Origin of the sequence: Streptomyces sp. ME19-01-6 (genome assembly GCF_033793745.1) — a bacterium.
Lineage (GTDB): Bacteria > Actinomycetota > Actinomycetes > Streptomycetales > Streptomycetaceae > Streptomyces.
On sequence record NZ_JARAXF010000015.1, the window covers coordinates 1 to 115,343 of the forward strand.

General features: G+C 69.4%; 72 protein-coding genes, 8 pseudogenes and 2 CRISPR repeat arrays. Of the genes and pseudogenes, 33 read left to right on the top strand and 47 right to left on the bottom strand.

The window, feature by feature from the left end; all coding sequences use genetic code 11:
* Positions 1–242: 242 nt before the first annotated feature.
* The 3 genes from PV419_RS28900 to PV419_RS28910 form a co-directional block, all read right to left on the bottom strand.
* Complete coding sequence (locus PV419_RS28900; RefSeq protein WP_319693951.1) at positions 243–1,286, bottom strand: NAD(P)/FAD-dependent oxidoreductase; 1,044 nt, start codon at positions 1,284–1,286, stop codon at positions 243–245.
* A gap of 743 nt (positions 1,287–2,029) precedes the next feature.
* Entirely contained in the window at positions 2,030–2,545 is a 516-nt protein-coding gene (locus PV419_RS28905; protein WP_319693953.1) for a DUF302 domain-containing protein, read from the bottom strand.
* Between the two features lie 54 nt (positions 2,546–2,599).
* On the bottom strand, positions 2,600–3,478 hold the full coding sequence (locus PV419_RS28910) for an alpha/beta hydrolase (RefSeq protein ID WP_319693955.1): 879 nt from the start codon (positions 3,476–3,478) through the stop codon (positions 2,600–2,602).
* A gap of 223 nt (positions 3,479–3,701) precedes the next feature.
* On the opposite strand from PV419_RS28910, the gene PV419_RS28915 reads away from it, so the two are divergent.
* The 3 genes from PV419_RS28915 (at position 3,702) to PV419_RS28925 (ending at position 7,315) form a co-directional block, all read left to right on the top strand.
* On the top strand, positions 3,702–4,325 hold the full coding sequence (locus tag PV419_RS28915; protein WP_319693956.1) for a TetR/AcrR family transcriptional regulator: 624 nt from the start codon (positions 3,702–3,704) through the stop codon (positions 4,323–4,325).
* Positions 4,326–5,232: 907 nt separating this feature from the next.
* Positions 5,233–6,171, top strand: a complete 939-nt coding sequence (locus PV419_RS28920; RefSeq protein ID WP_319693958.1) for an alpha/beta hydrolase — start codon at positions 5,233–5,235, stop codon at positions 6,169–6,171.
* A 199-nt stretch (positions 6,172–6,370) separates the two neighbouring features.
* Complete coding sequence (locus PV419_RS28925) at positions 6,371–7,315, top strand: alpha/beta fold hydrolase (RefSeq protein WP_319693960.1); 945 nt, start codon at positions 6,371–6,373, stop codon at positions 7,313–7,315.
* Positions 7,316–7,516: 201 nt separating this feature from the next.
* Here the strand turns inward: PV419_RS28925 and PV419_RS28930 are convergent, their stop codons facing one another.
* Positions 7,517–8,137 (bottom strand): TetR/AcrR family transcriptional regulator, encoded by a 621-nt coding sequence (locus PV419_RS28930; protein ID WP_319693962.1) that lies wholly within the window; start codon positions 8,135–8,137, stop codon positions 7,517–7,519.
* A 94-nt stretch (positions 8,138–8,231) separates the two neighbouring features.
* Between PV419_RS28930 and PV419_RS28935 the strand changes: the two genes are divergently transcribed.
* The 4 genes and pseudogenes from PV419_RS28935 to PV419_RS28950 form a co-directional block, all read left to right on the top strand.
* Positions 8,232–9,056 (top strand): SDR family oxidoreductase, encoded by an 825-nt coding sequence (locus PV419_RS28935; RefSeq protein ID WP_319693964.1) that lies wholly within the window; start codon positions 8,232–8,234, stop codon positions 9,054–9,056.
* Between the two features lie 222 nt (positions 9,057–9,278).
* Positions 9,279–10,292 (top strand): hypothetical protein, encoded by a 1,014-nt coding sequence (locus tag PV419_RS28940; protein WP_319693966.1) that lies wholly within the window; start codon positions 9,279–9,281, stop codon positions 10,290–10,292.
* A gap of 306 nt (positions 10,293–10,598) precedes the next feature.
* The gene (locus PV419_RS28945; protein ID WP_319693968.1) at positions 10,599–11,021 is read left to right on the top strand and encodes a cytidine deaminase; all 423 of its coding nucleotides are present in this window, start codon (positions 10,599–10,601) and stop codon (positions 11,019–11,021) included.
* A 323-nt stretch (positions 11,022–11,344) separates the two neighbouring features.
* A pseudogene (locus PV419_RS28950) lies at positions 11,345–12,112 on the top strand (integrase core domain-containing protein); the annotation flags it as partial.
* Positions 12,113–12,137: 25 nt separating this feature from the next.
* Here the strand turns inward: PV419_RS28950 and PV419_RS28955 are convergent.
* The gene (locus PV419_RS28955) at positions 12,138–12,599 is read right to left on the bottom strand and encodes a hypothetical protein (protein WP_319694214.1); all 462 of its coding nucleotides are present in this window, start codon (positions 12,597–12,599) and stop codon (positions 12,138–12,140) included.
* Between PV419_RS28955 and PV419_RS28960 the strand changes: the two are divergent.
* The 3 genes and pseudogenes from PV419_RS28960 to PV419_RS28970 form a co-directional block, all read left to right on the top strand.
* A pseudogene (locus PV419_RS28960) lies at positions 12,523–12,831 on the top strand (DDE-type integrase/transposase/recombinase); the annotation flags it as partial. The gene PV419_RS28955 and the pseudogene PV419_RS28960 sit on opposite strands and share 77 nt — an antisense overlap.
* A gap of 1,222 nt (positions 12,832–14,053) precedes the next feature.
* A complete protein-coding gene (locus PV419_RS28965) occupies positions 14,054–14,407 on the top strand; it encodes a hypothetical protein (RefSeq protein WP_319693970.1) in 354 nt (117 codons plus the stop codon).
* Complete coding sequence (locus tag PV419_RS28970) at positions 14,400–14,651, top strand: hypothetical protein (RefSeq protein WP_319693972.1); 252 nt, start codon at positions 14,400–14,402, stop codon at positions 14,649–14,651. Before PV419_RS28965 ends, PV419_RS28970 begins: the two co-directional genes overlap by 8 nt.
* A 165-nt stretch (positions 14,652–14,816) precedes the next feature.
* Here PV419_RS28970 and PV419_RS28975 read toward each other — a convergent pair whose 3' ends face one another.
* The 16 genes from PV419_RS28975 to PV419_RS29050 form a co-directional block, all read right to left on the bottom strand.
* Positions 14,817–15,368: an integrase core domain-containing protein gene (locus PV419_RS28975; RefSeq protein WP_319693974.1), complete on the bottom strand. Its 552-nt coding sequence runs from the start codon at positions 15,366–15,368 to the stop codon at positions 14,817–14,819.
* Between the two features lie 591 nt (positions 15,369–15,959).
* On the bottom strand, positions 15,960–16,202 hold the full coding sequence (locus PV419_RS28980; RefSeq protein ID WP_319693976.1) for a hypothetical protein: 243 nt from the start codon (positions 16,200–16,202) through the stop codon (positions 15,960–15,962).
* The gene (locus PV419_RS28985) at positions 16,199–16,342 is read right to left on the bottom strand and encodes a hypothetical protein (protein ID WP_319693978.1); all 144 of its coding nucleotides are present in this window, start codon (positions 16,340–16,342) and stop codon (positions 16,199–16,201) included. Before PV419_RS28985 ends, PV419_RS28980 begins: the two co-directional genes overlap by 4 nt.
* A 15-nt stretch (positions 16,343–16,357) precedes the next feature.
* A complete protein-coding gene (locus PV419_RS28990) occupies positions 16,358–16,486 on the bottom strand; it encodes a hypothetical protein (protein WP_319693980.1) in 129 nt (42 codons plus the stop codon).
* Between the two features lie 91 nt (positions 16,487–16,577).
* Positions 16,578–17,654, bottom strand: coding sequence for a GNAT family N-acetyltransferase (locus PV419_RS28995; protein ID WP_319693982.1), 1,077 nt, complete (start codon positions 17,652–17,654; stop codon positions 16,578–16,580).
* Positions 17,651–18,316, bottom strand: a complete 666-nt coding sequence (locus tag PV419_RS29000) for a Pr6Pr family membrane protein (RefSeq protein WP_319693984.1) — start codon at positions 18,314–18,316, stop codon at positions 17,651–17,653. Before PV419_RS29000 ends, PV419_RS28995 begins: the two co-directional genes overlap by 4 nt.
* Positions 18,313–18,531 carry an MbtH family protein gene (locus PV419_RS29005; RefSeq protein WP_319693986.1) on the bottom strand — a complete coding sequence of 73 codons (219 nt, stop codon included), beginning with the start codon at positions 18,529–18,531 and terminating at the stop codon, positions 18,313–18,315. The genes PV419_RS29000 and PV419_RS29005 overlap by 4 nt, the downstream gene beginning before the upstream one ends.
* Before the next feature lie 151 nt (positions 18,532–18,682).
* On the bottom strand, positions 18,683–19,693 hold the full coding sequence (locus PV419_RS29010; RefSeq protein ID WP_319693988.1) for a TauD/TfdA family dioxygenase: 1,011 nt from the start codon (positions 19,691–19,693) through the stop codon (positions 18,683–18,685).
* The gene (locus PV419_RS29015) at positions 19,690–27,609 is read right to left on the bottom strand and encodes a non-ribosomal peptide synthetase (protein ID WP_319693990.1); all 7,920 of its coding nucleotides are present in this window, start codon (positions 27,607–27,609) and stop codon (positions 19,690–19,692) included. The genes PV419_RS29010 and PV419_RS29015 overlap by 4 nt, the downstream gene beginning before the upstream one ends.
* Positions 27,606–38,564: a non-ribosomal peptide synthetase/type I polyketide synthase gene (locus PV419_RS29020; protein WP_319693992.1), complete on the bottom strand. Its 10,959-nt coding sequence runs from the start codon at positions 38,562–38,564 to the stop codon at positions 27,606–27,608. The genes PV419_RS29015 and PV419_RS29020 overlap by 4 nt, the downstream gene beginning before the upstream one ends.
* The gene (locus PV419_RS29025) at positions 38,561–43,924 is read right to left on the bottom strand and encodes a non-ribosomal peptide synthetase (RefSeq protein WP_319693994.1); all 5,364 of its coding nucleotides are present in this window, start codon (positions 43,922–43,924) and stop codon (positions 38,561–38,563) included. The genes PV419_RS29020 and PV419_RS29025 overlap by 4 nt, the downstream gene beginning before the upstream one ends.
* Positions 43,921–45,027, bottom strand: coding sequence for a pyridoxal-phosphate dependent enzyme (locus tag PV419_RS29030; protein ID WP_319693995.1), 1,107 nt, complete (start codon positions 45,025–45,027; stop codon positions 43,921–43,923). Before PV419_RS29030 ends, PV419_RS29025 begins: the two co-directional genes overlap by 4 nt.
* Positions 45,024–47,000: a condensation domain-containing protein gene (locus tag PV419_RS29035; RefSeq protein ID WP_319693997.1), complete on the bottom strand. Its 1,977-nt coding sequence runs from the start codon at positions 46,998–47,000 to the stop codon at positions 45,024–45,026. The genes PV419_RS29030 and PV419_RS29035 overlap by 4 nt, the downstream gene beginning before the upstream one ends.
* The gene (locus tag PV419_RS29040) at positions 46,952–48,748 is read right to left on the bottom strand and encodes an ABC transporter ATP-binding protein (protein ID WP_319693999.1); all 1,797 of its coding nucleotides are present in this window, start codon (positions 48,746–48,748) and stop codon (positions 46,952–46,954) included. Before PV419_RS29040 ends, PV419_RS29035 begins: the two co-directional genes overlap by 49 nt.
* Positions 48,745–50,484, bottom strand: a complete 1,740-nt coding sequence (locus PV419_RS29045; RefSeq protein WP_319694000.1) for an ABC transporter ATP-binding protein — start codon at positions 50,482–50,484, stop codon at positions 48,745–48,747. The genes PV419_RS29040 and PV419_RS29045 overlap by 4 nt, the downstream gene beginning before the upstream one ends.
* Positions 50,471–56,893, bottom strand: coding sequence for a non-ribosomal peptide synthetase (locus PV419_RS29050; protein WP_319694002.1), 6,423 nt, complete (start codon positions 56,891–56,893; stop codon positions 50,471–50,473). Before PV419_RS29050 ends, PV419_RS29045 begins: the two co-directional genes overlap by 14 nt.
* A gap of 700 nt (positions 56,894–57,593) precedes the next feature.
* On the opposite strand from PV419_RS29050, the gene PV419_RS29055 reads away from it, so the two are divergent.
* Positions 57,594–58,493, top strand: a complete 900-nt coding sequence (locus PV419_RS29055; protein ID WP_415925399.1) for a TauD/TfdA family dioxygenase — start codon at positions 57,594–57,596, stop codon at positions 58,491–58,493.
* An 11-nt stretch (positions 58,494–58,504) separates the two neighbouring features.
* Here PV419_RS29055 and thrC read toward each other — a convergent pair whose 3' ends face one another.
* The 3 genes from thrC to PV419_RS29070 all read right to left on the bottom strand — a co-directional run bounded on the left by thrC (position 58,505) and on the right by PV419_RS29070 (position 61,817).
* Positions 58,505–59,659: a threonine synthase gene (gene thrC / locus PV419_RS29060; RefSeq protein WP_319694005.1), complete on the bottom strand. Its 1,155-nt coding sequence runs from the start codon at positions 59,657–59,659 to the stop codon at positions 58,505–58,507.
* 140 nt (positions 59,660–59,799) lie between these two features.
* On the bottom strand, positions 59,800–60,756 hold the full coding sequence (locus PV419_RS29065) for an ornithine carbamoyltransferase (RefSeq protein WP_319694007.1): 957 nt from the start codon (positions 60,754–60,756) through the stop codon (positions 59,800–59,802).
* On the bottom strand, positions 60,753–61,817 hold the full coding sequence (locus PV419_RS29070; protein ID WP_319694009.1) for an ornithine cyclodeaminase: 1,065 nt from the start codon (positions 61,815–61,817) through the stop codon (positions 60,753–60,755). Before PV419_RS29070 ends, PV419_RS29065 begins: the two co-directional genes overlap by 4 nt.
* A 246-nt stretch (positions 61,818–62,063) precedes the next feature.
* Between PV419_RS29070 and PV419_RS29075 the strand changes: the two genes are divergently transcribed.
* Both PV419_RS29075 and PV419_RS29080 read left to right on the top strand, forming a co-directional pair.
* On the top strand, positions 62,064–63,221 hold the full coding sequence (locus PV419_RS29075; RefSeq protein WP_319694011.1) for an NADP-dependent malic enzyme: 1,158 nt from the start codon (positions 62,064–62,066) through the stop codon (positions 63,219–63,221).
* 188 nt (positions 63,222–63,409) lie between these two features.
* Positions 63,410–64,486, top strand: a complete 1,077-nt coding sequence (locus tag PV419_RS29080; RefSeq protein WP_319694204.1) for an integrase core domain-containing protein — start codon at positions 63,410–63,412, stop codon at positions 64,484–64,486.
* Here PV419_RS29080 and PV419_RS29085 read toward each other — a convergent pair.
* A complete protein-coding gene (locus tag PV419_RS29085; RefSeq protein WP_319694013.1) occupies positions 64,461–64,817 on the bottom strand; it encodes a hypothetical protein in 357 nt (118 codons plus the stop codon). The two genes, PV419_RS29080 and PV419_RS29085, sit on opposite strands and share 26 nt — an antisense overlap.
* A gap of 69 nt (positions 64,818–64,886) precedes the next feature.
* Positions 64,887–65,120, bottom strand: coding sequence for a hypothetical protein (locus PV419_RS29090; protein WP_319694015.1), 234 nt, complete (start codon positions 65,118–65,120; stop codon positions 64,887–64,889).
* 1,447 nt (positions 65,121–66,567) lie between these two features.
* Between PV419_RS29090 and PV419_RS29095 the strand changes: the two are divergent.
* The 5 genes and pseudogenes from PV419_RS29095 to PV419_RS29115 form a co-directional block, all read left to right on the top strand.
* Positions 66,568–66,884, top strand: a pseudogene (locus tag PV419_RS29095) (DDE-type integrase/transposase/recombinase); the annotation flags it as partial.
* 1,003 nt (positions 66,885–67,887) lie between these two features.
* Positions 67,888–68,088: a hypothetical protein gene (locus PV419_RS29100; RefSeq protein ID WP_319694017.1), complete on the top strand. Its 201-nt coding sequence runs from the start codon at positions 67,888–67,890 to the stop codon at positions 68,086–68,088.
* Entirely contained in the window at positions 68,085–68,507 is a 423-nt protein-coding gene (locus tag PV419_RS29105; protein WP_319694019.1) for a PIN domain nuclease, read from the top strand. The genes PV419_RS29100 and PV419_RS29105 overlap by 4 nt, the downstream gene beginning before the upstream one ends.
* Before the next feature lie 17 nt (positions 68,508–68,524).
* The gene (locus PV419_RS29110) at positions 68,525–68,833 is read left to right on the top strand and encodes a helix-turn-helix transcriptional regulator (protein ID WP_319694021.1); all 309 of its coding nucleotides are present in this window, start codon (positions 68,525–68,527) and stop codon (positions 68,831–68,833) included.
* 247 nt (positions 68,834–69,080) lie between these two features.
* Positions 69,081–69,344, top strand: coding sequence for a hypothetical protein (locus tag PV419_RS29115; protein ID WP_319694022.1), 264 nt, complete (start codon positions 69,081–69,083; stop codon positions 69,342–69,344).
* Here PV419_RS29115 and PV419_RS53410 read toward each other — a convergent pair.
* Together PV419_RS53410 and PV419_RS29120 are read right to left on the bottom strand one after the other, a co-directional pair.
* Positions 69,254–70,198, bottom strand: a complete 945-nt coding sequence (locus PV419_RS53410; protein WP_415925400.1) for a transketolase C-terminal domain-containing protein — start codon at positions 70,196–70,198, stop codon at positions 69,254–69,256. The two genes, PV419_RS29115 and PV419_RS53410, sit on opposite strands and share 91 nt — an antisense overlap.
* A gap of 188 nt (positions 70,199–70,386) precedes the next feature.
* The gene (locus PV419_RS29120) at positions 70,387–71,100 is read right to left on the bottom strand and encodes a GntR family transcriptional regulator (RefSeq protein WP_319694023.1); all 714 of its coding nucleotides are present in this window, start codon (positions 71,098–71,100) and stop codon (positions 70,387–70,389) included.
* 211 nt (positions 71,101–71,311) lie between these two features.
* Between PV419_RS29120 and manD the strand changes: the two genes are divergently transcribed.
* The 6 genes from manD (at position 71,312) to PV419_RS29150 (ending at position 78,433) form a co-directional block, all read left to right on the top strand.
* A complete protein-coding gene (manD, locus tag PV419_RS29125; protein ID WP_319694025.1) occupies positions 71,312–72,520 on the top strand; it encodes a D-mannonate dehydratase ManD in 1,209 nt (402 codons plus the stop codon).
* Complete coding sequence (locus tag PV419_RS29130) at positions 72,517–73,971, top strand: mannitol dehydrogenase family protein (protein ID WP_319694027.1); 1,455 nt, start codon at positions 72,517–72,519, stop codon at positions 73,969–73,971. The genes manD and PV419_RS29130 overlap by 4 nt, the downstream gene beginning before the upstream one ends.
* A 107-nt stretch (positions 73,972–74,078) precedes the next feature.
* A complete protein-coding gene (locus PV419_RS29135) occupies positions 74,079–75,473 on the top strand; it encodes an MFS transporter (protein WP_319694028.1) in 1,395 nt (464 codons plus the stop codon).
* Positions 75,470–76,570 carry an L-idonate 5-dehydrogenase gene (locus tag PV419_RS29140; protein WP_319694030.1) on the top strand — a complete coding sequence of 367 codons (1,101 nt, stop codon included), beginning with the start codon at positions 75,470–75,472 and terminating at the stop codon, positions 76,568–76,570. The genes PV419_RS29135 and PV419_RS29140 overlap by 4 nt, the downstream gene beginning before the upstream one ends.
* Positions 76,571–76,697: 127 nt before the next feature.
* Positions 76,698–77,798 carry a sugar kinase gene (locus PV419_RS29145; protein WP_319694031.1) on the top strand — a complete coding sequence of 367 codons (1,101 nt, stop codon included), beginning with the start codon at positions 76,698–76,700 and terminating at the stop codon, positions 77,796–77,798.
* Complete coding sequence (locus PV419_RS29150; RefSeq protein ID WP_319694033.1) at positions 77,795–78,433, top strand: bifunctional 4-hydroxy-2-oxoglutarate aldolase/2-dehydro-3-deoxy-phosphogluconate aldolase; 639 nt, start codon at positions 77,795–77,797, stop codon at positions 78,431–78,433. Before PV419_RS29145 ends, PV419_RS29150 begins: the two co-directional genes overlap by 4 nt.
* A gap of 32 nt (positions 78,434–78,465) precedes the next feature.
* Here PV419_RS29150 and PV419_RS29155 read toward each other — a convergent pair.
* A pseudogene (locus PV419_RS29155) lies at positions 78,466–78,928 on the bottom strand (integrase core domain-containing protein); the annotation flags it as partial.
* A 117-nt stretch (positions 78,929–79,045) separates the two neighbouring features.
* A complete protein-coding gene (locus tag PV419_RS29160; protein ID WP_319694035.1) occupies positions 79,046–79,954 on the bottom strand; it encodes an NmrA/HSCARG family protein in 909 nt (302 codons plus the stop codon).
* 127 nt (positions 79,955–80,081) lie between these two features.
* On the opposite strand from PV419_RS29160, the gene PV419_RS29165 reads away from it, so the two are divergent.
* The 4 genes and pseudogenes from PV419_RS29165 to PV419_RS29180 all read left to right on the top strand — a co-directional run bounded on the left by PV419_RS29165 (position 80,082) and on the right by PV419_RS29180 (position 83,390).
* On the top strand, positions 80,082–80,732 hold the full coding sequence (locus tag PV419_RS29165) for a helix-turn-helix domain-containing protein (RefSeq protein ID WP_319694037.1): 651 nt from the start codon (positions 80,082–80,084) through the stop codon (positions 80,730–80,732).
* Positions 80,733–80,820: 88 nt separating this feature from the next.
* Positions 80,821–81,516, top strand: a pseudogene (locus PV419_RS29170) (IS701 family transposase); the annotation flags it as partial.
* Positions 81,517–81,648: 132 nt separating this feature from the next.
* Positions 81,649–82,746 (top strand): annotated as a pseudogene (locus PV419_RS29175) (helix-turn-helix domain-containing protein).
* Between the two features lie 98 nt (positions 82,747–82,844).
* Positions 82,845–83,390 carry a resolvase gene (locus PV419_RS29180; protein ID WP_319694039.1) on the top strand — a complete coding sequence of 182 codons (546 nt, stop codon included), beginning with the start codon at positions 82,845–82,847 and terminating at the stop codon, positions 83,388–83,390.
* 54 nt (positions 83,391–83,444) lie between these two features.
* Here the strand turns inward: PV419_RS29180 and PV419_RS29185 are convergent, their stop codons facing one another.
* The gene (locus PV419_RS29185; protein WP_319694041.1) at positions 83,445–84,713 is read right to left on the bottom strand and encodes a hypothetical protein; all 1,269 of its coding nucleotides are present in this window, start codon (positions 84,711–84,713) and stop codon (positions 83,445–83,447) included.
* A gap of 577 nt (positions 84,714–85,290) precedes the next feature.
* On the opposite strand from PV419_RS29185, the gene PV419_RS29190 reads away from it, so the two are divergent.
* Positions 85,291–85,461 carry a hypothetical protein gene (locus tag PV419_RS29190; RefSeq protein ID WP_252368524.1) on the top strand — a complete coding sequence of 57 codons (171 nt, stop codon included), beginning with the start codon at positions 85,291–85,293 and terminating at the stop codon, positions 85,459–85,461.
* On the opposite strand, the gene PV419_RS29195 is transcribed toward PV419_RS29190, so the two are convergent.
* The 6 genes from PV419_RS29195 to PV419_RS29220 all read right to left on the bottom strand — a co-directional run bounded on the left by PV419_RS29195 (position 85,448) and on the right by PV419_RS29220 (position 90,861).
* Positions 85,448–85,969 carry a pyridoxamine 5'-phosphate oxidase family protein gene (locus tag PV419_RS29195; RefSeq protein WP_319694043.1) on the bottom strand — a complete coding sequence of 174 codons (522 nt, stop codon included), beginning with the start codon at positions 85,967–85,969 and terminating at the stop codon, positions 85,448–85,450. The genes PV419_RS29190 and PV419_RS29195 overlap by 14 nt on opposite strands.
* Positions 85,970–86,471: 502 nt before the next feature.
* A complete protein-coding gene (locus PV419_RS29200; RefSeq protein WP_319694045.1) occupies positions 86,472–88,091 on the bottom strand; it encodes a hypothetical protein in 1,620 nt (539 codons plus the stop codon).
* Entirely contained in the window at positions 88,088–88,417 is a 330-nt protein-coding gene (locus tag PV419_RS29205; protein WP_319694047.1) for a helix-turn-helix transcriptional regulator, read from the bottom strand. The genes PV419_RS29200 and PV419_RS29205 overlap by 4 nt, the downstream gene beginning before the upstream one ends.
* Positions 88,414–89,493 (bottom strand): site-specific integrase, encoded by a 1,080-nt coding sequence (locus tag PV419_RS29210; RefSeq protein WP_319694048.1) that lies wholly within the window; start codon positions 89,491–89,493, stop codon positions 88,414–88,416. Before PV419_RS29210 ends, PV419_RS29205 begins: the two co-directional genes overlap by 4 nt.
* 145 nt (positions 89,494–89,638) lie before the next feature.
* The gene (locus PV419_RS29215) at positions 89,639–89,836 is read right to left on the bottom strand and encodes a hypothetical protein (protein ID WP_319694049.1); all 198 of its coding nucleotides are present in this window, start codon (positions 89,834–89,836) and stop codon (positions 89,639–89,641) included.
* 95 nt (positions 89,837–89,931) lie between these two features.
* Positions 89,932–90,861 carry an AraC family transcriptional regulator gene (locus PV419_RS29220; RefSeq protein ID WP_319694051.1) on the bottom strand — a complete coding sequence of 310 codons (930 nt, stop codon included), beginning with the start codon at positions 90,859–90,861 and terminating at the stop codon, positions 89,932–89,934.
* 81 nt (positions 90,862–90,942) lie between these two features.
* Between PV419_RS29220 and PV419_RS29225 the strand changes: the two genes are divergently transcribed.
* Positions 90,943–91,779: an NAD(P)H-binding protein gene (locus tag PV419_RS29225; protein WP_319694053.1), complete on the top strand. Its 837-nt coding sequence runs from the start codon at positions 90,943–90,945 to the stop codon at positions 91,777–91,779.
* Positions 91,780–91,941: 162 nt separating this feature from the next.
* On the opposite strand, the gene PV419_RS29230 is transcribed toward PV419_RS29225, so the two are convergent.
* The gene (locus PV419_RS29230) at positions 91,942–92,097 is read right to left on the bottom strand and encodes a hypothetical protein (RefSeq protein WP_319694054.1); all 156 of its coding nucleotides are present in this window, start codon (positions 92,095–92,097) and stop codon (positions 91,942–91,944) included.
* On the opposite strand from PV419_RS29230, the pseudogene PV419_RS29235 reads away from it, so the two are divergent.
* Positions 92,097–92,597 (top strand): annotated as a pseudogene (locus tag PV419_RS29235) (LLM class flavin-dependent oxidoreductase); the annotation flags it as partial. The gene PV419_RS29230 and the pseudogene PV419_RS29235 sit on opposite strands and share 1 nt — an antisense overlap.
* A gap of 38 nt (positions 92,598–92,635) precedes the next feature.
* Here the strand turns inward: PV419_RS29235 and PV419_RS29240 are convergent.
* The 8 genes and pseudogenes from PV419_RS29240 to cas1e all read right to left on the bottom strand — a co-directional run bounded on the left by PV419_RS29240 (position 92,636) and on the right by cas1e (position 110,828).
* Positions 92,636–95,923, bottom strand: coding sequence for a tetratricopeptide repeat protein (locus PV419_RS29240; RefSeq protein WP_319694056.1), 3,288 nt, complete (start codon positions 95,921–95,923; stop codon positions 92,636–92,638).
* Positions 95,924–95,934: 11 nt separating this feature from the next.
* Entirely contained in the window at positions 95,935–96,318 is a 384-nt protein-coding gene (locus tag PV419_RS29245; protein ID WP_319694058.1) for a hypothetical protein, read from the bottom strand.
* Positions 96,319–98,605: 2,287 nt separating this feature from the next.
* A CRISPR array of direct repeats spans positions 98,606–98,939; the repeat unit is 29 nt; unit sequence GGGACCATCCCCGCGGGCGCGGGGAGCAG.
* A 149-nt stretch (positions 98,940–99,088) separates the two neighbouring features.
* The gene (locus PV419_RS29250) at positions 99,089–99,547 is read right to left on the bottom strand and encodes a DUF4279 domain-containing protein (protein ID WP_319694059.1); all 459 of its coding nucleotides are present in this window, start codon (positions 99,545–99,547) and stop codon (positions 99,089–99,091) included.
* A gap of 57 nt (positions 99,548–99,604) precedes the next feature.
* Positions 99,605–100,801, bottom strand: coding sequence for an IS110 family transposase (locus PV419_RS29255; protein WP_319694061.1), 1,197 nt, complete (start codon positions 100,799–100,801; stop codon positions 99,605–99,607).
* A gap of 1,578 nt (positions 100,802–102,379) precedes the next feature.
* A CRISPR array of direct repeats spans positions 102,380–107,289; the repeat unit is 29 nt; unit sequence GGGACCATCCCCGCGGGCGCGGGGAGCAG.
* A 556-nt stretch (positions 107,290–107,845) separates the two neighbouring features.
* Positions 107,846–108,484 (bottom strand): histidine phosphatase family protein, encoded by a 639-nt coding sequence (locus PV419_RS29260; protein ID WP_319694063.1) that lies wholly within the window; start codon positions 108,482–108,484, stop codon positions 107,846–107,848.
* Between the two features lie 65 nt (positions 108,485–108,549).
* Positions 108,550–109,358 (bottom strand): IS5 family transposase gene (locus PV419_RS29265; protein WP_415925401.1). Its coding sequence is split into 2 segments (ribosomal slippage): positions 108,550–109,038 and positions 109,041–109,358, totalling 807 coding nucleotides; the frame shifts between segments, so codons are not numbered across the junction.
* A 143-nt stretch (positions 109,359–109,501) separates the two neighbouring features.
* Complete coding sequence (gene cas2e, locus PV419_RS29270) at positions 109,502–109,855, bottom strand: type I-E CRISPR-associated endoribonuclease Cas2e (RefSeq protein WP_319694066.1); 354 nt, start codon at positions 109,853–109,855, stop codon at positions 109,502–109,504.
* Positions 109,852–110,828: pseudogene (gene cas1e / locus PV419_RS29275) on the bottom strand (type I-E CRISPR-associated endonuclease Cas1e). Before cas1e ends, cas2e begins: the two are co-directional and overlap by 4 nt.
* Before the next feature lie 1,129 nt (positions 110,829–111,957).
* Between cas1e and PV419_RS29280 the strand changes: the two are divergent.
* Both PV419_RS29280 and PV419_RS29285 read left to right on the top strand, forming a co-directional pair.
* Positions 111,958–113,064 (top strand): hypothetical protein, encoded by a 1,107-nt coding sequence (locus PV419_RS29280; RefSeq protein ID WP_319694068.1) that lies wholly within the window; start codon positions 111,958–111,960, stop codon positions 113,062–113,064.
* 68 nt (positions 113,065–113,132) lie between these two features.
* Positions 113,133–114,425: a hypothetical protein gene (locus tag PV419_RS29285; protein ID WP_319694070.1), complete on the top strand. Its 1,293-nt coding sequence runs from the start codon at positions 113,133–113,135 to the stop codon at positions 114,423–114,425.
* Between the two features lie 8 nt (positions 114,426–114,433).
* Here the strand turns inward: PV419_RS29285 and PV419_RS29290 are convergent, their stop codons facing one another.
* On the bottom strand, positions 114,434–115,339 hold the full coding sequence (locus PV419_RS29290) for a nucleotidyl transferase AbiEii/AbiGii toxin family protein (RefSeq protein ID WP_319694071.1): 906 nt from the start codon (positions 115,337–115,339) through the stop codon (positions 114,434–114,436).
* Between the last annotated feature and the right edge of the window lie 4 nt (positions 115,340–115,343).

Below are 115,343 nucleotides of genomic sequence, written 5' to 3' on the forward strand. Positions count from 1 at the left end.
CGGTGGTCATGTCGGGGGCGGCGACGATCAGCGACGTATTCGCCATCACCGTGATCAGCAGGCTCAGGCACAGCACGAGCAGCGCCCACCAGCGCCGCGAGTACGGCCCGGTCATTTTCTCCACGGGGGTATGCGCAAGAAAGGACATCAGTAGCTCCTGAGGGGGACGGGGCGGACGAGCGGAATCACTTGATTGCCCGTGAGGCGAGTGGGTGACGGGCTGGGCTCTCAGGGCTTGGAGATCATCGTGTGGCCGCTGTGGGGCTTGCCTCGTTGATCGTCTGGAGGGCCGCGTCGGTGTCGGCGATGGCCAGCGTCTTGTTGATGTCGGCGCCGGCCAGTGCGCCGGCGGCTGCGGAGGCCCCGACCTGGGCGACCGGATCGGTGGCGTTGCCGGCCACCCACACGCCCGGTACCTCGGTGGTACCGGCCGGGCCGGAGGCGAAACCGCGGCCCGTCGGCAGGTCCTGGACCGGCAGGCCCAGACCTTCCAGACCCTGGGTGCGGGCCTGCATGTTCGGGCCGACCGCGAGGACGCGGCGGGCCACGACCTGGCCGTCGGCCAGGCGCACCCCGGCGAGGGCACCGTCCTCGTCGTTGACGACCTCGGTGACCGGGGTGTCGATGACGCGGATGCCGCGGGCGGCGAAGCGGGCGCGGCTGTCCTCGTCCAGGTCGGTGCCGTGGGTGAAGTAGGCCAGGTCCTCGGTCAGCTGACGGAACAGGAGCGCGTGGCCGATGGAGGCCGGGCCGGTGGCGAGGATGCCGATGGGCTCATCGCGCACCTCCCAGCCGTGGCAGTACGGGCAGTGCACCACACTGTGCCCCCAGTGCCCGGCGAGCCCGGGCACCTCCGGCAGCACATCCTTCAGGCCGGTCGCCACCAGGACGCGGCGGGCGGTGACGTGGCGGCCGTCGGCCAGGGTGACGGTGAACCGCAGGTCCCCGTCCGCCGACGGGGCGGCAGGCTCGGCCGCAACCACCTCGCCGAACACGACGCGTCCGCCGTACTGGCGCACCTGCTCCCGGCCCCGTCGAAGGATCTCGGACGGCGGGGTACCGTCCAGGGCGAGGAGGCCGTGCACGGCCTCCGCGGGCGCGTTGCGCGGGGAGCCGCTGTCGATCACGACGACCGAGCGGCGGGAACGGGCGAGGATCAGTGCACCGTTCAGCCCCGCGGCGCCCCCGCCGATCACCACCGCGTCGACGGTCCCCTCATCCAGCGCGTCGCTCGCGTACAAAGGAGTCGTCACAGCCGTGGCCTCCTGCCTTTCCTTGTCGGTCATGGTTCGGTCAGCCCTTCGAATTCCGGGTGGTTGCAGGGGGGCAGCTGTTCAGCAGGCCCAGGATGTGGTCGTCGACCGTCTGGGCGGTTGTGGAGAGTCCGGCCCCGGTTTGCTTGGGACGCTCGTGATGTACAGATCCAGTACGGCGATCAAAATCGCCGTCGCCAGGATCGTGAGGATCAGACCGGGCCTTGCGGGCCCTGGAAGGCGTCGCAACGCCGGGCGGCGCGGAGGAGTTCAAAGGCATGGGTTGCCCCCGATCGCGCCAGGTGTGCACGCAGCCTGTCCAGTGAGCTCCGGACAGTTATGTACTGAACAGCCAAAAACCTAGGCGGTTCTGTACTGGTCTGTCAAGTACGGCAGGTCGACCCTCGCTCACCACGACGATTCCCGGAATGTCGAGTTTGGTATTCTTGGTATGATCGCGGGCTTGGCCAGCAATGCGCCGATCAGGGCGGGGCTGCGAGGGCGGCGTTCACGTACATCACCCACCGCCACGACGCCCTTCGGTGAGCATGCCGCCGGGCAGCCCGAACCGCTCGATGGTTGCGGGCCCGTGGATGCCGGCGAAATCCTCGCCGAGGCGAACAGCAGAAGACCGCAGTGCCACGCTCTGATCGAGACTCAGCGTGGACCAGGTAGGGGCCGGTTTGATGCCGTATCTGATGGGCCATCAGCCCGCTACACTCCCGATGATGCCTCTGACCAGGTCAGACAGCGAAACGGTACTGGAGTGCCAAGGGTCAGGCCGTGATCAGCTCCGGTGGTACCGGCAGTGTCATGAGGCGGAGCAGTTCAGCGACTTTGGCGTCGAGTTGCGCTCCGACCTCGGCGATGCGGGGATCGCCGAAGCTGGCGAATTTGCTCGACGGCTGGTCGATGCTGAACTGCACGCGGCCGGAGGCGGTCTCGTAGATCGCGGTGCGCAGCGGGGCGTACAGGATGATGCCGGGGTCGTGCCGGAACATGGTTTCCGCGATGACGTTGTTTCCCATCATGTAGGTGACGGCGCGGTGTTGATGTCCCGAAAGCCGCATAACCGGCATCGGGTCCAGGGTCCAGAAGGCGGCGAACGAATGGGGTGTGCGGTCGGCGGTGTAGGCCTGCACCCGTGCGAGGTCACCTGTTGCGATCACTTCGGCCAGTTCGGCGAAGTCGATGGCGGGTACCAGCGATTCGTAGCGCCGGCGGACGTCGTCGAAGGAGTCCTGGGTGTCGATGACAAGGCGGTTGACGAGGTGGGGGACTGCCTGAGTCATGGCGCTTCCTCGTGTCTGGACGGGGATGGGCGGGGGGGTGCCGGTCGTTTGGGGTCAGGCCGCGTCGAGCAGGATCCGCGCCATCTCGTCGGGGCGCTCCAAGGCGGAGAAGTGTCCGGTGCGGGGCAGGGTGATGCGGTGGACGTCCGCCAGGGCGTTGGCCACGCAGTCTCGTTCGGCGGGCTTGGACCAGTCGTTTTCGCTGTAGACGAGGGTGACGGGTGCCGACACGCGCGGGTAGCGCTCGCGGGCCCGGTCGAATCCCTTGAGGCTGCGGAAGATCCCTCGGGACACCTTGGCGTAGCCCTTGCGGCGGCCGCTTCTCAGTAGCTCGGTGATGAAGTCCTCGGGCAGCCGGGTCTTGTCGACGTAGCCGCCCTGCAGAATGGCCCGGAAGATGGGCCGCGGCTCGAGGGGGGCGAAGAGGGGGCCCAGCACGGGCATCCGCACGCTGGAGATGATGAGGCGGGCGATCCAGTTTCCGCGTTCGCCTCCCTGGGGGTAGTCGTAGCTGTTGAACGCCACGACCCGGCTGACGCGGTCCTTGAGGTCGATCGATGCCGACAGGGCCAGGGCGCCCCCGAGTGATTCGCCCGACAGGGTGACGTCGTGGAGGTCCAGTCCTCGGACGAATTCGACGACTGCGGCCCGCAGTTGCGGCTCCTCGTACTGTGCGCCGGGGACGATGTCGGACCATCCCATCCCGGGCAGATCCAGCGCGTAGACCGTGTAGTGGTCCCACAACTGCGGAATCACCCGCTGGAAGTAGTCGAGCTGGCCGCGCACGGTGTGCATCAGAACGAGGGCGGGGCCGGTGCCCACTGTGTAGTAGCGCAGCCGCGAGCCATCGGCTCGGGTGAAGAACCGCACATCGCCGCGGCCGTTGCTCCAGGTTCTCGCGTACGTCGCGTCGGGAGACTCGTTGCGTTCCATGGTTCTGTCCTTTCAGGCGAGGAGCGTGCCGCAATACGGGCATTCTCTATATTTCGTTGACTTGCAAAGTTGATCAGGGTTCGCCAGAGGCCCGCGAGGGTCGTGTCGGTGATCGCCCGATCCCGAAGGAGGTGCGGGAGGACGGTTGTGTACTGGACAGTCAGAAACCTAGAAGTTCTGTACCGAGTTGTCAAGAAGGGTGGGTCGGCCGTACCTTCGATGTATGGCAAGACCACGAAGCTTCGACCCCGACCACGTCCTGCATGCCGCCGAGCGGCAGTTCCGCACCTCGGGCTACAACGGCACGAGCGTCGACGACATCAGCGCCGCCACCGGCCTGGGCCGCGGCAGCCTCTACGCCGCGTTCGACGGCAAGCACGGCGTGCTGCTGGAGGCCATGACCGGCTACTTCGCCCGGCTGGCGCAGGGTCCGCGGAAGATGCTCGACGGACCGGACGAAGGCGCCCTGGAACGACTGCACCAGTACTTGCTCCGCGCCGTCCACGGAGTGCCACTCGCCGCCGACGTGCCCCCCGCCGATGACCGGGCGGCAGCGGCCTGCTTCGCCGCCAAGATGGCCCTGGAGATCGGCGCCTCCGACCCCGAGGTGAAACGCCTGGCCAACGACTGCTTCTCCGTGGTCGCGACGGCGGTGGCCGAGTGTGTGCGAGCGGCGCAGCGCAACGGCGACATCGACCCCGACGCGGACCCCGACGACCTCGCCTACCTCCTGCTGACCATCATCCGCGGAAGCGATGTCGTCGGCGCGTACGGCCACAGCCCCGACCGCCTGACCTCGATCGCGGAGAGCGCGTTCGCCTTGCTGCCCCGCCCACGCCACCCCTGACAAGGGCGCGGCCAGCCCTGCTGCCCAGGCGTCTGATGCGGCCGGCCACTTCGACGCCGCGCAGGCACGGCCCGTAGGCACGCGCCGCTGGGCGGTCGGCGAAGAACTGCGCCCGCATCCAGTCGAGTTGCTCCACGACATGCGCGGTGTCGCCGGGCCTGAACTGCACGGTCAGCCGTTGTGGGGGTCGAGCCCCCGACGAAGAAGACTGCGGTCGCCTTCAGGATTGCCACGTCCTCACGCAGCCGACGGTTCTCCGCCCGCAGCCGGCCGATCTCCTCGTTCGCGCCCCCGGGCGCCTCGCCGCCGTCAATCTCGCCCTGGGCGACCCAGCGCCACATCGACTTCTGCCTGCCCCCCTGCTTGGGCACCGGCGGCACCGCCGCGGTATTTAGTCGGGCACTCGGCACGGTGCTACAGCACCAGCCGGACGGCTCGGGCCCTCGGCCCGGGACCCACCTTCTGCGGCATGACACGCATCCTTCCAACGCAGAAGGATGCGACATCAGGCCGACCGCTTGACAACTCAGTACAGAACCGCCTAGGTTCCTGACTATTCAGTACACAACCGTCCGGAACTCACCGGACAGGCTGCGTGCACACCTGGTGCGATCGAGGGCAACCCCAGCCCTTGAACTCCCCCGCGCCGCCCGGCGTTGCGACGCCTTCCAGGGCCCGCAAGGCCCGGTCTGATCCTCGCGATCCAGTACGGCGGCGAGTTTCATCACCGTACTGGATCTGTACATCACGAACGTCCCAAGCAAACCGGAGCCGGACTCTCCACTCGGTGAACAGCCAGCGTCGTGACCGCTCACCGGCACTGGCCCCGGCTTCAGACAGCCGTACTTGCTACTTGGTCCGGGCTCGCCGGACCGCGACGCCGCGAAGGCGGCTTGGAGTTGAACTCATGACACAGGTGACCCAGCCACCGGCGTTTGGCGAGGACTCCCCGGCCAGGGGGTCCCAGGGGAGCGACCGCGTCCGTCATCGGACGGTTCAGGCAGGCGGGCTGGAGGTTCCGATCCTTGAGGCCGGCAGCGGGCCGCTCGTTGTGTGCCTCCACGGCTTTCCCGACCATGCCGCCAGCTGGGCAGGGATCATCGACCGCCTTGCGCAGGAAGGGTACTGGGCGGTCGCGCCCGCACAGCGCGGATACTGGCCCGGCGGCGCGGCCCCCGACGGCTCCTACCGCATTGCCTCGATCGGCCAGGACGTCCTGACCCTGATCGAAGCGCTCGGTCGTGAGCAGGCGGATCTCATCGGCCACGACTTCGGCGCCGCGGCGGCGTACGCGGCAGCGAGCCTCGACGCCAGGCGTGTCCGCAAGCTGGTCACCATGGCGGGTCCCCATGGCCGTCAAACGCTGAACGCATTGGTCACCGACGGTGACCAGCAGCGACGCAGCTGGTACATGTTCTTCTTCCAGACAGCCCTTGCTGAGGCGGCTGTCGAACTCGACAACTTCGCCTTCATCGACCGGCTCTGGCGGGAGTGGTCGCCCGGCTATGAGCTGCCGGACGCGGAGCGGGCCGCGCTCAAGAAAACCCTGGGTGCTCCCGGAGTCCTGACCGAGATCCTGGGCTATTACCGTCAATTGTTCACGCCGCCGCCAGCGGACGAGGCGGCCCAAGCCCTGGAAGCCCGGGCGTTCGGTGCCATCACCGTCCCGTCGCTGTACCTCCACGGGACCGACGACAACTGCTTTTCCGTCGAATTGAGCGACGGCATGGATGACCTGTTCACGAACGGCTTCGAACGCATCGTCATACCCGGCGCAGGGCACTTCCTGCACCTGGAGCAGCCCAAGACGGTGGCCGACCACATCCTCGGCTTCCTGAACAGCTGACCCCCTGCCACACACCCAGAACCCGAGGGGCTGACCGAACCACGCCTGACCGGGAAAGGCAGGAGGCCACGGCCGAGCCCGCCGCCCCGTCGGCGGACAGGGACCTGCGGTTCACCGTCCCCCTGGCCGACGGCCTCAGAGCGAGCCGGCCGAGGAAAGCTGCTTCACAACCCCACCGCACCGGAAGGCACGAGATCCCGTGATTGCTGCTGAAGAGACGTTCGACGGCACATGGCCGTATCCCGCCCGCTTCAACCAGGCGGCCGGCTTCCGTCAGCACTACGTCGACGAGGGCCCCTCACGGCCCGACCAGACCATCGTCATGCTGCATGGCGAGCCCACCTGGGGCTACGAGTGGCGCCACCTGATCGGCCCGTTGTCGCGCCACCATCGCGTGGTCGTTCCCGACCACATGGGCTTCGGCAAGAGCGAGACACCGCCGGACCGCACATACGACGCGAGCGAACACATCCACAATCTCGAATCGCTGCTCGTCGACACGCTCGACCTCACCGACATCACCCTGGTGCTCCGTGACTGGGGCGGCCCCATCGGCACCGGGTTCGCGCTGCGTCACCCCGACCGCATCTCCCGGATCTTCGCCACAAACACCGTGCTGCCGCTCGCAGACGACATCGCCCCTCTCATGAAGGCCAACGGCGCCGACAGCCGCTGGTTCCAGTGGGCCCACTCGGCGCTGTCGGACGGCTCCTTCGAGCAGATCCTCGGAAACGCGGGTCACACCATCGCCCACCTGATGATCGACCTGCAGCATGTCGCCCGGCCCGAGATCGCCACGCCGACCTGGATCCGCGCCTACTCCAGCCCCTTTTCGACCCCGGCGGAGTGCCGCGGTGTCATCGCCTTCCCCCGGCAGGTCCTGGAGGGCCCGCAGGGCCCCCCGCCTGGCCCGCCGCCCATGGAAGCCGTCGCCGCGCTGCGCGCCGTGCCGGCGATGCTGGCGGTCGGGATGCGGGACACCGCACTGCTGCCCGAGTACGTGATCCCGTCGTTCAGGCTCAGCTACCCCGACGCCCCCGTGGTCGAGATTCCGGGCGCCGGCCACTTCCCGACCGAGGACGTGCCCGAGACGCTGCTGGCACTGCTCGAGCTGTTCCTGCAGACGACGCCCGTGCGCACCTGAACCCTCACTGTCGAACGGGCGGTTGCGCGCGTGCGGAGCCGGCCCTTCGCCGTGCGGCAGAGGTGATGCTCGATGGTCAGGAACAACCGGGTGGATCTCGGGATGCATCGAACGGCGCCCTCCGCCCGGACTTACGGGCCGGCAGGTCCGACCCTCGACCATCAGCGCCGCATCAGGGCGGAGATCGTTTATAGGACAGGCTCAGTCGGTGAATGCGCCCATGGCGCGGTCGAGCAGCACCGCCAGGGGGACCTTGCCTTCACAGGCGACCCAGCCGGTCGATGCCGCGTCCGCGCAGGCGAGGGCGGCCGCGACCAGGGCGGTCGGCCGGGGATCCTCCGGCTGGTCGGGGCCGGTCCCTAGCCGGCGGGCGATTTCCGGGACCATCATCTCCTGCCAGCCCAGCTGCTTCTCGTAGTGCCGGGCCCGCAGGGACGGGGTCTCCTGGAGCATCCGCAGATAGTTCAGGGTGCGCTCGGGTGCCGCCTCGTTCATCTCCGTCATCACGTCGAACGCGCGGCGCAGCGCTTCCCAGGGCCGTTCCTCGTCGGGCCGGGCGGCGAGCGTGTCCGCGATTTGGCGGCCGATCTCCTCCAGGTCGACCAGGACGATGTCCTCCTTGGTGCCGAAGTGCCTGAACAGGCTGGCGCGCGAGAGCCCGGCCTCGGCGGCGATCTGGTCGACGGTCGTGCGGTCAAAGCCCTGCTCCATGAAGAGCCTGAGCGCCACCTCGGTCACTTCCGCCCGGATCGTGGCGCGCATGCGCTCGCGCAGGCCGGGCTTGGCTGTGGAGCGGGTGTGAGTGCCGGAGGAGTCAGTCATGCCTCAAGAATACACGACAGCTCAACTTGATACGCAGTCTCATACGGGTGTACGGTCTCTCCATAACCCCTCGTTTCGAGCAGGAGTGTTTTCCATGAGCAAGATCTGGTTCATCACCGGTTCCTCGCGCGGTTTCGGCCGCCAGTTCGCCGAGGCCGCGCTCGAGCGTGGCGACAAGGTCGCGGCCACCGCCCGCAACACCGACTCCCTCAAGGACCTGGTCGCCGCGCACGGCGAGGCGATCCTTCCGCTGACCCTCGACGTCACCGACAAGGCCGCCGCCACCGCGGCCGTCCAGCAGGCGCACGCGCACTTCGGTGGCCTGGACGTCGTCGTCAACAACGCCGGCTACGGCCTGTTCGGCGCTGTCGAGGAACTGACCGAGCAGCAGGTCCGCGACCAGATGGAGACCAACTTCTTCGGCGCCCTGTGGGTGACCCAGGCAGCCCTGCCGCTCCTGCGCGAGCAGGGCAGCGGCCACATCGTGCAGATCTCCACCATCGGCGGCGTGACCACCTTCCCCAACCTCGGTGGCTACCACGCCTCCAAGTGGGCCCTGGAAGGACTGACCGAATCCCTGGCCAAGGAGGTCGCCGCGTTCGGGATCAAGGTCACCCTGGTCGAGCCCGGCGGCTTCGCCACCGACTGGTCCGGCGCCTCCGCGAGCTTCGCCGAGCAGCTGCCCGTCTACGACGGGGTGCGCGCGGCCGTGGCCGAGGGCTGGCGTGACATGAAGATCGGCGACCCCGCCGCGGCCGGACCGGCGCTTCTGCAGATCGTCGACGCCGACACCCCGCCCCTGCGCGTCTTCTTCGGCACCGCGGGACTGGAGCTGCTTCCCCCCGTGTACGCCGAGCGCCTCAAGACCTGGCAGGACTGGGCCGACGTCTCCGCCCTGTCTCAGGGCAACCCGGCCTGAACGAGCGGCGGTACGTGCCTGGCCATACCCTCAGCGCCAGGGCACACCCGTCACAGCAGGTCAGCGGCGCGCCTCGCCGCTGCTCTGTCCAGCCGCCCCCTGCCCGGCCGGGTCTTCGACGCCCTCATCAAGCGCGCCTGCGGTGCGCCGGCCGGACCACAGATCCCCGAAAACTTCCACACAACACGCCCCGCACCAAACGGATGCAAGGAAGACCCCCTCATGACCAACAACAGCACCCGCCCCAAGGCACTCATCGTCGTCTCGGCGGGATCAGAACTGCCGCTGACCAAGCCGGAAGGCGGCCGCAGCATCACCATCGGCTGGTTCCTCGTCGAGCTGGCCGCTGTTCTCGCCCAGTACGAGGACACCCACGACTTCGTCCTCGCCACGCCGGACGGCAGTCTCCCCACGCTCGACATCAACGGCATGGCGCTCGCCATGCACGGCGGCGCCAACCTCGGCTCGGACCTCATGCGCATCGCCATGGAGAACGAGCAGTACAGCGCCGAAGAGGTACGCGAGAAGAACCCCGAGCTGCTCGCCCGCCGTGAGAGCGAGCTCGCACTTCTGCGTCGCCACCTCGGTCGGATGCCGGTCTCCCCGATCCTGCCGAACACCGACAAGGAGGTTCGCACCATCCGTGAGGACCTCGTCGCCAGCCTTCAGGCCCTGCCGGAGCACAAGTGGTACTCCATCGAGGACCTGCTCACCCGGCACCGCGACGCAACCGACGACTTCTCGCTCGCCGGCTTCGACTTCATGCACGCCCCGGGCGGCCACGCACCGATGATCGACTTCCACGACAACCCGCTCATCGGCGAGCTGCTCCACCAGCTGCGGGAGAACGACGTCCCGATCTCACTTATCTGCCACGCGCCCGTCGCGATGACCGCCGCCAAGTATCGTGTCGACGCCGACGGCAAGGTCAGCGTCAACGAGGACCACGCGTTCAAGGGCGCCCACATCACCACCGTCCCCGACCACGGCGAGCTGCAGATGCTCGACGGCGGCTACCCGAAAATCCCCGGCGAGGAGACCCGCCTGGAATTCTTCGTCGACGTGGTGCTCAAGGACGCCGGATACAAGGTCGACACGACCGAGAACATGGCCGAGGTCCTGGTCGTCTGGGACGAGAACCACGGTGTCCTGACCGGCAACGGACCGCACTCCATCGACGCGCAGACCGCCCGCCTGAACGAGATCGTGCAGCACCGCAAGGCCGCACGATCCTGACCAACGCACCGGCTGGTCGCATGTCAACCAGTGAGGGTGGAGATCAGGAGGCCCCCGGGGCGATGGGTTGGGTGCCCATCACCCCGGGGGCCACGCCGTCCCCCCAAGGGCTTGCAGATCATCGACACGCCGTCTTGACCTTGTCGCTGGGGTGGCTGCTAAGGATGACAACCCGCCGATCACGACAGTCCGACAGCCGATTCGCGCCCCGGGCACGCAACGCCGTGACGTCCTTGTCATCTCGGATCGCTGACGCGCATCCACGTCCGCTCCGCAACCCCCACCACCTGGCCAAAGGATGGACCCATGACCGACATCAGCGCAGACCAGTGGCAATCGCTGAAGGAACACGCGACCGAAGCGATGCGGAAGGCATACGTCCCCTACTCCCACTTCCCCGTCGGGGTCGCCGCGCTGACCGATGACGGGCGCATCGTAACCGGCGCGAACATCGAGAACGCTTCCCACGGAGTGGGCCTGTGCGCCGAGTGTTCCCTGATCTCCAACCTCGTCATGACCGGCGGAGGCAAGCTGACGGCGTTTGCATGCGTCGACGGCGACGGTGAGCGCCTCATGCCGTGCGGGCGCTGCAGGCAGCTCCTCTTCGAACACTCAGCACCCGGAATGCTCCTCGACACCATCAGCGGCATCAAGACGATCGAACAAGTACTGCCTGACGCCTTCGGCCCGCGCACACTCGACGCGTACCGACGCAACCACACAACGTAGCGCGACGCCCCCGACCCCATCGCGAGTCTCGAGGCTCCATTTACAGGAGATGAGGCTCGCGTACCTGGAATTCATGAGCCTCAGCCGGACCGTTCTGCTGGCGGCTGATCGACGCCATGGCCGATGCCGCCCCGGACGCCTGGCGCCGCCTGGTCGCGTGGATGACTCAGTCCTTCCAGGCCCCGCCCTGGCCCGCTGCTGAACCCTCCGGAACAGAACCAGCGACCGGTGAGATAGGGCGACCGCGGTGAGGCCGCCGTCGTGTCCAGACTCAAGCAGGGCCTGAGTCTGGACACCGGACAGGCTGAAACCCTGTCCATAACATACGATCCATCCGCGCCCTGGTGCTACGGCTGGCACGAGAAAATTCCAGCTGGGGCTACCGGCGCATCCACAGCGAACTCGCAGCCCTCGGCATCAAGCTCGCCGCCAGCACCGTGTGGAACATCCTCAAGGAGCACGGCATAGACCCCACACCCGAACGCGACCGCACCACCTGGGCGTCGTTCCTGCGCTCCCAGGCCCAGTCCATCCTCGCCGCCGACTTCTTCGAGACCAAGACTCTGACCGGAGCGACGCTGTACGTCCTCGCAATGATCGAACATGCCACCCGCCGCGTGCGGATCCTCGGCGCGACGGCACATCCGACCGCCGCCTGGGTCACTCAGCTCGCCCGGAACATGGCCATGGACCTCCAAGACGCAGGCACCGAAGTGAAGTTTTTGATCCGGGACCGGGACGTTCGCTACCCGACATCCTTCGACACTGTCCTACAAGCCGAGGGTATCGAGGTCGTCCAGACCGGCGTCCGGATGCCGCGCATGAACGCGATCATGGAGCGTTGGGTGCGGTCATGCCGAACCGAACTCCTCGACCGCACCCTCATCTGCAACCAGAGCCATCTCCTCCACACACTGCGCGAGTACGAGGCGTTCTACAACGAGCACAGACCTCACCGCACTCTCGCAGGCGCCGCGCCACTCCACCCCCTACCCGAACCGATCACCGCCCCCGACCAGCTCACCCATCTCCACGTCCATCGACGCGATCGCCTCGGCGGCCTCCTGCACGAGTACCGACATGCTGCGTGACCAGCACGGACGTAGTTCTTGGCACCTACAAGCCGCCATCGACACGCACGAGCCTCCCCGGTGCGTCGACCCGGTAGACCTCCGGCGGCAGAGTCTTCCCGTCGATGTCGACCGAGACGACGTCATGCACGAGACCGGGAAGGCAGACCTCGCAGAGCTCCGTGCATGAGCAGTCGCTCTTGCAGCTGCAGGGGGCGCGGTGGAGGATCTTGACGTCCCCGGTCTGATCACCACCGAGGCCAGCGAGGTTGCCGTACAGCGTCCGCTTGTGGACCACGTCCAGGTGCCGGGCGATCTCCAGGGCGGCGAGCATGCCGGACTTCTGGACGGGCATGGGGACGTGCAGCTCGTATGACAGTGGGTCGGGGTGGCCCAACTCAATGAGCACGTCCCGCGTCTCGCGCAGACCCCGGAACAAGGCCGCGGCCAGGCGTTTCTTCCGCAGGCTCCTCAAGAGGACCGGTGCGGTGTCGCGGGTGGTCGTCACGGACAAGTTCCGCTCCTACGGCGCCGCTCACCGCGAGGGCATAGCCTCCGTGGAGCACCGACGGTCGAAGTACCTGAACCAGCGGTCCCCGTCCGCCTTCAGCGGCATCTCACCCCACTTCCGGCCCCGCCAGCGTCTCATGACCGCCCCCGACCACCGGACCGAGATGGGCATTCGCCTCGCCATCGGGGAGCAGGTCACTGGCGTCGCCGATCGGCCCACCGCGGCCTGAGCACAGGCCGGCATCCAAGCCCACCAAGGGCCCCGACACGCCGTCAGACACCCACGCCCCAATAACGTGACAGTGCCGGCATGCGGTCTCTGACCACTGCCGCCTCGGCCCCGGTCTCCTCCTGGACCTCGATCAGCCCGGTGTCGACGGCCAGCTGCCATGCCTCCGCCGCGTATCCCGGCCCGTCCTCGTCGGTGCCGAGGCCCAGTCCCAGCGCTTGCGCTCATGCACTCATCGGCGCCATCACTTCCGCTCGCTTGGCACACTATTTATTCCGACAAGGCCCCGCAAGGCTGTCTCGATACGGCGCCCCAGAGCCGGTACGGCACTCACGCCCTGGGAGTGCCCCATCTGTCGGCGGACGTCAAGGGGCTTTGCCGCCCCTTGGCATACGTCGTCCACGGCGGCGGAGAGCCCCATGTGCGGACTGCCTGCGGAAACCTGCCCACAGAGGGCATCGACGGTCTCCCCTCCCCTGTCGCATGGGGAGCACGACACCGTGCTCCCACCTCGAAAGGTGCTCGAGAGCCGACAAGGGGTCCTTATGCCTCTCGATGCGAAGAGCATCCGAATCGATGGGGTGACGTCGGCGGCCTGTGGTTGACGACGGCGCGTGGCGGCGCGGTATGGCGCTGTAGGTCTACCTGATCGGGTGACGGACGAATCGGACACCGTTGACACGTCTGCGAGTTGGGAGCACGAGGGCTCCCAAAGGGCTCCCACTTGCTCCCAGCCCGGAAACGGCTAAGGCCGCCTCCGCTACCCACGGAAACGGCCTCCGACCTGCGAAAACGCTGGTCGGGACGACAGGATTTGAACCTGCGACCCCTTGACCCCCAGCCCAGTGACCACTCTCGGTAATCAACCATATCGCACCGTAGTGATCCGTTCAGAGCCTTGTGCAGGCCCTACGGAGCCCACGAGATGCACACCTCGCACACTACGCGCCGGCCAGGGTCACTGGGGCCGCGCCCACGGCCTGTACCCCTCCTTCGGGTGATGCGAACCGCGCTCCAGCGACTTTGACCGCGCGGGCGCCAAGCTCACCACCGCCCCTCTTTCCGATCCATGAAACGCCCCACGCTCACCCCCAGCAGAGGCTGATCTTCCGGCATAACGGGAGCGCGCACACCGGGCGACGTAGCGTCAATGCCGCCACTGACGATACGGATGGGAGATAGGCTGACGCAGGACGCGCACAGGGGAAAGGAAGGGGCTGACCATGACGCTGCCGCATACAGAGAGTAACGGCCCGCTGATCGCCAGACCTGCCCTCACACTCCCTGCGTTGCGCCAGGCCGTGGCCACGGTGGCGCCCTCCCGCTTGCCGGAGTTCTTCGAAGACATGCAGAAGGCGTTCATCCGGGCTGGCGAGGAAGACAGCGTCGTGCCGATCCGGATGTTCTACCGCCAGTGGGGGGTGATCGTGGAGGTCGAGCGGTACCCCCAGACAGCCCGACGGCTACACGCGGCCGAAGCCGCCATGGACAGCGACGATGCCGACGTGCGGGCCCGCGCCATCCGCGAGGCAGGGGAGATCGTACGGGCGGCGCACCGAGAGGTCGCTGGTGGCTGACTGGCACTGGGAAGCCGACCCGGACAATCTCCTCGATGACCTGCCGCCCCAGGCACGTGCCCACGCTGAGCAGCTTGCACAGGAAATCGCCGTGCGTGAGTCCATGGTTTTCCTCGAAGGCCCCTCATATACCGGCTCCAGCCCCGGGCTGCGCACAGAGGCCCAGGGGCAGCTCATGCTCACCTATCTAACCGATGTCCGCGGCGAACGCATCGTGGTACTCCAAGCGACCTGGTTTGGCTGAGTAGGGTTGGGGACTACGCGGTGGCTGACGCTCCGTTTCCAGTCTGCGGGTGCCGATAATTCATCCATGCTGGTGCGAGCTTGATCAGTAATCTTCCGCTCTGCCTGAGCTCTGCCCTTGCCGAGAATGTCATCCGCCCTTGTGGGTGCCGGAAACGCTGTCAACCTATGCGACCTGCTTGTATTCGCGGATGAGGCCACCAAGTCGATCACGCCGGGAGACCGATGTGGAGGCGCTGGCTGGCCGCGGTTCAGGTGTGATCAGCGGGTCTGGTGGCCGTTGGCAGAGGGATCGGTGTGGCCGGTGTCTGCTGTAGTGCTCCGCGTACTCATTGACGACGAGGCGGAGGTGGTTCTGGCCGGTGATCAGGATGCGGTCGGTGGCCTCGCGGCGACATGATCCGATCCAGCGTTCTGCGATTGAGTTCATCCGGGGCGCCTGGGGCAGTGTCGGGATGACCCGCACACCGACCGCTTGGAAGACGGCGTCGAAGCTATCGGTGAAGTACGCGCCGCGGTCCCGGATGAGGAACCTGATCGACCCCGCGCGGCCGCCGAGGTCCATAAGGTAGTTGCGTGCCTGCTGAGTGATCCACGGGCCGGTCGGGTGTCGGGTGATGCCGGCGATGTGTACCCGCCGGGTGCCGTGGTCGATGAAGAACAGCACGAACCAGCGCCGCAAGAAGGCGGTGTCGATGTGGAAGAGGTCGGTGGCCACGATCGCGGAGGCCTGGCCTTGAGGAAGGTAGCCCAGGAGCGGTCCGTGCGCTGCGGCGACGGGTCGATCCCGGCCTCCTTCAGGATCGACCAGACGGTCGAGGCGGCGACTTTGCATCCCAGGCCGAGGAGTTCTCCTTGGACGCGGCGATATCCCCATCCAGGGTTCTCCCGCGCCAAACGCACGACCAACTGCCGCAGCGCCTCTGGTTTCGGTGGTCGACCAGGACGACGGGAGGGGTAGGTCCATTTCCAAGCGATGAGCCGTGCGTGCCAGCGCAGAACCGATCGCGGAGTGACCAGCAAGGCCACCTGGGTACGCCGTTCCTTGCTCACGATCCGGAGCAGAGCTGCCATGACGGCCCTGTCGCTCCAGGAGAACCGAGGCCGAAGCCGGTTGCGCTGCGCGATGGCGAGCTGATGCCGGAGCATCAAGATCTCGACATCTTTCGCCGCACTCGAGCGGGCCAGAAGGACAAGCCACCGGAACGTCTGACAAGCGAGCAGGTAGATCAGCCGTATCACCACGCCCCGCATGTTGCCCCAGAACAGCCTGCAGCCACCCGAGCTCTGGCAAACTCGAACCAGCAGGTCAACCTGGGTGACATACTTTCCGGCACCCACAGGCGCGGACACGCGGGGCACCATAGGTGCCGTGGGACCGCTCATGATGGGCCTTGATCTTCTCGGTCAGTACCGCGTCCTCGGCCTGACGGCGGGAGGGGCCGCGTCTCTTCCACGCGTAGTAGCCCTGCCGCGACACACCCAGCAGCCGGGCCATGAGGGAGACGTCGTGGTGTGCCGTGTTCTCGTCGATCAGCCGGTAGCACGTCACCGGCCGGTCTCCCGGACGAAGAAAACCGTGGCCTTGCGGAGGATCTCCTTCTCCTCGCGCAGCTGCTTGACCTCACGACGCAGCTGGGCGAGTTCCTCCTTCTCGTCGCTGGTCAGGCCGGGGCGCTTTCCGGCGTCCACTCGGTCCTGGCCGGCTCAGGCGCGGATGGTCTGCGCGGACGGCTCGAACTCCTTGGCCAGCTCCTCCGGCGTGCGGCCGGCCCTGACCAGCTCCACGATCTGGCGACGAAACTCCGGCGGGTAGGCCGGGCGTGTTCTCGGCACGATGAACTCCTCCTTGCGGGGACCAGTGTCCCCAAACGGATGGTTGTCCACCAAACCGGAACAACTTCACCCGGCTCAACCTGCTCGGCCATCAAGTATCCCTCCAATCAACAGAAGCGGTCCGACCTGCGCCAGTGGTTGATTTCACATCAGATTCCCGGCTGGTGAATGGCTTGCGATAGCGGCCGAAGGTGGCCACCCGCCGGAATCCGACGCTCTCGTACAGCTCGTAGGAGCGGTACGGGTTCGCGGCCCCGGTGAACAGCCGGGCGCTGTGCTCGCCTTGCCTGGCCAGCGCGTGCAGACCGGCGAGGAGCAGCGCCCGGGCAAGGCCTTTGCGTCGCCGATCCTTCCTGACACTTAGCTCGCGCACCTCGCCAACGCTGTTGCCGCGCGGACCGGCCACGCACAGCGCGGCACCCGCCACCCCCGACCCGTCCCAGGCGACCTGCCAATGCGCCGGCTCGGCGCCGTTGACGAATCCGGAGAAGTCCCAGCCCCCGACGTTGCCGGTGTCGGCATAGGCTTCGCGGATCATCTCCCAGATGGGGCGATAGTGTGCCTCCTCGACGGGTCGCAGCTCAGTCCCGTCCGGCAGCGTGCCGGGCAGGTCCGGAAGGTGGCGGAGATCCGCCAACTCGAATTCGACAACCCGGAAGACGCACGCGTAACCCAGCTCCTCGAGCAAGTCCACCGCATCGGCTTCCACGTCGGCGGCATTCGCCGCGAAGCACGCCCGATCCGCGGTCCCGTGCTCCGCGACGAGACGCGCGATCCGTCCCTCCGCCCACCGCACCATCGCCGTGCCGATGCCCTGACCGCGCCGCTCGGGCAGGAGCCGGCCTCGGTGCAGATAGACCACGGTCCCGTCCCCATCGGTCCACGAAATGATGTGGGCGTGGCCGACCACCGTTCCCCCGTGCTCGACGATGATCTGGTCCCGCGACGGGTCCTCGGGCGCTGTGGCGAAATCCGCGATGCCCTCGGCCGTGGGCATCGGTTCGACCACCGAGTCCGCGTGGACGCCTCCCTCGTTCCGGCAGCCCAGCCGCACCCGGAGCAGGGCCGGATGGTCTGCCTCGCCCCGATACGGCCTGAAGGAAACTCCAGCCATCGACGGCGCCGCCATCTCGCCGTCAGCGTTGTCCGGCATGTCCTCATTCGTCACGCTCTCACCACGTTGCCGGGCTGCCGGAAACGCTTCAGCCGTCCGGCCGCCGAGATCAGGTAGCCGAGTACCGTGAATCCGACGAGAAAGGCGGCGATGTAAGAGATCAGTCCGCCCGTGCCGACGCTGTCAGCGTTCAGGAAGTAATAGGGATAGCGATCGGTCATCGCTCCTCGGATCAGCACCACCGTCAGGTAGCCGAACAGGTAGCTCAGCCACGCCACCGGGTACCAGGCGCGCACGAGTGCCTGACTGGTGCCGACCAGCCACCAGTCGGCCAACACCGCGACCGGCACCACGACGTGCGCCAACGTGTCACCCAGCCCGTAGGACTCCCACCCGTCCGCGAGCAGCAGGCTGTACACGATCCCGGTGATCATGATGTACAGCGTCACCGCGCCCCGGAGAAGTGGTCTAGGGACCGCTGAGGGCTCGCGGCGTGGCGACGGGCGCGCCGCCTGCCACAGGAAGTAGGCGGCGACCATGAGGTTGCTCTGCTGGGTGAAGGACATGAGGCTGTCCATCACGGTCTCGTACGCGACGGTGTTGATCCCCAACCCGGTGATCGCCGCGATGGCTATGGCGAGGCGCCAGGCCCTGGTCAGCACTCCCGACTCGGCCGCCACAACCTCAGCATCCCTGGTGAGCGCGGGTGCGGTCACTCGCTTTGCCTCTCCATCTCGCGTATCAGGCTGGCCGGCCTCATGTCGGTCCAGCTCTCCTCGACGTAGGCCAGGCACTCGGTGCGGTCGGCCGGGCCGTGGGCGGATGTCCAGCCGAGGGGAACGTCGGCGAACGCGGGCCACAGCGAATGCTGGTTCTCGTCGTTCACCACAACGAGGAAGGTTCCGTCTTGGTCGTCGAACGGGTTGGTCATCGAACGGTCCTTACGTTGTAGGTGGGTTGGTTTCGTCCACTCGTAGGATCGAAAGACCCAGGGATGCCGGGTGTTGCTTGGTTGGTTCAGCTGTTTGAGGGAAAGGCCCCCGCGAAGCCCTGTTCCGCTGGGCTGATGCGTTTACGGCGAGTCACCGACCCGGGTTGACAACTCCATGGGGAATCCTCTCTGGTTTGGCCATGCCCACGAGAATCTGACGGGGTGGGCTGTAGGGGGCACGACCGTGAGCGGTCAGCATATTGTCGAGTAGGAGTACATCGCCCAGCTTCCAAGGAAATTCGATCCGTTCGGCATCGTAGGCCGCACGTAGTTCGTCCATCACCTCCGGTTCGATGTCCTGACCGTCGCCGTAGTAGGTGTTGTTCGGGAGGTGGCTCATGCCCACCGAGTCGGTGAGTCTCTTCGCCAGCTCGGGCCCCAGCGTGGACACGTGGAAGAATGTGATGTGATTGAACCAGGTCGGCTCTCCGGTCAACGGATGGCTCGCCACGGCCGGACGCCGCTGCCGGGTGCGGAGTTGCTCCCCTGAACCCCACGCGAACTCGATGTCGTTGTCCGCGCAATACCGTTCGACCTCCTTGGGGTCGTCGGTCTGGAACGCCTCCCGCCAGGTGAGGCCGAGCCCGTTTCCGAAATTGCGCACGTACAGATAGCCGCAGTCCGCGAAACGGTCCCGTATGGATTCCGGTATCCGGCTGTGGATCCGGCGGCAGTCGGCGACGGGAGTGGCGCCGCCTGACCTCGGCGGAACCAGACAGCAGAAGCAGATGTACTGCGGCCATGTCAGGTTGTACGACTGCTCGTTATGCAGATAGATCCGCTCGTTGGCCGGATGATCCGTGGAGGTATAGACGTTTCGATATACGGTGTGCCGCGGCGAGCTGCGTTCCACATATTCGAGCGGCGGGCCGCACACGTCCGCGATCGTCTTCTCAAAGGTCTCCGCAGATACGTTCGCGAAGCCGCGCAACAGCACCGCGCCATGGCGGACGATGCGGTCGCGCAGGGCCTCGGCGAATGACGTCGCCCAGCTCACGAGATCCACCGACGGTGTCGTCGCCCTGATCGCCAGCGGCATCAGCCGGCGGCTGGACAGCGGCCGTTCGGTGACGTCGGGGCCCAGGACCAGGTGTTCGGTCATGTCGCCTCCCTCGATCCTTCTTCCTCCTGTGTGCCTTTCACGCGCAGCGGTCGGCGCCGGGCGGCCCGCAGTCGCCGCACGCTCGCCGCCTCGCGTTCGCCGTGCCGACGCGTCCCCTCACGTTCCTGCTCGGCGGTCAACTGTTCACTCAGGTCCGTCAGGAGGGTGTCGGGAGCCTCGGTCGCCCGCTCCAGCACGACCCGCAGCTGTGCCAGGAGCGACCGGACCGTAGCGGCTGGGAACAGTTCCGCGTCGTACTCGGCAGAGAGCCGCAGCCCGGTCGCCTCCTCCGCGACCCGCAGGTTCAGGTCGAGCTGGGAGGTGCCCCGGCTCACCTCGAACGGCGTGAGGCGCAGGCCGGGCAGGTCGAGCATCTCCTCCGGCACGTTGTGCAGCACCAGCTTGACCTGCATGATCGGCGCGTGGCTCAGGCTCCGCCGCGGCCCCACCACCTGGACCAGGCGCTCGAACGGCAGCTCACGGTGATCGTATGCGCTCAGCGTCGTCTCGCGCGTACGCCGGAGCAGCTCGCGGAACGTGGGGTTGCCGGTAAGGTCGACCCGGATCGCGAGCTGGTTCACGAAGAACCCGATCAGGTCCTCCAGCGCCTCCTCGTCCCGGCCGGCGGCGTCGGTTCCCACGATCAAGTCCTCACGGCCGGTGCGGTGGTGCAGCACGACGCTGAAGGCGGCGAGCAGGCACATGAAGAGTGTGGCGCCGGAGTCCACGGCCACCTTCTTGGCGGCTTCCGCGAGGGGCCTGGGTATCTCCCCAATCTGTGTGTCTCCCCTGCCGCGGCGCGCGTCGCGCGGCCGGTCCGGCGCCAGGTCCAGCATCAGGGGGGCGTTGGCCAGCCGACGTTGCCAGTATGCCTCCAGCTCGCCCAGCACCTCCTCGTTCAACTCCGCGCGCTGCCAGCTCGCGAAGTCGGCGTACTGCACGGTGGGCTCGGGCAGTGGTGAGTCCTCCCCTGTCAGGAAGGCCCGGTACAGGATGGAGAGTTCGCGCATCATCACCCTCATCGACCAGGCATCGCCGGCGATGTGGTGGACGACCAGGATGGCGAGGTGGTCGTCGGTGGCCAGCCGGATCAGCGTGGTGCGTGACAGCGGCCCCCGTTCGAGGTCGAAAGGGCGTTGAATCTCCGCGAGCACCGTTTCGGCCAGGGTGCGCTCGCCGTCCTGGCCGCCCAGGTCCATCCGGGCCAGCGGCCGTGCCGGAACCGACTGGACGCGTTGGACGGCCATGCCGTCCCGCACGGGGAAGGCAGTACGCAGCGACTCGTGACGGCGAAGGATCTCCGCCAGGGCCCGTTCCAGCGCGTCGGCGTCGAGCCGGCCCGCCATACGCACCGCCACGTGCAGGTTGTAGGACGCGCTCCAAGGGTCCAACTGGTGGAGGTACCAGAGCCGTTGCTGCGCGAACGACAGAGGTCGCCCGCGCTGCGGGGAGGCTTCGGGCGACGGCGCCAGCGGGGTGCGGGGCCGTCGTCCCTCGCTCCGCGCCACGGATATCTGCCGAGCCAGCTCGGCCACGGTGGGTGACCGGAAGAGCTCCCGCACCGTGACGTCGCTGCCGACGGTGGCGCGAATCCGCGCCAGAAGCTGCAGGGCGCCCAGCGAGTTCCCGCCCAGCTCGAAGAAATTGTCGTGCACTCCCACCCCCTCTCGGCGCAGCACCACCTCCCATGCGGCGATGAGCGTCTCCTCAAGGGGGCTCCGGGGCGAATCGAGCACACCGCCGACCAGGGCATTCCGTCGGTGATCGGGAACGGCGGACAGGGCCCGCCGATCCACCTTGCCGGTCGCCGTCCGGGGGATCTCGTCGACCAGCCTGACGTCGAACGGCACGTTGACCGGCAGCCGTTCGCGGGCGAAGCGCGCCAGCTCTCGGGGCGTGGGGCCGCCGTCGGTCACCAGATGGGCGGTGATCCGTGGCGCCGGCTCCGCCCCGGTAACCACCGCGGCCTGCCGCACGTCGGGGTGGCGCAGCAGCACCGTCTCGATCTCGGCCGGCTCGATCCGGATCCCGCCGATCTTGACTTGGTCGTCGCCCCGGCCGAGCAGCTCGAGCTCCCCATCGGGCGCGTAGCGACCCAGGTCCCCGGTGCGGTACATCCGCTCGCCGGGGTGGAAGGGGCTGGCGACGAAGCGTTCGGCGGTGAGCCCGGGGGCGCCCAGGTAGCAGCGGGCCACGCCCGCACCGGCGACGTAAACCTCGCCCACCGCGCCGACGGGGGCGGGCTGGCAGTTGGAGTCCAGGAGGTGGACGCGCATCCCGTCGGCCGGCCTGCCCACGGGCACGGTGGCACGGTGGCGGGCGACCCGGCCCAGCTCGAACCCGGTTGCGTCCCACGCCTCGGTCGCGCCGTAGACGTTGACCAGCGTGCGATCTGGCAGGCGGGCCTCGAACTCCTCGGCCAGATCGGGCGTCAGCGGCTCGCCGCTGGTGGTCCACAACCACAGCGCGGGCAGCGTCCCGGGCAGGTCGCCGCCGTCGTCCAACAGCATGCGCAGCAGCGTGGGCACGAGCAGGACGCGCGTCACGCGGTGCTCCGCGAGGGTCGCCACCAGCCGTGGCGGATCCCGGAGCATGTCGTGGGGGATCAGCACCGACGGCACGCCGCGCAGCAGCGGCCCCAGCGACTCCCACAACGCGTCCACGAAGCTGATCGGGGTCTTCTGGCAGCCGACCTCGCCCGGCTTGAACGGATGGGTACGCCACGACCAGGCCAGTCGGTTGACGACCTGCCGGTGCGGCAGCGCGACCGTCTTCGGCCGCCCGCTGGACCCGGACGTGGCGATCAGGCAGGCGAGCTGGTCGGGCCGGACACGCGGCGCCGGGTTCTCGCTACCGTACCGGGAGATCCGCGCCGCGTCCCGGTCCACCCGGACGACGGACCCGCCGCACTCGGGAGGGGCCAGCTCCGTCCGGGTCACCAGCATCGCCGGGGCGGCCTGCGCGAGGAGGTCCGCCCGCCGCTTCGGCGGCGCGGCAGGATCGATCGGCAGGTAGGCGCCGCCGGCCTTCAGCGTGGCCAGCATCGCGACCATGAGGTCGAAGGACCGCTCCAGGCAGACGCCGACCGGCGTCTCGTCCGTGACTCCCTGCCCGCGAAGGTAGTGGGCGAGCCTGTTCGCGCGGAGGTTCAGCTCCGCGTAGCTCAGGCACGCCCCGTCGTGCACGAGCGCGACCCCGCCGGGGCTGCGGCGGGCCTGCTCCTCGAAGAGCTCCGGGATGGTCCGGCCACCGCCGGGGGCGGCACCCGTCTCCTGCCGGTTTCCCGCGTCGGCGTGCTCGTCGGCATGCCGACCGGGCTGGGACGGCGCCCGGTACGCATGGTGGCGCCGTGTGGGATCGCTCGCCATCGCGGCGAGCACGTCCGCGTAGCAGGCGCCGATCTGGGCCGCCTGGACTCGGCCGATCCGGCCGCCGTCGTACTGCAGGTCGAGCCCGATCCGGGAGGACAACGGATCGACGCTGAACTCGGCGAACAGCGTGAAGTTCGTGCTGTTGGCCGCCGAGGCACCCAGCAGTTGCAAGCCCTCGACGTCCCGGAGCTGCCCGTAGACGTGGAAGTGGACGAAGTTGAAGCCCGTCTCCAGGTGTGCCGCGTCCTGGCCGGCGCCGGCGCGGGTCATCGGGTAGCGCCGGAACGGCAGGCCCGAACGTTCCGCCTCGAAGGTCTGCCGCACCAGATCGGACCAGCTGCCCGGCCGCAGGGTCATCCCCTGCGGCACGACGTTGAGGAACTGACCCAGCACTCGCTCGCCGTCGCCTTCTTCGAGACGGCCGTTGGCCAGCAGCCCCGTGGCGACGTGCGAGCGGCCGGTGAGCAGGCTCAGCACCCGTAGGTGCGCCGCGAGCAGCACACTCTTCAACGGCACGGCCGCGAGCGTGGCGAGCGCCCGCAGCCCCCGCTCCACGTGCTCGGGCAGGGCCACCTCGTGTCGCGCGGGGGCGTCCTCTCCGTCACCTGACGCGTCGCTGACCTCCGGTGGTCGCGTCGGCAGCCTGGCGGCGGGCCTGTCGAGCTGCTCCGCCCAGTAGGCGTGCTGCTCGGCCGACGCGGCCACCTCCCGCTCGCAGCGGACGAACTCCCGGTAGAGACTGGCCGGTGCCTCGGCCCGCATCGTCCTCCCCGCGAGCGCGGCGGCGTAGTGGTGCAGCAGCTCGCTCAGCAGGGACGCGTTGCTCCAGCCGTCCAGGATCAGCGCGGAGGTACTCAGCGACAGCTGGAAGGTGTGCTCGCTCCATCGGCAGGCGTGGATCAGGAACAGCGGCGCCGTGCCCAGGTCGAGGGGGCGTGCACGCTCCCGCCTCGTCCACTCGGCGAGCCACTCCTCCCGCTCCTGGGCGGGGAGCCCGCGCAGGTCCACGACCTCCAGCGGGACGGGGATCTCCCGGTGGACCAGTTGCAGCGGCTCCGCGTACCCGGCCATCTCGATGGAGGTACGCAGGACGGGGTGCCGGGCGCAGATCCCTGCGACCACCTCGGCGAGCCGGTCCGGGTCGAGCCGTCCGCGCAGGTGCAGGGTGAGCACCTGACGGTGGAGGGAGTGGTCGGCGGTGGCTTCCGTGTCGAACAGCATGCCGGCCTGCGTCCCCGAGAGGGGGTAGGCGTCCCGCACGGTGCCGGGCAGCCGGTCGCGGTCCTCCTCGCTGATCATCTCGAACGGCTTACCGGGCCGTGCCGGGCCCCGGGCAGCCGTGGCCACCTGCGCCAGCTCACGCACCGTCTGGTGCTCGAAGACCTGCCGCACCGTCACGTCGAGCCCGAGCTCCCGCGCGCGGGACACCACCTTGATGCTCAGGATCGAGTCGCCGCCCAGCGCGAAGAAGTTGTCGTCGATTCCCACCCGGTCCACGTCCAGCACGCTCGCCCACAGCTCGGCCAGCGTGTGCTCGGTCTCCTTCACGGGCGCGGCGAACGAACCGACCTCAGGGCGCTGGTCATCCGGGAGCGGCAGGCGCCGCCGGTCCACCTTCCCGTTCGCGGTCAGGGGCAGCGCGTCGAGGAACATGAACGTCGCCGGCACCATGTGGTCCGGCAGCCGGCCACGCAGATAGGTCCGCAGCTCGGAGACGGACGGCCGGGGGGCGGTCAAGGTCAGATAGGCGACGAGGCGAAGCGGACCCTCACCGGTCCTTCGCGCGGCCACGGCGACCGAGCGCAGTGCCGGGTGTCGCGCCAGCGCCGCCTCGATCTCGCCCGGCTCGATCCGGAATCCCCTCAACTGCACCTGGTTGTCGACCCGGTCGAGGTAGTCGATGCCGCCGTCGGCGAGGTAGCGTGCCCGGTCCCCGGTGCGGTACAGCCGCCCGCCGGGCTCCGTGGTGAAGGGGTCGGCGACGAAGCGTTCCGCGGTGAGGCCCGGCCGGCCGACGTATCCCCTGGTGACGCAGGCTCCGCCGATGTACAGCTCGCCCGGCACGCCCACCGGGACGGGCCGCAGGCGGTCGTCGAGCACGTGGATGGTGGCGCCGGCCATCGGATGGCCGATCGGGACCCGGGGCCGGTCGTCCGCCGTGTGGCAGCGCCACCAGGTCACGTCGATCGACGCCTCGGTCGGACCGTAGACGTTGTCCAGCCGGGCGTCCAGGAGCTTCAGGAACCGCCGCTCCAGTGCGCGAGGGAGACGTTCCCCGCCGGAGAGGACCAGGCGCAGGCTCGTGCACTGGGTGGCGCCGGGCTCGGCCAGGAACGGCTCGAGCATCGAGGGCACGAACCGCAGCCGGGTGACATGCTCGGCCCGGATGACGTCCACCAGGCAAGCCGGATCACGGTGGCCGCCCGGCGCCGCGACCACGACACGGCCGCCGACCAGCAGGGGCAGGAAGATCTCCTCGATGGAGGTGTCCACGCTGGCCGGGGTCTTGAAGAGCACCCGGTCGGTCTCGTCGAGCTGGTAGGTGTCACGCAGCCAGAGCAGGCGGTTGAGCATTCCCCGGTGTGTGCCCATCACTCCCTTCGGCACGCCGGTGGAGCCGGAGGTATGGATGATGTACGCGAGCGAGTCCCCGGTGACGAAGGATGAGGGCGTTGCCCGCGCCGTCTCACCCGCCGTGGCCGCCGGGCTCAGCACGGTCAGCTCGTCGGCCACGTCCTGGGGCACCAGCCCGGGCTCGGTGACGAGGAGCCGTACCCCCGCGCCCCTCAGCATCTGGCGCAGCCGCTCCGGAGGATGGCCCGGTTCCACGGGCACGTAGGCGGCGCCCGCCTTGAGAACCGCGAGCAGGGTCACGACCAGCTCGGGCGAGCGTTCCAGCACGACACCCAACGGCGCCTCCGGCCCGGCGCCGTGCGCGCGCAGGCGGTGGGCCAGGGCGTTGGCCCGCTGGTTCAGCTCCCGATAGGTCAGCGAGCCGGTCGCGCCGGTCAGCGCGATGGCCTCCGGGGTGCGCCGGGCCTGCTCGTCGATCAGGTCGTGTACATGGCCTCCCGGGGAAGGCACCCCCCGGGAGGCGGCCTCGGCCTGCACCATCTGGTGGCGCTGCTCCTGGCCGATGAGGTCGATCCGCCACAGCGGTGCCTCCGGGTCTGCCACGGCCCGCGTCAGGAACGTCTGGTAGCTGTCGATGAACCGGGCGACGGTGTCGTCGTCGAACAGGTCGGTCGCGTACTCCGCCCAGCAGCTCAGCTCGGGCTCGTCGAAGAACATGAAGGACAGGTCGAACTTGGCCGAGCCGTTGTGGACCTCGAACTCCTCCAGCGTCAGATCCGGGGTGGCGAGCCTGGCGGCGGGCTGGTTCTGCAGGATGAGCATGGCTTGGAAGAGGGGGGTGTAGCTGAGGTCGCGGTCGGGTCGGAGTTCTTCCACGAGGCGTTCGAAGGGGACGCTCTGGTGGTCGAGGGCGGTGAGCGTGGTCCGGCGTACCTCGTGGAGGAGTTCGCGGAAGGTGAGGCCCGGGCTCAGGCGGCTGCGCAGGACGAGGGTGTTGGCGAAGAACCCGACGAGGGCCTCGGTCTCAGGGCGTTCCCTGTTGGCGACCGGGGTGCCCACGCACACGTCGTCCTGGCCGGCGTAGCGGCCCAGGACGGCGGAGAACGCCGCGAGCAGCACCATGAACACCGTGGCCCGCTCACCACGCGCCACCTCCCGCACCGCGTCGGACAGTTCCCGGGTGAGCGCGAATGCCAGTCGGCGGCCTTCCCCGGACCGGTGCGCCGGGCGCGGATGATCGGTCGGCAGCTCCAGCAGCGCGGGCGCATCTGCCAGTTGGTCCCGCCAGTACCGCAGCCCGTCCGCCAGCCGCTCGTCGGTGAGGAACTCCCGTTGCCAGACCGCGTAGTCGGCGTACTGGATCTCGGGCGGCGTCATCGGGTCCGGGCGATCCGCAGCGAAGGCGCGGTAGAGCGCGGCGATCTCCTCGACCAGCACGGCCACGGACCAGCCGTCCGCGGCGATGTGGTGGATCGTCAGCACCAGCAGATGATCGTCGTCGGCTCCGCGCAGCAGCCGGACGCGCAGCGGCCGCCCTTCGGTCAGGTCGAACGGCCGGCGGGTCTCCTCGACGACCAGGCGTCGCGCCGTCGCCTCCGCGTCGGGCCCGCCGATATCGACCACCAACAGCGCGACGGGCGCGGGCTCCCTCACCGACGACACGACAGCGCCGTCCACCAGCGCGAAGCCCGTACGCAGGATCTCGTGCCGCTCGCAGAGCGCGGCGACGGCCCGCTTCAGAATCGCCGGTTCCAGGCGACCTCGCAGCCGCACGGCGGTGTACACGTTGTACGCCGGCTTTCCGGGATCGAAACGGTCGAGAAACCACATGCGCTGCTGCGCGAAGGAGAGCGGGGCATGCCGCGCGGCGGGCCGGGGAGTGATCCTTTCAGCCCGCTCCCGGCGTAGGATCGCCAGCAGCGCCTGGCGCTCCGGTGACAGGGACCGGATCCGGTCCGGCAGATTGGTCACGCCATCCCCCGTTCCCGCAGCATCCGGGCGACCGCTTCGTCGCTGAGGTCCTCGACGGCGGCCACCATGGCCGCCAACTCCGCGTCACCGCTGGAATCCTGAGCCAACCGACGCTCGATCTCGGTGGCCAGACCGGCGACCGAGTCCGTTTCGAACATGGTCCGCAGCGGCATCTCCACGCCCAGCGCCTGCCGGATGCGCGACATCACCCGTGTGGCGAGCAGCGAATGACCGCCCAGGTCGAAGAACCGGTCGTCCGCGCCGACGCGGTCCACCCCGAGCACCTCGGTCCAGATGTCGGCCACCGCGCGTTCCATGCCGGTCCGAGGCTCGACGAACGGCCGGGTCGCCGGCGCGGCGGTGGCGTCGGGGAGCGCGCCACGGTCCACCTTCCCGTTGGCGTTGAGCGGGAAGCCGTCCATCGGTACCAGGACACTCGGGACCAGATAGTCCGGCAACCGCTCCCGCAGGAAGCGGACCAGCTCATCGGGGAGGATCCGCGACTCGCTCTCCCCGGCGTCCCCGCCGTCGCTCGTGGTCTGATCGGCCACCACATACCCGACCAGTCGGGCCTCGCCGTGGTCGTCCCGGCGGGCGATCACCACCGACTCGCGCACAGCCGGATGCCGTTCCAGCGCCGCCTCGATCTCCCCCGGCTCCACCCGGAACCCGCGCACCTTGATCAGGTTGTCGGCGCGGCCGAGGAACTCGATCGACCCGTCCGCATGGAAGCGAACCTGGTCCTTCGTCCGGTACAGACGCGCGCCGGGGACGGCCGAGAAGGGGTCGGGCAGGAATGTCTCCGCCGTGCGGCCGGGGTCGTGGAGGTAGCCGCGCCCCACCCCCACCCCACTGAGGTACAGCTCCCCGGCCACCCCGACCGGCACCGGTGCCAGCCGGTGGTCCAGCACGTAGGCGCGCATGTTCGCGATGGGCCGGCCGATCGACACGATGGGGGGCGAACCGGCCAGTTCCTCAGCCGCAGTGATGGCGATGTGGCACTGGTCGTCGGAGCACTCGGTCGCGCCGTAGGTGTTGAGCAGAGGCACGTGCGGGAAGAGGGTGAGCCATGCGCGGGCGAGGCCCGCCATGAGCGCGTCACCGGTCGGCACGAGCCGGCGCAGCGCGGTGAGTGCCGGGCGCTCCGCGCCGAGGTGGCCGGACTCGTCGACCAGGCCCCGCAGCATGCTCGGCACCACCTGCAGCACGGTCACCGAGCGCCGCTCGACCTCGGTCAGCAGCCGTGTCGGGTCGTCGGCGATCTCTTCCGGCAGGATCTCGGTCCGGCCGCCGACCGTCAGCGCGGCCAGGAACTGCCACACCGACACGTCGAACGACTGCGGACCGTTCTGGGCGACCACGTCCGCGTCGGTGATCCCCAGATCCGCGATCTTGGCCAGGGCGTGGTTGAGCATGCCCTGGTGCTCCACCATCACGCCCTTCGGGACGCCCGTGGAGCCGGAGGTGTACAGCACGTACGCGAGCCCTTCTGGCCGGCACTCGGTGACGTCGGCTTCGTCGCCCGCCTCCCTGGCCGAATCGCCGACTGCCTCGGCGAGGGACAGCACGGGCGGGTGCGGCCCCGACGCCAGCGCCTGTGCCAGGGCGTCGAGGTGCCGTGCCTCGGCGAGTACGAGAACGCAGCGGCTGCGCCGCACGACCTCGCTCATGCGGCTGGTGGGCTGCCGGGGATCGATCGGCAGGTAGGCCGCCCCGGACTTGAGGACGCCGAGCAGGACCACCAGGTAGTCGATGTTCCGGTCGGCGAGGACGGCGACGATGTCCTCCCGGCCGACGCCTCGCTCCCGCAGGCCGCGCGCCAGGCGGCTCGCCCGGCGGTTCAGCTCGCCGTAGCTGATCTCTTGATCCAGGCAGCGCGCGGCGATCCGTTCCGGCGTGGCCTCCGCCTGGCGCGCGATGAGGGCCGGCACAGTGTCCTGTGGCGTCTCGACCGAGCCGGTGCCGGTGCCGGTACCGGTGTCGTTCCAGTCGAGCAGGATCCGCTGCCGCTCGGCCGGGCTCAGCAGGTCGACGTCCGCGACCGGCCGGTCCGGGTCCGCCACCACCGCCTGCAACAGGGTCAGCAGGTGAGCGGCGAGCCCCTCCATCAGCGCGGTGTCGAAGAGGCCGGCGTCGTACTCCAGCAACCCGGTGAGGCCGTCCGGCGTGTCGGTGAGCTCCAGGCTCACGTCGTACTTGGCGGTGCCGTTGCTGATGGCGAGCGGGGTGGTGGCCACCCCCCGCAGCGAAGAGCGCACCACCGGTGCGTCATGCAGGATGAGCATGGCTTGGAAGAGGGGGGTGTAGCTGAGGTCGCGGTCGGGTCGGAGTTCTTCCACGAGGCGTTCGAAGGGGACGCTCTGGTGGTCGAGGGCGGTGAGCGTGGTCCGGCGTACCTCGTGGAGGAGTCCCCGGTAGGTGAGGCCCGGGCTCAGGCGGCTGCGCAGGACGAGGGTGTTGGCGAAGAACCCGACGAGGGCCTCGGTCTCAGGGCGTTCCCTGTTGGCGACCGGGGTGCCCACGCACACGTCGTCCTGGCCGGCGTAGCGGCCCAGGACGGCGGAGAACGCCGCGAGCAGCACCATGAACACCGTGGCCCGCTCACCACGCGCCACCTCCCGCACCGCGTCCGACAGCTCGCGTGGCAGGGCGACCGGGCAGGTGCCGACGGGCGCCGCCTGGCCGGGCGACCGCTGCCGGTCGGTCGGCAGCTCCAGCAGCGCGGGCGCGCCGGCCAGTTGGTCCCGCCAGTACCGCAGCCCGTCCGCCAGCCGCTCGTCGGTGAGGAACTCCCGTTGCCAGACCGCGTAGTCGGCGTACTGGACGGGTATCGCGTCCGGTGCGGCCTGATCCTGCCGGTAGCCACGGGCGATCTCGTCGACGAGGATGCCCAGCGACCAGCCGTCGGACACCACGTGGTGCATGACGACGGCCAGGACATGTTCGTCCGGGGCGAGACGCAGCAGACGCAGGCGCAGGGCGGGCCCGGCGGCCAGGTCGAACGGGCGGGACGCCTCGGCATGGACGCGCCGCATCGCCTCGGCGAACCGCTCGGCCGCCGCCACGTCTCCCAAGTCGTCGACCGGCAGGCTGACCGGGCCGGGATCGGCGACCGCCTGCACCGGCTGCCCGTCGCTCACCTGGAACGTGGTCCGCAGGATGTCGTGCCGCGCCACGGCCTGGCTCAGGCCGCGTTCCAGTGCCGCGATGTCGAGCGGCCCGTGGAACCGCAGCGCGTACGGCAGGTTCATGGCCGCGCTGTCCGGCTGGTACTGCTGGAGGAACCACAGCCGCTGCTGCGCGAACGACACGGGTGCGGGGCCGGAGTCCTCGCGCCGTGGTACGGGCTCCAGTGGCGCGCCGACCCGTTCGTCCACCAACGCCGCCATGTCCGTCACGGTGGGCGCCGTGAACAGCTCCCGTACCCTGATCTCGACCCCGCAGGCTTCCTGGATCCCCAGGGCTACCCGCATCGCGGTGAGTGAAGTCCCTCCCAGGTCGAACAGGCTGGCGTCCATGGGCACCGTGGCCCGTTCCAGGGCCTGGGCCCAGAGGTCGTGCAGTCGCCGCTCCGTCTGGGTACGAGGCCGCGGTGCGGTCTCGGTCCGTGGCCGCCGGGCGGCGGCCAGTTCACCGCGGGCGATCTTTCCGCTGCTGGTCAGCGGCAGAGCGGCGGCGGTCACGAACTCCGACGGAACCAGCGGCGCGGGCAGTCGTTCGCCGAGGAACCGCCGCAGGACACCGCCGTCGATGCCGTCTCCCCCGTCTGCCGTTGGCACCACGTGTGCCACCAGTCGCTGTTCACCGCCGGTCGAGGTGACGGCGACCACGGCTGCGGCGCGCACCCGGGGATGCCGGCTCAGCACCGCCTCGACCTCCGTGGGCTCCACCCGGACCCCGCCCACCTTCACCTGCAGGTCGGCGCGGCCGAGGAACTCCAGGGTGCCGTCGGCGCGGTAACGAGCCAGGTCGCCGGTGCGGTAGAGGCGAGCACCGGGCTGGGCGGCGAACGGGTCCGGCACGAACCGCTCCGCGGTGCGGGCCGGGTCGTGCAGGTAGCCGCGCGCCAGACCCGGGCCGCCCACGACGATCTCCCCCGGCACGCCGACCGGCGCGAGGTTTCCGGAGCGGTCGAGCAGGTGGACGCGCATGCCCGTGATGGGACGGCCGATAGGCACTGTCGCGGACGGCCGCGCCGACACGGCGGCCGCGCCGGTGTCGTACCAGGTGGCGTCGGCCGCGACCTCGGTGGAGCCGTAGAGGTTCAGCAGCCTGGCGTGCGGCAGCTGCTGCCGGAACCGCGTCTCCAGGTCGCGGGAGAGCGGCTCACCGCTCACCGTCCAGGTCCGAAGGTGAGGTAGGGCCTCGCCGGCACCCGCCAGCGCCGTGAGCACCACGCGCAGCAGCGAGGGAACCACAACGATGCGGGTCACACGTTTGTCCCGCAGCTCACGGATGAGCCGGGCCGCGTCGGAGGTGACCTCGTCGTCCAGGATCACGATCGGCACGCCGCGCAGCAGCGGCCCGAACAGCTCCCAGACCGAGTCCACGAAGGTGCCAGCCACCCGCTGGCAGGCCACCTCGCCGGAGACGAACGGATAGGCGTCCCACATCCAGCGCAGCCGGTTCACCACGGCGCGATGAGTCCCCACCACGCCCTTGCGGCGCCCCTGCGAGCCGGAGGTGTACATCACGTACGCGGCGTTGTCGGGAGCCGTCGCCACGGGCAACGGCGCCTCGTCCAGGCCGGTGAGCGCGACCCATCCGGCGTCGAGGACGACGACGGACGCGGCGCCGGTGGCCACGAGGTGGACGTGCCGCTCCTCGGCGAGCACCAGCCGGGCGCGGGAGTCGTCGATGGTGCCGACCAGCCGGGGGGCGGGGTGGGACGGGTCCAGCGGTAGGTAGGCGCAGCCGGCCTTCAGGATGCCGAGTATCCCGATCAGTGCCGCGATCGATCGCCCGGCCGCGATCGCGACCACGTCGTCGGTCCGTACGCCGCGGGCTCGCAGGCAGTGGGCCAGCTGGTTGGCGCGGCGGTCGGCCTCACGGTAGGTCAACCGCGTCCCGCCGTGCGAGACGCAGACCGCGTCGGGGGTCCGTGCGACCTGTTCGGCGAAGAGCTCGGGCAGGCTCCGGTCGTCCGTGCCGGGGAGCGTGGTCGCGTTCCACTCGCGCAGCACCATCTCGCGCTGCGGCCCCGTCAGCAGCGCGAGGTCAGTGAGCCGCGTCTTCGGGTGCGCCACCGCGTCCCGCAGCAGGTTCACGTAGTGGCGCGACCACCACTCGATCGTGCCGGCGTCGAACAGGTCGGTGCGGTAGTCGAAGTTGAGCAGCAGCCGCCCCTCGGACTCGACGGCGTTGAGCGCGAGGTCGAACTGCACATGGGTGAGCGGCAGGGCGACCTGCTCGACCTCGAGGCCCGGCAGGCCGCCCACCACGGCGGGCCGGTCGAGATTGAACACCGCCTCGACGAGCAGCGGCCGGGCGGGGTCCAGGGTGAGTCCGAGCCGCTCGACCAGCACGCTCAGGGGGAGGTCCTGGTGTTCGTAGGCGTCCAGCAGGCCATCGCGGCACCGGCCCAGCAGGTCGGCGAACGGCAGTCGGCCGTCGAGGCCGGCCCGGATGGGCAGGACGTTGGTGCAGTGGCCCACCATCCGCTCCGACCCCGCCATGGTCCGGCCGCCGACCGGGACCCCGACGATCAGATCCTCCTGGCCCGTGAGCCGGTGCAGCAGTGCCTGGTACGCCGCGAGCAGCAGCATGAACGGCGTGGCACCGGAGCGGGCGCTCGTCTCGCGCACCTGGGCCAGCAGCTCGGGCTCCACGGTGACGGTGTGCCGGGCGCCCCGGAAGCCGCGCAGGGCTGGGCGAGGGTGGTCGGTCGGCAGCTGAAGCACCGGGATCGGGCCGGAGAGCCGACCCCGCCAGTACTCCTCGTGGCGCGGATCCGCGATCGCCCGCTCCAGCCACCTCGCGTAGGCGCGGAAGGTAACCGGCCGCGCTCGGGCTGCCGAATCGCCGGACGGTGAGCCGCACGCGGCCGCGTACTCCCCGCAGATGTCCTCGAACAGCAGACCGAGCGACCAGCCGTCGGCGACGATGTGATGGCTGGTCAGCACCAAAAGATGGCTCGTCTCGGCCCGTCGCAGCAGCGCGGCCCGCAGCAGCGGCCCACGGGTCAGGTCGAACGGCCGCCGCTCCTCGGTGGCGATCCGGTCCAGCAGCTCGGTGCCCTCCGCCGTGGGCTGCTCGGTGACGCGGAGGTCCAGGTCGATGTGCGGCAGCACACGCTGCGTCCCGCCGTCGGGGTCGAAAACGGTGCGCAGCGCCTCGTGCCGCTCCACCACCCGACGCAGGGCGCGCCGCAGCGCGGCCACGTCCACGGGGCCGGTCAGCCGCAGCACGCTGGTCTGGTGGTAGGCGGCCGATCCCTCCTCGTCCAGCGACGCCAGCGTCAGCAGGGGCCGCTGACCACTCGTGACGGGAAAGCTCCGGGGCGTCGGGGAAGGCGACGGCAGCCGGTCGAGAGAGCGGAGCGCGGCCAGGCTCTCCCGGACAGCCAGCACGATGCGGTCCACGTCCGCGTCGGTGTGCGCGGCGGAGAGGAACGCGTTGTGGCCCTCCCGGATGTGGATGCCCCGGTGCACCAGGTGGTGGTAGAGCAGGTGGACGTCGTGCGGGGAGGTGAAGCGGAAGAGCGAGCTGAAGTGCACCGCGCGGATGGGCACGTTCTCGTCGTCGAAGAGCTCGTTGAGCCGCCCGGCCATCGTGGCGGTCTTCTGGTTCAGGTCCTCTTGGAGCGCGGGGCCGCGCCGGGCCAGCTCGGTGAGAACCGCGTGGGCGCTCGCCATGGCCAGGGGGTGCTTGCAGAAGGTTCCGGCGAAGAACGTGGTGTCGGCCGCGGGGAAGGAGTCGTCGCCGTAGCGCCAGGCGCCTCCGTCGATCGCGTCCAGGAAGCGCCGGCTGCCGGCGACCGCGCCGATCGGCAGGCCGCCGCCGATCACCTTGCCGTAGGTCGCGAGGTCGGCGTGCACGCCGAACCACGCCTGAGCGCCACCGGGGTGGGAGCGGAAGCCGGTGATGACCTCGTCGAAGATCAGCGCGGTCCCGGAGGCGGCGGTAAGTCTACGCAGCCGCTGCAGGAAGTCTCCGGGCTGCACGTCGGGCCGGCGGCTCTGCACCGGTTCGACCAGCACGGCGGCGAGGTCGTTGCCCAGCTCGGCGATGATCTCCAGCGAACGTGGATCGTCGTAGTCGAGCACGAGCAGGTCGTCCACCATGTGCTGGAGCACGCCCGGTGCGACGGGAGCGGCGGGTGCCTCGGGCCGCAGCTGCCGCCTGGCGCCCAGGGTTCCGTCGAAGACGCCGTGGTAGGAGCCCATGAACATCGCCACCGTGCTGCGGCCCGTCGCCGCGCGGGCCAGCCGCAGGGCGGTCATCACGGCCTCGCTGCCGGAGTTGCAGAAGGCGACCCGGTCCATCCCGGTGCTCTCACACAGCAGCGTCGCGACCTGGCCGGCCAGAGGTGACTGGGCGCCCACGTGCACGCCCCGGTCGAGTTGTCTCGTGATCGCGGCGGTGACGAAGTCCGGTGAGTGACCGAACAGGTTGACGCCGTATCCCATCACCACGTCGATGTACTCGTTGCCGTCGACGTCCCACAGCCGCGCTCCCCGCGACCGTTCAGCGGCGATCGGGTAGAGCATCTCCTTGATCGACATGCGGAAGTCGGACAGCACCCGGTTGTCGTTGTCCGCGAGGGTGGGGCGGTGCTGGGCGGCGAGGCGTTTCGATCCGGCGGTGCGGGCGCAATAGGCCTCGACGAACTCCGCCATCTGTCGGCGGTGCTCGGGATCGACCTCCGCGTCGTCCACGGTGATCGGCCGGTAGGGCATGAAGGGAGCCGGCTCGGTATCCGCGTCCACTGCGGGCGCTGCCGGTGCGGTGGGTTGCGGTGTGGGCGCCGCGTCGGTGGTCTGCCGGTGCCGGGCGACGAAGGAGGAGATGGCGTTCAGGGTGGGCAGGTCGGACATCAGCTGCCGCACGGTCAGCCGCACTCCGTAGGTCTCGCGGATGACCTGTGCCACCTCGATCATGGCGAGGGAGTCCAGACCCGCCTCCAGCAGCATCGCCTCCGGATCGACCGCCTCTGGGGTGCTGCGCAGCAATTGGGCGACGTCTGCCCTGAGCCGTTGCGCGATTTCCCGCTCGCCCAGGTCACCGCCGGCAACGGACCGCCGGGGCGCCGAGGCGACAGGAGGCGGGGCGGCCACCGGGGCGGCCTCGTCCAGCCAGTAACGCTGTCGTTGGAACGGGTAGCTCGGGAGGGTGACCCGCCGGCCCGGGCCCTCCTCGACGGCTTGCCAGTCGACGGGTGCGCCGTGGACGTGGAGTGTGCCCGCAGCGGCCAGGATCGCCCGGGGGTCTTCGACCTCCGGGTCGAGGGAGGGCACCCACGCCAGCACCGCGTCCGGCACCGCCCGGGGGCCCAGGCGGCTCAGCGTCGGCCGGGGGCCCACCTCCAGGAAGATCTCGCAGCCCCGCCGGGCGAGGGTCGCCAGCCCGGCGGCGAAGCGCACCGGCTCACGAAGATGTTCCAGCCAGTACGCGGGCCCGGGCGGCGCTGCGGGGCCGACCAGCTCGCCGGTCCGGCCCGAAACAAGCGGGATGCGAGGATCGTCGTACCGGACCGATTCCACTACCTCTCGGAACTCGGGCAGCATCGGCTCGACCAGCGGCGAGTGGAAGGGCGTGGGCATGTCCAGCGCACGGACCCGGATCCCCCGCGCCTCGAACTCGGCGCCGATCCGGGCGACCTCCTCCCGGCCGCCGGAGATCACCACGCGGTCGGGCCCGTTCACGGCCGCCAGCGACACCCGATCCTGGTGCCGCGCGACGGCGGCGGCCACCTCGTCCTCCGGCGCGGACACCGAGAGCATCAGCCCCTGATCGGCGATCCGGCCGAGCAGGCGACCGCGCTCGGCAGCGAGCCGCAGCCCGTCCGCCGGCCCGAAGACTCCGGCGACGCAGGCAGCGACGTACTCTCCAAGGCTGTGCCCGATCACCGCGTCCGGCCTCACCCCCCACGCCAGCCACTGCTGCGCCAGCGCGTACTCCACGGCGAAGAAGGCCGGTTGGGCGATCCGCACATCGCGCAACTCCTCGGCCGCGCCCCCGTGCGGGTCCAGATAGTCCAACAGGGGCCGGTCGAGGTAGGTCCGCAGGTGCTCCTGGCACTCATCCAGAGCGTCGCGGAACGCCCCGTGCGTCTGGTAGAGGGCGAAGCCCATGCCGGAGTACGGGGCGGTGTGACCGGTGAACTGGAAGGCCACCGAAGGGCGTTCCCTGGCCAGGCCGGCGCTGGCTCCCGCGCTCAGGGCTTCCCCCTCCCGGTAGCAGCGCAGCGCCTGCCGCAGCTCGGGCACTGAGGCGGCCGTGACAGCGAGCCGGTGCGGCAGGTGGGGCCGACCTGTGTGAGCCGTGAAGCAGTAGTCGGCCATGGACTCCTCGGTGTGCCCGGCCAGTTCGTCGTGGTGCCGGCCGGCCAGTTCCCGCAGCGCGGCCTCGCTCCTGGCGGAGACGGTCAGCAGGTGGGCGGTGCGCCGGATCTCCGGCCGCCCGGGCCGGGGCGGGGCCTCTTCGAGTACCACGTGGGCGTTGGTACCGCCGATGCCGAAGGCGCTCACGCCGGCGCGGCGCGGGCCGCCGCGGCTTTCGAAGTCGCGCAGCCGCGTGTTGACGTAGAAGGGGCTGTCGTCGAAGGGGATGTCCGGGTTGGGTTCCTCGAAGTTGAGGCTCGCCGGGATCTTCTTGTGGTGCAGTACGAGCGCCGTCTTGATCAGCCCGGCAACCCCGGCAACGGTGTTGAGGTGTCCGATGTTCGTCTTCACGGATCCGATGGCGCAGTACTGTTTCCGCTCGGTGCTCTGCCGGAACGCCTGCGTCAGCGCGGCGATCTCGATCGGGTCACCCAGCACGGTGCCGGTGCCGTGGGTCTCAACGTAGCCGATGCTGTCCGCCGGCACATCGGCGAAGTCCAGCGCCCCCGCGATCACCGCCGCCTGGGCGTCCACGCTGGGGGCCGTGTAGCTGACCTTCGCGCTGGCGTCGTTGTTGACGAACGAGCCCCTGATGACCGCGTATATCCGGTCGTTGTCGCGCACGGCGTCGGTGAGCCGCTTGAGCACCACGAGCCCCAGCCCGTTGCTGAACACCGAGCCGGCGGCGGACTTGTCGAACGCCCGGCAGTGCCCGTCGGGGGAGAAGATCGCGTCGTCCGCGTAGATGTAGCCGGTCTTCTGGTATGCCTGCAGTGAGACGCCGCCGGCCATCGCCACGTCGGACTGGCCCGTCAGGATGGACTGGCAGGCCAGGTGCACGGCGACCAGCGAGGTCGAGCACGCTGTCTGGACGGTGATGGCCTCGCCGGACAGGTTGAGCTTGTAGGACACCCGGGTCGCCACGTAGTCCTTGTCGTTGCCGACCAGTCCCTGATAGCTCCGGAGCCTGGAGCCGACCCGCGGCATCATGCTGATCGCGTAGGTGTTGCTCGCCGTGCCGGCGTAGATCGCCACGTTCCCGTCGTAGCTGGTGAGGTCGTGTCCGGAGTCCTCCATCGCCTCCCAGGCACACTCCAGGAACAGCCGGTGCTGCGGGTCCATCACCTCGGCCTCTGCGCGGGAGATTCCGAAGAAGTCGGCGTCGAACATGTCGAGGTCCGGCACGATCCCGGCCGCCGGGACGAAGTCGGGATGGTCCGGGTCCACAGGGAAGAACGCGGAGGGCTCCAGCTCCTGGGGGGAGAAGAAGGAGATCGACTCGACGCCGCCCACCAGGTTGTTCCAGTACTCGGTCAGGTTCGCCGCGCCGGGGCATCGGATGGCCATGCCCACGATGGCGATGTCGGTCGGGTTCACGTGCACCTCCGGGGCCTCGTCTGCGTGCTTGGTCATGACCGTCCTCCGCGACGCCGGGCCCGGACCACGTCGGTGAGCTGCCGTCGGCGGGCCGCAGCCGACCGGCTCCGTTCAACGTGCTGGGACGGCCCGGCCTCCAGGCCCGCCAAGTGCGTGGCGAGGGCGTGCAGCGTGGGCCTCTGGAACAGAGTGGTGACCGGCAGTTCCACCTCGAACTCCGCGCACACCAGCTGATGGGCTTTCAACAGGGTGAGCGATGTGCCGCCGACGTCGAAGAAGTTGTCATGCAGGCCGATCCTGTCGATGCCCAGCACCCCGGCCCAGATCTCGGCGAGCCGCAGCTCCAGCCGGGACTGGGGAAACACGAAGTCCTCCTCGAGGCGTGGCCTGGCGGCGGGCGGCTCGGGCAGCGCGCGTCGGTCGACCTTGCCGTTGGGATTCCGCGGCAGTTCCGGCAGCATGGCGAAGACGGACGGCACCATGTGTTCGGGCAGATGTTCCCGCAGGTGTCCGCGGAGCGTGGTGGCGGTCGGCTCGGCTCCCGCGATGGGCACCACGTAGGCGACCAGCCGGAGTTCGCCCGAGCCGTCCGCGCGCGCGGCCACGGCGCTGGCGCGCACCTCGTCGTGATGGTCGAGCATCGCCTCGATCTCCCCGGGTTCGATCCGGAAGCCGCGCACCTTGATCTGGTCGTCGGCCCGGCCCAGGTGCTCCAGGTCGCCGCTGGGCCGGTGCCGGACGACGTCCCCGGTGCGGTACAGGCGGCCACCCGGCTCGGTGGCCGACGGGTCGGGGATAAACCGTTCCGCGGTCAGACCGGGCCGGTCGCGATACCCACGGGCCAGACTCGGACCACTCAGGTACAGCTCACCCGGCACGCCGAAGGGCACGGGCGCGAGGTTCCGGTCGAGCACGTGGGCGCGTATCCCGGGAATCGGCCGACCGACCAGCGCCGTGCGGGTCTCCGGCTCCGTCTGGTCGGTTATCGCGTAGGTCGTGGCGATCCCCGACAGCTCCGTGTGACCGAGCATGTTGACGAAGCGGGCGTCGGAGTCGAGCGTGGCGAGCCATCGCGACGGCAGCCCGGAGGGCATCGGCTCGCTCGCCGCCAGCAGGAGCCGGAACGTTGTCCCCCGAAGCCTCTCCTTCGCCTGCTCAGGGCCCCCGGCGTGCAGCGCGTCAAGGCAGTGCTGCCAGTACGACGGGTTCGCCGACAGCACGGTCGCGCCCTGCCGTCGGGCGAAGTCGAACAACGCGGCCACGTCGGTGACGTGCTCCGGCGAGGCGAGGATGACCGTGGCCCCCTGGCACAGCGGGACGAACAGCTGACGCATCGAGGCGGCGAAGGCGAACGACTGCACCACCAGCTGACGGTCACCCGGCTTCAGTCCGAACTCCGCCTGCAAGGACCTCACCTGCGCGGTCAGACCGGCGTGCGTGACCAGCACACCCTTCGGCTCACCCGTGGTGCCCGAGGTGTACAGCAGACACGCCAAGCCTGCTGGCCATGTCCGATCCCAGCCGAGGTCACCGTCGTCGGAGCGGGCCGAGGCCCCGGACGGGTCGCACACCGGCACCCCGCCGGCCAGCCCGGTGGCGAACTCGACGTCGCCGGTCTGCGCGACCAGGAGCGCCGCGCCTGAATCGCGGATCATGAACTCCAGCCGTGGCCGGGGATGGTCCGGGTCCAGCGGCAGGTAGGCGGCTCCCGTCTTCAGCACCGCGAGCACCGCCACCACATAGTCCACGCCGGTGCGCAGCAACAGTGCCACGACGGACTCCGGCCTCGCCCCGTGCAAGCGCAGGTGGCGGGCGAGCCGGTTGGACCGCTCGTTCAGCTCCCGGTAGCTCAGAGAGCTCGTGCCGTCCGTCACCGCCACGCCGTCCGGGGTGCGCGCGGCCTGGGCCTCGAACAGCCGGTGCACGGCGTCGTGCGCGGCGTCCTGAGAACGCCAGGGTCGGGCCGGGTGGGGGGACAGCAGTCGCTCCTCGTGCTCCGTCCTCAGTGACAGCCGCGTCACCCCGCGGTCCGGATCGGCTGTGGCCGCCCGCAGCAGAATCCTCAGATGCCCGGCGATGCGGGCCACGGTCGCCGCGTCGAACAGGTCCGCGTTGTACGTCCACTGGCAGGCCAGGCCGGCTCCGGTCTCGGCCATCGCCAGTGCGATGTCGAACTGCGTCGCCCGCCGGTTCAGCGCCACCGATGTCACCGGCAGCTCGCCGATCCGGCCCGGCACACCGTCCACGCCGAGCGCCATCGCCGCGAGACCATGCCCCAGCCGGTCCGCGTGGTACGTGAACGTCGTCTGGAACAGCGGCGGCTGGGTGGCGTCGCGTGGCACGCCGAGCCGCTCGACCAGCCGTGAGAACGGGTACTCCTGGTGCTCCGCGGCCTGCGCCACCGCATCCCGGACCTGCCGGACCACCTCAGCAAACGCCGGGTCGCCGGCGAAGCCGGTGCGAATCGGCACCGTGTTGGACACATAGCCCACCACGTCCGCGAGGGCGGCCCGGCCGCGCCCGGCCATTGGCACGCCCACGACGACCTCGTCCTCGGCGCCGTACCGGGACAACAGCGTCTGGTACGCCGCGAGGAGCACGGCGAACGGCGTCGTCCCCTCCGCCGCGGCCAGCCGGCGCACCCTGTCGGCCACCTCCGGCTCGATGTCGACCTGGTGGGAGGCGCCCCGATACGTCCGCGTCGCGGGCCGGGCCCGGTCGGTGGGCAGTTGCAGCACCGGCAGCGTTCCGCTCAGACGGTCACGCCAGTAGTCCCACATCCTCTCACCGTCCGGGCCGTCGAGCAGCCGCGACTGCTGGTCCACATGGTCCAGGTAGTCGATGGGCGGGCGCCCGGAGGGCGGGGCTTCGGCGCGGACCTCGCCGTAGCACTCGCCGAGCTCCCGAAGGAGCAGCTCCAGCGACCAGAAGTCGACGGCGATGTGGTGGGCGACGAGCAACAGGGCGTGTTCCGTCGCCGACATGGTGAACAGGTGGACGCGCACGACCCCCTCCCACTCCAGGTCGAAGCTCCGCGCGGCTTCCGCGTCGAGTCGGACCCGTAGTCCGTCGGCAGCAACGCCCGTCTCGTGGTGGAACCAGTCGTCGACGGTGTCGTGGCGTACCTGAAGCGGAGTGCCACCGACCGAGGAGTACGTTGTACGCAGTACGGCGTGGCGCGCGATGAGTCGCTCGAAGGCCGTCCGGAGGGCCGGTACGTCCACCTCCGCGGCGATGCGCACGGCGGCCGCGACGTTGTAGGTGCCGCTGTCGCCGGCCAACTGATGCATCGTCCACATCGCCTGCTGGCCGGGCGAGAGAGGGTACTCGTCGACATCCGAGCGGTCAGCGGGTGACTCGGCCGCCCGGCCGGTCGGCTCGGCGGGGTCGGCGGGGTCGGCAAGATCAGAGAGGATGAGTGCGGCGAGCTCGCCGACGCTGAGTCCGCGCAGGACAGCGGAGGCCGGCAGACACACGCCGGTGGCGGTCTCGACCCCGTGGGCCAGCTCCAGACCGGCCACCGAGTCCAGGCCGTGCTCGGTCAGCAGCCGATCGGCGCGCAGCTCGGCCGGCGGCACCCGCAGCAAACGGGCCGCCGCGTGGTGGACGTACTCCCGGACGAGCGCGGCCCGCGCCTCGGGATCGGCGGCCAGCAGCTGGTCGCGGGTGACCGGGGGAACCTCGGCGCCTGGATCGTCCGCCGACTCCGCCCGAACGACGACGGGCAACGCGTCGTCCAGGAACCGACTGCGGCACAGGCTCCGCTGGACCTTGCCGCTGGTCGTGCGCGGGACGCCGCCGGGGCGCACCAGGACGACGGTGTGCGCCTGCAACGCGTGCCGCGCCGCGACGCGTTCGCGGATCGCTTCGATCACGACGGTGAGGTCACCGCCGCCGGCGTGGCGTCCTTCGACCTCGTGCACCACCACCAGGCGCTCCTCGTCGCCCACGGGCACGGAGAACGCCGCCCCGGCGGCGGGACGTAGCGCTGGATGCGCCCGCGCCACGCTGAACTCGATGTCCTCGGGGTAGCAGTTGCGGCCCCGGATGGTGATCAGGTCCTTGAGGCGTCCGGTGATGAACAGCTCGCCGTCGTCGAGGAATCCGAGGTCTCCGGTGCGCAGGAACGGGCCCTCGTCGCTGTCGGCGAGACGCGCGCCGAAGGTGGCGGCGGTCTCCTCGCGCCGGCCCCAGTACCCCTGAGCCACGCTGGCGCCCGAGACCCACACCTCACCCACCACTCCGGGGGGCCGCGGCCGCGCCGTCTCAGGGTCCACGATTCTGACGCGTTGCCCCGGCACCGACGTCCCGCAACCCACCAGGGTGTAACCGTCCGGGTCCGGCGCGACGCGGCCGCGCTCCAGCTCTGCGCGGGCCACCGGCCGGGTCACGGGCCGGGCCGCACGGTCGCCGCCGCTGACGATCAGAGTGGCCTCCGCCAGGCCGTAGCAGGGGTAGAGGGCTTCGGGACGCAGGCCGCAGGGGGCGAAGTACTCCGCGAACCGGGCCAGGGTCTTGGCCCGGACGGGCTCGGCGCCGCTGAACGCCACATGCCAGCTGCTCAGGTCCAGCTCGTCGCGCTGCTCGGGCGTGACGCGGCGCACCGCCAGGTCGTACGCGAAGTTGGGGCCGCCGCTGCTGGTGGCCCGGTGCTCGCTGATGGCACGCAGCCAGCGCAGTGGGTCGCGCACGAAGGACTGCGGCGTCATCAGGGTCACCGGGAACCCGACGTACAGCGGCTGGAGCAGCCCGCCGATGAGGCCCATGTCGTGGTAGGGCGGGAGCCAGGAGACCGCGCGGCTGTCGGCGGTGTGTCCGAAGCAGCGCTCGATGTGTCCCATGTTCCGCATCAGGTTGCCGTGGCTGAGCACGACTCCCCGGGGCGCGGTGGTGGATCCGGAGGTGTATTGCAACAGTGCGATCGAGTCCTCTGCCAGCGGGGGCCGGGGGTCTTCGGCGACCTCGGGCAGGTCGTCGGTGGCCAGGATCACGGGTCCGGAGGCCAGCGGTCGGCGGTCGGCGATGGCGGCGGTGGTGAGCGCCACGGCCGACCGCGAGTCGGCGGCCAGGCGCGAGATGAGGCCGACCGCACGCTCGCCGTCCGGCGGGTACGTGGGCACGGCCACCAACCCCGCGTACCAGGTGCCGAACAGGCCCGCGACGTAGTCCAGGCCCGGTGGGTAGAGCAGCAGGGCCCGCTCGCCGGGAGCGAACCGCTCGGCGAGGTGGTGCCCGATGGCCCGCGCCCGGCGATCCAACGCCGCGTAGGTCAGCGTGGCCGGGCGGCCCGTGCCGTCGGTGAGGAAGTCGTAGGCGTGCCGGTCCGGCTGCCGCCGGGCGCGCCGGCGCAGCACGTCGGGCAGGGTGGCGGCGGGGGCGGGGAGGGGCGTTGTCACTGGTCCATCCTTCTGGCCGGAGGCCGCAGGGGATCGGTGGTGGGGCCCGCCGCCGTGTCGGCGATCTCGAAGGACAGGCCCTCGGCCCTGGCCTTGGCGATCTCGGCGTTGACCCGGTCGGCCACGCCTCGCTCCGCCAGCCAGGAGTCGTCGTAGAAGGTCGCAAGGTAGTTGTCGGCGCCGTCGGCGATCACTGCGACAGGGCATCGAGCCCGCCTCAGGTCACCGTGAAGGTTGGCCAGGTAGGCGGCGAGCACCGCGCCTCCGGAACCGCCGATCCGCAGGCCGGTGTCCTCGCTCAGCATGCGGCAGCAGGCGAATGCCTCCACATCGAACACTCGTGCCACGCGGTCGTGGTGATCGGGCCGCAACAGGGTGGAGCGCCGGGTGGCACCTATGCCGGTGAGCAGGTGAGCCTGTGCCCGGTCGCCGGTCGCCAGGGATCCCTGGACATCGACCGCGATGACGCGCAGGCAGGGCGACACCGCCCGCAGGCCCTCGCTGACTCCCGCGAGCGTGCCGCCGGTACTCACCGCCGCGAGCACCGCGTCGATGGCCCCGTAGGTCTGCTCGATCAGCTCCGGGGCCGTCGTACGGCGATGTACCCCGGGGCCGGCCGGATTGTGGTACTGGTCGGTCCAACGGAGTCCGGGATCGGCGTCGGTCAACTCGGCCACCTTGGCCAGCCGGGTGAGCAGATAGCCGTCGTGTTCGTCCCGGTCGGTCACCTGGTGCACCGTGGCTCCCTGGGCGCGCATCAACTCCTGCACCGAGGAAGGCACCTTCGGGTCGACGATGGCGATGAGTTGGCAGTCCATCCGGGCCAGCAGATGGGCGAGGGCCAGCCCGAGGTTTCCCGAGGTGGACTCCACGACCTGGGTACCGGGATACAGCGGGCGCCGGCTGGACAGAGCGGCGAGCAGTCCGAGCGCGGTCCGGTACTTGATCGATCCGGTCGGATTCTCCTGTTCCAGTTTCAGCCATAGACGGTGCGTCGCGTCGGCGTGGTGGACCTTCAGGGCGCGCAGCGGTGTGTGGGTTCTCGCGTCGACGATCAACGAGTCCGGGGTCGGGACCGGTGGCCCACCGGTGTGGAGGGTCATTCACCTGCCTTTCGCTCAAGCCTTGCCGCGAGACACCTGAGCGACGACATTCCGATGAAGTCCTTGAAATTCACTCCGGAATATCCGAGGTCGGCGAGACGTCGCAGGAAGGCGGGAATCCTGAGGAAGTCCCCGTGGAGCTCCGCGTAGGTCGCGGAGATGCGCGGCGTGCGATCGGGATGCAGACTCCGGAAGACGGAGCAGACGGCCGCTTCCCGATCCAGCAGCGGCGCCTCGTCCGGCGCCTCGGCGTCGCCGCTGCCCTCCGCGATGACACGCGAGAGCCGCCATCCCTCCAGGTCATCCGGGTGCTTGGGGGCCGAGTCGCACAGGACGTAGTGGGTGGGAACCATGAGGGAGGGATGGTTCGACACCTCGTCGCGAAGGTACTCGCGCAGCTTCGCCGGGGTGACGGATTCGTCGTTCGGCTGGGCGTAGCAGACCAGCCGCGAAGCGTCGTCGCGGCCGCCCTGCCGGCGTACGAAGACATGCGCCACGACGACCCCACGGCACTCGTTCACGACATGATTCAGATACGCGAGATCGATCCACGACTGCCGCACCCGGGCCCAGCCGGGACCGTTCCAGGGAGCGTCCAGGCGTATCCGTTTCGACAGCTCGGAGAGAGGCGTTTCGCCGTCGGCGACGAGTAGTTGCGCCAGCTTCTCGAAGAGCGACAGGAGGGCCTGTGCCGTGATGCGTGGCAGCAGCCCCTCGGGGCACCGCAGACACAGCTCCAGTGCGTCTTCGACCGGCGTCACGTCCAGTCGGAAGTTGGGCGTCCGGTAGTCGATGGTCCGCTGGGTCACGCGCCCTTCGACGAAGTCCGCCGGCAGCGAGGTGAATTCGTTCCGGTAGTCGTGGTAGGCGAAGATCACGGAATTGGTGAAGCGTGAACCCGCGTCGAGTGACTGACGTGCCTCTTCCATCACCAGTTCGCCGACGTCGAAGAAGCCCTTGCTGTAGGCGAAAATCAGTTCCTTCAGGCAGTTGCGCGCTATCTTCGAGAAGGGAGGATCCCCGGCCACGTCGATGACGACGCGCAGCTCGTCCGAGAACCGGCCCACGCTGTTGCTCAGGTGCGGCTTGAACCGATTGGACGACACGACCCCGATGGCGCAGGATTCGTTGCGCGTCCAACCTGCCAGAATGACCGCGAGCAGCGCGAACAGCGATGTCGGGACCGTGACTCCCAGATGGCCCGCCAGCGTCCGGCACAGGTGCGCCAACCGCCGGGAGACCAGAGTGCTTTCGATCATCGCCCCCTCGCGGGGGGCACGGTTCCAGTAGAGCGAGCGGTTCCAGCGGAACGGCAGTGTCGAGTGCGGCCCCGCCTCCAGACCGCGCCGCCACGCCGCCAGCGAGCCGCCGCGCACCGCCTGGGGCCCACGGCCGGGCCCGGCCCGCCCCTGGTCGACCGGATGCCAGGTGACCGGGGCGAGATCGGGTGGTGAACCGCTGTGTTCCGACTTCAGCAGCTGCTCGAACTCGGTCCGCAACACGCCGATCGAATAGTGGTCGACGGAGATGTCCGGAAGGGTGAACTCAACGCTCCGCACCACTCCCCCGGAAACCTCGGCGACGACCCGCAGCCAGGTCGGCTGCGCCACGGTCTCGCCGGGCGAGGCGCTTGCCTCGTCGCCGATGACGGTGATATGCGGTGTGACCCCTGAGTGCACGTACTGGACTGGAGCGCCGTCGGCACCGATCTCTACGCTGGTGCGCAGCGTCTCGTGCCGATCCATGAGCCGGTGGACGACTCTCCGCAGCAGCTCGACCGTCATCCCGGACGGCGCCTCAGTCTTCAGATGGATGAGGGGGAGCTCCTCGCGCTCCGTCGGGGCCGTGGTATCGAGCAACCAGACCCAGTGCTGATTCCCCGACAGCGGGCCAGAGCGATGGATTTCTGCCATGTCACGCCCCCCTATCTGCCGGACACGGCGTCGGACGAGGGTAGTGACGCTGAGCGCCACGATTTCCAGAGCTTCGAGTACGGACCTGAGGCGCGTATCAGTTCCTGGTGGCTGCCTGTTTCGCTGATGCGGCCGTTCTCCAACATGACGACGCGGTCCGCTTCGAAGGCCGTGTGCAGCCGGTGCGCGATGGCGACGACGCTGCGCCCCCGCAAGACGGCGGCCAGCGATCGTTCCAGGCTCCGAGCCGCGTGCGCCTCCAGCAGAGATGTGGCCTCGTCAAGCACGACGATCCGGGGATCCGCGGCCACCACCCTTGCCATGGCGATCTGTTGGGCCTCCTTCGGGGAGAGCGCATGCCCGCCCGGGCCGACGACGGTGTCCAGGCCACGGGGCAGCGCGAGCGCCCAGTCGAGTGCCTCCATCGCCTGAAGTGCCGCGCGCACCCGGTTGTCATCCGCTTCGACGCCACGCACCGCCAGGGCGACGTTCTCCCGAACGGAGGCGCGGAAGACGTGGCTCTCCTGGGTGACCAGGACGACGTGTGCCGCCGACTCGTCACGGCGCAGGTCCACGACATCGACCCGTCCCAGCCGTACCGACCCGGACGTCGGCACCTGCAGCCCGGCGACGAGCTGCCCGAGCGTGCTCTTGCCGGCCCCGCTCGGCCCGACGACCGCCACGCGCTCCCCGGGTTTTACGTCAAGATCGATGCCGTGCAGCACCTCGCTCCCCCGGTCGTAGCCGAAGCGCAGTCCCCGCACCGACACGGTGTCGCCGCGCGGGCCGTCGGTCGGCCGAGCTGCCGCCCCCGGTCCCGGGACCTGTACCTGAGCGCCGACCACCCGCCGCAACGCCACCTCGGCGATCTGCAGGGCCTCCAGCAGGGAGGTGATGACGTCGACGGGCTGGGCGAGTAGCCGCGCGTACGCGGCGACCGCCACCACGTCCCCCGGCGAGGCGTAGCCGTGGCTGTGCAGCACAGCGCCCGCCACCAGGACCGCGACCATGGCCAGGAGATGGCCAAGCTCAAGGGATGGTATCCAGACGGTCCGCAGGCGCAGGGTGTGCCGCTCGGCCGCCGCGATGTCCCTCACGTCCTCTTCCGCGCGGGCGACCCGGGAGCGCTCGAGTCCGAGAGCTTCGACCGTGCGGATCCCCTCGACGGTCTCGTGGACGCCGTTGTTGATCTCCGCCCACGCGGCCATCACCCGGCCGTAGCCGCTCGCGGCGCCGCGCAGATACCAGCGGGTGGCCGCCACCACGATCGGCAGGCCGAGCAGGACCACCACGGTCAGTAGCGGGTTGACGAGCAGCATGGCCACCACCGTTGCCAGCGCGGTGACGGACGCGACGAAGAACTGCGGGCCGGCGAACCGGACCGTCTGCGCCAGCCGCTGCACGTCGCTCGTGGTGCGGGCCACCAGGTCGCCGGTACCGGACCGCTCCACGGCCTGCAGCGGCAGCCGGACCAACCCGGCCAGCAGATCCTCACGGATGCGGGCGAGGACGTCCTCCGCGAGCGCGGCCGAACGGCGACTGCCCCACCAGGTGAGCGCCACCTGCACCGCCAGCCCGGCGATGAACAGCAGGGCGAGCCCGTCGATGGTCGCAGTGCTGACGCTGCCATCGCTGACAGCGTCGACCACCGATCCGAGAATGCGCGGGCCGAGCAATCCGGCCGCCGCGGCGATCGCCTGGACCACGATCAGCAGAATGATCGGGTTCCGGTGCGCCGCCGCGAGACACCGTGCGTAGCGTCGGGTGTCCCGGACCGAGGCCACGGGCAGGCGGTCGTCGTCCCTCACCCTGCCTCCCTCAGCACGGCGGCCCGGTATCCGGGCTCGTGGGCGAGAAGTTCGGCGTGGGTGCCCGTCGCCCGGACCGAGCCCTCCACGACAAACGCCACGTGATCGCACTGTTCGAGGACAAACGGACTGGTGGTCACAGTGAGCGTGGTGCGCTCGGCCCTGATCCGGCGCAGACCCCGCGCGATGAGCGCCTCGGTGTGGGCGTCCACCGCGCTGGTGGGCTCGTCCAGGAGGAGGATCTCGGGATCCACGACCAGGGCCCGGGCCAGTGCCAGCCGTTGCCGCTGGCCACCGGACAACGACCGTCCCCGGTCGGAGACCACGCTGTCCAGGCCGTCGGGCAGGGCGGCGGGGATGTCCGACGCCGCCGCCGCGGACAGGGCGTCCGCCGGGTCGACGCGCCCGCTGCGGCGCGGCGGAGCCAGCGTGGCCCGAAGTGTCCCGGCGAACAGGTACGGCTCGGTGTCGACGGCCAGGATGCGGCCCCGCACGCCGGCCAGGGGCAGATCGCCCAACGGGATGCCGGCCAGTCGAACATCGGCCTCGCGGTAGCGGCCCAGCCGATCGACCACGGCGCGGGCATCGGCCGCCGAGGCGCAGACGACCGCGGTGTGGGCCCGTGGCATGACGGTCAGCCCGAGGTCGGCGTCGCGGAGTTCGGACCACTCCGGGGGCATCGCCGCGTCCGCGCCCTCGCCCAGGTCTCGCCCGATGGAGAGAACGGCGTGCACGCGCCGGGCCGCGACGTGGCCGCGGACCAGCATGCCGACGACCTCCGCCAGGGTGCTCAGCGGCAGGACGAGAAACGTCGCGTACCCGTACAGGGCGACGAGCTCGCCTGGTGAGATGTCACCACGGGCGGCATACCGGGCGCCCAGCCAGGTGATCAGGACGATGAGCAGCCCGGGAAGCAGGACCTGGAGGGCGTCCAGATGGGCCTGGATGCGGGCGGACCGGACGCCGGCCGCCCGCAGGCGCTGTGAGGCGGTGCGGAACCGTTCGAAAACGGCCCGCTCACCGCCGACCCCCTTCAGCACACGCAGCCCGGAGACGGTGTCGGCGGCGAGCGACGTCACCTCTCCGAAGACGTCTCTGACCTCGTGCTGCCGCGACTCCAGCGGTTTGATCAGCATGGCGGTGACCAGCAGCACGATCGGCACGCCGACGAGCACCATCAGTCCCAGCGCCCTCGAGAAGGAGAGCACCATCACGGCGACGATGGGGATGGACACCAGGGCGCCCGCCCCTCGCGCAGTGCGGTCGAAGGAGAAGCCGATCGCGGCGCTGTCGCCGCCGGTCAGCGCCATCACCTCGCCGGAGGCCAGGCGGCGCCGTAACCCGTCGCCCACGGCGGTGACGTGGCCGGCTGTCAGCTGCTGGACCCTGAATCCCGCCGTGAGGCGGTTCCATACGCTCATGCGGTGCCGCAGGACGCCGGTCGCGGCCCCCGTCAGGCCGAGCACGGCGCAGGCGGTCACCCAGGTGACGAAGGCGCCGGTGTCCTGACGCACCACGCCCTCGTCGATCGCCCGTCCCGTGGCAGCGGGAACGAGGGCGGCGCAGGCCATCGACGCGCCGCCCAGCACCATGCCGAAGATCAGCGAGGGCCATTGCCGCGCGGCCAGCCAGAGGTAGAAGAGCAGCGGGGACCGCAGATCGGGCTCGCCGAGATCGGCGATGGGATAGTCCGGAACCAGCCGGGGCCGGCGCTGCCGCGTCTCAGCCGTGGTCATCGGCCCCCCGGTTCTCTTCCACGAGGCGGGCCGTCGCGGCGATCGTCGGCTCGTCGAAGAACTCGGGCAGCGGCAGTTCGAAGCCGTAGCGCGTCTCGAACCAGTGGACGAACTGGAGGGCCAACAGCGAGTCGCCGTTCAGATCGCCGAAGAAGTCGTCGTGCGGCCCCACTGAGTCCACGGGCAGGAGTTCCTCCCACTGACCGGTCAGCTCCCGCTCCACGGGGGTCAGCACCGGGGTCGGGGCCGTTTCGTCCCTCCGCACGGGAGCGGAGGGCTCGGGGAGCGCGGCGTGGTCGACCTTGCCGTGCCGGTTGACCGGAATCTCCGCCAGCGTGACGAAGGCGGACGGGATGTAGCTGCGGGCCAGGCTCCGGCGCAGGTGCGCGGCGTACTCGGCGGCCGAGGCGCTCCGACCCGGGCGTTCGACCAGATAGGCGGTGAGGCGGGCCGTACCGTGCCCGACCGGCCACGCCGTGACCACCGCCTCGCGCACCGCGGGGTGCCGCGTCAGAACGGCTTCCACCTCGGCGGGCTCGATCCGCACCCCGTTGACCTTCACCTGCCGGTCGCGCCTGCCCACGCAGTGCAGCACGCCGTCCGGCCCGTGGAATCCGAGGTCACCCGTGAGATACATCCGCTCGTCGGTTCCGAACGGGTCGGGCACGAACGCCGCCGCGGTGGCCCTGGGATCCCCGTGGTAGCCCCGTGCCAGCCCGGTGCCCGAGACGCAGATCTGCCCGACGCTGCCAGGGGGCACCGGACGCATCCGGTCGTCCAGCACGTAGATCCGGGTGTTGCGGGCAGGCCGGCCGATGGGAGAGGACGCGTGCTCGCTCGGCTCCGTGACGAAGTGATGGGCGACGTCGTCGGACGACTCGGTGCAGCCGTAGGCGTTCATCAGCGGGATGTCGGGCTGACAGTCCCGCCAGCGCCGCGCGAGCCGCTCCGGCAGAGCCTGGCCGGTGGCCACCAGGCGCCGCAGCCGTGGCAGTTGGCTCGGCCCGGTCTCCAGAAGATCCACGACACTGGAGAGGACGGTCGGCACGAGCTCGACCACCGTCGTCCCCGTCTCGCGGAGTCGGTCCAGCAACTCGCCGGGCTGGTTGGCCGGGGCGTTCGGGATGATCTCGACGCTGCCGCCGACAGTGAGGGCGGCCAGCATCTGCCACACCGAGACGACGAAAGTGGACTGCGCGGTGCTCGCCACGCGACTGGTCCCATCCAGGCCCAGCTCCTCGGCCTTCGCCCGCAAGTGGTTGGCCACCCCCGCGTGGTCGAGCATGACGGCCTTCGGGGTGCCTGTCGAACCCGAGGTCGTCAGGACCACGGCGAGGTTGTGCGCGAGTGCGCGGCTGGGCACACCCGGGGACGGGGAGTCCGCCGCCTCGTCCGCCTCCGCCGCCTCGTTGGCGTTCTGCTCCGTCAGCAGCGGGATGCCGAACTCTGCTGTCGCGGCGTCGAGCCCCGCCTGCGCGGCTTCCGGAACGGGACCGACCCGCAGGGCCGCCGCCGGACGCAGGCGCCGCAGCGTCCCGGCGATCCGCTCCCCCGTGGCGTCGGGATCCAGCGGCAGGTAGGCGCCGCCCGACTTGAGTACCGCGATGACCGCGACGAGATAGGGGATGTCGCGTTCCCCGCACAGCGCGACCAGCCGGTCAGGGCCTATCCCCTGGGCGGTCAGGAGGTGGGCGAGGCGGGTGGCGCGATCGTCGAGTTCCCCGTAGGTCAGGGACCGGCCGGAGCACGCCACCGCCGAAGACCGGGGATTACGACGTGCCTGGCGCTCGAAGAGAGTGACGAAATCGTCCGCCGCGCCCTCGGATCGCTCGGACTGCTCGGTTGCGGTGGTGGGGTTCCACTCCACGAGGACCCGGTGCCGGTCCTCCTCGGCCAGCAGGTCGGCGACGTCGTGCCGGGTGCGGGGCCCAGCGTTGACGCGCGTGAGGGCCTCCGCGTAGCACCTGCCGATCACGGCGATCTGGTGCTCGGCCAGGCCGTTGCAGTTGAGTACCAGGTTGACCTCGCCGGTTTCGCTGTCCATGGAGAAGTCGGCGAGCAGGTCGAGCCCGGTTCGATCGAAGAACGCGCCACCGTCCACCGTGACGCCTCCGAGCCGGGAGAGCTCACGGTAGACATGGAAGTGGGTGAAGTTGAAGGCCGTATCGAACAGTCGGCCCTCACCGTGCTCCCGTTGGATCTGAGCCGTCGGGTAGCGACGGTGGGGCAGCTGCGCCACCTCGGAGCGGAATACGCGAGTGATGAGATCGGTCCACGTGCCCGTTTCCACGGACAGGCGGAACGGCACCGTGTTGAGGAACTGTCCGACGACCCGCTCGCCGTCCTCGGTCTCGCATCGGCCGTTCACCGTGACGCCGCTGAGCACGTCGTCCTGTCCGGAGATCGCACTCAGGACCCGCAGATGCACGGCGAGCAGCACGCTCTTGAGCGGAACCGCCAGCGAGCGGGCCAGTTCGGCGAGCGCGAGGCCGGTGCCGGGGGGCAGCGCGACGCGCAGCGTTCGGTGCTGGGCGGGTGGTCGGGCACCGGACCAGCCCCTGGGCAGCCGGGTGGGAGTGGCGTCCCGCAGGTGCTCGGCCCAGAAGTGCCGCGCTTCCTCGTCCGCCAGGGCGGATCGCTCCAGGGCGACGAAGTCGCGGTAGGTGGACCGCAGCGGCTTCGGGGCCTCGTCGGCGCCCTCCAACACCCGGCGGTACCGCTGGAAGATCTCGGTGAGCAGGACGGCCACGCTCCACCCGTCGAAGATGGCCTCGTGCAGCGTGAACGTCAACTGGCAGCTGTCGACGCCCAGGATGTGGGCGGCGATGCGCAGGAACGGGGGTTCGCTCCAGTCGAAGCGGTGGTGCTTCTCGCCTTCGATATACCTGGCGACGGCTGCCTCGCGCTCGTAGGGGCCGACATCCCGCAGGTCCAGCACGTGCAGCGGGATGCGCACCGACCGGTGGACCAGCTGCATCGGCTCCCGGAAGCGGGCCAGGTCGAAGGAGGTACGCAGGATCGGGTGGCGGGCCACCACATCATCGAGGGCCCGGCGCAGCGCCGCCTCGTCGAACGCGGTGCGCAGGCGCACCGAACGCACGTTGTGGAAGACCGGTGGGCCGGCCTGGGACTCGCTCTCGTAGACGGTGCCCGCCTGCATCATGCTCAGCGGATACGCGTCCTCCACGTCGTCCGGAAGCCGCACCCGCGCCGCGGCGTCAACCATGGTGTACGGCCCCGTCGGCGGCAGGCCGGCGGACCGCTCGCGCTCGTGGAGCACCTCGCTGAGCGCGCGGATCGTCGGGTGTTCGACCAACTGCTGGACCGAGAAGTTCAGCCCGCGCGCCGCGGCTTGGGAACGCAGTTGAATGCTGCGGATCGAGTCACCGCCGAGCGCGAAGTAGTTGTCGTCGATTCCGACGCGCTCGATGCCCAACACGCCACCCCACACGGCGGCCAGGATCTCCTCGCGCTCGGTGCGCGGCGCGGCGTAGCCGACCGACAGCTGGGGCCGTCCGTCGTCCGGCTCCGGGAGCGCCGCCCGGTCCAGCTTGCCGCCTGCCGTCGTCGGTAGGGCGGCGAGTTGCGTGAAGGTGGCGGGGATCATGAATTCTGGCAGGTCTCCCGCGAGGAAGTCCCTGAGCTCGTCGTTGGACGGTACCCCCCCGGAGTCGGTGGCGACGCAGTAGGCCACCAGGTACCGGCCTCCTCGGCGATCAGTTCGGGCCGTCACGGCGGCCTCCCGGACGCGTGGATGCCGACGCAGCGCCTCTTCGACCTCACCGGGCTCGACGCGGAATCCGCGGATCTTCACCTGGTCGTCGATCCGGCCGAGGAACTCCAGCGTGCCGTCGGCGCGGAACCTGCCCCGGTCCCCGGTCCGGTACATACTCGCCGTCTGCCGGCGGGCGGCCGGGTCCGGCACGAACCGCTCCGCCGTCATGCCTCGCCGGGAGAGGTAGCCACGGGCGACCCCGGGGCCGCCGACGCAGATCTCACCGGGCACTCCGATGCCGACGGACCTCAGCCACGGGTCCAGCACCTGGATCGACACGCCAGGCAGCGGCCGGCCGATGACCGACGGGTCGGTGGTCCCGGTTATCTCACAGCCGGAGGCGTTCACGGTGCACTCGGTCGGTCCGTAGAAGTTGTAGGCGCGTACCCCGCCCGTCTCGCGCAGCCGCTGCCACAACTCTGTGGGCAGGGGCTCACCGGCGACGAGGAGCAGAGAGGGCCGTGGCCGGGCGTCGTCCAGCAGTCCGGCCTCGATCAGCGCCGCGAGGTGCGTCGGGGTGCAGTGGAGGAAGTCGATGTGGTGGGACCTGAGATAGTCCACGAACAGCCGCGGGTCCCGCCGGGTCTCCTCGGGGAGGAGGTGCAGGCAGTGCCCCTCCAGGAGCAGGAGAAGGGCCTGCACCGAGGCGTCGAAGGCCAGGGGTGCGTTGAGTACTCCCGCCAGGAGGCGGTCGGACCGCCGGATGGGCACGACCTCCCGCATGGCCTGGTGGAACCACGTCAGGGACCGGTGTTCCACCATGACACCCTTGGGCGCGCCGGTGGAACCGGAGGTGTAGATGATGTAGGCCGCGTCCCGCGCTCCCACCATGGGGCCGGCGCTGTCGGTGGCGGTGGCGGTGGCGGTGGCGGCATCGAATCGGTCGATTCGGATCACCCCGGCGGGCAGCCCGGGAAGGCCCGGCGGCGCTTCGCGGTCGAGGACCAGGGCCACCGCGCGGGAGTCCGTAAGGATGCCGGACGCACGGTTCACGGACTCGCCCGGCACGATCGGCAGGTAGGCGCAGCCGGCCTTGAGGACGCCGAGCAGGGCGACGACGAGGTCCGTCGACGGGGCCGTCCAGAGCCCGACGATGTCGCCGTGCCCGGCCCCGGCGTCACGCAGTCGGCGGGCGAATCGGTCGGCGCGGTCGTTCAGCTCGCGATACGTCACTCGCTGCTTGCCGCACCTGAGCGCGGTGCGCTCGGGCTGCCGGCGCACCTGGGCCTCGAAGCGGTGGTGGAAGAGACCGGCCGTGCCCTGTGACGGCTCCTCCGGCAGCGGCTGTCCCACAGCGAAGGCGGCGAGCGTGCGGCGCTCTTCCGTTCCCAGCCAGCGCAGCGAGCGGACCGCGGCCTCCGGTCGGCGGGCGGCGTCCGTCGCCAGGGTCCGCAGCCGCTCCAGGACCAGCCCGTCAAGGCCGTCGTCATCGAACGACCGCACGCCGCCCCGCAGTTCGACGGCCAAGCCGTCCGGGAGCCGCAGGCAGGCGAGTCGACTGCCGTACGTCTCGCCCGCCGCTTCCAGGGCCGCGATGGACAGCTCCGTACCGTCGGCCGACCAGGTGGTGGAGGCGTCCGCGTAGGAGAACACCTCGCGGATCCACGCGTCCTGCGGCATCCCTGCGGAGCGCATGAACGAGGCCGGATCGAAGTACTCCTGCCATCGTCCGCGGTCGCGCACCTCCTCGCCGGTCCGGCGCAGTAACTCGGCGAAGGTTTTGGCGGGATCGAGCGGCTCGGTCAACGGCAGGCACCGGGTCAAGGGACCGAAAGCGCCCGCTAGTTCCGTGTGGGTTCTGCCGTCCTGCTGCAGGCCCATAGCGCGGTGCTGCTGTCCGCCGGCTCGCCACAACAGGAGCCGCCAGCAGGTGAGCAGGAACGTCTCGGTCGACTCGCCCAAGTCCCTGGCCGCTCGGTCGATCGCCGCCGTGGTGGCGGCGTCCATCCGCATGCGACGGCACGCGCGGCCGGCCACCACTCCCCCGGCGGCTTCCGATGCCAGTGCCGGTCCACAGCTCTGGGCCACCTTCGCCCAGTAGTCGCGACCCTCGTCTCCGGCGGCAGACTCCAGCACCTCGTGGATCCACTCGGCCACATCCGCGTATTGCGGCACGTCCGCCATCGGCCCGGCCGCCCCGCAGCCGGTGGCCACGGCCTGGCACAAGGCGATGAGCGTCCCGGCGTCGGCACACATGGCCGGCAGGCTCAGTACGAGGCGCCGGGTGGTGGCGGAGAGCGTTACCAGGTCCGCGCGGAGCACGGGCGGCTCCGCCAGGTCCGTCGCCGCCTCCTGATGGGCCTGAAGGATCTCGGCCGTCGCCGCCTCCTGAGCCGACGGATCCATCTGAGACAGGTCGGTCGTCCGCAGCACCGTGTGGGACGACTCGTGAATCACCTGCAGAGGATGGTCCAGCTCCGGAACCGCGCGGAACGTCGTACGGAGAATCTCGTGGCTATCCACCGCGTCGCGAAGCGCGGCCTCGATCCGCGCGGGCGACAGCGCGCCGGATATTGCCAGGACTACGACCGACCTGGCGAGGCGGGCGGTGCGCCAGACGCGGTCCTGGAGCGGTGAGGTCCTGAATCCCTCGACATAGGTCCGCATGGTGCCCATGGCTTCATCAGTCGTCACCCGGAAATTTCCTCTCGCGCTTCCTGAACAGGGCGGCTGAGCCGCGTAGCACGTGTCGCCCACTACGGTTTTAGGAAAGGCTCGACTATCACTCCGCCTATCAGCCTAATGGCATGGGCGGAGCGTTGGAAAATGGGTGGAATCCGCAAGGCGCGGCACCCCCGTTTAAGTCGTCCGTGGTCTCGTTCACACAGCGCATGCGGACGAGTATGCGCGTGCTGACGTGCTGAGTTGCCCAGAGGCTAGGCACACAAAAAGAAGACAGGCAGCACCTGACGGAAACTTTCCGACAAGTCCAACGCTCACGAACAGTATCGACGTGGCGCACATGCGACACGCCAACCCGGCGATGACATAGCATGTAACGTGTTGAAGATGTGAATCGATCCAATCCCAGCCGAGTTTAAGTCGGCCATAATGAGGGTGTCAAGAGGAGCCCCTACGGGACGTCATCTCACTGACCTATACGACAGGTTGGAGCTTCCTGTCCAGCTTCTCTCATAGAGTGGATCGCCGTAGAGTGTGGTCCTCTTACGGCAGTCTCGGAACGGGGAGCCCTGCGATGAATGAGTTCCGTATTCCATCCGTGCGGAATACTCGGCGCGTCAGAAGTCGCATCAGCACGGACACACTCGTCGATATCGCGCCACCGCCTTCCGCCTCGACCGACCTTACTGTCGCCCGCCCCAGGGTGCCGGGCGTGCGGCTGGACACGTGGACCTCCTCGAACCGGGCGACGATCGAGAAACACCTGCGGGCCTCCGGCGCCCTCCTGCTGCGTGACTTCAAGGTGCCCGACGCTCCCGAGTTCGAGCGTGTCTTCGGTGGCCTCTACAGCGATCTGGTCACGGAGCACGAACGTTCCTCGCCCCGGCACCGGATCGCCGGGAACGTGTTCACCTCGACCGACCATCCGAACGACCAGCCGATCTTCCTGCACAACGAGCTGTCCTACGCGACCCGTTGGCCGCTGCGGATCGCGTTCTGCTGCATCATCGCCCCGGGCACCGGGGGCGAGACTCCCATCGCCCCCATCCGCTCGGTCACCCGGAACGTACCGGCCGCCGTCCGGGAGAGGTTCCGGGAGAAGAAAGTCATGTACGTCCGGAACTACGGGCGCGGCTTCGGCCTGTCCTGGCAGGAGTCCTTCCAGACCGACGATCGGGCGACGGTCGAGGCGTACTGCCGCAGCGCCGGCCTCGTGGCCGAGTGGGAGGGTGTGAACCAGCTGCGCACCCGCCGGGTGGCCGAGGCGCTGGCCCGCCATCCCGAGACGGGAGAAGTCCTCTGGTTCAACCACGCGACCTTCTTCCACGTGTCCACCCTCGGACCCTCCCTCCGCTCCGCGATGACCGAGCAGTTGCCGGCTCATGACCTCCCCACCAACAGCTTCTACGGCGACGGGACAGCCATCGAGCCAGACATCCTGGACACCCTGCGCGACGCCTACGAGCGGGCGAAGGTGACCTTCCCGTGGCAGACCGGCGACGTTCTCCTGCTGGACAACATGCTGACCGCGCACGGCCGGGCGCCGTACTCGGGAGACCGGAGGGTCGCCGTCGCCATGGCACAGCCGGTGGACGTCGGCCGCGCCGGGTGATCCGGCCCCCATCACTCCATCGCGGCCATGATGTCGGTCAGTTCGGCCTCGAGGGCCGCATAGTCCTCGGACACCTCGATCCTGGGTCGGCTTCCAGCCGTCGCAGCCAGTGGATCCTTCAGCCCGGTGCCCGTGTTGATCAGCACCGTGCTCTCGCCGCGGCGCAGCCGCCCGGTCTCCAACAGGCCGGGCAGCGCCGCGACCGTCGTCGCGCTCGCCGGCTCGGCGAACACTCCGCCGAGCCGGGCCAGCAGATTGACGGCCGCCATGGTGTGCTCGTCGGAGACCGCGGTGAAGCAGCCGCCCGTCTCGCGGACCGCCCGTAGGGCCCGCAGCCCGTCCTGCGGCGACTCGACGTTGATGCTCTCGGCCCGGCTGTGCGCCGGGGTGGCCTCGGCCTCCCTGTCGCCGCGCCGCCAGGCGTCGAAGAGGGCGGGGGCCGCGGTGGACTGCACCCCTATCAGCCGGGGAATCCGGTCGATCCAGCCCATCGCGAGCGCGTCGCTGAATCCCCGGTGGAGACCGGTCAGGATGTTCCCGTCGCCCACCGGAACCAGCACAGCGTCCGGTGCGCGCCAGCCGAGCTGCTCCGCGATTTCCAGGGCGGCCGTCTTCTTACCCTCGGCGGTGTACGGGTTGTACGCGGTGCTGCGGCAGTACCAGCCCTTGCGGCGGGCGACCCGATAGCACAGCTCGACGGCTGCCCCGTAGTCCCCGCGCGCCTCGACCACCACCGCGCCGTAGGCACGCAGCTGCGCCATCTTTGCCTCCGGCATCCCCTGCGGCACGAAAACCAGGCAGCGGAGCCCCACCACGGCACAGCAGCCGGCCAGGGCCGCCGCGGCGTTGCCCGTGGACGCGGTGACGATGACTGACTCTCCGATCTCACGGGCCTTCGCGACCACGAGAGCACTGGCCCGGTCCTTCAGCGATCCCGTCAGGTTCCGCCCCTCGTCCTTCAGCATCAAGCTGCGCATCCCCAACCGCGCGGCGAGGCGGGGTAGTTCTGTCAGGGGAGTCCAGCCGATCCGGCCGAGCCGATCGGTCGGTCCCGGCTCGAGGCCGCCGACCGGCAGCAGCCGACGATAGCGCCACATGGACGGTGCCTCGGCGTCCACGACCAGGTCCGGCGGTCGTCCGGCGCCGATCTTGGGGTAGTCGGGCACGAGATCGAGCGCCGCGATCCCCGGGCAGACCGGGCAGACATACCGAACACTCTCCAGGCTGTACTTGGATTCACACCGCGAACAGCGCCAGCCGAAGAGATCCGTCAGCGGTGAAGTGGCAGGAGGGGGACCCGACTCCGTCATGACCGATCGGCCACCGTGGTCTCAAGGACGGCCATGGCACTGGCGAGCTTCATCTCGGCCTGGCACCAGGCGATCGAGCGCTTGCCGTCCAGCACCGCGCCCGCGACCTCGTCACCACGATGCGCCGGCAAGTCATGCATGAAGACTGCTTGCGGGTACCGGCTCATGAGCGTCTCGTCCACGTAGAACGGTCGGAATGTCTCCCGCCAGGACGGGTCCGCCTTCTCCGTGCCCGTCGTCTGCCAGCGCGTCGTATAGACGACATCCACCTGGTCCGGCAGCCGATGCATGTCGTGGGCCTCGTCCATTCGGGTGCCCCGCTGGCGGGCGACCTCCAACGCCTCGGCGAGCAGCGGCGCCGGCAGGCCGTAGCCCGGGGGCGTGGCGAAGGTGACCCGCACGTCGGGGACCAGGGCGAGGCCACGGGCCAGCGCGGTGGCTGTGTTGTTGCCTTCCCCGATGTAGAGAAAGGACAGCCCTGAGAGCGACCCGAAGTGGTGCGCCAGGGTGGCGATGTCGCACACCGCCTGCGTGGGGTGTTCCTCGGTGGCCATCGCGTTGATCAACGGCATGCCGGAGGTGCGGGCCAGTTCGCGCATGTCCGCGAGTGGACCCGCGGTCCGCACGACGAGGGCGTCAAGCATGAGTCCGAGGATGCGGCCGGTGTCGGCGATGCTCTCGCCGGTGCCGATCTGCAGGTCACTCGGTCCGTAGGCCAAGGGGGTGGCCCCGAGCCTGATCGCGGCGACCGTGAAGGCCGTCCTGGTGCGGGTCGAGGTCGCGGTGAAGAACAGGCCGATGGCCCGATCGGTCAACGGTCGGTCGGCCGGGAACGGGTCACGGCGAAAGTCGACCGACCGCTGCACGAGGCCGGCCAATGCTTCGGCGTCCAGGTCGCGGAGGCTGAGCAGACCGGCAGCCGACGTGCCGGCCAACCTGTCGCGGTCCGTCATCGAGCCTCCCCATCCGTGCCCAGCAGATTGATGCGCGTCCCGAGTCCGTCCCTCTCGGCCACTCCCCGAATGGCATTCACCATGCCGACATCCAGGATCGACATGCCGAACGGATTGCTGACCACAACGCCGTCGGTCGGGCGTGCTGCGGGGACCTTGCCGATCAACACCTCGCCGAGGGTTCCCGATACGACTCCGCGACGCACTTCGCGGGCCGGGTCGGCCACTTCGGCATCTCCTGGCAGGATGGCTCCTTCCTGCAGCAGCCGGCCGAGGATACGGCGCGGATTCTCGGCGATGAGCTGCACGTCGTCGACATAGAGCCGCTCGGCCCCGGCGAAGACGTCCTCGCACAGGTCGTCAAGCGAGACGTGCGCGACGAAGCTGCCGGGGCGGAACCAGTCGATCTCGGCGTAGGGCTTATCCGAAACGGTCAGCGTGATCACGACTCGGCTGGCGGCCACGCAGGCGCGTGCACTTGGCGCCGACTCCACGCGCATCGCGGGCCCGCGCTCTGCCGCCCAACGAGCGAACCCAGCCCCCCGTCGCGCATCGGTGTCGAAGGCGTGAACACGGGTGACCTGGGGTAAATAACGCCCGATCAGTTCGAGATGGGCGCGGGCAAGTGTCCCGCAGCCGATGACCGAGACCGCGTCGAACGACTCCGGACCAAGACGACGCAGGCTGGCCACCGTGTAGGCGGCGGTGCGTAACGCGCTCAAGTATCCGGCCTCGGCGAGCAGGCGCGGGCGCGCCGTTTCGGGATCGAACAGGAGTGAAATCCCCCCAGCCCGCTCCATTCCCTTCGACGGATTGCCGACCGAGGCGTTGATAAGTTTCAGCCCATAGACGGGATCGGAACCCGTAAGGGCTCCGAGCATGGCGATGGATCTGCTATATGCTCCCTCCGAGTTCCGCCACGCCATATAACCCTCGGCAGGCAACATGACTTCGGCGCGGGCATGCCGTCGCAGCACCTCTTCCGTCACCGCCACCGGGTCGATCCGCGCCGCGCACCTCCGCACCTGCGTTCGATCGAGCACAAGCACTTCCTCCGGCATCTGACACTTCCTCTCGGATCGAATGCGCACGGTGCCAGCGGCAAGTCCCTGCGCCAAGCTTCGCACGGACAGCACCCACAAGAACAGACATGACATCGCGGAAGATGTGTCGGAAAGACGACTTCGGTCGATGACTTGCTCTTGCCGTGAACGAGACTGTTTCATGGGCCACTTGACACGTGCAAGGTCCCCTTCGATACTGACCTATGGCCGCCCGGCTACTCGTTGATGCACGGGGGAGCATTGGTGGACACTTCTTCGCCTCTCACAACTTCGCGGATCTTCGAGGCCTATGAGCACGGGTTGCTGTCCGTTCGGCCGAAGGAGCAATCAAGGGAACCGAAGGAGCGCGTTGCCATATCGGCTGCCGGATCGGCATTGGTCAGCCGTGCCATCGCGGACGATCCCAGTCTCGCGGCCACGTACACGTGGGCCAGCAATCTGACGCTCGTCGTCAGCGACGGTTCAGCGGTTCATGGACTGGGCGATCTGGGATGCCATGCGGTGCTACCAATCCTGGAAGCCAAATGTGCCTTCTTCAAGTCCGTCGCGAACCTTGATGCCATTCCCCTGGCCTTCACCGAGCGAAACGTCGATTCCATCGTCGATACACTGGTGCGCATTCGGCCGTCATATGGCGCGGTAAGTATCGAGGACGTCAGCGCCCCGACGTGCTTCGAACTTGAGCAACGACTGAAGGAAACGCTGTCATGCCCCGTTATCCACAATGATCAGCACGGCACCGCAGTGGCGGTGACGGCCGCCCTGCGAAATGCTTCGCGGCTCCTCGGCCGCACATTTACAGGTCTGCGCACCGTCATCGTGGGTGCCGGAGCGGCCGGAATCGCAACAGCTCGGATGCTTTCTTCCTTTGGGATCTGCGATCTCATCCTCGTTGATAGCCGGGGAATCATCAACAGCGATCGCCCCGGCCTCGCGGGAGCCAAGCTTGATGTGAGCCGCAACACGAACCCGCGAAAGCTCCGTGGCGGCTTGGCAGACGCCATAATCGGGGCAGACGTCCTCATCGGGCTGTCCTCAGCCAGGATCGACCGAAACCTGTTACGGCTCATGCATCCGCAGCCGATTATTCTCGCGTTGTCGAATCCGGAGCCGGAGGTCACGCCGGAGGATGCGGCCAGAGTTGGGGCGCTGTACGGGTCCGGTCGATCGGAGTCCCGGAACTGCGTCAGCAGCCTGCTGGCCATCCCCGGAATTCTGCGGGGTGCCAACGAATCAAGAGCTCGCGAGATAACCGGCGCCATGCTCCACGCGGCGGTCGCGGGATTGGAGTCAGCGAACAGCGATTCTCTGAGCTGGGATTCTCTGATGCCCGATCTCTTCGACCCGAAATGCTGCGATCATGTCTCCCAAGCCGTCGCCGCTGCGGCGGCGACGGCTTGAGTCGACCGACAGCTCCAGCATGGTGGGCACGGCAACGCATCGCGAATGGACCACAGGCCCTCTGGCCGGCCGCCGCCACCTCCGCAGCTCAGGGGCCGCGGGGCGGGCGCAACACGTACGTGTGCCGCTCGAAAAGCCATCGCCGCAGGTGAGCTGGATGCGGTCAGTCCGCTGGGATCATGTCCTCCGTGATCGTGTCCTTGCTGTACAAGGTGACCCGGAAGCTGCTGACGGTTCCATCGGTGCTCCTGCGACGCGGGACGGCGAAGGAGGCGGAACTGCTGGTGCTGCGGCACGAGAACGCGGTCCTGCGTCGCCAGTTGGCCGGACCGGTCTGTTATGAGCCTGCCGACCGGTTCTGGTTCGCCGCCCTGTCCGGGCTGATACCCCGGCGTCAGTGGCGCGAGATCTTCCCTGTCACCCCCGGCACCCTGCTTGCTTGGCACCGCAGATTCATCGCAGCAAAGTGGGACTACACCGCGCGCCGGGGTACCGGCCGTCCGCCTACCCAGACAGCGATCAAGAAGCTCGTCCTGCGGCCGGCGAGGGAGAATCCGACGTGGGGGCACCGGCGGATCCAAGGGGAGCTGGCCCGACTCGGGTATCGAGTCGCCGCCTCGACGGTCTGGGAGATCCTCCGCGCGGCCGGCATCGACCCTGCTCCACGTCGCTCAGGTCCCACCTGGCGCGAGTTCCTGACCGCGCAAGCTGAGGGCATCATCGCGGCAGACTTCTTTCACATCGACACCGCCCTCGGCAGGCGGTTGTATGCGCTGGTGTTCCTCGAGCACGGCACCCGGCGGCTGCACATCACCGGGGTCACCGCCCACCCGACACGGGACTGGGCGGCGCAGCAGGCGCAGAATCTCACCGCCGACCTGGGCATACGCATCGAGACCCTGCACTTCTTATTACGCGACCGCGATGGCAAGTACAACGAAGCGTTCGACGCCGTCTTTGCAGCCGAGGAGATGGACATCCTCAAAAATGCGCCACAGGCTCCCCGCATGAACGCGCACTGCGAACGCATCATCGGCAGCATCCGACGCGAAGCCCTCGACCACATCCTCATCATGAACGAGGCCCACGCCCGCCACGTCCTTGCGGCCTACGAGCGGCACTACAACGAACACCGACCCCACCAGGCCCGCAACCAGCTACCACCCGACGTCCACGAACAACCAGCGCATGGCCTCAGCACCGGCAAAGTCCTGCGCACCCGGATCCTCGGCGGCCTCATCAACGAGTACAGATACGCGGCATGACATGCAGCGATGACTTTTCGAGCGGCACACGGTCCAGCCGCTGGGCCCGCGCGGCCAGCAGGCCGATCACTTCCAGCACCCAACGCCGCACCGTGGTCGCGGAGATGTTATTGCCGCCCGCCATGTCGGCAAACCGCTGGTCATGGCGGAGAACGGCGAGGACGATCGCGGCGATCCGTCCGGGAGGCAGCTTGCGCCACCGCGAGCCGATCTTCTTCAGATGGCCGCGCAGCAGGTCGCCGAGACGGGTCAGGGTGGCCGTGGACAGGGTCAGGCTCGACTGGTAGACAACCGTGTCAGTGCCCCTGGTGGAGCTGGTCTTGTTTCGCATACGGCATCAACTGCCGCCGGGGGCACGGACGTTACGGACCCCTCGCGCGGAGTCGCCACTCACGCTCACTCACAGCGTGGTGGTGAACTTCCCGTCGGCGAGCTTGCGCAGCCAGCCCCGCTCGGCCAGCCGGTTCAGCTTCGCCCGCATCGCCTCCGAACGGGCCGGCTCCAAAGAGATGCCCAGCTCAGTGCAGACCTGCTTGACCATGACCGGACCGTCGGCCCGCCGCACCACATCCATGATCCGCTGGTAGTCCGCGGGCAGGACCGACTCGTCCAGGCCCCGCTCACGCGGCGGCACCGCCAACACCGCACGGCCCGCGACCTGCCCGGCCCGCGACCTGCCCGGCCCGCGACCTGCCCGGCGGGCGGCCCCGCCGTCCGGTCGGCCTCGGCGCGCAGCTGCTCGAACAGCCGGCGCGCGACCCGCTCGGCGACGGCAAGTTCCTCCAGCTCGTCGCGGACCTCCTGAAGCTGCTGGCTCAACTTCTGTGCCCGCATCTCCAGTTCGGCCCTGCGGGCCGTGATCAGCTCACGAAGGTGGGTTCCGCATCCTGGGCCACCTGACGCACCTCCCGCCCGGACAGGCGTCCTGCGCACGCCGAAGAACCCCCGGAACAGTGATCACCAAGACGGCAGACGATCTTGAGCTCCGACAACTGCCCCCGGCCAGAGAGTGCACGATCAACGACTCACACCAGCCCCATGACCAGCAACTTCAAGGTGGACCTTCAGCGGCGCTCGAACCCGTCGGGCGGATCGTCGCCCGCGTGGACGCCTTCGCGGAAGAGGACGGCCTTCACGACAGCGCGACCCACGTGAGAGCGAGGACGAGGCCGACGAGGAACGCGGTCCCGATCGCCAGACCCAGGACCAGCCGGGAGCGGGCGTCGGCTGTGCTGCAGGCAGTGTCATTCATACAGCAATCATGTCACTACGTAGCCTGCGCAGGGCCGTACTTGACCACGTAGCCGGAGGAGCACGCCTCCCGCCCCGATCGTACGGACAGACACCTCGCTCACATCGGAAATCCCCCGATCCGTAAATCACCGAAACGGCAGACGATCTTGAGCTCCGACAACCGCCGCCGGCCAGCACGAGTGCACGATCAACGACTCACACCAGCCCCATGACCAGCGGCTTCAAGATGGTGAATCTTCACTGCACCGGATCGCCGTCACGCAGGCGCACTATCACCCAGACGCCCGCGCCTACCTACAGCGCCGGCGAGAGGCCGGGAACACCAACACCGAAGCCGTACGCGCCCTCCGGCGCCGTCTGTCGGACGTGGTCCACCGAGCCCTCCTCCACGACGCCCAGACCAGCACCGAGCAAGCTGACCTCACGCAGGCCGCCTGATTGACATAGGAGTCATTGGACGCAACCTCCGGTCTCGGTATGACGCGCTAGCAATGCCACTCTTCTCGGCTCAGGCACGGCATACGGGAGGACGCGCCATCGGCGCTCAGGGTCGGCCAGAACAGGCCAGCAAGAGGACATCTCGTACGTGTACTTCCGAGTACATCAGAATCCGAGATGCCTCTTCCAGGGCGACGCTGGATCACATTTGACAACCGGAATGCCCGAATATGCCACATGGCCAGCGGACAGAAACGACGATACCTGCGGCCCGGATTCGACCCCATGGGTTTGTTCAGCTGATGAACATTGCCTCTGACCTGTGGAAATACGGGGCGGCAGACGAGTCAGGCTACGCCGGGTACAGGACCGGTGGAACAAGGCCGCAACTCACGGACAAGCTCCGCTCCTACCGCGCCGCTCGCCGCGAGGTCATACCCTCCGTGGAACACCGGTAGTCGAAGTACCTGAACAACCGGGCGGAGAACGGCCACTAGCCGACGAGGCAGAGCGAACGCGCGATGAAAGGCTTCGCTCCATCAGCGGGGCCCAGCGGTTCCTGTCCGTGACAGCCCCCGACTACCGGGCCGAGACGAGCATCCGCTTCGCCATCTGGGAGCAGGACACTGTCGTCGCCGGTCGGCCCACCGCGCGGCATCCGGGCCACCAGGCCCCGACGTGCCGTCAGACACCCACGCCCCAATAACGCGGCAGTGCCGGTATGCGGTCTCCCCGGACCACTGCCCCAGCGCTTGCACTCATCGGCGCCATCACTTCCACTCGCTTGGCACACTATTTACTCCGACAAGACCCCGCAAGGCTGTCTCGTTACGGCGCTGCAGAGCCGGATACAGCGCTCACGCCCTGGGAGTGCCCCATCTGCCGTCCTGCGTCAAGGGGCTTTACTGCCCCTTGGCACAGGCCGTCCACGGCGGCGGAACACCCCACGTACGGGCTGCCTGCGGAAACCTGCCCGCAGGGATCATCGGCAGTCTCCCCTGCCCCTGCCGAATGGGGAGCGCGGCACCGTGCTCCCACCACGAAAGGTGCTCGAGAGCCGACAAGGGTTCCTTATGCCTCTCGATGCGAAGAGCATCCGAATCGATCGGGTGACGTCAGGAGCCCGTGGTTGACGACGGCGCGTGGCGGCGCGGTACGGCGCCGTAGGTCTACCGGATCGGGTGACGGACGAATCGGACACCGTTGACACGTCTGCGAGTTGGGAGCACGAGGGCTCCCAGAGGGCTCCCACTTGCTCCCAGCCCGGAAACGGCTAAGGCCGTCTCCGCTACCCGCGGAAACGGCCTCCGACCTGCGAAAACGCTGGTCGGGACGACAGGATTTGAACCTGCGACCCCTTGACCCCCAGCCCAGCGACTACTCTCTGCAGCCATTCATATCAGGCTGTAGCGGCCCGTTCAGATACTTACACCGCCATACGAAGCCCAAGAAGCACACACCCCGCATATTACGCGCCAGTCGGCGCCACCGAGGCGCAGTCGGACGAGGCATCCCTCTTTCGAGTGATGCGAACCGCGGTCCGGCGACTTTGACCGCGCGAGGCCGAGCCCACCGCCATCCCCTCCGATCCAAGAAACACCCGAGGCCGACCCTCGACGTGCGCCTAGCCGGCCGCTCAACACCTGCACGCACGATCGATAAGGGATTTATTATCGTGGTAAGGATGCAAGAGATTCAGGGAGGACATGATGGCCAAGATCACCATTGAGATCGACGAGGAGCGCCTCGCCGAGGCCAAGCAACTCCTGCACACCGAGGACGACACCGAGGCTGTGGCCAAGGCGGTGGACATCGCGGTCGGCGCGATCTACCAGCGTCGCGCGGCCCGGCAGCGGCTGAGCGAGCTCGCCGGTGAGGGCGGCGCCTTCGGCAAGGCCCGCCCGGCGTGAGCGAGTCGTATCTGATCGACACCAGTGCCTGCAACCGGCTGTTCCGGATCCCCGCCGTGGAGCGACACTGGGCGGCCATCCTTGATGAAGGCCAGGTGAGCGTGTGCGAGATCACCGAGCTTGAACTGGTCCATGCCGTCGGCGGCCGCGAGGAACGGGCCGTGCTGGAACGCTATCTCCACGACGCCTTCGGCTGGACCCCTGTGCCCGACCGTGCGCTGACCCGGGCCCGGCAGGTGCAGGACCTCCTCGTCACCTCGAGCTGGCACCAGGGACCGGGAGCGGTCGACCTGATGACCGCCGCCACCGCAGAACTGTGCGGGCTGACACTGCTCCACTACGACGCGGACTTCGAAACCATCGCCAAAGTGACCGGACAACCCCACCAGTGGATCGCCTCACGCGGCAGCGTCGACTGACAAGGACAACGGCCACCATGGACCACACCACACACCCCGCCAAGCACACGGACGCAACACCGCCCGAGAAGACCACCACCCACCTCTGGGGAGCCTTCCTGAAAAAGGCCCGGCGCAGCCGAGGAATGAGCCAACGTGCACTGGCACGGGAACTGGGAGTCAGCCAGGCCCGGATCGCCCAGATCGAAAACGGAGCCAGCACCCCGCAGATCGACACCATGGCCGCCTACATCAGCGCCCTCGGCGGCGAACTGACCCTGCGAGCCGACTTCCACGACCACGCCACCCAGACCACATGGCCCCAACCACGCACCACGGAAAGCTGACACTGGCTCAGGTTTGCGGTGCGCCGCTCACCCTGGGAGTGCCCCATCTGCCGGTCGACGCCAAGGGGCTTTACCGCCCCTTGACGCAGCCCGTCCACGGCGGCTGGAACGCCCCGCGCACGGGCTGCCTGGTCCTTCAACGCGGGCGGGGGCGCAGCCTCATCCGAACCGATCCCGATGCCACAGGTCGCCTACGGCGTGAACACGGGGCCTGGACAACCGGATCCGCACCGGACGACCGCAGAAGATGACCGTCGACACCCGCTCCTGGCTCGGTGGCGCCATCGCGACCGTGGACACCAAAGTCTGGGCCTCCTACGACGACGGTGAGAGCTGGCGCCCGCTGACCCTTGAGCGGGCCACGACCCCAGGCACCTACGAGACACAGCTCAAGGCGCCCAGGGCGAGTGCCTCTGCGGGCTATGTCAGCCTCCGTACGAAGACGGTCGACGCGCTGGGAAACGAGGTGGAGCAGACGGTGGACAGGGCCTTCGGGATCACTCCCCGCTGAGCCGACGACCCCGCCGTTCCACCGCGAGGCGGGCCGGCCCCCGCCGCCCCCTGCCCGCCGGCGTGTACACAAGGCACGGACGGTCGGCCCGAACAGGGCCTTCGGCTCCTGCCAGAGGGGTGTCCGCCACGGGCGCCCCTCTCCGAAAACCCGGGCAGCAGCGGTCGTACCGCGGCCGGCTTCCTCCGCGCGGGACGCCCGCCTTCGCCGCCGTTTACGCTTCGGGGCTCCCACGTCATCCACCGGCCCTGCGTGGACCATGCCTCATGAGTACCGTGCGGGGTCCTGTCTTTCCCTACGGGACCGACTGGTCGCAGGACGGCGAGCACAGCCTCCACGATGCGGTCGGTGGCCAGTCGGTACTGGTCGTGCACCGTCGGGCGTGCTCCCGCCGCCAGGAACTCGTCCAGCAGCGTGATCGGTGTGACGCGCGCGCCGAGGCCCCAGCGGACCACGGCGGAGGCCACCGTCTCGTACAGCCCTCCGATCACGGTGTGGTTCTCCAGGGTGAGGGCCAGCCGGGTCCCGGCGAGTTCGCCCAGCACTGTGTCCTCGTCGAACGGCCTCAGGGTGGGCGTGCGGACCACCACCCTGTCCACCCGAGCTGGAAGGTGTAGTCGCACTAGTCCAGCACGACCGGCACCTTGCCGCGCAGCAGCCGCAGGTAGGTGGGGTCCTCGCGAGCGGCGACCTGTGGCACCGCCTGCGAAGTCGGTCGCGTCGCAGGGGTCCACGATCGTCAGCCCCGGCATCCCGCGCAGGAGGCAGGGACCGCTTCTTCGGGCTCCCGAAATCTTGACCGCGGTCGCTTTCGCGTGGCCCCGCCACACCGAACGGGTACGCGAACTCCGCATTGGCGAACAACTCACCGAACCGGTCACGGACCGCTACCGGCAGCGGCACCTCACGCCCCGAATACTTCGCCCGCACCGCCCGGACAACCTCCACCACCGGCTACGGCTACGGCTACGGCTACGGCTACATCGACCCCCAGGACCGGATCCGCACCACGACAGCGCGATGGAGCGCGCCGGGAGCGGGGCTACTCCCAGACCACGACGTTGCGCCGCACCGGCACTCCCGAGGGGTCGGTGGCGAACAGTTCGGGTGAGTGGGTGCGGATGCGCTCGATGTCGCTGAAGACCGCTCGCAGGTGAGTGCGCATGGAGATGCGGGCGAGCGTAACATTCCCGCCGACGACCGCGTCGAAGATCTCGTGGTGCTGGGCGATGAAGATGGCAGGGGACACGTTCTCGTGGAGGCCGAGGCGCCGTGCCCGATCCAGATGCCCCTTGGCCGCGGCGACCGTGGACCAGACGTTGCCATGACCGCTCAACCGCATCAGGCCCTGGTGAAAGGCCTCGTCCAGCTCGAAGAACTCCTCAAGGCCGAGGTCCGCGCGCTGCTGGCGTTTCAAGTTGTCCCGCAATTCCTCGACGACCGCGGGGTCGAGCCGCGGGGGAAGATTGTCCAATGAGGCGAGTTCGACAGCCTCCCGAAGGAACTGCGCGTCCGCGACCTGCGCCGGGTCCACCCGGGACACGAATGACCCGATCTTCGGGAAGACCTGCACCAGGCCCTCCTGGGCCAGCATGATCAGGCTCTCCCGCACCGGTGTGCGGCTCACGCCCAGGGACGCCGCGAGTTCGTTCTCCGACAAGGCGGCGCCCGGGGCGAGTTCGAGGGTCAGGACCATGTGACGCAGCTTGAGGTAGATAGCGCGCCGACTCGTCCGACGGCGATTCGATTGAGCCATGCGCCCATCGTACGTATCGGTGGAGCGCGCTTGGCGGTGGTCGTGAGCTGTGGAGCTGCTTTGGGCCACACGTAAAAACGTGGTGACGAGAGCATTGCCGCGCAGCGCGACAGATGCTTGTATACAAGCCCTGCGCGACAGCACCTGCCCGCCCGCGTGGCGGACGCTTGGTCGGCAGCCGTGTCCCACTCCGCCGCAAGGAGAGCCCTCCGTGAGCAAGATCGAACGTGTCGACGTATTCGTCGCCTCCCCCGGGCGCACCTTCGTCACACTGCGCATCACCACCTCGGACGGGGTGACCGGACTCGGTGACGCCACGCTCAACGGCCGTGAGCTGTCCGTGGCGAGCTATCTGCGCGACCACGTGGTCCCGCTGCTGATCGGCAAGGACCCCGCCCGCATCGAGGACATGTGGCAGTACCTGTACAAGGGCGCGTATTGGCGTCGCGGGCCCGTCACCATGACGGCCATCTCCGCCGTCGACACCGCGCTGTGGGACATCAAAGGAAAGACCGCCCAGCTGCCCGTCTACCAGCTCCTCGGCGGACGGTCCCGCGACGGCGTGCTGGTGTACTCGCACGCCAGCGGCGCCGACGTGCCCTCGCTGCTCGACGACGTCGAGCGCTATCTGGAGCTGGGCTACAAGGCGGTGCGGGCGCAGGCCGCGGTGCCCGACGTCGGCGGCACGTACGGCGTCCGCAAGGGCAAGGTCTATGAACCGGCCGCGACCGATCTGCCCGACGAGCAACCCTGGGACACCGAGGCCTACCTCGGCTTCGCACCCACCTATCTGGAGGCGGTGCGGGAGCGCTTCGGCTTCGGCTTCCACCTCCTGCACGACGTCCATCACCGGCTGACCCCCCTCGAGGCGGCCCGGTTCGGCAAGAGCGTCGAGGGCTGCCGGCTGTTCTGGATGGAGGACCCGACTCCGGCGGAGAACCAGGAGGCCTTCCGCCTCATCCGCCAACACACCACGACCCCCATCGCGGTCGGCGAGGTGATGAACTCCATCTGGGACGTCCAGCACCTGATCACCGAGCAGCTCATCGACTATGTGCGCACCACCGTCGTCCACGCGGGCGGCATCACCCACCTGCGGCGGATCTTCGACCTCGCGGCGCTCTACCAGGTGCGCACCGGCTCCCACGGCGCGACCGACCTCTCCCCCGTCAGCATGGCCGCCGCCGTGCACCTCGACGTGACGGTGCCGAACTTCGGCATCCAGGAGTACATGGGCCACGCCGACGAGACCCATGAGGTGTTCCGCAGCGGCGTCACGTTCGCCGACGGCATGCTCCACCCGTCCGAGGAGCCGGGTCTCGGCGTGGAGTACGACGAGAAGGCGGCCGAGCGCTTCCCTTACCAGCGGCGCTACCTGCCGGTCGCTCGCCGCCTCGACGGCTCGGTGCACGACTGGTGAGCGCCACCGCCCTTCCCGCGCTGAACCGCGCGGCGTTCTCCCGCCTCGCCCCGGGCCTGCGCCCTGCGGTCGACCCCGCCGAGCTGCGCGCCCGGGTCGTCCACTTCGGCCTCGGTGCCTTCCACCGGGCGCACCAGGCGGTCTACACCGAGAACGCCGCCGCCCGGTCCGGCGAGCCCTGGGGCATCACCGCCGTCGCGCCCCGGTCGGCGGAGACCGTGCGCGCACTGCGGGATCAGGACTGCCTCTACTCGTGCACCGAGCGGCGGCCGGACGGCAGCGTGTCCCGCGTGGTGGGCTCGGTCGTCGGCGCGCTGGCGATGGGGCCGGACGCCGCGGCCGTCGACGCCCTGCTCGCCGACCCTCAAGTGACCGTCGTGACCCTGACCGTCACGGAGAAGGGCTACCACCGCTCGCCGCTGACCGGCGGTCTTGACACCACGGCGGCAGCGGTCGCCGCCGACCTCGTGGCGGCCCCCGACGGCCCCCTCGCCACGGTGGTGGGCCGGCTGGCCGCCGGGCTCGCCGCGCGGGCGCGCGCCGGCGCACCGCCGATCAGCGTGGTGTCCTGCGACAACATGGCGGGCAACGGCGCCGCGCTGAGCCGGGTCGTCCATGACTTCGTCCGGGCCTCCGCCTGGCCAAACCGCGACAGTATCCTGGCCAAAATGACCGAAAGCGTCACCTTCCCCGCGACAGTCGTGGACCGGATCGTGCCCGCTTCGAGCGAGGCCGACCAGGCGGCCGCGGCGGCCGCGCTCGGGGTGCACGACGCCCTCCCCGTGGCGGGTGAGCCCTACCGGCAGTGGGTGCTGGAGGACTCCTTCGCTGCGCCCCGGCCGCCCTGGGAACGGGACGGCGCCCTGTTCGTCCCCGACGTCGCGCCGTACCAGCTCACCAAGCTACGGCTGCTCAACGGCTCCCACTCGGCACTGGCCTACCTCGGCCTGGCCGCCGGGTGCGCCACCATCGCCGACACCATGGCGGCGGACTGGGGCGAGCGCCTGGTCCGGGCGGTGTGCGCGGAGGTCGCCCCCACCCTCCCCGCCGACGGCCCCGATCCGGTCGCGTACGCCGACGACCTCGTCGTACGCTTCCGCAATCCCGCGATGCGCCACCTGCTCCGGCAAATCGGCTCCGACGGCTCTGTGAAGATCGCGGAGCGCTGGCTGCCCGCCCTGCGCGAGCTGCGCGCCCGCGGCGCGGACGCCCCGGTGCTGGAGCTCGCCCTCGCCGCCTGGGCGCACGCCACCCGCCACGCGCACGGCACCTTCGCCGACCCTGCGGCCGAGGCGCTCGCCGCCTGCTGGAAACGGTCGGCCCGGCCCTCGGCGACGGTGCGGGCGCTGCTGCGCCTGCTCGGCGCGACGGACCTGGCGGACGACGACGCTCTCCTCACCGCCGTCGCGGACCGGCTGCCCGCTCTCCGCGCGGGCCGCGTGGAGATCTGAGCCCGGCCGCCGCCCCGCCCACCGCACAACGCCCCTCCCCCGAACACCGCACATACCTCTCCCCTCCCCCGAACACCGCTCACCGTCCCCGAACAACGGAGTTCACCATGCAGGACAGCACCATGACCGAGGAGCAGGCACCCCCCGCGCAACGCACCACGCGCGATCTGGCCAGAGCCGCCGTCTCGGGCTGGCTCGGTACGGCCATGGAGTTCATGGACTTCCAGCTCTACTCGCTGGCCGCCGCGATCGTCTTCAACAAGATCTTCTTCCCGGACGTCAGCCCCGCCATCGGCCTGATCGCCGCCATGGCCACCTACGGCGTCGGCTACGTCGCCCGGCTCGCCGGCGCCGTCTACTTCGGGCGGATGGGCGACCGGATCGGCCGTAAGAAGGTCCTGTACCTCACCATCCTGCTGATGGGCGCCTCCACCACCCTCATCGGCGCCCTGCCCACCTACTCCGCCATCGGCATCGCGGCGCCGATCCTGCTCGTCGCGCTGCGGCTGGTGCAGGGCTTCGGCGCGGGCGCCGAGATCGCCGGCGCCACCGTGCTGCTCGCCGAGTACGCCCCCGTCCGCCGGCGCGGCCTGGTCTCCTCGCTGGTCTCGCTCGGCACCAACTCCGGAACGCTCGCCGCCTCGGGCCTGTGGGCGCTGCTGCTCGGCGTGCTCAGCGAGGAGCAGTTGCTCTCCTGGGGCTGGCGGCTGCCCTTCCTGCTGAGCTTCGTGCTGATGCTCTTCGCGTTCTGGCTGCGCCGTGGCCTCAAGGAGAGCCCGGTGTTCGACGAGCGCGCCGACGTGGTGGACGGCGTGGCCCTGCGCCGTGACGAGGTCGAGTCCGCCATCGCCGAGGCCGACGACCACCGGGGCGATGTGCTGGCGGCCGGTGTCCGGCAGCGCAAGGGCAAGGCCTTCTTCCTCGCGCTCGGACTGCGCTTCGGCCAGGCGGGCAACTCCGGGCTGGTCCAGACGTTCCTCGTCGGCTACATCGCCACCAATCTCGCCGTCGGCAAGGCCGTCCCCACTGACGCGATCATGTACGGCTCGCTGCTGGGCTTCGCCACCGTGCCGCTGATCGGCCTGCTCGGCGACCGCTTCGGACGACGGGTGCTCTACCTCACGCTCACGGTGCTGACCATGGCGGCGGCCTTCCCGGCGATGCTCCTCATCACCTCAGGCTCCACCCCGGGCGTGCTGATCGGCATGGTGCTCGCCCTGAACATCGGCGTCCTCGGGCTGTTCTCGCTGGAGAGCGTGACGATGGCCGAACTCTTCGGCGCCCGCGCCCGGTTCACCCAGCTCGCACTCGCCAAGGAGATCGGCGGCATCCTCGCCACCGCGATCGGCCCGGTCCTGGCGGCCACGCTCACGGCCGTCACCGGCAGCTGGTGGCCGATCGCGGCGATGCTCGTCGTCTACTCGCTCATCACCTTCGTCAGCGCGCTTCTCGCGCCCGAGACACGCGGACGCGACCTGGTCCGGCTGGAGGACGCCGCATGAGCGCGGTCACGGGCGTGCGCCGTATGAGCGATGCGGTCACGGAAAACCTCGCAGAAGAAGAGCGTATGAGGGCGGTCGTGGTGCACGGCCCCGGCGACGTGCGCGTCGACGAACGGGCCCGGCCGGTGCCGGGCCCCGGCGAGGTCCTCCTGGCCCTGGAGTGGGGCGGGATCTGCGGATCCGACATCGCCTACTGGAAGAAGGGGGCGTCCGGTACGGCCTCGCTCACGCACCCGCTGGTGCTCGGGCACGAGGTCGCGGGCCGGATCGCCGCGCTCGGCCCCGAGGTCACCGGCCTCGGCGAAGGGCAGCCGGTCACCGTCCACCCGGCCCAGCTCGTCGGCGACGGCGTACTGCCGGAGCGGATCGCCGGACGCACCAACCTCTACCCGCGCGTCCGCTACTTCGGCTCAGCCGCCTTCGACCCCCACACCGACGGCGGGTTCAGCGAGTACCGGGCGGTCCGCGCGGACCAGATCCGGCCGCTGCCGGACGGCGTAGGCACCGAACAGGGCGCGCTGGCCGAGCCGTTGGCGGTCGCCCTGCACGCCGTCGGCCGGGTCCCAGACCTGCGCGGCCGCAGCGTCCTGGTCAACGGCGCGGGACCGATCGGCTCCCTGGTCGTCGCCGCGGCCCGGCACCACGGTGCGGGCACGGTCGTCGCCGCCGACCTGGCGGCGTCCTCCCTCGCCGTCGCCCGCGCCATGGGCGCCGACGAGATCCGCGACCTTTCGCGCGGCGACGGCCTGCCGCAGGACGTGGACATCGTCTTCGAGGCCTCCGGCGCCCCGGCGGCGCTCGGCCCGGTATTGCGTGCCACCGCCCGCGGCGGCACCCTCGTCCAGGTCGGCAACCTGCCCGGCACGCCCGCCCCCGCGGTCCTCGGCGACCTGGTGACCCGCGAGATCACCTGGATCGGTTCCTACCGCTTCGTCGACGAGATCGACGACGCCCTGCGCGCCCTGCGGGACGGCCTGGACGTGACTCCGCTGATCACCCACCGCTTCCCGCTGGAACGAGCCGAGGAGGCACTGGCCCTCGCCGCCGACCCGCACAGCGGCAGCAGCAAGGTCATGCTGCGGCTGGCCGACGCATGAGGCCCGGCGCGCCGCTCCCCGCCCCGAACGTCACCCCTTCGTCCCAGGGCGTCCACGTCACCGCCGTCGCCGCCGTCATCGCCGTCGCGTACGTACGCCCTCATCCACCGTCCGCCAGGAGATCCCCGTGCCCCTGCTGACCCCGCCCCGAGCCGCTGACAGTCGGCGGCCGGCGGCCGACGTCGTGTGCATCGGCGAGACGATGGCCGTCCTCAGCCCGTCGGACACCCGCCCGCTCGCCGAACAGTCCACCCTGAGAATGACCATCGGCGGCGCCGAGTCCAACGTGGCATGCGGGCTGGCCGGCCTCGGACACCGCGCCGCCTGGGTCAGCCGCGTGGGCGACGACCCGTTCGGGCGCCGTATCCTGACCGAACTCACCGCGTGCGGCGTCGATGTGAGCGGTGTCGAGACCGACCCGGACCGGCCGACCGGGATCTATTTCAAGGACCCGGGCCCGGACCGTACCCGTACGCATTACTACCGCGGCGGATCGGCCGCCACCGGGATGGGCCCGGATCTGGCGCGGCTGCCCGCACTGCGCCGCGCCCGCCTGGTGCACCTCTCGGGCGTGGCCGCGGCACTCTCCGACAGCTGCGCCCGGCTGCTGGAGGCGATCCTCGTCGACCGGGTCGCCGGCGAGAAGGCCCCCGGCGACGACAGGTCCACCGGCGGACCTGTCGTCTCCTTCGACATCAACCACCGTCCCGCGCTCTGGCGCGGCGGCGCCGCGGAGGCAGCGCGGAGTCTGCTGGCCCTTGCCCGCGCCGCCGACCTGGTGTTCGTCGGCCGGGACGAGGCCGAGGCCCTGTGGGGCACTACCCGCCCGGACGACATCGCGGAACTGCTCGCGCCCGTGCCGGTCGTGGTCGTCAAGGACGCCGAGCACGGGGCGACCTCCTACGCCGACGACACCCGGACGTTCGTTCCGGCAATGCCCACCAAGGTGGTCGAACCGGTCGGCGCGGGCGACGCATTCGCGGCCGGTTATCTGGCCGGTGTACTGCAGAGCCGCGACGAACGGTCCCGGCTGCGCCTCGGCCACCTGACCGCCGCCGCCGCGCTGCGAACCAGGGACGACGTTCCCGTCATTCCAGCACGCGCGGAAACCGACCGCCTGCTCGCCGTGAACGACGACACCTGGGCCGCCGCCGCACCGCTGAGCGAACTGGCCGCCTCAGGCACAACCGCCGCGCCGCGGCCGCCGAAGGAGAACCCCCGACCATGACCGCCGACTTCCTCGCCCAGCTGTCCAAGGACCGCGTGATCGCCGTCGTCCGCGCACCGGACATCCCGGACGCCGCCGCGCTGTGTGCGGCTCTGCGCGCGGGCGGCATCCACTGGATCGAGTTCACCCGCACCACCCCCCACCTCGCGGCACATCTGAGACGCGCGGTGGCCGACAGTCAGGACGGCGTCGGTGCGGGCACCGTACTGACTGCCCAACAGGCTGAGGAACTGATTGACGCGGGTGCCCAGTACCTGGTCACCCCCGGCTGCCGCCCAGATGTCGCCAAGGCGGCGGCAGCGGCCGGTGTGCCGGTCATCATGGGCTCCCTCACCCCGACTGAGGTCGGGATGGCGCTCGATCTCGGCGCGGACGCCGTGAAGATCTTCCCCGCGCGCGCCGTCGGTCCCCGGTACTTCCGCGACCTGGCCGGCCCCTTTCCGGACGTACCGCTGGTGGCCTCAGGAGGCATTACCGCGGACAACGCCGCCGGTTTCCTCACGGCCGGAGCACATGCGGTGTGCGCAGGTTCCAACGTCGTGCCACCCGCCGCGGTAGCCGTCGGCAACTGGCCAGAAATCACCAGACGCGCCCGGGACTTCATCAACTCGCTGCGCGCCGCGCCGTCCGCCTGACCGGCTGGGCCCTCACGGAGGCGGCACGTGGCGTGCAGCGGTCTGGCGTTTGCGATGCCCTGGTGCGGCCGGTGTGCGTTGTAGAACTGCTCGAATTCTCTCGCAGGACGTGGAGCAGGTGCCGACGGTTCCAGATCAGAGTACGGTCCAGGAGTTCCCGTCTGCAGGTCAGTACCCACCGTTCCACGATCGAGTTCATCCTCGACATCTGAACGTCCTCAAGATCCATGACGAGAGTCTTCGCGGCCTGTGCCACCCACGCTGAGGTCGGGTGCGCGGTGGCACCCAGGACCCGAATCCGTCGGCTCGCGTGCTCGATGACGGCCAGCGCGTACATCCAAGCCCCGGACAAGGTGACCGTTTCGAAGAAGTCGCAGGCCAGTAGGGCGTCGGCGTGGGAGCGCAGGAAGTCCGCCCACAGCCGGGATTCTCCCGTGCCAGGCGCAATACCAGGGCCCTCACGGAGTGCACGGTCCGGGGCCGTCCCGAGCTCTTAGTACTCCAGCCGTAGATCGTGATCTTGCTGTTTGGGGGTTGACGCGGGCACGAGTACAGCCACCGCTGATCATCGGTGTGTGAAGACAGAGGACCGTGCGGTGGCTGCAGGTCACGTCAGGCGGGCTGATCGCGGAACAGCGCGTCGAACTGCGCCTTACCTTCCTTGCGCAGCCAGGTGTCGAAGTCCATCAGAGCCGGGTGCAGGCTTCGCAGCTTTGGAATGTCAGCCTGCCAGCCGCCCCTGTGATTGGCGAAGTCGTAGCCGGCGCGGGCGTCCGGATCCAGCCCTGTGAGGGCCTCTCGCGGGATCGCCCGGTAGGTGATGGCGACTCCGGTAGTGCGGATAATCGCGGCGACGATCTGCGGGAGCGTCAGTTCATCACCGGCAATCTCGAGTGCCTGGCCGATGTACTGGTCAGGGTTGGTGAATGCCAAGGCCGCGAAGACACCGATATCGGTGCCGGCGATGAGTTGGACGGGCACCTCCGGCTTGATTACATCGGTCAGTACGCCATCGCGCACCCCCAGGGTCGGGTCGGATTGGTTTTCCATGAACCGGACGGGACGCAGGATGGTGGCGGGCAGGCCCAGGGCGCCGATGCGCCCCTCGATCTGCCATTTACTCTCCCAGCGGCGGATGCCGGGTGAGCGCTCGGCGCCGGCGACCGAGGCGTAGACGAGGTGCCGGACATCGGCATCGCTTGCCGCTTCGATCACATTCATACCCAACTGGATCTCATCTTCGACAGCGAAGCCGGGCGGGGTACCGGGATAGCCAGCGGTGGGTTGAACGCTGAAGACCCCGTGCACGCCCCGCATCGCCGCGTCGAGGGAAGCACGGTCGCCCATGTCGCCCGAGACGGCCTCGGCGCCAGCCCGTACCAGCGCCTGGGCCCCGGGGCCGGCCGGGTTGCGGACGAGGGCTCGCACCTGCCAGCCGGCCGCCAGCAGCTGCCGCGCGGTGGCGCCGCCTTGCAGGCCGGTGGCCCCGGTCACCAGCACTGTGGGATTCGTTGTCGTCATTTCTACCTCCGGAACGAGCGCCGGACGTTGCCAGGCTCGGAGCGAGAGCTGCATCAACTGGGGAGTTTCCCCAGTTATGACTTGGTAATATATGGGGAGACTCCCCAGTTCGCAAACAGGAGGCGCCATGCCCACACCTCCACCCCAGCCCGAGCTCCGAGCCGACGCACGGCGCAACTACGAACGACTGGTCAGCGCCGCTCGCGAAGTCTTCGCTGTGCGGGGAGTCGACGTTCCCATGGACGACATCGCCCGCCACGCCGGCGTCGGGAACGCGACTCTCTACCGCCGCTTCCCGACCCGGGAGGCGTTGCTGCAGGCCGTCCACCGCGACCAGATCGAGGCCCTGTACTCACGGTCGCAAGAACTGCTCGCCGCACAATCCCCGGACGAGGGGCTAAAGACCTGGCTACGGGAACTTGTCATGCAGGGGAGCACGTCACGCAGCCTGGCGACGGCACTGATGATTGCCCTGCGCGATGAGGGCTCCAACGTTTCCTGGTGCCGGGAGACGATGTACTCCGCTGCGGCGGCCCTGCTCGACCGGGCCCAGCAGGCCGGTACGGTCCGCACCGACGTCGCAGTGGGCCAGGTACTCAAGCTCGTCAACGCCGTCGCCTTCGTCACCGAATGCGAACCCGACGGCGAACAGCAGGCCGATCAACTTCTGGCCGTGGTGATGGATGGCCTGCGGCACCGGCAGCGTCTCGGCACTCCAGACGCAGATGGTGATTTTGCTGTTGAAGGCTGGTCGGGAAAGGGGCGCGGCCACCGGTGATCATCGGTGTGTGAAGACAGAAGATCAGGCGGTGGCCGCAAGTCACAGCGTAGATCCTGCCCGCTGGCAGGACATGTTCGAGGCCCTGATGGGCCGGATCGCGGGACGCTTCGCCCGAGTGGAACCGCGACGCCGGGCACGGGAGTTCGTCCTCGGACTGCTGTCGGACCTGCCGCGCAAGAACTGCTGGACGCTCGCCGAGCGGGCTGGGGATGGGACCCCGGACGACCTGCAGCATTTGCTGACCAGGGCCAAGTGGGATGCCGACGCGGTCCGTGACGACATCCGCAGCTTCGTCGTCGAGCGGCTGCGCGACGACGACGCTGTGCTGGTCGTGGACGAGACCGGCGACCTGAAGAAGGGCACCGCCACGGTGGCCGTGCAGCGCCAGTACACCGGAACCGCCGGACGCATCGAGAACAGCCAGGTCGCCGTCTACCTCGCCTACTCCACCCCGCTCGGACACGCGGCAATCGACCGGGAACTGTACGTGCCGCGCTCCTGGACCGAGGATGTGGCCCGCTGCCGTGCGGCCGGTGTCCCCGACACCGTCGGCTTCACCACGAAGCCCGCGCTCGCCGCCCGCATGATAGGCCGTACGCTGGACGCCGACGTCCCCGCGTCCTGGGTGGCCGGCGACGAGGTCTACGGAGGCAACCCGCACCTGCGGACCGCGCTGGAGGGACGGCAGGTCGGCTACGTTCTCGCCGTCGCCTGCGACCATCAGATCACCACTCGCGCGGGCAAGTTCCGCGCCGACACCCTGGTCAAGAAGCTGCCGAAGCGGTGCGCTTGCCGAAAATATCATCCGCCCTGGTGGGATGCGGTGTGCGCGGTGTACGGGAGGTCGACCGGCGTAGTCGCCCGAGCGGGCGCTCTCGCGAGGCTGGCGCTGACCGCGGCAAGATGATCGACCGTGTTGCTGCGACTGGCCTACTTGGGCGTGGCGAATGCGTTCGCCATGCTGCGCCTGCTACCGATGGGCGATCGAGACAAGACTGTCGAGATACTCGCCCTGCGCCACCAGATCATGGTGCTGGAACGCCAACTCGGCAAGGATCGGGTGCGGTTCACCCCGAGCGACCGGGCATTTCTGGCAGCGCTGCTGCACCGGCTCCCCACGGACGTGCTCCGCAGAGTTCGGCTGCTGGTGCGTCCGGACACGGTGCTGCGCTGGCACCGAGACCTTCTCGCACGCCGCCATGCTGCCGCCTCCCGGCCCAGGCGCTCGGGACGGCCTCGGACCGTGCACTCGGTGCGGGCCCTGGTGTTGCGCCTGGCGCGGGAGAACCCCGGCTGGGGATATCGCCGCCTGCACGGTGAACTGCTCGTCCTGGGCGTGAAGGTGGCCGCTTCCACCGTCTGGGAGATCCTGCAGGAGGCCGGCATCGATCCGGCACCCGAGCGGTTCTCCAGCACGTGGGCGGACTTCCTGCGCTCCCAGGCCGATGCCCTGCTGGCCTGCGACTTCTTCGAAACGGTCACGCTATCCGGGGCTCGGATGTACGTGCTGGCCGCCATCGAGCACGCGAGCCGACGGATCCGGGTGCTGGGTGCCACCGCGCACCCTAATTCAGCGTGGGTGGCGCAGGCTGCGAAGAACCTTGTCATGGATCTTGAGGACGTGGGCTGCCGGGCGCGTTACATGATCAGGGACCGGGACGGGAAGTTCCCCGACCTGTTCGATGCCGTCCTGGCGGATGCGGGGATCAAGGTCGTCCTCCAGCGGCGTTCAGATGCCGAGAATGAACTCGATCATGGAAAGGTGGGTGCAGACCTGCCGACGGGAACTCCTGGACCGCACCTTGATCTGGAACCACCGGCACCTGCTCCACACCCTGCGCGAGTTCGAGCAGTTCTACAACGGACACCGACCACACCAGGACATCGCCAACGCCCGCCCACTGCACCCATTACCTGCGCCGATCGACAATCCGGACACATTAGCCGCCTCGACATACGACGACGTGATCGCCTCGGCGGCATCCTCCACGAATACCAGCATGCCGCATGACCTGCACGGATGAAGTTATCGGCAAGCGCAGCGTCACGTACCACCCAAACACTGGCCTTGCCCGTTTGCCCTCTGCTGGAGGTTGAGCAGGTTGAGGAGTGAAGAGCAACCCTGGAGAGTCATATGCGTTTCGAGATCCTGAGCTGGTCGGTCTCCTCGGACCGGCAGTAGAGGCCAAGGGCAGCAAGGGCGGGCGCCGGCCCGCCCTGGCGGTTGCGAAGACCGCCGATGTGCGCGCTGCGTACCTGGAAGGCCGCTCCATCGCCGCCCTCGCCCGGGACCACGGCGTCAGCCGCGGCGCCATCCGCACGGCCGTCGCCGACCTCCTGCCCGACCCTGCCGCCATCGAGGAGGACTCCCCGGCGCCGGAACTGCCGGTCACCCTCGACATGCCGGGCAAGGTCGCCGACTTCCTCCGCACCACTGACCTGGAGCCCGCCGAGCGCGCCGCGCTCGACCAGGGGGTGACCGTACGGCGCGGACAGGTCTACACCCTGCGCGTCACCGCCGCCCCCGCCCTCCACCGCCAGCTCCTCAACCGCTGCCAGCCGCTCGACGGCGGACAAGATGCCCCTGCGGTCCCGGCCCAGCGCAAGGCCCGCCGTGAGTACGAGAACCGCGTCAGCGCGCTCGCACCGATCTGACCATTTGGCGGGGCTGCTGGAACCCAGTCCCAAGCGGTGCCGAAGGCCAGCGCCCTACGAGACGTTGGTGCCGTCCTTGTAGCCGATGACGGCAGCCAGCTCCTCGTACTGAAACCACTGCGGATCCAACGCGAGCTCTCGCACTCGCTTGACGAACGCCGTCCATGCTGGATGAGACTGGAGGTGGGTGGCTTGCGTCCAGAAGGTGACCGCGAGGTCGGTCATCCCTGACGCCTCTCGGCATTGTGGGTTCTCGGCCCATGCAGTCAGGATGCTGGCCAGCTGCTCGGGCGGGATCAGGTGTGCGCACGGGATCACCGTCATCGTGGTGAGGCGCTCGGCGGTGCGCCATCCGCCGGCCGCGGCCAGGATGGGCGCCAAGCAGTCGGTGAAGTAAGCGGAGGGTTGCCGCTCGATAACGCCCGCCTGCTGGCCCGGCAGCAGCTCTGCGAACTTGCTGCCAAAGGCAGGGATGCGGTCTCGAACGGCGTCTACCCCGGCCAGGGTAAGCAGGGGATCCACCGCGACCGCCCCAGAGGCGCTGGTGACGAGGGCTGGCCTGCGCTCGACGTAGGTGCCGATCTGTTGGCACACCGTCTCATCCAGGGCATCCATGAACACGTCGAACGTGCCCAGGCGTCTGATCGTCTTGAGCTGCTTCTGGATGGGCAGCCCGTTGAACGTGCTCATCGCCTTGGTGACGGCCTCCTGCACGGCGTCTCGGTCGTGCTGGGCGAAGGCGATCAGGCACAGCGCGTGCCGGTCGGCAGCCACACTCGCGGTGATGCCTGTGTCCTCAGGCACCTCCAGTTCGAGCATGGCGTGCTTGGCCGCGATGCCCAGGATCTGCTTCCAAGCGCTGGACTTCACGCGCTGGGCGAACATCTGCACCAGGTAGTCGGCGTGGCCGACGAAGGAGGGGTCGCTCACGTGCGCCGTGTACCGGGCGAATGCCTTGCGGCCCTGGGTGGGCGGGTGCATCAGCAGGGCGTCCAATGCGGCCACCAGGTGAGCCCGTGCGTACTCGCCGCTCGGGGTGAACACGTCCCCGAGCGGGCGCAGGGAAGGGTGCGCGCACAGGTTGCGGTCCTGCTGCAGACGTTCCAGCTGCCGGTGCTCGACGAAGTCGATGAGTTCCAGGTCGAGCGCGTTCTGCAGGAGTTTCCCCTCGACCTGCTGCATCGTCTTGACCGCTTCGGCGTCGGCCGTGCTGCGGGCCCTCTCGATCCTCTTGACGACCTCGGCGGCCGTGCCGTCGCCGTCCTCGGCGAGTTGGTAGAGCTTGTGGATGATGTCGGCGCAGACTGCGGTCCAGGTGGCCACGATGGCGGCCCGCGGGGTGCCAGTGCTGTGGCAGCGGTAGGCATCCGCTACCAGCGGCCGGACCTCCTGGTGCCAGACTCGGGTGATGCGCTCTTCCAGGTTCAGCACCAGGTGCTCGCCGTTCCGTCGGGGCCCGCAGGATGCAGGCTGCCCGGCGGCCGGCCGGGCGCGGAGTTCTCGTCCCCCTATGTATAGGCGGCGGACGCCTGGGTGGGCACTGGGTTTCCCGACAGCGCCCGCCTACATCCGTCACGTCTAAGTCCACGGGGAGTCTGCCCAGCTCCAGGCCCGCCGAGAGTACGAGAACCGGGTCAGCGCACTCACCCCCTGACCATGATCGTTCTCAGCGCCAACCGCTGTACCGATGTTCCCCGAGGCCGAAGAGGCCCGTAAGTTCACGCAAACTGAAGGGTTCTCGGTGGGAACTCAAGGGTCCGTCGTCGTGCTCTGCGGAGTTGCTTCCGTGGGTTCGGGGCCAACTCGCGACCTTGCCGTTCCTGGTCCCCTGGACCGGCAAGACGCCGAGCGGCCCCCTGCTCGAACGCAGCGAAGCGGAGTTGAGAGCTTGGGGAAGGAGTTGAGAGCTTGGGCGCGGGGCAGCCTCGGGTCGCTGCTGTACCGGCGGGCGCTGGGCGAGGCCGTCGCCACGGCGCTGGCGGTACGCGACGGCGCGCCGTCGACCGGCCCCGCACCCACGTACGCGCAGGTGCAGGCCCTCGTCGACGGGCCCGGCGTCACGTGCCGGTGAGCTTGTCGAGGTCGGAGGCGTAGACGGTCATCCAGTGCGGGTTCAGCCGGTAGTAGACGACCTCGCGGTTCCAGTCGAAGGCGTCGTCGTCGCCGTAGAAGTCCTTCAAGTAGGCGAGGAGTTCCTGCCAGTCGGCCGTGGTCTCGGCGTCCTCGGGGTTCAGCTCCTCCACCGTGCCGTGGGTGAACACGCCGAGGTCCTCGCCGCGCATGTGCGCGACGCTGGCGGCCGGACGGGACGCGAGATGACGGGCCTTGGCGGCGTTGCGCGCCGTGCCGAAGTGCCACCGGCCGTGCAGGAAGTGCCCGTCGGCGCCGCTGATCCGCGGTTCGCCCTTTGCGGTCACCGTGGAGAGGGCGAGCGTGCACATGCCGGTGAGGACCCCGGTGAGCTGCGCCGCCGTGATGGTGCGGCCCTCGACGATCGAGCGGAGGTGTGCGGTCGAGCCGGAGAGGGAGGAGCCGAGGAGGGACTGGAGCTTGTTGAGTTCTTCTGGGGTTTCGCGCATACGTCCATCGTCGGCCGTAAACCCGACACCCTCTGTCGTCATTGATGAAGCAGCGGTGAGGTTGCTCCGCGCGGGTTGCGCTCGGTGCTGCGTGGATGGCAACAGGTGGGGGACGAACGCCGGGACATGTTCATGTATTCGCGGTTGATTGACGAGCTGTGATGCCGTTGGTCCTGCTGTCAGGCCGCACGACGCGGTGTTCACTTGAACTGATTGAGCAGCCATGATGTGCCGCCGTGACGGATTTCGTGGTTCCTCTCGCCATCGCAGTGATCGGGTTAGTGGCAACCGGCTTGGGAGCGGTTGTTGGGGCGCGGGCAGCTAAGTTCGGCGCGGAAAAGAACGCCGAAGCCGTCCTGCGGCAAGTACAGGACCAAGGTGCCGTCGAGCACGGTCACTGGATGCGCCAAGAACGCCTCAACACCTACGAGAGCTTTCTTGAAGCCTGGGATGAGTGCCTGCGCCTCTCCCAAGGATCTGCTGACGCCGACTCCAAGTCGCGTCAATCTGGGCCAAGTTCTTTTCCTGAGGGCGATGCCGAGTGCTCGGCTGCCTGTTCCAGTAGTGCCCGTGCGGAGTCCGCGTAGCGCATCGCAGTCTTCTCGTCGAGCCCGAACACCTCGGCAAGGTGGAGCGGATCGGGCCCGTGGGTCAGCGCCTCTTCGAGCTGCCGGTCGACGCGGAGCCGCTCCAGCGTCGCGTCCTGGCCGCGCATCGAGGAGCTGATCCAGTGGTTGCTGGCGCGGCTAGTCTTGGTGGCGGTCTGGTTGTTGATCATCAGATGGAGGTTCGCGGTGCTCGGCCACCGGTTTCGCCGGTGCTCCAGCCAGTCCAGCAGCAGTTTCAGGGTGAGGTCGTCGAGCGGGCGGACGCGTCCGGCGATGGCCAGCCGTCGGTTGCCGAGGTCGACGTCGTCGAGCATGAGCATGCCGATCTGGGCGACCCGGGCGGCGTGCACCGCGGCGAGGGCGAGGATGAGTCGTGTTGCCGGGGTGGTGGCCGCCGCGACGGACCGGCCGACCTGGGCGGGGACCAGCGGCTGGAGCACGCCGTACTCGTACTGGCCGACCTTGATCCGGCTGGTCGGGTTGCGGAAAAGCAGCCCATTCCGCTTGGCCCAGGAGAACAGCGAGCGCAGGGCAACGAGTTGGTCACGCCGCTGGTGGCCGTGCAGTGTCTCGATGTAGGTCCGGACGTCGTCGCGGGTCACTTCCCGCAGGTGGTCATAGCGGTCCGACCATTCCAGCAGGGCCGGCCGGACACGGTTGAGGTAGAGCCAGACCGTGCCTTCCCGTCGCGGGAGGCTGCGGGGGCCACCGTCACGCAGGACGCGGGTCCAGCGCTCGGCCTCCGAGCGGATGCCGGGTGCGAGACCCTCCAGACGCTCGGCGAGCCAGCCCTCGAAGGAGGGTTCGCTGTCGTCCTCGAAGATCCCCATCTCCTCCAGGACTGTGACGACGTGGCCGACCGGGAGGTCGCGGGACCGGAGCGGGGTGAAGATCTCGCTGTGCCGGATGACGTCGCCCTCGACGTACCCGGTGAGGACAAGGGCCAGGCCGCGGTTGACGGCGAAGCGGATGTTGCGTCCCCAGCCCCGTGCCTCGGCGAACCGATGAGCGATGTACTTCGCCCAGGTCAGCCAGGGGCTGGTCAAGTCGACGCCGGAGGGGGCGAGACGGCCGTAGTCACGCGGGACCTGTCCGAACAGCGGCAGCTGTCTCCCGTCGGCATTCGGCCGCCAGGCCGGCGCGGGCGGCGGCTTGCGAGGGGCGCCCCGCCGTCCGCCGCGCCGCCGAGGGGCGAGTGCCGATCCATTGCGGTGGTGCATGCCCATGAAGAACAGCTGATGGTGCCGGACCGCGTTGAGGCGCGCCCTCACGTCGGCCTCGGCGGCCAGCCGGCCGACAGTGGCTTGGGCATCCAGCCGGGCCTGGCACCAGCACAGACGGCAGTAGTCCCACTTCAGCGGCTGGATGTGGCGGCAGCCGGCACAGACGGCCGTCACGTGGCTGCGGCCGAACATGTAGCAGGCAGGGCAGAGTCGTCCGCTGAAGTCGCCCCAGGCCAGGCAGCCGTCGCAGGAGTCGGTGGGCTTGCGGTAGCCCTTCGGATACCGGCTCATGCAGGCGGCAGCGACCGGCCGTCGCGACGCTTAAGCACCACCGCCGGAACCGGTGCGGCGGCACCGACAGCGGTCCGGCTGATGTTCTCCTCGCCGGGGCGGGCGACCTTCTGCGGTTCCGGGATCAACAGGTCGCCGATCTCGCAGCCCAGCACGACGCAGATGACGTCCAGGTCGTCCAGCTTGAGGGAGACCGGCTGGCCGGACCACAGCCCGGACATCTTCCCGGCCGAGATCACCAAGCCGTGCTCGGCCAGGCTCCGCTGGAGCTCGGACGCCTTCCAGATACCCTTGTTCGCGGCGGTCAGCCGCAGGTTCCACCTCATCGGGCCAGCCCTTCCAGCCGCTTCGCGGCCCGTTCCATCCCGGCGACCCAGGCGTCCTCGACCCGGGTCTGCTGCACGTGGATATACCGCATCGTGGTGGCAATCCAGGAATGTCCTAAAACCTCCTGGATCGCGAGCAAGTCCAGCCCATTCTTATAGAGCTGGGACGCGCAGAAATGCCGCAGGACGTGCGGCGTCAACCTGTCCGTCCAACCCGGCAGATGAGCCCCGACGGCGTTGTCGAGACCGTTGCGCAGGGCGTCGTCGCCGACCCGGCGGGCGGAACCGTCGGTGTTCTTCCGCTCACTCGGGAACAGCGGGGCACCCGGCCGTGTGTGATCGTCGTCAAACTGACCCCACACGTCCTCGATGAACCACCGCAGCGTCCGGTCGGCACCGTTGATCAGCGGCACCATCCGCTCACGCGGCCCCGAGCCGCGGGCGCCCTTGCCGTGACGGACGTGGAGCTTGCCGAAGCGACCCAGGTCCCACTTGATGTCGTCCAAGTCGAGGCCGCATGCCTCGCCCACCCGCAGGCCGACCTGGGACATCAGCTTCGAGGCGGTGTAGTTCCGGGCGGTCGGGGCGAACTTCCTGCAGGTCGCCAGCTCGCCACCCCAGCCCGAGAACAGCGCCCCGACCTCCGGCTCACTCGGCGGGATCCGCAACTGTGCATCCTTGGCCCCGCGCGGCCGGTTCAACTCGTCGATCGGGCACTCGACCACCCGGCCGGTCATCCGGTGGATCTCGACCTTGTGCCGCAGCTCCAGGAACATGAAGTACGTACTCAGCGCCTGTGACCGGCCCAGCCGGGTGCCACTGGGCGAGTGCCGCAGCACCTTCCCGAAGTACGCATCCGCGTCGGCGGGCTCCATGTCCCACAACGGCCGGCCGAACCAGGACCTGATCTGATCCAGGTGGCCGACGTCCCCGCGGATGGTGCCGTCCGCCAGTCCTGCCGAGGCCCGCGTGAGAACGAACCCTGACAGCACGTCGGTCTCGAACCGCTCCAGTTCCTCCGCCGACGCGGGCGCCCAGTGCTCACGCAGGTCCCGTACGACTGCCAGCGCCGCCAACCCGAGCCTCCTCGCCTTCGGCCCGACTACAGATCGGTCGGACGAGATGAGAACGCTTCAGAAATTCCGAAGTTACGTCACAGGCCACCAGAGCACACGAAGGAGGAAGAACCCCCCGGCCACGGGCCCAGGTAGTCAGCAGAGCTCAGGGGAACTCACGGGATGTCGCACAGTCGGACAGGTTCTCCGTGAACTGCAGCACCGACACCAGCGCCAACTGCCCCGGCGAGAACCCCGGACGGCCATCGGACGGATACAAGTCCGCGAACTCCTCATCCTCAACCAGCACATCCAAACGGTCCCGCACCAGCACCGCCGGCTCCCCTTCGGACACGCCGCCCACGCCGTGCGCACCGCCAGCACCCCGAACAAGATCAACAACAGAGTCCCGGCACTACCCCAGCCGCCCCGCTCGCCCCTACCACAGAGGTGTGTTGCTCAACGCCCTGATGGCAGGGCCGGTCGGCGGTGGTCGCTGGGCCGCGAGCCGCGCACCCGTTGGAACGCCACGCTCAACGCGAACGCCCCGGAGTAGCCGACCCGCCGGGCGATGGCGTCGACGGTCAGGTCGGTATCGCGCAGCAGTTCGGCGGCGAGAGCGATCCGCCAGCTCGTCAGGTAGGTCATCGGGGGTTCGCCGACCAGCGCCGTGAAGCGGCGGGCGAACGCTGCCCGCGACACCCCAGCCGTAGCGGCGAGCTCGGCCACCGTCCACGGGTGCGCCGGGCTGTCGTGCATCAACCGCAGGGCGGTGCCCGTCCACGGGTCGTCCAGGGCGCGGCACCAGCCCGGGGCGTCATCGAACCACCCACGCAGCGCCGAGACCAGGATCAGGTCCAGCAACCGTTCCAGTACCAGCGTCTGCCCCGGCCGGGGGCGGGTCACTTCCTCGGCCATCGCCTCCGGTGACGGGATCGCGCTTCCGGCGGCCGGCGTGACGAGGACGGCGGGCAGGGCGCGCAGCAGTCGTTCGCTGAGACGGCCTCGGCGCTCGAACGCGCCGCTGAGGAGCACGGGGCCGTCGTCGAGGTCGTCGTCCCGCCTGCCGCAGGAGCGCGTCGGCCCGGTGCCGCCGGGGCAGTAGTCGGCTGCGGTGACCGTCCACGTCGGACCCGACGACAGAGCCGGCGACGGGGCGTCGGCCACGACGTGGGGCACGTCGCCCCGCACGACGGCGATATCGCCCTCTGCGATGCGCACCGGATCCCGCCCGCCGACGGCCACCCAGGCGTGGCCTCGCAGCATCATGGCCAGCATCAGCGGGGCGCCGGTGGACATCCTCAGCGCCCAGGGCGGTTGCAGGACCGTCGGCCGGAACACCGCACCGCGGCCCCACACATCCGCCAGCAGCTCGGATACGGTATCCACCGCCCCGAGTGTAGACGTCGTGACATCAATCGGATCGTCCAGAGCATGGATGATCGCGTCCCGTCCCGGTTGGCTCGGGACATGAACTCACAACCGATCCTTGTCACCGGGGCCACCGGCAAGTCCGGTCGCCGCGTCGTCGCCCGTCTGCGCGCCCGCGGGATACCGGTACGCGCGGCGTCCCGCACCGGCGAGCACCCCTTCGACTGGACCGATCCCGGCACCTGGGACGCCGCACTCGACGGTATGCACGCGCTCTACCTTGTGCAGCTCAACGGCAGCAGGCTCGTTCGCCCCTTCCTCGACAGCGCGGTGCGCCACGGAGTGCGACGCATCGTTCTGGCCTCGGGCCGCGGCATCGACGATCCCGACTACATCCAGGGCAGCGGCGACATCCGGGACGCGGCGCTCGACAGCGAAGCCGCCGTACGCGCCAGCGGGCTGGAGTGGACAATCAGCCGCCCCGGCTGGTTCGCGCAGACCTTCACCGAAGGCATCTACGCCGACGCCGTCCGAGCCGGTGAGCTGCGCCTGCCCGCCGGTGACGGCGCCGCCAGTTTCCTCGACGCCGACGACGTCGCCGCAGTGGTGGTCACCGCCCTCACCGAGGATGGCCACACGGGCCAGACCTACGAGCTGTCCGGCCCCAGCGCGGTGACGCTCACCGAAGCGGCCGCCATCCTCTCCGAGGCCACCGGCCGTACCATCCGCTACGTGGCGCTGGCGAGGCGGGAGTACGTCGCTGAGCTCGTGAAGCAGGGCGTACCGGCCACGAACGCCGAAGCGTTCGCCAATGCGGCCGAGTCACTCCGCCTGGGGAAGGACGCGCACGTGTCCGACGGTGTGCAACGCGCCCTCGGCCGCTCACCACGGACCTTCGCCGAGGCGATTCAGGCAGTACAGCCCTCCACGGCGTGACGACGGCGTTGCCTCCGACTCCGCCCGCGTCCACAGCGCCGCCAGCTTGACGCCTTGGCCGCCTGTCAGGCGATTGCCGCAGGGTGTGTCACGGGCCAGTCCAGCCCGGCCAGTCCATCGCGTCAGCGGGCATGACCAGTGGTGAAGGGCACGGCCTCCGCGTCAGCGGGCAGGTGTGTAGGTGATGCGGGCGTCGCGGCAATCGTCGGCGAGGCCGGTGAGAGCGGCTGCTTCGCCGAGGTCGGCCGACGGGCCCCAGCGGGACTTCACCACGGTCCATTCGTCGATGTACCGGCAGCGCGCTGCCGGATCTCCCAAGCGCCGAGGCGGCGGGCGCCCGGGGCCTGCGCTTCGCCGCGAACTACCACGTCAGCCCGGCCACCGTGCTGGAAGCGGTGGCGGGCTACCGGGCCTCCTTCCAGCCCTCCAAGTTCCTCGACAAGCCGCACATCAGCGTGTCGGCGGACGTCGTCGTCGCCGAGGACGATGCTACCGCCCGCGAACTCGCCACCGGCTACGGCCTGTGGGTCCGCTCCATCCGCACCGCCGAGGGCGCCATTGAGTTCCCGACACCGCAAGAGGCACGCGCCCACGCGTGGAGCGAAGCGGACCGCGCTCTCGTCCAGGACCGCATCGACACCCAGTTCGTCGGCTCTCCGGGCCGGGTGGCCGATCAGCTGGAACAACTCCAGGGGGCCACGGAAGCCGACGAGCTGCTCATCACGACGATCACCCATGACCACGCCGACCGGGTCCGCTCGTACGAACTGCTCGCGGAAGAATGGCGCCGCCGGGGTAACCCCTTCCAACTGCGCTGATGCCCGAGGTGTTCATCCCGGGGCAAGAGGAAACGAGCTCATGGGAGAGGGCGGCCCTTCTGGGCGCGTTTGAGGTAACGGCGGAGGTTGCGGGAGGTGCTGTCCTCGGGGAGTCCCTGGGACTGGCGGGCCCGGAGAATCTCCGTGTAGAGGCCTGCGGCCTGTCGGGTGTTGCCGAGGACGTGCTGGGCCACTGCCAGGGAGGACATGGCCATGATGGTGCCGGGGGTCGTGAGGGGGCGTCCGGCGATGCACCGTTCGTACAGGACGACGGCCTCCTGAAGCCGGCCAGCGCGCGAGTACGCCGTGCCCAGGCCGAACCGGGCCCGCCAGGTCGCCAGGTGGTCCTCGCCCAGGGCCTGGGCCAGAGGGGGCAGCGCCGCCTCGTACAGGGGGATCGCACGGTCGGCCTGCCCGGTCTCCACATACGCGTCGGCGAGGAGGGTCCGTCCCTCGAGCGTGTCCGGGTGGAGGGCGCCGAACGCGGTGGTGTTGTACGGGTCGTTCTCCACGAGCAGGGCAATCGCTGTCGGGTAGTCCTCGGCGTGGAAGCGGTTGAGGGCGAGCAGATGGCGGAACCCGGCCACTTTGGGATGGGCCGGGCCGACGTGGCGTGTGCTCTCGGTGATCAGCTGCTGCCACAGTGGCGCGGATGCCGCCGGTTGGCCCGCGCTCTCAAGAGCCGCGGCCTGTTCGAAGAGGGAGTCCAGCCGACGGATCACGGCCTCGGGCGGGGCCTGGGCTTCGCTCCTGGGCGGGTCTGGCATGACCGGCGGGACCGACGGTGGCGGCGGGGCTGACGGCGGCGGGGCTGACGGTGGCGGCGGGGCCGCACGTGGCAGCGGGGTTGAAGGTGGCAGCGGGGTCTCCCGCTGGTCGGCACGTGTGCGTGCCTGGTCGAGCATTTCCTGCGCGTTCCGGGTCCGTTGATGCTCGGGTCCCAGGATCCGGTGGCAGTCGGCGGCCAGGGACGCGGCAGCCTTCCGCGCCCGTTCCACGCGCCCGGCCACCGAGAGGGCCTTGACGAGCGTCTCGCGGGTTTCAAGGGTGTCCGGATCACCGGCGCCCAGGGCGGCGGCTTGCTCAGCCACGGTCTCTTCCAGTACCCGGATCCCCGGGGCGAAATCGCGCGAGACCACCAGAGCGGTGCCCACGAGGCCCTTGGCGTCCAGGGTCCTGCGGTGCCCCTGCCCGAGCTCGGCGGCCAGGTCGGCATGCACCTGACGGTGTTCCGCCACACCACGGTGTGTCTCGCCGGATGTCAGCAGCGCGTCGGCCAGCCGCTGCCGCCGGAACACCGTGTCGGGGTGGCAGGCGCCCAGCACGCGCCTGCTGTCCGCCACCACGCTCCCCAGAAGAGCCACGCTCCCGGCCATGTCGTCGACGTGCTGCCGGGCGAAGGCGAGGTCCGCGCGGAGGGTGAGGGTGTCGGGGGCGTCGCTCCCCCTGGCCTCCGCCACGTCCCCGACGAGCTGCTCACGAATCCGCACGGCCTCGGCGGTGTCCCCGAGCGACGCCCGGACGTCGGCCAGGTGACGTCGGCAGCCGACGGTCTCCGGATGTGCCGGACCGTGAACCCGTGCCCAGGCGGCGGCGTTGGTCTCCAGCTCCGCGAGGCAGGCGCGGAGGTCACCGAGTGTGTCGTAGGCATCGGCAAGGTCGTCGCGGACCCGCAGGACTCGCTTGTGGTCCGGGCCGAGCTTGCGCAGCAGGGCGTCCAGCACGAACCGGTATACGGGCAGGGGCTTGTCACGGTCACCGTTGAGCAGGTGGGCCTCGGCGACGTTGGCCATGGCAGCCAGCGTGAACTCGTCGTCCTCGCCCTTGGTGTTCAGCCACGCACCCAGCACCCGCGAGCGCAGTTTGAGCAGGTCGGCGGTTCGCCCGGCTTCCTGATAGGCCTGCGCCAGTTGCAGTTCCGCCATGAAGGTGGACGGGGCCGCGATGCCGAAGGCGGTGTAGGCGTCAGCCCACGCCTTCTCCAGCAGGGGTACGGACCGGGCGACCTCGCCCTGGTCCGTCAGATAGGCACCAGAGTTGTTGATGCCGGCCACGACGGCGGCCTTGAGCTGACTCGGCGCGTTGCGCTGCACAGCCTCGAGATGCGGCAGCAGCTCACGCCACCTCGGCCATGTCTCGGGATCGGTGGTCTGCGGCAGGGCCGCCGCCAGGGTCAGCCAGCAGGAGTCGAACCCCTCGTTGATCCGTTCTTCACCGCGGCGGGTCATCCGCGTACGGGTGCGGCACCAGTCCTGCAGCAGCGGATGGATGGAGATCGTCTCCGGACTCAGGTCGATGAGTCCGTGCGCGGCCAGCACGCCGAGGGCGGGGTTGACGTCCTCGTTCGGCACCGCACCCGCGACCAGCCGACGCGGGATCGCTTCGGGAGCGAGCCAGGACAGGAACGCCAGAGCGCGCAGCGCCTGCGGATGGTCCGAGATCCGCTCGGTGGTCATCTGCCAGACGGTGACGACGCTCCGGTTGTCGGCCGCCCCCGGCGCCGGGTCGCGGTAGGCACCGCGGGGATCCGACCGCAGGTTCTCCAGGTACTCGGCCGGTGCGAGCCTGGTCTCCGTGAGGAAGGCTCCGGCCTGCGCAATGGCCAGGGGAAGGTGCCCCAGAGCCCGGCAGATGTCCGCGAGCACGGACGGTTCGGCCGTCAGGCCACCGCGGCGCAGCTGTGCGGTGAGCAGCGCCTCCGCGGTGTGCGGGGGGAACGGGCCGAGACCGGAGACGGAACCGAAGCCGGTCGCGAGCGACCGGTTGTCCGTGGTCAGCAGATAGGCCCCGCCCGGTGCTCGAGCCAGAAGCTCGGAGATGTGCTCACGATCGGTGACCTCATCGAGCACCAGCAGCCAGTCGTCACGGGCGCTCAGCCAGTTGAGCGCCCGCTCCCGTAAGAGGGAGGGCGGCAGCTCGGCGAGGTGCGGTTCGAGGGCCAGGGCGATACGGGTCAGGCCGTCGTCCAGCGCGCCGGGGCTGGCCGCGCGTAACCAGCCGACCTGCGCGTAGGCCTCGCCGCGGGCTGCCACGTAGCGCGCTGCCAGGGTCGTCTTGCCGAGCCCGTCCAGCCCGCACACCGTGTGCAGCCGACGACCGGACGGGGCGCCGCGGAGGGCCTCGTCGAGCGCGGCCAGTTCGGCCTCCCGGCCGACGAACAGCGGTGCCGGGAGCGGAGGTTGGCCGATCACGCCGCCCACCGGCGGCACCTCGGACGGACGGCGGAGCAGTTCGGGGGGAACAACCGTCATCCGCTCGGCGCGGTACAGCATGTTGACGGCGTAATCGCCGAGGGAGACGATCCCTTCGTTCCTCCCGATGTTCACCGGCTCGGGCATCAGCCCTGCCGCCGGATGACGTTGTGGGCGCTGTCACCGGTGGAGACAATGCCTTCATTGTGCTGGACCGCCACCGCGCGGTCGCCCGAGGCGGACGTGGCATCGCTGCGCAGCAGCAGGGCGAGCTCACGCCGCAGACCCTCGTCGTCCCGCAGCAGCTTGCGCAGCTCGACGCGCAACGCCGCTTGTTCGTCCTCGCCGCCCTCGCTCGCGGCCAGATCGGTCACGGCCCGGACCACGCCGTCGGTGTCCTGCGGCCGACTGCTCGTCAGCCTGGCGAGTAGTCGTTGCCCCAGGTGTACGGTTCCGGACGTGGCGGCGTCCTCGGCCCGACGCAGCACATCCGCCCCGTACAGCGATGCCGCCGTGCTGATCGCAGGCACCGCCTGAGCGAGTAGTAACTCAAGCTCCACTGTGTCCCCCTCCTCACCCTCCAGCATGGCGCCGCGGATGTGCCGTAGCAACTCCCAGCACGACAGCGTGTCGCTGACGATGCGCCCGGAGAGGGGGCGGAGTCGTAAACCGCTCTATGACGGCCCGGAGTTCACGCGTGCAGCGTGTACCGCCAGCCGTGCGGGTCGTCGAGGGTGCTGTACTGGATGCCGAAGAGTGTGTCCCGGAGCTGTGTGGTCACCGTCCGTCTCGAACCGCTCCAGCTCCTCCGCCGAGACCGGCTCGCGGTACTCGCGCAGGTCCCGTACCACCGCCAGCGCCGACAACCCGCGCCTCCTCGCCTTCGACCGGACCGCAGATGGGTCGCACGAGCTGAGAACGCTTCAGGAATCCCGAAGTTACGTCACATGCCAGTAGAGCACTCGAAGGAGGACGAAGCCGCTGGACACAGCCTCAGGCACTCAGCGGGGCTCGGGAGAACTCGCGGGATGTCGCACAGTCGCTGCCGGATGTGCGGGCACCAGCGCCCCGACTGAACGGCCGACCCCACCGCCACACGGGGCCCGGCCCTGGCACACCCACAGTCGACTACCCGCCGCGCAGCGACGAGGGCCAAGACCACGACGACGAACCACGAGGCGGGTGCGGCAGCACACCCACCCCGGCGAACCCTGACCCCGCGCGTCAGCGGCGGACCAGCACCGCGTGCGTGACCGTCGGCGAGCCGACCAGCTCGGACACCCGGTAGCCGTCGATCCCGTCGCCCAAACGCACTGGGAGTGCCCCATCTGCCGGCGGACGACAAGGGGCTTTACCGCCCCTTGGCACAGGCCGTCCACGGCGGCCGAAAGCCCTACGAACGGACTGCCTGCGGAAACCTGCTCGCAGGGATCATCGTCAGCCTCCCCTCCCCCTGTCGCATGGGGAGCGCGGCACCGTGCTCCCACCCCGAAAGGTGGTCGAGAGCCGACAAGGGGTCCTTATGCCTCTCGATGCAGAAGACATCCGAATCGATGGGGTGACCGCAGGGGCCTACGGTTGACGACGGCGCACAGGGGCGCGGTACGGCGCGGTAGGTCTACCGGATCGGGTGACGGACGAATCGGACACCGTTGACACGTCTGCGAGTTGGGAGCACGAGGGCTCCCAGAGGGCTCCCACTTGCTCCCAGCCCGGAAACGGCTAAGGCCGCCTCCGCTACCCGCGAAAACGGCCTCCGACCTGCGAAAACGCTGGTCGGGACGACAGGATTTGAACCTGCGACCCCTTGACCCCCAGCCGCGCGGCAATTCTCCTTGTTTGCTCCACTTTAAGACTCTCGCAGAACTGGTGCTCCGTCAAGCTCCCTACACCGCCGTACACGGCAGAAGTCAAGTGCCAAAACAGAGCATCTGCCACATGGCCACGGCGGCCCTACCAAGTCGTGGAGTAAGTGAACCGCCGAGGTTGAATCCGATGATCAACCCGCAAGAGCTACCAGCCCTGCAACGCCAGGGATGCTGCGACCGAAGCGGACCTAATATTCCTCCCCACCGAGACAGAGCGGCACACCATGCGGGCGGCCGGGGGTTCACCACGTTGCCGACGCCGGCGACGGCGTGACATGGGCGACCGTGTTGGCACCCCTGCCTACGTTGCACACACCATCAGGGGCTACCTTCTGCAAAACGCTGAGCGCCCTCCCCCGGGCGCTTCATGAACAGCAGGGGATTTCTTGATCGATGTTTCCACGGCATCGCACTCGCCAGAAGGGCGGTGTGGGTGCTGGCGGAGATGAGAGATGAGTCGACCGGCCAAGGGCCCCAACCACCACAATCGTCGTTCGATCATGCCCTTGGCTGGTCGTCGCGTCTCTCATCTCCGCCAGCACCCACACCGCCCCGGCCACCATTCCACCCAGCACGACAGAACCGGTCGGTCCACCCCCGCGTCAGCGGGGAGCACGATCACTGGCCCGGCGACGGACCAATCGGTAGTGGTCCACCCCCCGAGTCGGCGGGCAGGGGGCTGCCATGCACGGCGTGATCCTGACCCTGGGAGCATCCCCGCGGGTGTGGGAGCAGACGTACAGGCCCCCCATGCGATCGGGGCGGGCGGGACCATCCCCGCCAATGCGGGGAGCAGGCCACCTCTTGAACTGTCAGCCACTCGGGACCGGGACCGTCCCCGCGGGTGCGGGGAGCAGAGAGTGTGCCCGACCTTGAGACGGACCGCATAGGGACCATCCCCGCGGGTGCGGGAGCAGGTAAGGCGGAAGGACGTGGACAGGCTGCCGTGGGGACCATCCCCGCGGGTGCGGGGAGCAGGCGTCCTGGTGGACGCCGGTGGGGCAGGTGTTGGGACCATCCCCGCGGGCGCGGGGAGCAGCGGGCGGCCTGGCACGGCGTGATGCCGCTGCCGGGACCATCCCCGCGGGCGCGGGGAGCAGCTGGACTCGCCACAGACCTGGCACAGCAGGTGGGGACCATCCCCGCGGGCGCGGGGAGCAGTGGTTCATCCGTCTGACGGGCGCCATGTTCCTGGGGCCATCCCCGCGGGCGCGGGGAGCAGTCGCTCTCATCTGCGGGTTTGGTGATCTGGACGGGACCATCCCCGCGGGCGCGGGGAGCAGACTTCAACGCCGTCTGCGACGCCCTCACTGCGGGGACCATCCCCGCGGGGCGCGGGGAGCAGGAACTACCGGGGTCGATGGCTTCCTAATGCTGTTGTCAAGCCGTCGGAAATACAACTCATGTGCCAGGTGAGTACGAGGTCATGTGCTCACCTGGCGTCCTCGGCTCCGGCCATGTCGTACTCGTCGATGTCGAGTTCGGCTCCGGTGGCACTGAGGAAGTCCAGGACGTTGCGGTCCAGGTGCCAACCCAAGAGGCTGGGGGCATCCGCTGCGCCCGGATGGGCTTGGTCGGTGTCGTTGAAGTAGCGCACGATGTGGAGCACTGCTCCGCCGCCGGTGCGGGCCAGCTGCCCGGTGAGGTCGCAGATGCGGTCTGTGTGGGGCTGGAGCCTGTTGAGAATGCGGGTGATCTGCTCGTCGACGCGCAGACCCGGCTCCCGGCAGACGACCATCCACGAGTGATCGACCGGAACCGCCGTCGGCTCGGTGAACCGGCTGCCGCGAACAGTCACCTCGTCAGGGGTGATGCCCAATTGGAAGGTCATGTCGTCTGCCGAGATGTGCCGACTGAACAGCGCGAAGTAGGCGTACTGGCGAAGTGGCATCCCGTGGAGGATAGCCGCGCTGGAAGTGGGCCGACCGTGATTATGCTTGCCCAGCAGTCAGGCCGCCTCGCTGACCGGAGGTTTGACCTCGTAGCACCGTCGGTCACGGATCAGTGCCCAGATGACGTTGACCCGTCGGCGGGCCAGGGCGAGCACGGCCTGGATGTGCTTCTTGCCTTCGGCGCGTTTTCGGTCGTAGAACTTCCGCGAGTTGGGGTCGTAGCGGACGCTGACCAGTGCGGAGGTGTAGAAGACGCGCTGGAGTCTGCGGTGATAGGTCACCGGCCGGTGGAGGTTGCCGCTGACCTTGCCCGAGTCGCGCGGCGCGGGTGCGACGCCGGCGAAGGCTGCCAAGGCGTCCGGGGAGTCGAACTCGTCCAGGCTGCCGCCGACGGCGGCGAGGAACTCGGCTCCGAGGGTCGCGCCGATGCCGGGGACGCTCAGGATGATGTCGGCGAGCTCGTGCGCGCGAAACCGGCCCTCAATGAGCTTGTCCGTCTCGGAGATCTGCTCGTTGAGGGCTATCACCTCCTCGGCCAGGGTGTGGACCAGCTTGGCGATGGTCTTCTCCCCGGGGACGGCGGTGTGTTGGCGTTCGGCGGCCTCCACGGCGGCTTCGGCCAGCGCTTTGGCGTTTCGGACCTTGCGGTTGGCCAGCCAATTTGTCAGCCGTGCAGTTCCGGTGCGGCGGATCGAGGCCGGGGTCTGGTAGCCCGTCAGCAGCTGCAGCGGGCCCGTGTTGGTCACGTCCAGGGCCCGCTCCAGGGCCGGGAAGATGCTCAGCAGGGTTCCGCGCAGGCGGTTGACCGAGCGGGTGCGGTCCTCGACCAGGTCAGCTCGACGTCCGGTCAGAAGCTTGAGCTCGATGGTGTCTTCGTCGCCGGGGTGGATGGGCCGCAGGTCGCGGCGCATTCTGGCCTGGTCGGCGATGACGTAGGCGTCGCGAGCATCGGTCTTGCCCTCACCGCGGTAGCCGTCGGATGCCCGGTTGACCAGCCGACCGGGCATATAGAGGACTTCCTTGCCGTGGTTGACCAGCAGGGCCAGCAGAAGCGCGGGTTCCCCACCAGCCATGTCAATGGCCCAGGTGACGGCACGGCCGTCTGCGAGGTCCAGGGCATCACCGATCAGCTTCAGCAGCTCGGGCTCGTCGTTGGCCACCCGCCGCGACAGCAGCGTTTTGCCATCCGCGTCCAGAGCGAGGCCGTGATGGTGGCCCTTGCCGCTGTCGATCCCCACCCATATCCGGTGCATGGCGCTCCTGTCGTACTCGTTCGTACTCCTCGTGCCACGGACCACCTCGCCGGCATTGCTCTACGCAGCGACTTGTTCGCACTTCCTAATCGGCGGCCGAGTCGTCGTGGGGAACCGGGCGGCCAAGCCATCAAAGCCATGATCGGCAGCTGCCTGATAGCCACACCCCGGCTCCCCTGGGCGTCCTCACCCTACGAATGGGAGGACCGGCCCGCCCCAGAAAGGTAGAGCTGCCTGGCTGGTGGGACCATCCCCGCGGGCGCGGGGAGCAGTGGGTCATTGCGTACTCCCTTTTTCCTTTCGGGGGGCCATCCCCGCGGGCGCGGGGAGCAGAGGTGTTCAGGTTCGCGGCTGAGCTGAGGGGGGACCATCCCCGCGCGCGCGGGGAGCAGATGCGGCGCCACAGCCGCGCCGAGCCAAGAGGGGGACCATCCCCGCGGGCGCGGGGAGCAGGGAAAGGCCCCTGCCGCCGCTCGAATCACACAGGGACCATCCCCGCGGGCGCGGGGAGCAGGTGGTCGATGAGTCCGTACCAGCACCGCCACTGGGACCATCCCCGCGGGCCCGGGGAGCAGCCGGTCGTCGGGTCGGCGTACACCGGCTTGAAGGGACCATCCCCGCGGGTGCAGGGAGCAGGCGTCCTGGTGGACGCCGGTGGGGTAGGTGTTGGGACCATTTCCGCAGATGCGGGGAGCAGGCCACCACGAGTAACGCAAACGGGTAGTGGGACCATCCCCGCGGGCGCGAGGAGCAGGCTCGTTCCCGGTGGAAAGTCCCTGAACGACGGGACCATCCCCGCGGGCGCGGGGAGCAGGACACCAACACCATCACTCTCGACCTGACCAAGGGACCATCCCCGCGGGCGCGGGGAGCAGCCGGCACGGCAGGGCGGACCAGCTGGAGAAGAAGGACCATCCCCGCGGGCGCGGGAAGCAGTCTTGCGGTCGGTTTCGGCGGTGGCGCGCCGCGGGATCATCCCCGCGGGCGCGGGGAGCAGCTGCTATTCCTGGGCAGCGCGATCGCGCTCGCGGGACCATCCCCGCGGGCGCGGGGAGCAGCGGCGACGACCTTCGCCCGGTATCCCGCCGCCGGGACCATCCCCGCGGGCGCGGGGAGCAGCGTCGCCCGTGAGTACCCGGGGGGTTGTGCTCGGGAACCATCCCCGCGGGCGCGGGGAGCAGTGCTTTGGAGTCACCGAGCCCATTGAGCTCCTGGGACCATCCCCGCGGGCGCGGGGAGCAGCTCAAGAAGATCGAGAAGCAGATCACGAAGGAGGGACCATCCCTGCGGGCACGGGGAGCAGTGCATCACTTGGGGTGCGGTAACAACATTATTGGGACCATCCCCGCGGGCGCGGGGAGCAGTGCGGCGGTGGCCGCATGACCGACACGAAGGCGGGACCATCCCCGCGGGCGCGGGGAGCAGTAGATTCCGATGTGCTCGCCGTCCTCGACGATGGGACCATCCCCGCGGGTGCGGGGAACAGCTGCGGTATCGACGTAGAACGGCCCGTCATACGGGACCATCCCCGCGGGTCCGGGAACAGCATCGCATCGGCGAGGGACTTCTGGGAGGCGAGGGACCATCCCCGCGGGCGCGGGGAGCAGGGCACCCCCGGAGGACCCGATGACCGACACCCGGGACCATCCCCGCGGGCGCGGGGAGCAGGCCTCGTTGCCTGAGCCGTACTTGCGAACCTTGGGACCATCCCCGCGGGCGCGGGGAGCAGGAGCCCGTGGTCGACGAGGACCTGCGCGGCTCGGGACCATCCCCGCAGGCGCGGGGAGCAGACGGTTCGTCAAACCGGCATCGATCACGAGCGAGGGACCATCCCCGCGGGCGCGGGAAGCAGCATCTGGGCTCAGCCACTCCCGGAAGTGGTTGGGGACCATCCCCGCGGGCGCGGGAAGCAGATCATCGGCGGTCCGGGCACGGACCGGGTGAGGGACCATCCCCGCGGGCGCGGGGAGCAGATGGCGTAGATGTCCGCCATGCGCTGCTCGCGGGGACCATCCCCGCGGGCGCGGGGAGCAGGCTTCGGCATCGGTCAGGGTCGGCGCCGCCGAGGGACCATCCCCGCGGGCGCGGGGAGCAGTGCGTTGGAGCGCCCGACCACGAGCGGGACGTCGGGACCATCCCCGCGGGCGCAGGGAGCAGATGGCGACCGCGCACCTGCGGGGCGACATGGCGGGACCATCCCCGCGGGCGCGGGGAGCAGGACTGCCCGCCACCGCCCTTGTTCGTGGTCTTGGGACCATCCCCGCGGGCGCAGGGAGCAGCCCGGACCCGGTCTTGCCGAGAACGGTCACGTGGGACCATCCCCGCGGGCGCGGGGAGCAGCTCACGGTTCCTCCGGTGATCGTCTTGTCCTGGGGACCATCCCCGCGGGCGCGGGGAGCAGGACGTGCCCGAGGGCTACGACGGGTGGTGGCGGGGACCATCCCCGCGGGCGCAGGGAGCAGCTCGTGCCACGCGGCGCGGGCGGTGTGGACCTGGGACCATCCCCGCGGGCGCGGGGAGCAGGATGGACATCGACATGCTGGAGGCCCGGCTGCGGGACCATCCCCGCCGGCGCGGGGAGCAGTAATCCGTACGGGACCACAGCGGTTGCCGCTCAGGACCATCCCCGCGGGCGCGGGGAGCAGGTGGAACTCGGCTGCGGGCGTACCCAGTACCGAGGACCATCCCCGCGGGCGCGGGGAGCAGGTCGTAAACGGCCCTCCACGGACCGACTGTCGGGGACCATCCCCGCGGGCGCGGGGAGCAGTTGACCGCGAGCGGGTTGCCGCCGGACTCCTGGGGACCATCCCCGCGGGCGCGGGGAGCAGTGTCGTAGGTGTTGCCGGACTGGCCTTCCTCCGGGACCATCCCCGCGGGCGCGGGGAGCAGACCTTCTCGGGTATGACGGGACCGCCGTTGTTGGGACCATCCCCGCGGGCGCGGGGAGCAGGTCATCCGGACAACGTTCCAGTTCACGGGCCTGGGACCATCCCCGCGGGCGCGGGAAGCAGTCCACATCTACGGGGATCAGTACCAACTTGCCGGGACCATCCCCGCGGGCGCGGGGAGCAGCCGTCCCTCCCGGTGTAGAGCCACCATCCGTTGGGACCATCCCCGCGGGCGCGGGGAGCAGAGCTCTCCGGCCTCGTCCTCGGCCTCGTTGGCGGGACCATCCCCGCGGGCGCGGGGAGCAGGAGCGCAAGAAGGACGGTCCGCACCTGCCGGTGGACCATCCCCGCGGGCGCGGGGAGCAGGGGAGGCCTCCCCGGCGTTCTGGTGGTCCAACGGGACCACCCCCGCGGGCGCGGGGAGCAGTTGTCCACCTGTGATCCGCAGCCGGACTAGGGGGGACCATCCCCGCGGGCGCGGGGAGCAGTGAACCGGGGCTCGGCGCGCCGCACACGTCGCGGGACCATCCCCGCGGGCGCGGGGAGCAGAGCGGATTCTTCGTCACCGCCAGCATCGCCCCGGGACCATCCCCGCGGGCGCGGGGAGCAGGAGGACGGCCCGGTACGGGGTCTCGTCCAGCGGGGACCATCCCCGCGGGCGCGGGGAGCAGTCATGATCGAAAAGAGGGGGGGACAAAGGGGGGGGACCATCCCCGCGGGCGCGGGGAGCAGCCGGCCGCGCGCCTGATCTGCTGGGCACCCAGGGGACCATCCCCGCGGGCGCGGGGAGCAGGACTACTTGGCGGTGATCTGGGTGCGAGGCCGGGGACCATCCCCGCGGGCGCGGGGAGCAGCGAAGACGACGGCCAGGACGCGGCCTGACGTCGGGACCATCCCCGCGGGCGCGGGGAGCAGGCCTTGTCCATCTGAAGGAAGTACTCGGGGTTGGGACCATCCCCGCGGGCGCGGGGAGCAGGACGGCGAATCCACGGCGGGCATGGCGTACATGGGACCATCCCCGCGGGCGCGGGGAGCAGCCTGAGGGCGCGCGCCCCGGTCGCTGAGCATCGGGACCATCCCCGCGGGCGCGGGGAGCAGTTCGTCGTGTCCAGCGGGATGGTGTTGGTGTCGGGACCATCCCCGCGGGCGCGGGGAGCAGTGGCGCCTCGACGGTGCGGGCGTCGTAGCGCGGGGACCATCCCCGCGGGCGCGGGGAGCAGAGCACTACGGCCGGCCGCGCGCTGACGTGGTCGGGACCATCCCCGCGGGCGCAGGGAGCAGCGCAGCAGGCTGATGTTCTGCTGCACCTCCGCGGGACCATCCCCGCGGGCGCAGGGAGCAGCGCAGCAGGCTGATGTTCTGCTGCACCTCCGCGGGACCATCCCCGCGGGCGCAGGGAGCAGCGCCGTGTTCCGGCGGACGGGGTGATGCCGTTGGGACCATCCCCGCGGGCGCGGGGAGCAGTCCAAGGCGGCTTGGACGTGCCGTCGGCCCCGGGGACCATCCCCGCGGGCGCGGGGAGCAGAACTCCCATCTGCAGGCCGAATACCTGGCCTTGGGACCATCCCCGCGGGCGCGGGGAGCAGGCCCTAGGCGCCCCTGTGCGGCCGTCTGAGCCGGGACCATCCCCGCGGGCGCGGGGAGCAGCCGGTCGCCCCGGTGCCGGTCACGGCGGTGTAGGGACCATCCCCGCGGGCGCGGGGAGCAGCCGCCCTCGATGGCTTGCAGGACGCGGCCCCGGGGACCATCCCCGCGGGCGCGGGGATCAGGGCCCTAGGCGCCCTGTACGGCCGCCTGAGCCGGGACCATCCCCGCGGGCGCGGGGAGCAGCCATTCCGCCGAACCGAGCACCGAGGCGAGCTGGGACCATCCCCGCGGGCGCGGGGAGCAGGCCAAGGGCGGCGCGGCCAAGATCGGGCTGGAGGGACCATCCCCGCGGGCGCGGGGAGCAGCGCAGCGTGCCGAGCACCGTCTCGGCGTCGCAGGGACCATCCCCGCGGGCGCGGGGAGCAGGACGGATTCGAGCGCGCGGCTGTCGGAGGCCTGGGACCATCCCCGCGGGCGCGGGGAGCAGCCATCCTTCATGTGCGTGACCTTGAACCCCAGGGGACCATCCCCGCGGGCGCGGGGAGCAGAAGAAGGCGCAGTCCGTCGCCGACCTTGGCGAGGGACCATCCCCGCGGGCGCGGGGAGCAGATCAGGGGCGGGGAGAACAGAACTGCGGTGCAGGGACCATCCCCGCGGGCGCGGGGAGCAGCGGGAGGCCGTTCTATGCGCGCCTTTTTGGGCGGGACCATCCCCGCGGGCGCGGGGAGCAGAGTTCGTCCCTAACTTCTTGCCGTGACGGCTAGGGACCATCCCCGCGGGCGCGGGGAGCAGTGGGCGTGCGACCCGTCCAAGGGGATGCAGACGGGACCATCCCCGCGGGCGCAGGGAGCAGTTTGGGCGACCCGCGCGAGGACTGACCACTACGGGACCATCCCCGCGGGCGCGGGGAGCAGTTCTTCACCTGGAACGACCTGCCTGACCAGCAGGGACCATCCCCGCGGGCGCGGGGAGCAGGCGCGCCCGCCAGACTATGCACTGATGCGACCGGGACCATCCCCGCGGGCGCGGGGAGCAGTCTGTCGTGAACCGCCCCGGTGTGGCAGCGTCGGGACCATCCCCGCGGGCGCGGGGAGCAGAGGCGTTTGCGATCACGGGTTATTTGTTGTGCGGGACCATCCCCGCGGGCGCGGGGAGCAGCGGGTCCTGCTGATCGAGCGAGGCTGGGACCCGGGACCATCCCCGCGGGCGCTGGGAGCAGCCCGCATTCCATACGTGGCCTCCACCATCGCGGGGACCATCCCCGCGGGCGCGGGGAGCAGCCGGCGATGTCGGTCCGCTCAAAGTCAGCCCGGGGACCATCCCCGCGGGCGCGGGGAGCAGCTGGGGCTGAGCGGCTGTCTGACGGCCCCGGAGGGACCATCCCCTCGGGCGCGGGGAGCAGGCCGTTTCGGCCCCCGTGCCTGGCGGGGGCCGGGGACCATCCCCGCGGGCGCGGGGAGCAGTACGGCCACTGCCAGTACCAGCCCAGGCACCCGGGACCATCCCCGCGGGCGCGGGGAGCAGGAAGAAGTCGCCGACAGCCGCGTGAACGCCGGGGGACCATCCCCGCGGGCGCGGGGAGCAGCTGCCGCCGAGGATCGCGTTCGACTGCGTCGCGGGACCATCCCCGCCGGTGCGGGGAGCAGTTACCCACTGGGCGCACGGGTCGGGACTGTCGGGGACCATCCCCGCGGGCGCGGGGAGCACTTGATCACTTCGGGTGAGAGCTGGGCCACGATGGGACCATCCCCGCGGGCGCGGGCAGCAGCCCTCTCCGAGGGAGAGCCGCTGGACGTGGCGGGGACCATCCCCGCGGGCGCGGGGAGCAGCCGTCGTCCACGCTGCCGGTGTTCCGGATGATGGGACCATCCCCGCGGGTGCGGGGAGCAGAGCTCGGCTGTGGCCTGTGCCCGGTGCTGCGCGGGACCATCCCCGCGGGTGCAGGGAGCAGGAGGCGTAGGCGTACCCGGCCTCCGGGCCCATGGGACCATCCCCGCGGGTGCGAGGAGCAGCCTCCGGGCATTCCCGCAGCGCAATGCGGACGGGGACCATCCCCGCGGGGCGGGGAGCAGCCCGGCCGGAAGGTGCTGCGGAGGCGACAGGTGGGACCATCCCCGCGGGTGCGAGGAGCAGAGCCAGACCCTGTTCACCGTGAAGTGGTCCGGGGGACCATCCCCGCGGGTGCGGGGAGCAGGTTCGCGGTGGAGTCCACCACGATGTAATCGCGGGACCATCCCCGCGGGTGCAGGGAGCAGAGCCGGTACAAGTGCTGCGCCATGTCCGAGAGGGGACCATCCCCGCGGGTGCGGGGAGCAGATGAGTACGGCGTCGTGCATGTGCTCGTAGCCGGGACCATTCCCGCGGATGCGGGGAGCAGGGACGGGGGCCGATCGTGACCTGGCTCCTGTATCCCCGCGGGTGCGGGGAGCAGTCGCCGCCGGGCCGGTGTCCGGTGATGCGCCGGGGACCATCCCCGCGGGCGCGGGGAGCAGACTGCGCGACCTGGGTCTTTAGAGCTCGTAACACGATCTTGCTGAAGTGCCTTGGCCGGGCGTGCCGAAGTCGTGATTCACCGTTGCGCGGAGTCGAGGTGGCGCGTGTCGCCAAGGCTGATGACTTGGCGGTTGTGGAAGAAGTCGTCCTCTCGCAGCGTGGTGATGCTGCCGGAGGGGGCCCGGAAGCTGGCGTAGCCGGCCGACCGGATCGGCATCCTGATCCAGGACGCCACGACGAATGTCAGTGAGCCGCCGTGCGTCACGATGACCTGGTGCTCGCACGGACGCTGCAGGATCTCGTCCATGGCCGCGTAGATGCGTTGCGCCCACTCCGCCTTCGTCTCGGAACCCTCCACGCCCTCGTCATGGTTCATCCGTTCCCCGACAGCCGGTGGTGGGACGAAGCGCCGGTCCAGCCACTCCTGTGGCCTTCCCTCCGCTTGACCGTAGGACTTCTCCCGCAGCCTGCGATCAAGGATCGGCTTCACGCCGAACAGTTCGGCTGCCTCCTCGGCGGTCCGCCGGGTGCGCTGCAGATCTGAGGAGAACAGCTCGACCTCGGCACCGTCCGGGATCTGGGCCCGGAGCGCATGGGCGATGGAGGCCGCTGCACGGACACCGGCGGGCGTCAGGCGCGAGTCGTGCCATCCGCCGACGACTGCCTCGACGTGGTGCGTCGCCTCTGGATGGGTCACGACGTAAAGGGTGCGCACGGGAGCCTGCCTTTCATGTAACTGGCTTCCTGCTGATCGCGGCCCGCTATGCTAGCCAACCGCGATCAGGGTTCGGCCTTCTTGAGTCGCCTCCAGCACATCAGACCGCAGGCCAACGACAGGAGGGCATCGTGGAGTTCGCGACGGCGCTCCCAGCGCACAGCCAGACGCTTGAACTGGTGCAGCAGGGCGAAGCTCTGCTCGACCACGTAGCGGAGCTTGCCCAGCCCCTTGATGTTTAGGGCGCCCTTGCGGGAGATCACCGGCATGATCCGGCGCTTGCGCAGTTCACGACGGACGGCCTTCGAGTCGAAGGCTTTGTCGCCCAGCAGAGTGTCGGGGCAACGGCGGGGACGGCCCGGACGCCCGGCCACCGGCGGGATGCCGTCGACCAGGGCGAGCGTCTGCGTGATGTCGTTGACATTCGCCGCAGTGGTAATGACCTTGAGCGGGGTTCCCTTCCCGTCGCAGATCAGGTGGTGTTTGCTGCCCGTCTTTCGCCGGTCGACCGGCGACGGGCCGGTGTCGGCTCCCCCTTTTTCGCGCGGACGTGGGAGCCGTCCACGCACGCCCTAGACCAGTCGAGTTCGCCGGCCGCGTTCAGTTCGGCGAGCAGAATGAGGTGCAGTTGGTCGAAGACGCCGGCCTGCTGCCAGCGGTCCAGGCGTCGCCAGCAGGTCTGACCGGAGCCGAACCCCAGCTCCAGGGGCAGGAGCTGCCAGGCTATGTCGTTGTGGAGCACGTACAGGATGCCCTGCAAACACAGTCGGTCCGGTACTGGCCGCGGCCCTGGCGACTGCTCGGGCCAGCGCGGCAGCAACGGCTCGATCAGCGCCCACAAGGCATCGTCCACGATCCACGGCCGAGTACTCACGCCATCACGAACGGCCGAATCGTCTGAGCAGTCACGCCCGACCAGGACATCTCAACAAGATCGTGTTACGAGCTCTTAGCACAGGGAGAGGCCGGTTTCCCGGACTTTCATCGATTCCGGCAATTCGGGCACATCATTCATTGTTAGGCGTGCTTGCCGAAGCGGCGACGCTTGGACGCCTTACTCCAGCCTGGTTTCGGGGCGCCGGTGGTTCGCTGTGTTTCTGGGTGGGGGCGCCGGATGAGGGTTATGCCCTCGTGGTCGACGGGGTGCCAAGCGTGGTCGTGGGTGCGGAAGGTGAAGCCCTGCTCGTTGTTGGTGGTGTGGGCGAGCAGAGAGCGGCCTTGGCCTGCGTGTTGGCACACCTCCTCCCACAGGGCGTCGCGGATGCGGGCCGATGGATTGCCGATGAAGACACCAGCGGAGATTTCCAGGAGCCAGCGGGTGAGGAAGCCGCGAAGGCCTGGCGGACAGTTGGTCAGGACGATGACAGTCACCAGAACACCTCCTCGACATCCGGACCGTCGCCTTCGGCGTAGTTGCGGCTGGCCGACACCTGGCGTCCGCCGTCGCTGTGGAGAACGACGCGGTCCGAGTCCGGATCAGCGACCGTATTTCCTCCTGCGGCATTCGGCCCAAGCAGCCCTTTGATGTCGTCAACGCAGCGGTCCAGCAAGGACGTTTGGTTGATCCGGTCCCGCAGGGCCCGGCGTGTGCGGGCGCCGACGTCCTGGTCATCCCCGGCAGCGACATCGAATGCGACGGGGATGCCGATCTCGGTCTTGTACAGGTCGGCGATGTCGAGGACGAAGGACAGTTCATGCCCGGAGTGGACGAAGCCCAATGCCGGGCTGCAGGCGAGGGAGGCCACCACGGCGTGGGCGATGCCGTACATGCACTGTGCTGCGGCGGTGATGGCCTGGTTGACGGCGTCGCCGCTGGTGAAGTCGCCCGGGGTGTAGCGGCGGCCGCGCCAGGGGACGCCGGTGCGGGCGGCGTGCTCGCGGTAGCAGTCCTTCACCCGGCGCCCCTCGCGGCCGAGGAGCTCCTGCCGGGTGAGGCCGGCGGGGTCCTCGTCGGGGAAGCGCAGCCGGTACATGGCGCGTCGACGGCGAGTCATGTGCGGGGGTTGGCCCACTTGGCGGCCTGGGCTTCGGCGAGGGCAGAGCAGCGGGTCAGTGCGCGGCCGGCAGCGTAGTAGCGCACGCCGTGTTCGCCGACCCAGGCGACGGCCGCTCCGCTCTCGCCGAGGACACTCATGGCCTGGTGGGTGATGCGGGTGCCGGGACCGAGGAGGAGTGTCCCGATGGTGGCGGACGGGATGTGGGTCGTGCCGTCCGCGTCCTCGGCGGTGATGGCGTTGGCATCGCGGTGCACAAGGCACCGTTCCAGGTAGACGAACGACAAGCGCTCCCCGGTACGGGTCAGGAGCCTGAACGAGCAACGGACTTCGACCGGCTGAGCGCGCACTACGCCAGCTCCACCCCCGCATCGGCGAGGAGCACGCGCCGACCCCGCTCTCGGTTCCGCGGGCCTGTTCGCCGCCCAACGGCCATACACTATCTACTCGGACGAAGCGGGCGAGGGGCCGTTCTCACTTGGAGCGCAGCAAACCTTGCCACGCATTAGGTGATGTCGGAAGTGATTTCTGGGAGATGAGGAGCGTTGTGCGGCCAAACGAAATCTGCTCTTCCCGAACAGACGCACCCCATCAGCGCCAGGCAGATGAGGCGACCGTCTGCCAGCAGGTGGCCCGGGCCGCGCTTCTAGCCGCACTGCACGACTCCTACGACGCCACATTCCGGGCTCCTGCAATGGCGCAGACTGTGGCGCACCCGAACGGGTTTGTGAAGCTCCCCTTGGGAGTGGTCACTCACAGCGAGCAACGGTTATTTCTGCACGTCTGGCTAACCGGAGTTGAGGACACACAGGCTCACGATCATCGTTGGGACTTCTCGTCCACCGTGTTGGGTGGAGCCTTATACAACACCGTGCTGGAAGTCGCACCGGCCGACGACGCGCAGACGGCAGGGGCGGGACAGGGTTCGACCCATCGGGTAGTCCGTTACCAACCCCAACGAGGTGGCTTCCGATTCGACGCGCGCCATGAGCGGCAGGTCCATGTGGCTGTCCGGCACACTCGAGTGGTGGTGGCTGGAGAGCACTATGGCATGTCGGCGTTGACGTTTCATCGGGCGAGGGCAACGCCCGGGACGATGACCCTTGTCGCCAGGGGCGTTCCGTTGAAACGGTACGCACGGGTCCTGACACAGGGTGAAGTTTCCCAGGAACGGCAGCGGTGGCGGCATGTAAGTCAAGCTGAGCGGCTCGGCTATCTTCGCGATGCGTTGGACTGCCTCGCGTGAGCCGGGTGCGTCATCGAAGCTTGGCTGGGGGTGATGACCCGCTCGCGCTGATCCGCAGAGATGCGGTCCTAATCGTGGCTGTGCACATCTCAGAGCCTCCAGTCGATCCCTTCCGTCCGGGGCCCCTGGAGAGACGCTGGCGTGTTGGCCGGCCTGACGAGGTGGTGTCCAGCGCCTCACGCCGTGCCGCGTATACGCAGCGTCACCTCGGCCCGCTCCTGTGGGGTCCACAGGTGCGCTGGCATCGAGAATTGCCCAATACGGTAGAGTCACCCGCCCGATTCCTGCTGTCGGCGGTTGAGTTGATTCGCCTCAACAGCGCGACACTCGACGCCTTAAAGGATATGGATTCACCAGCGGAGGCGAACGGCGTGGCACTGCTGCACGGCGCTCTGCCTCCAGATACGCCCATGCGACTCCCGAAAACGCTGCAGGAGTGCGCCGATGTTGATGAGCATCATGGGCGGGGTGTGCATCGTGCTTGGGTGACGCAACAACTGCCGCCGGGATGCCGGATCGCAGCCACCGAGCGTGAGGCGGTGCACTGCACACTCATCACTGCTCGCAGCAGTCATCTGCGCCTGCATCCGGGGCATGTGCAGCAGGGTTGGACCTCCATCGATCAGTGGCTGTGGCACATGCACCACGCGACGCTCTATCCACCGGGCCCTGAGGCTCTTGAGCAGCTCAAGGGTATGCGCCTGCCACTTCCCACCAAGGTGCGTGGCGTGCTCGGCGTCCGCGGGCTGACGCTGGTGGGCACCGAGCGTGACCCGGGCCGCGACGTTCCGCTCAACTACTACGACGGCACCAGCTATCACCTGACGACTCTGTATGCGGACGCCTTGGCTCTGGCTAGATTGCAGCAGATCGTGCTCGACGCGTTCGGCCGCGCAGTGGCACGGATCGGGGAACACGAACCCCGGCGGCGGAAAGTAGCGCAGTTGGAGAGGGATCTGCTTGTCTTCCGTCGCAGCTACTGGACAGCTGACTTCGGCCGGCAAGGCACCGTTGACGCCATGATGCGTGCTTGGCAACAGAGCACCGGCTTGCACCAGTCGCTGCAGAGCCTGATCAACGACCTTGGCGAGCTTTCCCGCCAGGTGCAATCCGCGGAGACGGAGACGACCAACGCCATACTGGGGCTTCTCGCGGCCGTAGGGTTGCCGCTGACGACGGGGCTTGCTGTCTGGCAGGGATTGCCCCAAGCGGGGGCGTCGCTGCTGTGGCGGACCTTGTCTGTCACCATGGTGGTCACGGTGGTCCTTGTAACGTGCTTCCCGGGGCTGCGCAGGCTGTTCGTCGACCTTTTCCGCCGCAGACGGCGGAGGCGGCGATAATGCTTGCGTTCTCATGGCCACCGCGGCATGCCCCTGGGTACCCGTCCGGGTGTGCGGACACCGGCGATGTGCTGGCCCATTTCGCTCAGGGTGATGATCGGCAGGCGACTATGGTCGTTGTCACAAGCGCCTTGCGAGCCAGTGTGGAGGATAGCGGGGATCACGAGGCAGGCCTTGAGCGGGTGCGTCACAGCCTGAACACCATCGGTCGAAACTTCGGCGCCGAGTGGAATCCTTCGTATTACGGCAAGGATCTGGTCCTGGTCCGGGCTGGGAAGCACTCCCCTCCAGTAGGGGTCTTCACGGGTCTGCTGGGAGCCGAGCATGCGGGTGGGGGTGTCCGGCACGGCTGGGCGGTGGGGCACGTATCGCTTGCCGGGGACAGTAATGCGCGGCGCGAGAGGTTATTGCGTGCCTGTTACGGCATATCGATGGCCGCGCGGATGCGCCGGGATTGGCCGGACCTGCAATCATCCCGAGCCGACGAAGTGCTGGGACAAGCACCGGGACTGCTCTCCGTAAGGAAGGGTGCCTCGCTGCTGGCAGGTGTACTCGTCCGCCCACTGGGCAGCCAGGAGACGGGCTTAGGGGCTGGACCGGAAGAAGATCCGCGTTTTCCTGGGCTGCAGTCGGCAGATGCCTGGAGAGCTTTCTCAGCGGCGCCCCCGCAACGAGGTCTCTATGTGGTGAGCGATGTCCACGACATCGAATGGGGCACTCCCTGCCGACGGCGGTGCGGCGTGCGCCTTACGGAAGGCAACGCGCATCAGATGCTTCCCCTGGCCACGATGTGGCTGAACGGACACCTGCCGCTGGAGGATGTGTTGTGCCGGGCCTACCGGCGCCGCGTTCAGCGGGAGTCGTTGCTGCTGGGGCACCTTCGGACGATGAGCGACGCGGCCGCTGCCGGAGGCGCGCTCTTCGCGACTCTGGGCGATGGTCTATCCGGCATCGTCTCAGGTGCGGCGCTGATGGAGTCGGCAGTGACCGTAGCAAACGATTGGACCGCCGGCCAGATGCACAGTGGAGCCGGTCTGGCGCGGCTGGGCGAGGCAGGACTCGGCGCTGCTCGCCGTCACGCACACTTCAGCCTGCATGTGACCAAGACCCTCAAAGGCACAGCACACCGAGAGCGCATCCTGCATGTGTTCGGTGAACCCCTCGGTGTCGATGCTGCCGACTCGGTCGTCGAATTCCTCTCCGGTCTTTGGAAAGCGGGGCCCGGAACGCCGGGCTTCCACCATCTGGCGCATGCCCTCCGGTGGCGCGGCTGGTGGCAAATGCATCTGCCGTCCAGCGCACATGCTCGGCTTGCCCTGATCTTCGACTCCGTGCACGACAGCAGTGCGGCGGACACATAACGAGCAGGTCATGGGGTTGCCCACTGCCATCTGGTGCATGACCACACCTGTGGCACGTCCTCTGCTGCCTGTGCGGTTACTGGGCCGTACGGGGCTACAGGTGTCTGCAGTACTGGGCTCCAGAAGTGGGCCAGCTGGTCTACCGCCTCGGGCAGGCGGCCGAATGCCAGCCCATGGCGAAAGGTTGCCGTGTCCCAGAAATCCAGCCATTCCGTCGGCGGTGGCGGGAGGTGTGTCGGCCATTGGCGCCCCATGGCAGTGAACTCCAGCGCCACATCACTGCGGACTTCATCAAGGAGCAGCTGGGGGGCGCTGGGGCTTGCGGCAGCCAGCAGGAAGTCGACGAGGTCGATCCAGCGCGTGTTGATTTTGCCGCCGCCACGCTGTCGTGTGTAGCGCAACAGCTTCTGGGCCAGGCACCGGCTGAGGGTCGCCGTAGGCACCGTGACCGGGGAAGGCCAGGCAGGGAAGGCCAGAAGTGCGGTGCGTGTGTCGCCGGCGACTTCGGTGTCCGGTACCAGCAGGACGTTGAGCAGTACCTGCTCGTGGTCCTCCCCTGACCGTATTCTCACCAACGCGCGGTACACCGTTGCTTTGTCAGGTGAGCTGAACACGACGGGCTCCGAGCGCATTAGCTGAAGTCGCTCCCCCTTCGGGCCGGGCGGCAGTTCGGAGGCGGACAACAGCAACTCCCCCGCGCTCGCGGACATGGCCAGGTCCACATCGTTCGGCAGGCGTGCCGTGGGGCCTATCCAGCCCAGGATCGCCGCGGACCCCTTGAGATGCCAGATATCCGGTGGCAGTAGTTGATCGATACTCGAGAGGACCGCTGCTACGGATTGGATCAATTGGCGATCACTTGTGGGAAGCGCGTCCTTGTCCGCCCCATCCCATTGTCCGGGTCGACCGTCCACTCGG

Coding starts and splice junctions, on each gene's coding strand:
- PV419_RS29010 (WP_319693988.1), bottom strand. CDS start 19,693: ATGACCGAACACCTGGTCCTGGGCCCCGACGTCACCGAACGGCCGCTG.
- PV419_RS53410 (WP_415925400.1), bottom strand. CDS start 70,198: ATGCGGAGTTCGCGTACCCGTTCGGTGTGGCGGGGCCACGCGAAAGCG.
- PV419_RS29140 (WP_319694030.1), top strand. CDS start 75,470: ATGAGCGCGGTCACGGGCGTGCGCCGTATGAGCGATGCGGTCACGGAA.
- PV419_RS29045 (WP_319694000.1), bottom strand. CDS start 50,484: ATGACCACGGCTGAGACGCGGCAGCGCCGGCCCCGGCTGGTTCCGGAC.
- PV419_RS28910 (WP_319693955.1), bottom strand. CDS start 3,478: ATGGAACGCAACGAGTCTCCCGACGCGACGTACGCGAGAACCTGGAGC.
- PV419_RS29250 (WP_319694059.1), bottom strand. CDS start 99,547: ATGCCACTTCGCCAGTACGCCTACTTCGCGCTGTTCAGTCGGCACATC.
- PV419_RS29135 (WP_319694028.1), top strand. CDS start 74,079: ATGCAGGACAGCACCATGACCGAGGAGCAGGCACCCCCCGCGCAACGC.
- PV419_RS29160 (WP_319694035.1), bottom strand. CDS start 79,954: ATGACGACAACGAATCCCACAGTGCTGGTGACCGGGGCCACCGGCCTG.
- PV419_RS28965 (WP_319693970.1), top strand. CDS start 14,054: ATGACGCTGCCGCATACAGAGAGTAACGGCCCGCTGATCGCCAGACCT.
- PV419_RS28920 (WP_319693958.1), top strand. CDS start 5,233: ATGACACAGGTGACCCAGCCACCGGCGTTTGGCGAGGACTCCCCGGCC.
- PV419_RS29005 (WP_319693986.1), bottom strand. CDS start 18,531: ATGACCAACCCGTTCGACGACCAAGACGGAACCTTCCTCGTTGTGGTG.
- PV419_RS29195 (WP_319694043.1), bottom strand. CDS start 85,969: ATGCGCGAAACCCCAGAAGAACTCAACAAGCTCCAGTCCCTCCTCGGC.
- PV419_RS28940 (WP_319693966.1), top strand. CDS start 9,279: ATGACCAACAACAGCACCCGCCCCAAGGCACTCATCGTCGTCTCGGCG.
- PV419_RS29115 (WP_319694022.1), top strand. CDS start 69,081: ATGACCGTCGACACCCGCTCCTGGCTCGGTGGCGCCATCGCGACCGTG.
- PV419_RS29150 (WP_319694033.1), top strand. CDS start 77,795: ATGACCGCCGACTTCCTCGCCCAGCTGTCCAAGGACCGCGTGATCGCC.
- PV419_RS28900 (WP_319693951.1), bottom strand. CDS start 1,286: ATGACCGACAAGGAAAGGCAGGAGGCCACGGCTGTGACGACTCCTTTG.
- PV419_RS29100 (WP_319694017.1), top strand. CDS start 67,888: ATGGCCAAGATCACCATTGAGATCGACGAGGAGCGCCTCGCCGAGGCC.
- PV419_RS29120 (WP_319694023.1), bottom strand. CDS start 71,100: ATGGCTCAATCGAATCGCCGTCGGACGAGTCGGCGCGCTATCTACCTC.
- PV419_RS29205 (WP_319694047.1), bottom strand. CDS start 88,417: ATGAGGTGGAACCTGCGGCTGACCGCCGCGAACAAGGGTATCTGGAAG.
- PV419_RS29110 (WP_319694021.1), top strand. CDS start 68,525: ATGGACCACACCACACACCCCGCCAAGCACACGGACGCAACACCGCCC.
- PV419_RS29255 (WP_319694061.1), bottom strand. CDS start 100,801: ATGCACCGGATATGGGTGGGGATCGACAGCGGCAAGGGCCACCATCAC.
- PV419_RS29165 (WP_319694037.1), top strand. CDS start 80,082: ATGCCCACACCTCCACCCCAGCCCGAGCTCCGAGCCGACGCACGGCGC.
- PV419_RS28915 (WP_319693956.1), top strand. CDS start 3,702: ATGGCAAGACCACGAAGCTTCGACCCCGACCACGTCCTGCATGCCGCC.
- PV419_RS29065 (WP_319694007.1), bottom strand. CDS start 60,756: ATGACGGACCGCGACAGGTTGGCCGGCACGTCGGCTGCCGGTCTGCTC.
- PV419_RS28945 (WP_319693968.1), top strand. CDS start 10,599: ATGACCGACATCAGCGCAGACCAGTGGCAATCGCTGAAGGAACACGCG.
- PV419_RS29020 (WP_319693992.1), bottom strand. CDS start 38,564: ATGACCAAGCACGCAGACGAGGCCCCGGAGGTGCACGTGAACCCGACC.
- PV419_RS28935 (WP_319693964.1), top strand. CDS start 8,232: ATGAGCAAGATCTGGTTCATCACCGGTTCCTCGCGCGGTTTCGGCCGC.
- PV419_RS29225 (WP_319694053.1), top strand. CDS start 90,943: ATGAACTCACAACCGATCCTTGTCACCGGGGCCACCGGCAAGTCCGGT.
- PV419_RS28930 (WP_319693962.1), bottom strand. CDS start 8,137: ATGACTGACTCCTCCGGCACTCACACCCGCTCCACAGCCAAGCCCGGC.
- PV419_RS29200 (WP_319694045.1), bottom strand. CDS start 88,091: ATGAGCCGGTATCCGAAGGGCTACCGCAAGCCCACCGACTCCTGCGAC.
- PV419_RS29030 (WP_319693995.1), bottom strand. CDS start 45,027: ATGACCCTCCACACCGGTGGGCCACCGGTCCCGACCCCGGACTCGTTG.
- PV419_RS29085 (WP_319694013.1), bottom strand. CDS start 64,817: ATGCGAAACAAGACCAGCTCCACCAGGGGCACTGACACGGTTGTCTAC.
- PV419_RS29070 (WP_319694009.1), bottom strand. CDS start 61,817: ATGCCGGAGGAAGTGCTTGTGCTCGATCGAACGCAGGTGCGGAGGTGC.
- PV419_RS28905 (WP_319693953.1), bottom strand. CDS start 2,545: ATGACTCAGGCAGTCCCCCACCTCGTCAACCGCCTTGTCATCGACACC.